Origin of the sequence: Streptomyces bikiniensis, from assembly GCF_000716625.1 — a bacterium.
In the GTDB taxonomy this organism is placed as follows: Bacteria; Actinomycetota; Actinomycetes; order Streptomycetales; family Streptomycetaceae; genus Streptomyces; species Streptomyces bikiniensis.
In genome coordinates, this window is the sequence record NZ_JNXJ01000030.1 from 1 (window position 1) to 114945 (window position 114945).

98 protein-coding genes, 4 pseudogenes and 1 riboswitch (1 of these 103 only partly in view) are annotated in these 114945 nt (G+C 72.7%); of the genes and pseudogenes, 54 read left to right on the forward strand and 48 right to left on the reverse strand.

Translation table 11 applies throughout. The annotated features are described in order from the left end of the window. The 3 genes from OO47_RS22395 to OO47_RS22405 all read right to left on the reverse strand — a co-directional run. Positions 1-1103: cellulose binding domain-containing protein (locus tag OO47_RS22395; protein WP_033210000.1), on the reverse strand; the 1103-nt coding region annotated here is incomplete at its 3' end. A gap of 118 nt (positions 1104-1221) precedes the next feature. Then, a complete protein-coding gene (locus tag OO47_RS22400) occupies positions 1222-1875 on the reverse strand; it encodes a response regulator (RefSeq protein ID WP_030218850.1) in 654 nt (217 codons plus the stop codon). 31 nt (positions 1876-1906) lie between these two features. Continuing rightward, positions 1907-3067, reverse strand: a complete 1161-nt coding sequence (locus tag OO47_RS22405; protein ID WP_051716234.1) for a sensor histidine kinase — start codon at positions 3065-3067, stop codon at positions 1907-1909. Between the two features lie 206 nt (positions 3068-3273). Between OO47_RS22405 and OO47_RS22410 the strand changes: the two genes are divergently transcribed. Further along, positions 3274-3945 (forward strand): hypothetical protein, encoded by a 672-nt coding sequence (locus OO47_RS22410; RefSeq protein WP_030218845.1) that lies wholly within the window; start codon positions 3274-3276, stop codon positions 3943-3945. On the opposite strand, the gene OO47_RS22415 is transcribed toward OO47_RS22410, so the two are convergent. Genes OO47_RS22415 through OO47_RS22425 form a run of 3 tightly spaced genes read right to left on the reverse strand, consistent with a single transcriptional unit; the run spans position 3862 to position 5984 of the window. After that, positions 3862-4434, reverse strand: coding sequence for a cob(I)yrinic acid a,c-diamide adenosyltransferase (locus OO47_RS22415; protein WP_030218842.1), 573 nt, complete (start codon positions 4432-4434; stop codon positions 3862-3864). The genes OO47_RS22410 and OO47_RS22415 overlap by 84 nt on opposite strands. 13 nt (positions 4435-4447) lie before the next feature. Beyond that, complete coding sequence (locus OO47_RS22420; RefSeq protein WP_030218839.1) at positions 4448-5200, reverse strand: ABC transporter permease; 753 nt, start codon at positions 5198-5200, stop codon at positions 4448-4450. Positions 5201-5210: 10 nt separating this feature from the next. Continuing rightward, complete coding sequence (locus OO47_RS22425; protein WP_030218836.1) at positions 5211-5984, reverse strand: ABC transporter ATP-binding protein; 774 nt, start codon at positions 5982-5984, stop codon at positions 5211-5213. Between the two features lie 87 nt (positions 5985-6071). On the opposite strand from OO47_RS22425, the gene OO47_RS22430 reads away from it, so the two are divergent. The 4 genes from OO47_RS22430 (at position 6072) to OO47_RS22445 (ending at position 11052) form a co-directional block, all read left to right on the forward strand. Beyond that, entirely contained in the window at positions 6072-6707 is a 636-nt protein-coding gene (locus OO47_RS22430) for a TetR/AcrR family transcriptional regulator (RefSeq protein WP_030218833.1), read from the forward strand. A 143-nt stretch (positions 6708-6850) separates the two neighbouring features. Then, entirely contained in the window at positions 6851-7699 is an 849-nt protein-coding gene (locus OO47_RS22435; RefSeq protein WP_030218830.1) for a 3-hydroxyacyl-CoA dehydrogenase family protein, read from the forward strand. Between the two features lie 189 nt (positions 7700-7888). Next, a complete protein-coding gene (locus OO47_RS22440; protein ID WP_030210572.1) occupies positions 7889-8212 on the forward strand; it encodes an STAS domain-containing protein in 324 nt (107 codons plus the stop codon). A gap of 218 nt (positions 8213-8430) precedes the next feature. Next, on the forward strand, positions 8431-11052 hold the full coding sequence (locus OO47_RS22445) for a hypothetical protein (RefSeq protein WP_030218827.1): 2622 nt from the start codon (positions 8431-8433) through the stop codon (positions 11050-11052). A gap of 85 nt (positions 11053-11137) precedes the next feature. Here the strand turns inward: OO47_RS22445 and nucS are convergent, their stop codons facing one another. Next, entirely contained in the window at positions 11138-11809 is a 672-nt protein-coding gene (nucS, locus tag OO47_RS22450) for an endonuclease NucS (protein WP_030218825.1), read from the reverse strand. A 249-nt stretch (positions 11810-12058) separates the two neighbouring features. Here nucS and OO47_RS22455 point away from each other — a divergent pair, with 249 nt between their 5' ends. Beyond that, entirely contained in the window at positions 12059-12451 is a 393-nt protein-coding gene (locus tag OO47_RS22455; RefSeq protein ID WP_030218823.1) for an SCO5389 family protein, read from the forward strand. A gap of 139 nt (positions 12452-12590) precedes the next feature. Here the strand turns inward: OO47_RS22455 and OO47_RS22460 are convergent, their stop codons facing one another. Then, positions 12591-13625, reverse strand: a complete 1035-nt coding sequence (locus tag OO47_RS22460; RefSeq protein ID WP_030218820.1) for an LLM class flavin-dependent oxidoreductase — start codon at positions 13623-13625, stop codon at positions 12591-12593. 199 nt (positions 13626-13824) lie between these two features. On the opposite strand from OO47_RS22460, the gene OO47_RS22465 reads away from it, so the two are divergent. Continuing rightward, positions 13825-14151 carry a hypothetical protein gene (locus OO47_RS22465; protein ID WP_030218817.1) on the forward strand — a complete coding sequence of 109 codons (327 nt, stop codon included), beginning with the start codon at positions 13825-13827 and terminating at the stop codon, positions 14149-14151. 13 nt (positions 14152-14164) lie between these two features. Here OO47_RS22465 and OO47_RS22470 read toward each other — a convergent pair whose 3' ends face one another. The 7 genes from OO47_RS22470 to mce all read right to left on the reverse strand — a co-directional run bounded on the left by OO47_RS22470 (position 14165) and on the right by mce (position 24228). Next, positions 14165-15001: an ABC transporter permease subunit gene (locus OO47_RS22470; protein WP_030218814.1), complete on the reverse strand. Its 837-nt coding sequence runs from the start codon at positions 14999-15001 to the stop codon at positions 14165-14167. Then, positions 14998-16158, reverse strand: a complete 1161-nt coding sequence (locus tag OO47_RS22475) for an ABC transporter ATP-binding protein (RefSeq protein WP_030218812.1) — start codon at positions 16156-16158, stop codon at positions 14998-15000. Before OO47_RS22475 ends, OO47_RS22470 begins: the two co-directional genes overlap by 4 nt. Before the next feature lie 143 nt (positions 16159-16301). After that, the gene (locus OO47_RS22480; RefSeq protein ID WP_030218809.1) at positions 16302-17081 is read right to left on the reverse strand and encodes an ABC transporter permease; all 780 of its coding nucleotides are present in this window, start codon (positions 17079-17081) and stop codon (positions 16302-16304) included. A 3-nt stretch (positions 17082-17084) separates the two neighbouring features. Then, a complete protein-coding gene (locus tag OO47_RS22485; RefSeq protein WP_030218806.1) occupies positions 17085-18077 on the reverse strand; it encodes an ABC transporter ATP-binding protein in 993 nt (330 codons plus the stop codon). A gap of 89 nt (positions 18078-18166) precedes the next feature. Continuing rightward, on the reverse strand, positions 18167-19102 hold the full coding sequence (locus OO47_RS22490) for a coiled-coil domain-containing protein (protein WP_030218803.1): 936 nt from the start codon (positions 19100-19102) through the stop codon (positions 18167-18169). Between the two features lie 114 nt (positions 19103-19216). Further along, entirely contained in the window at positions 19217-23551 is a 4335-nt protein-coding gene (gene scy / locus OO47_RS22495) for a polarized growth protein Scy (protein WP_033209981.1), read from the reverse strand. Positions 23552-23775: 224 nt separating this feature from the next. Continuing rightward, positions 23776-24228 (reverse strand): methylmalonyl-CoA epimerase, encoded by a 453-nt coding sequence (mce, locus tag OO47_RS22500; RefSeq protein WP_030218788.1) that lies wholly within the window; start codon positions 24226-24228, stop codon positions 23776-23778. A gap of 137 nt (positions 24229-24365) precedes the next feature. Here mce and OO47_RS22505 point away from each other — a divergent pair, with 137 nt between their 5' ends. Continuing rightward, the gene (locus OO47_RS22505) at positions 24366-25577 is read left to right on the forward strand and encodes an acetyl-CoA C-acetyltransferase (RefSeq protein WP_030218784.1); all 1212 of its coding nucleotides are present in this window, start codon (positions 24366-24368) and stop codon (positions 25575-25577) included. 35 nt (positions 25578-25612) lie between these two features. Then, complete coding sequence (gene meaB / locus OO47_RS22510) at positions 25613-26569, forward strand: methylmalonyl Co-A mutase-associated GTPase MeaB (RefSeq protein WP_030218782.1); 957 nt, start codon at positions 25613-25615, stop codon at positions 26567-26569. A gap of 70 nt (positions 26570-26639) precedes the next feature. On the opposite strand, the gene OO47_RS22515 is transcribed toward meaB, so the two are convergent. The 4 genes from OO47_RS22515 to OO47_RS22530 form a co-directional block, all read right to left on the reverse strand. Beyond that, a complete protein-coding gene (locus OO47_RS22515) occupies positions 26640-27116 on the reverse strand; it encodes a MarR family winged helix-turn-helix transcriptional regulator (RefSeq protein WP_030218778.1) in 477 nt (158 codons plus the stop codon). A 140-nt stretch (positions 27117-27256) separates the two neighbouring features. Further along, a complete protein-coding gene (locus OO47_RS22520) occupies positions 27257-28042 on the reverse strand; it encodes an AIM24 family protein (RefSeq protein WP_030218776.1) in 786 nt (261 codons plus the stop codon). Next, positions 28039-28689, reverse strand: a complete 651-nt coding sequence (locus OO47_RS22525; RefSeq protein ID WP_030218773.1) for an AIM24 family protein — start codon at positions 28687-28689, stop codon at positions 28039-28041. Before OO47_RS22525 ends, OO47_RS22520 begins: the two co-directional genes overlap by 4 nt. Positions 28690-28783: 94 nt before the next feature. Beyond that, the gene (locus OO47_RS22530) at positions 28784-29422 is read right to left on the reverse strand and encodes an AIM24 family protein (protein ID WP_030218770.1); all 639 of its coding nucleotides are present in this window, start codon (positions 29420-29422) and stop codon (positions 28784-28786) included. 120 nt (positions 29423-29542) lie between these two features. Between OO47_RS22530 and OO47_RS22535 the strand changes: the two genes are divergently transcribed. Further along, positions 29543-29887: a DUF3817 domain-containing protein gene (locus OO47_RS22535; protein ID WP_030218767.1), complete on the forward strand. Its 345-nt coding sequence runs from the start codon at positions 29543-29545 to the stop codon at positions 29885-29887. After that, a complete protein-coding gene (locus OO47_RS22540) occupies positions 29884-30177 on the forward strand; it encodes an MTH1187 family thiamine-binding protein (protein WP_030218764.1) in 294 nt (97 codons plus the stop codon). Before OO47_RS22535 ends, OO47_RS22540 begins: the two co-directional genes overlap by 4 nt. A gap of 69 nt (positions 30178-30246) precedes the next feature. Here OO47_RS22540 and OO47_RS22545 read toward each other — a convergent pair whose 3' ends face one another. Continuing rightward, entirely contained in the window at positions 30247-31239 is a 993-nt protein-coding gene (locus tag OO47_RS22545; protein WP_030218762.1) for an ArsR/SmtB family transcription factor, read from the reverse strand. A 407-nt stretch (positions 31240-31646) separates the two neighbouring features. Here OO47_RS22545 and OO47_RS22550 point away from each other — a divergent pair, with 407 nt between their 5' ends. From OO47_RS22550 to OO47_RS22565, 4 genes are all read left to right on the forward strand, one after another. Beyond that, on the forward strand, positions 31647-32942 hold the full coding sequence (locus tag OO47_RS22550; RefSeq protein ID WP_199812325.1) for an MFS transporter: 1296 nt from the start codon (positions 31647-31649) through the stop codon (positions 32940-32942). 9 nt (positions 32943-32951) lie between these two features. Continuing rightward, entirely contained in the window at positions 32952-33461 is a 510-nt protein-coding gene (locus OO47_RS22555; RefSeq protein ID WP_030218756.1) for a MarR family winged helix-turn-helix transcriptional regulator, read from the forward strand. A gap of 43 nt (positions 33462-33504) precedes the next feature. Beyond that, a complete protein-coding gene (locus OO47_RS22560) occupies positions 33505-33837 on the forward strand; it encodes a DUF3817 domain-containing protein (protein WP_030218753.1) in 333 nt (110 codons plus the stop codon). A 71-nt stretch (positions 33838-33908) separates the two neighbouring features. Further along, a complete protein-coding gene (locus OO47_RS22565; RefSeq protein ID WP_030218750.1) occupies positions 33909-35609 on the forward strand; it encodes an acyl-CoA mutase large subunit family protein in 1701 nt (566 codons plus the stop codon). A gap of 49 nt (positions 35610-35658) precedes the next feature. Here the strand turns inward: OO47_RS22565 and OO47_RS22570 are convergent, their stop codons facing one another. Next, entirely contained in the window at positions 35659-36303 is a 645-nt protein-coding gene (locus OO47_RS22570; protein ID WP_030218747.1) for a TetR/AcrR family transcriptional regulator, read from the reverse strand. Positions 36304-36610: 307 nt separating this feature from the next. Here OO47_RS22570 and OO47_RS22575 point away from each other — a divergent pair, with 307 nt between their 5' ends. The 5 genes from OO47_RS22575 (at position 36611) to OO47_RS22595 (ending at position 41452) form a co-directional block, all read left to right on the forward strand. Beyond that, complete coding sequence (locus OO47_RS22575) at positions 36611-37576, forward strand: tetratricopeptide repeat protein (RefSeq protein WP_030218744.1); 966 nt, start codon at positions 36611-36613, stop codon at positions 37574-37576. 600 nt (positions 37577-38176) lie between these two features. Continuing rightward, positions 38177-38854, forward strand: coding sequence for a DUF6230 family protein (locus OO47_RS22580; RefSeq protein ID WP_030218742.1), 678 nt, complete (start codon positions 38177-38179; stop codon positions 38852-38854). Positions 38855-38970: 116 nt separating this feature from the next. Then, complete coding sequence (locus tag OO47_RS22585; protein WP_030218739.1) at positions 38971-39531, forward strand: DUF6114 domain-containing protein; 561 nt, start codon at positions 38971-38973, stop codon at positions 39529-39531. After that, positions 39521-40822, forward strand: coding sequence for a hypothetical protein (locus OO47_RS22590; protein WP_030218736.1), 1302 nt, complete (start codon positions 39521-39523; stop codon positions 40820-40822). The genes OO47_RS22585 and OO47_RS22590 overlap by 11 nt, the downstream gene beginning before the upstream one ends. A gap of 270 nt (positions 40823-41092) precedes the next feature. Further along, positions 41093-41452: a hypothetical protein gene (locus OO47_RS22595; protein ID WP_051716227.1), complete on the forward strand. Its 360-nt coding sequence runs from the start codon at positions 41093-41095 to the stop codon at positions 41450-41452. Between the two features lie 75 nt (positions 41453-41527). On the opposite strand, the gene pyk is transcribed toward OO47_RS22595, so the two are convergent. From pyk to pta, 3 genes are all read right to left on the reverse strand, one after another. Beyond that, positions 41528-42958: a pyruvate kinase gene (gene pyk, locus OO47_RS22600; protein ID WP_030218732.1), complete on the reverse strand. Its 1431-nt coding sequence runs from the start codon at positions 42956-42958 to the stop codon at positions 41528-41530. Positions 42959-43040: 82 nt separating this feature from the next. After that, the gene (locus tag OO47_RS22605) at positions 43041-44327 is read right to left on the reverse strand and encodes an acetate kinase (RefSeq protein ID WP_051716226.1); all 1287 of its coding nucleotides are present in this window, start codon (positions 44325-44327) and stop codon (positions 43041-43043) included. Then, positions 44324-46405, reverse strand: coding sequence for a phosphate acetyltransferase (pta, locus tag OO47_RS22610; protein ID WP_030218729.1), 2082 nt, complete (start codon positions 46403-46405; stop codon positions 44324-44326). The genes OO47_RS22605 and pta overlap by 4 nt, the downstream gene beginning before the upstream one ends. 566 nt (positions 46406-46971) lie before the next feature. Between pta and OO47_RS22615 the strand changes: the two genes are divergently transcribed. After that, a complete protein-coding gene (locus OO47_RS22615) occupies positions 46972-47997 on the forward strand; it encodes an ATP-dependent 6-phosphofructokinase (RefSeq protein ID WP_030218726.1) in 1026 nt (341 codons plus the stop codon). Positions 47998-48216: 219 nt separating this feature from the next. Then, complete coding sequence (locus tag OO47_RS34065) at positions 48217-49452, forward strand: helix-turn-helix domain-containing protein (protein WP_030218724.1); 1236 nt, start codon at positions 48217-48219, stop codon at positions 49450-49452. Positions 49453-49762: 310 nt separating this feature from the next. Here OO47_RS34065 and OO47_RS22625 read toward each other — a convergent pair. From OO47_RS22625 to OO47_RS22640, 4 genes and pseudogenes are all read right to left on the reverse strand, one after another. Further along, positions 49763-50497: pseudogene (locus OO47_RS22625) on the reverse strand (tyrosine-protein phosphatase); the annotation flags it as partial. Between the two features lie 31 nt (positions 50498-50528). Beyond that, positions 50529-51137: a helix-turn-helix domain-containing protein gene (locus tag OO47_RS22630; protein ID WP_051716232.1), complete on the reverse strand. Its 609-nt coding sequence runs from the start codon at positions 51135-51137 to the stop codon at positions 50529-50531. Positions 51138-51305: 168 nt separating this feature from the next. Then, positions 51306-52001 (reverse strand): response regulator, encoded by a 696-nt coding sequence (locus OO47_RS22635; protein WP_030218714.1) that lies wholly within the window; start codon positions 51999-52001, stop codon positions 51306-51308. Between the two features lie 509 nt (positions 52002-52510). Further along, positions 52511-54106: pseudogene (locus OO47_RS22640) on the reverse strand (sensor histidine kinase); the annotation flags it as partial. Positions 54107-54294: 188 nt separating this feature from the next. On the opposite strand from OO47_RS22640, the gene OO47_RS22645 reads away from it, so the two are divergent. After that, complete coding sequence (locus tag OO47_RS22645) at positions 54295-55650, forward strand: cation:dicarboxylate symporter family transporter (protein ID WP_030218708.1); 1356 nt, start codon at positions 54295-54297, stop codon at positions 55648-55650. A gap of 179 nt (positions 55651-55829) precedes the next feature. On the opposite strand, the pseudogene OO47_RS38000 reads toward OO47_RS22645, so the two are convergent. After that, positions 55830-56342: pseudogene (locus OO47_RS38000) on the reverse strand (aldo/keto reductase); the annotation flags it as partial. On the opposite strand from OO47_RS38000, the pseudogene OO47_RS22655 reads away from it, so the two are divergent. From OO47_RS22655 to OO47_RS22670, 4 genes and pseudogenes are all read left to right on the forward strand, one after another. Continuing rightward, a pseudogene (locus OO47_RS22655) lies at positions 56301-56510 on the forward strand (Lrp/AsnC ligand binding domain-containing protein); the annotation flags it as partial. The pseudogenes OO47_RS38000 and OO47_RS22655 sit on opposite strands and share 42 nt — an antisense overlap. 47 nt (positions 56511-56557) lie before the next feature. Beyond that, a complete protein-coding gene (locus tag OO47_RS22660; protein WP_030218705.1) occupies positions 56558-56962 on the forward strand; it encodes a MerR family transcriptional regulator in 405 nt (134 codons plus the stop codon). An 80-nt stretch (positions 56963-57042) separates the two neighbouring features. Further along, positions 57043-57363, forward strand: coding sequence for a thioredoxin family protein (locus tag OO47_RS22665; protein WP_030218703.1), 321 nt, complete (start codon positions 57043-57045; stop codon positions 57361-57363). A gap of 78 nt (positions 57364-57441) precedes the next feature. Next, positions 57442-57906 carry a GNAT family N-acetyltransferase gene (locus OO47_RS22670; RefSeq protein WP_030218700.1) on the forward strand — a complete coding sequence of 155 codons (465 nt, stop codon included), beginning with the start codon at positions 57442-57444 and terminating at the stop codon, positions 57904-57906. A 46-nt stretch (positions 57907-57952) separates the two neighbouring features. Here the strand turns inward: OO47_RS22670 and OO47_RS22675 are convergent, their stop codons facing one another. Beyond that, the gene (locus OO47_RS22675; protein ID WP_030218696.1) at positions 57953-59215 is read right to left on the reverse strand and encodes a beta-ketoacyl-[acyl-carrier-protein] synthase family protein; all 1263 of its coding nucleotides are present in this window, start codon (positions 59213-59215) and stop codon (positions 57953-57955) included. A 66-nt stretch (positions 59216-59281) separates the two neighbouring features. Between OO47_RS22675 and OO47_RS22680 the strand changes: the two genes are divergently transcribed. Both OO47_RS22680 and OO47_RS22685 read left to right on the forward strand, forming a co-directional pair. Then, the gene (locus OO47_RS22680) at positions 59282-59929 is read left to right on the forward strand and encodes a TetR/AcrR family transcriptional regulator C-terminal domain-containing protein (protein ID WP_030218694.1); all 648 of its coding nucleotides are present in this window, start codon (positions 59282-59284) and stop codon (positions 59927-59929) included. Positions 59930-60127: 198 nt separating this feature from the next. Further along, positions 60128-62362, forward strand: a complete 2235-nt coding sequence (locus OO47_RS22685) for a HelD family protein (protein ID WP_030218691.1) — start codon at positions 60128-60130, stop codon at positions 62360-62362. A 33-nt stretch (positions 62363-62395) separates the two neighbouring features. Here the strand turns inward: OO47_RS22685 and glgB are convergent, their stop codons facing one another. The 4 genes from glgB to OO47_RS22705 form a co-directional block, all read right to left on the reverse strand. Next, positions 62396-64726, reverse strand: coding sequence for a 1,4-alpha-glucan branching enzyme (gene glgB / locus OO47_RS22690; protein WP_030218687.1), 2331 nt, complete (start codon positions 64724-64726; stop codon positions 62396-62398). Positions 64727-64892: 166 nt separating this feature from the next. After that, positions 64893-66242 (reverse strand): maltokinase N-terminal cap-like domain-containing protein, encoded by a 1350-nt coding sequence (locus OO47_RS22695; protein ID WP_030218683.1) that lies wholly within the window; start codon positions 66240-66242, stop codon positions 64893-64895. Between the two features lie 233 nt (positions 66243-66475). Then, positions 66476-68170: a maltose alpha-D-glucosyltransferase gene (gene treS / locus OO47_RS22700; protein WP_030218679.1), complete on the reverse strand. Its 1695-nt coding sequence runs from the start codon at positions 68168-68170 to the stop codon at positions 66476-66478. Beyond that, positions 68167-70152, reverse strand: a complete 1986-nt coding sequence (locus tag OO47_RS22705; RefSeq protein ID WP_030218676.1) for an alpha-1,4-glucan--maltose-1-phosphate maltosyltransferase — start codon at positions 70150-70152, stop codon at positions 68167-68169. Before OO47_RS22705 ends, treS begins: the two co-directional genes overlap by 4 nt. 447 nt (positions 70153-70599) lie before the next feature. On the opposite strand from OO47_RS22705, the gene glgP reads away from it, so the two are divergent. Beyond that, positions 70600-73164 (forward strand): alpha-glucan family phosphorylase, encoded by a 2565-nt coding sequence (gene glgP / locus OO47_RS22710; RefSeq protein WP_030218673.1) that lies wholly within the window; start codon positions 70600-70602, stop codon positions 73162-73164. Positions 73165-73405: 241 nt separating this feature from the next. On the opposite strand, the gene OO47_RS38640 is transcribed toward glgP, so the two are convergent. Beyond that, positions 73406-73795, reverse strand: coding sequence for an ATP-binding protein (locus OO47_RS38640; RefSeq protein WP_051716231.1), 390 nt, complete (start codon positions 73793-73795; stop codon positions 73406-73408). An 83-nt stretch (positions 73796-73878) separates the two neighbouring features. On the opposite strand from OO47_RS38640, the gene OO47_RS22725 reads away from it, so the two are divergent. The 3 genes from OO47_RS22725 (at position 73879) to OO47_RS22735 (ending at position 76308) form a co-directional block, all read left to right on the forward strand. Further along, complete coding sequence (locus OO47_RS22725) at positions 73879-75138, forward strand: hypothetical protein (protein WP_030218667.1); 1260 nt, start codon at positions 73879-73881, stop codon at positions 75136-75138. Further along, a complete protein-coding gene (locus OO47_RS22730) occupies positions 75123-75662 on the forward strand; it encodes a GNAT family N-acetyltransferase (RefSeq protein WP_030218664.1) in 540 nt (179 codons plus the stop codon). The genes OO47_RS22725 and OO47_RS22730 overlap by 16 nt, the downstream gene beginning before the upstream one ends. 190 nt (positions 75663-75852) lie before the next feature. After that, positions 75853-76308: a DUF5959 family protein gene (locus OO47_RS22735; RefSeq protein ID WP_051716225.1), complete on the forward strand. Its 456-nt coding sequence runs from the start codon at positions 75853-75855 to the stop codon at positions 76306-76308. Here OO47_RS22735 and OO47_RS35330 read toward each other — a convergent pair. After that, a protein-coding gene (locus OO47_RS35330) for an IS5 family transposase (RefSeq protein ID WP_106969445.1) occupies positions 76290-77116 on the reverse strand; the annotation gives its coding sequence in 2 pieces (ribosomal slippage) (positions 76290-76774 and positions 76774-77116; 828 coding nt in all). The genes OO47_RS22735 and OO47_RS35330 overlap by 19 nt on opposite strands. Positions 77117-77251: 135 nt before the next feature. Continuing rightward, on the reverse strand, positions 77252-77632 hold the full coding sequence (locus tag OO47_RS22745) for a hypothetical protein (RefSeq protein WP_051716223.1): 381 nt from the start codon (positions 77630-77632) through the stop codon (positions 77252-77254). Between the two features lie 85 nt (positions 77633-77717). Between OO47_RS22745 and OO47_RS36345 the strand changes: the two genes are divergently transcribed. Continuing rightward, positions 77718-78535 (forward strand): IS5 family transposase gene (locus OO47_RS36345; protein WP_106969441.1). Its coding sequence is split into 2 segments (ribosomal slippage): positions 77718-78060 and positions 78060-78535, totalling 819 coding nucleotides; the frame shifts between segments, so codons are not numbered across the junction. A 143-nt stretch (positions 78536-78678) separates the two neighbouring features. On the opposite strand, the gene OO47_RS22755 is transcribed toward OO47_RS36345, so the two are convergent. The 6 genes from OO47_RS22755 to OO47_RS22780 all read right to left on the reverse strand — a co-directional run bounded on the left by OO47_RS22755 (position 78679) and on the right by OO47_RS22780 (position 87516). Further along, positions 78679-79257: a DUF4352 domain-containing protein gene (locus OO47_RS22755; protein ID WP_106969442.1), complete on the reverse strand. Its 579-nt coding sequence runs from the start codon at positions 79255-79257 to the stop codon at positions 78679-78681. 59 nt (positions 79258-79316) lie between these two features. Then, positions 79317-80852 carry a sensor histidine kinase gene (locus OO47_RS22760; RefSeq protein ID WP_030218654.1) on the reverse strand — a complete coding sequence of 512 codons (1536 nt, stop codon included), beginning with the start codon at positions 80850-80852 and terminating at the stop codon, positions 79317-79319. A 73-nt stretch (positions 80853-80925) separates the two neighbouring features. Beyond that, complete coding sequence (locus OO47_RS22765; RefSeq protein WP_051736405.1) at positions 80926-81582, reverse strand: response regulator; 657 nt, start codon at positions 81580-81582, stop codon at positions 80926-80928. A 59-nt stretch (positions 81583-81641) separates the two neighbouring features. After that, entirely contained in the window at positions 81642-83372 is a 1731-nt protein-coding gene (locus OO47_RS33510; protein WP_456114902.1) for a M4 family metallopeptidase, read from the reverse strand. Between the two features lie 467 nt (positions 83373-83839). Continuing rightward, entirely contained in the window at positions 83840-85678 is a 1839-nt protein-coding gene (locus OO47_RS22775; protein ID WP_030218649.1) for an ABC transporter ATP-binding protein, read from the reverse strand. Continuing rightward, positions 85675-87516 carry an ABC transporter ATP-binding protein gene (locus OO47_RS22780; protein WP_051716221.1) on the reverse strand — a complete coding sequence of 614 codons (1842 nt, stop codon included), beginning with the start codon at positions 87514-87516 and terminating at the stop codon, positions 85675-85677. Before OO47_RS22780 ends, OO47_RS22775 begins: the two co-directional genes overlap by 4 nt. Before the next feature lie 194 nt (positions 87517-87710). On the opposite strand from OO47_RS22780, the gene OO47_RS22785 reads away from it, so the two are divergent. The 4 genes from OO47_RS22785 to OO47_RS22800 are packed head-to-tail and all read left to right on the forward strand — an operon-like array spanning position 87711 to position 91423. Further along, positions 87711-88622 carry an ABC transporter ATP-binding protein gene (locus tag OO47_RS22785; RefSeq protein ID WP_030218644.1) on the forward strand — a complete coding sequence of 304 codons (912 nt, stop codon included), beginning with the start codon at positions 87711-87713 and terminating at the stop codon, positions 88620-88622. Further along, on the forward strand, positions 88619-89362 hold the full coding sequence (locus OO47_RS22790; RefSeq protein WP_030218641.1) for an ABC transporter permease: 744 nt from the start codon (positions 88619-88621) through the stop codon (positions 89360-89362). The genes OO47_RS22785 and OO47_RS22790 overlap by 4 nt, the downstream gene beginning before the upstream one ends. Before the next feature lie 37 nt (positions 89363-89399). Continuing rightward, complete coding sequence (locus OO47_RS22795) at positions 89400-90779, forward strand: sensor histidine kinase (RefSeq protein WP_063831924.1); 1380 nt, start codon at positions 89400-89402, stop codon at positions 90777-90779. Further along, on the forward strand, positions 90776-91423 hold the full coding sequence (locus OO47_RS22800; RefSeq protein WP_030218633.1) for a response regulator: 648 nt from the start codon (positions 90776-90778) through the stop codon (positions 91421-91423). Before OO47_RS22795 ends, OO47_RS22800 begins: the two co-directional genes overlap by 4 nt. Positions 91424-91442: 19 nt before the next feature. Here the strand turns inward: OO47_RS22800 and glgX are convergent, their stop codons facing one another. Then, positions 91443-93644 (reverse strand): glycogen debranching protein GlgX, encoded by a 2202-nt coding sequence (gene glgX / locus OO47_RS22805; protein WP_030218631.1) that lies wholly within the window; start codon positions 93642-93644, stop codon positions 91443-91445. Positions 93645-93808: 164 nt separating this feature from the next. Here glgX and OO47_RS22810 point away from each other — a divergent pair, with 164 nt between their 5' ends. From OO47_RS22810 to OO47_RS22835, 6 genes are all read left to right on the forward strand, one after another. Further along, positions 93809-95026: a L,D-transpeptidase gene (locus OO47_RS22810; RefSeq protein ID WP_030218628.1), complete on the forward strand. Its 1218-nt coding sequence runs from the start codon at positions 93809-93811 to the stop codon at positions 95024-95026. Positions 95027-95130: 104 nt separating this feature from the next. Beyond that, positions 95131-95463, forward strand: coding sequence for a glyoxalase superfamily protein (locus tag OO47_RS22815; protein ID WP_030218626.1), 333 nt, complete (start codon positions 95131-95133; stop codon positions 95461-95463). A gap of 252 nt (positions 95464-95715) precedes the next feature. Next, complete coding sequence (locus OO47_RS22820; RefSeq protein ID WP_078489827.1) at positions 95716-96975, forward strand: L,D-transpeptidase; 1260 nt, start codon at positions 95716-95718, stop codon at positions 96973-96975. Positions 96976-97059: 84 nt separating this feature from the next. Next, positions 97060-97827: an enoyl-CoA hydratase/isomerase family protein gene (locus tag OO47_RS22825; protein ID WP_030218614.1), complete on the forward strand. Its 768-nt coding sequence runs from the start codon at positions 97060-97062 to the stop codon at positions 97825-97827. 135 nt (positions 97828-97962) lie between these two features. Then, on the forward strand, positions 97963-98481 hold the full coding sequence (locus OO47_RS22830) for an ATP-binding protein (protein ID WP_030218611.1): 519 nt from the start codon (positions 97963-97965) through the stop codon (positions 98479-98481). Positions 98482-98930: 449 nt separating this feature from the next. Further along, positions 98931-99146 carry an EF-hand domain-containing protein gene (locus tag OO47_RS22835; RefSeq protein WP_030218607.1) on the forward strand — a complete coding sequence of 72 codons (216 nt, stop codon included), beginning with the start codon at positions 98931-98933 and terminating at the stop codon, positions 99144-99146. 58 nt (positions 99147-99204) lie between these two features. On the opposite strand, the gene OO47_RS22840 is transcribed toward OO47_RS22835, so the two are convergent. The 4 genes from OO47_RS22840 to gcvT form a co-directional block, all read right to left on the reverse strand. Further along, positions 99205-100575, reverse strand: a complete 1371-nt coding sequence (locus tag OO47_RS22840; RefSeq protein ID WP_030218604.1) for an L-serine ammonia-lyase — start codon at positions 100573-100575, stop codon at positions 99205-99207. A 177-nt stretch (positions 100576-100752) separates the two neighbouring features. Then, positions 100753-102024 carry a serine hydroxymethyltransferase gene (glyA, locus tag OO47_RS22845; protein ID WP_030218602.1) on the reverse strand — a complete coding sequence of 424 codons (1272 nt, stop codon included), beginning with the start codon at positions 102022-102024 and terminating at the stop codon, positions 100753-100755. Between the two features lie 32 nt (positions 102025-102056). Beyond that, positions 102057-102437, reverse strand: coding sequence for a glycine cleavage system protein GcvH (gene gcvH / locus OO47_RS22850; RefSeq protein ID WP_030218599.1), 381 nt, complete (start codon positions 102435-102437; stop codon positions 102057-102059). Positions 102438-102514: 77 nt separating this feature from the next. Next, positions 102515-103639, reverse strand: a complete 1125-nt coding sequence (gene gcvT, locus OO47_RS22855; protein ID WP_030218598.1) for a glycine cleavage system aminomethyltransferase GcvT — start codon at positions 103637-103639, stop codon at positions 102515-102517. 167 nt (positions 103640-103806) lie between these two features. After that, positions 103807-103921: riboswitch (glycine riboswitch) on the reverse strand. 151 nt (positions 103922-104072) lie between these two features. Here gcvT and OO47_RS22860 point away from each other — a divergent pair. From OO47_RS22860 to OO47_RS22905, 10 genes are all read left to right on the forward strand, one after another. Continuing rightward, positions 104073-104735 carry an AAA family ATPase gene (locus OO47_RS22860; protein WP_030218595.1) on the forward strand — a complete coding sequence of 221 codons (663 nt, stop codon included), beginning with the start codon at positions 104073-104075 and terminating at the stop codon, positions 104733-104735. A gap of 167 nt (positions 104736-104902) precedes the next feature. Then, positions 104903-105643, forward strand: a complete 741-nt coding sequence (locus OO47_RS22865) for an enhanced serine sensitivity protein SseB (RefSeq protein ID WP_030218592.1) — start codon at positions 104903-104905, stop codon at positions 105641-105643. Positions 105644-105749: 106 nt separating this feature from the next. Next, the gene (locus OO47_RS22870; RefSeq protein ID WP_030218589.1) at positions 105750-106541 is read left to right on the forward strand and encodes an enhanced serine sensitivity protein SseB C-terminal domain-containing protein; all 792 of its coding nucleotides are present in this window, start codon (positions 105750-105752) and stop codon (positions 106539-106541) included. 350 nt (positions 106542-106891) lie between these two features. Further along, positions 106892-107911: an ABC transporter permease gene (locus tag OO47_RS22875; RefSeq protein ID WP_030218586.1), complete on the forward strand. Its 1020-nt coding sequence runs from the start codon at positions 106892-106894 to the stop codon at positions 107909-107911. A gap of 109 nt (positions 107912-108020) precedes the next feature. Beyond that, positions 108021-109787, forward strand: a complete 1767-nt coding sequence (locus tag OO47_RS22880; protein WP_030218583.1) for an ABC transporter substrate-binding protein — start codon at positions 108021-108023, stop codon at positions 109785-109787. 114 nt (positions 109788-109901) lie between these two features. Then, the gene (locus OO47_RS22885; protein ID WP_030218580.1) at positions 109902-110900 is read left to right on the forward strand and encodes an ABC transporter permease; all 999 of its coding nucleotides are present in this window, start codon (positions 109902-109904) and stop codon (positions 110898-110900) included. Further along, positions 110897-111997 carry an ABC transporter ATP-binding protein gene (locus OO47_RS22890; RefSeq protein WP_030218577.1) on the forward strand — a complete coding sequence of 367 codons (1101 nt, stop codon included), beginning with the start codon at positions 110897-110899 and terminating at the stop codon, positions 111995-111997. The genes OO47_RS22885 and OO47_RS22890 overlap by 4 nt, the downstream gene beginning before the upstream one ends. Before the next feature lie 8 nt (positions 111998-112005). Continuing rightward, positions 112006-113256 carry an ABC transporter ATP-binding protein gene (locus OO47_RS22895; protein ID WP_078489834.1) on the forward strand — a complete coding sequence of 417 codons (1251 nt, stop codon included), beginning with the start codon at positions 112006-112008 and terminating at the stop codon, positions 113254-113256. Positions 113257-113599: 343 nt separating this feature from the next. Beyond that, complete coding sequence (locus OO47_RS22900; RefSeq protein ID WP_030218571.1) at positions 113600-114277, forward strand: trimeric intracellular cation channel family protein; 678 nt, start codon at positions 113600-113602, stop codon at positions 114275-114277. A 23-nt stretch (positions 114278-114300) separates the two neighbouring features. Beyond that, positions 114301-114945: the 5' portion of a thioesterase family protein gene (locus OO47_RS22905; RefSeq protein ID WP_030218567.1), read on the forward strand. The gene runs 231 nt beyond the window's last position; the window shows 645 of its 876 coding nt (coding positions 1-645); its start codon is at positions 114301-114303; its stop codon lies off the right edge, out of view.

Consider the following 114945-nt stretch of genomic DNA (forward strand, 5'->3'; position numbering starts at 1 on the left):
CAGGACTGGGCGAAGGCGGCCGGGTTCTGCACGGCCTGGCCGAAGCCGCCGGACCAGGTCCAGCCGCCGAAGGACCACAGGACCTTGATGTGCGGGTACGCCTTCTTCAGCTTGCGGAGCTGGTTGAAGTTGCCGCGCAGCGGCTGGTCCCAGGTGTCGGCGACGCCGTCGACCGACTGGTCGGCGGTGTACGCCTTGTCGTAGTCGGCGTAGGAGTCGCCGATGGTGCACTTGCCACCCTGGACGTTGCCGAAGGCGTAGTTGATGTGGGTGATCTTGGACGCGGAGCCCGAGGTCACGATGTTCTTCACGTGGTAATTGCGCCCGTAGACGCCCCAGTTGGTGAAGTAGCCCAGCTTGACCGCGTTCGGCGGCGGCGGGACGTCCGGGCCGCCGGTGGTGCGGACCGGGACCGGGCCGGCGGCGGGGCCGGTCTGGTCGATGGTGTCGCGGGCGACGACCGTGTAGCTGTAGTCGGTGCCGGCGGTCAGGCCCGTGTCGGTGTGGGTGAGGCCCGTGGTGGTGGCGACCTTCGTGCCGTCGCGCAGCACGTCGTAGTTCTTGACGCCCTTGTCGTCGGTGGCCGCGGTCCAGGTGAGCTTGACCGAGGTGTTGGTGACGTTCGAGGCGACCGGGGTGCCGGGGGCGGAGGGCGGGTTGTCGCCCGGCTGGGTGGAGCCGTCGCACGGAGCGCCGTTGATCTTGCAGCCGGTGGGCGCGCCGGAGCCGGTGCCGTTGTAGCCGAAGGAGACGGAGGCGCCGGGGGCGAGGGTGCCGTTCCAGCCGACGTTCTTGGCGGTCCAGTGGGTGCCGGAGCTGGTGACGGTGGCGTCCCAGGCGGAGGTGACCGCGGTCCCGGTGGGGTAGTCCCACTCGACGGTCCAGGAGGTCAGGGTGGTGGTTCCGGTGTTCTTGACGGTCCAGCTGCCGCCGAAGCCGGAGCCCCAGTCCTGGGTCTTGGTGTAGGTGGCCGTGGCCGAGGTGGCCGCTTCGGCGGGGGTGGCGAGACCGACCATGGCGGCCAGTGGCACGACGAGGGCGGTCAGACCGGCAGCGGCCCGGTGTCTGAACCCGGCTCTGCGCGTCGGTGCTTGAGTGCTCAACGGTGCTCCTCAAGTTGCGGACGGGGTGGGGGTGGTCCGTGAAGATGCGCGCGCCCCGCGAGCGTAGGAAGGTCTGGACCAATCGTCAAGAGGTCCAGACCAACGTAAGCGCGTCCTCCTACGCCCCCAACTCCTGCGCCAGAACCGCCGCTTGGACCCGGCTCCGCAGGCCGAGCTTGCCCAGCACCTTGCTGACGTGCGTCTTCACCGTCGCCTCCGCCATGTCGAGCCGTACCGCGATCTCCGCGTTCGACAGCCCCCGGCCGAGCGCCGAGAGGACCTCCCGCTCCCGGGGCGTCAGCGCGTCCAGGACGGCGGGGTCCGTTCCCCGCTCCGCCGCGGACGGCCGGCCGGACGCGGCGAACTCCGCGATGAGCCGCCGCGTCACCGCCGGGGCGATCAGCCCCTCGCCGCGCGCCACCGTCCGCACCGCCTCGATCAGCTCCCCGGCCTCCGCGTTCTTCAGGAGGAAGCCCGCCGCCCCCGCCCGCAGCGCTCCGAAGACGTACGCGTCCAGGTCGAAGGTGGTCAGCACGAGCACGTCCGCGAGGCCCTCCGCGACCACGATCCCGGTCGCCGTCACCCCGTCCATCCGGGGCATCTGCACGTCCATCAGGACCAGGTCCGGCCGCAGCTCGCGGGCCAGCTCCACCGCCCGCTCCCCGTCGGCCGCCTCCCCGACCACCTCGACGTCCGGCGCGTTGCCCAGGATGAGGACCAGACCCGCCCGTACCGCGCTCTGGTCCTCGGCGACCACCACCCGCACCGTCATGCCCGCTCCCCGGCGAATGCCGCCCGCACCGTCATGTCCGCTCCTCGTCGCTCGCGTCCACGGGCAGCTCCGCCCGCACCCGCCACAGTCTCCGCCCCCCGCCGTCCGTCACCTCACCCGCCCGGAAGGCCCCGCCGAGCAGGGCCGTCCGCTCCCGCATCCCCACCAGGCCCGCCCCCGAGCCGGGCGCGGTCGGCCCGGGACGCTCCCCGTACGGACTGGTCACCTCGACCGCGAGGGCGCCCGGCTCCCGGGCGAGCAGCACCCGGACCTCGCCGGGCGCCGCGTGCTTGAGCGCGTTCGTCAGCGACTCCTGCACGATCCGGTACGCCGCCAGCTCCACCGGCGCGGGCAGCCCCGCCCCCTTCTCCCGGGCGTCGTCGAGGACGAAGGACAGCCCGCTCGGCCCGCCGTTCGTCCCGGCCTGGGCGATCAGCGCGTCCAGGGCGGCGAGCGTCGGCGCGGCCGCCGGTTCCGCGTCCTCGCCGCTCTCCCGCAGGAGCCCGATGAGCCGGCGCATCTCGGCGAGCCCCGCCACGCTGTTCTCCCGGATGACCGTCAGCGCCTGCCGGGTCGTGCCCGGGTCGTCGAGCGAGAGCGCGGCCGTGGAGTGGATCGCGATCGCGGACAGGTGGTTGGCGACCATGTCGTGCAGCTCCCGCGCCATCCGGGCCCGCTCCGCCACCACCGCCTGCGTCCGGTCCATCTCGGCGAGCAGCGCCGTCTGCTCCGCCCGCAGCCGGGCCGCCTCCGCCGCCTCCCGGTGGTTGCGCACGGCGGCGCCCGTCAGGGCGGGCATGAAGGAGACCATGCCCGTGAGCACCCCGACGACCAGGGCGGCCGCGTTCTGCCACCAGACGAGGAAGCCGACCGTCACCACGACCGTGACCAGCCCGGTCGAGTACGGGATCCGGCGCGCGGAGGCGGGGTTCCCGTACACGACGGCCGCGTAGACCACGTCCGTGAACATCAGGATCGTGACCAGGTTCCCGTTGGTGAACTGGTCGGCGACGACCGCGGCCGTGGCGACGGTCAGCGCCGTCCGCGGCAGCGTCCGGCGCACCACCTCCGCCCCGGCCGTCGCCGCGAGCGGGACCAGGGGCGCCCACTGCTGGTGGAAGAGGCGGCCGCCCGTCGTGTACAGGCCGAAGGACCACAGGAGCAGCCCGCAGGCGAGCCCCAGGGAGCCCATGAGCAGGTCGAAGCGGTGCGGACGGGGGAGCGCCGCCGGGCGGGGGAGCGTCACGTACCCATCCAACACGCCCGTCCCCGCCCCGGCCTCCTCGTCCGGGCCGATCCGCCCCTCCGCCGAACGATGTAGAGGGGATTCGTCACCGGCGACGACGAACCGCGCCCGGAGCCACGGGACGCTGAAGGGGAACCGAAAGGGGAACCCTCGTGATCGTCACGCTGATCGTCGTCTGCGAGGTCGGCTTCTGGGTCCTGCTGGCCGCCGGCCTCGCCACCCGCTACCTGCTGAAGATGCCCCGGGCGGGCCTGGCCCTGCTCCTGTGCGAACCGCTCCTGGAGGTCCTGCTCCTCGTCGTCACCGCGATCGACCTCAAGAACGGCGCCGATCCCAGCTGGAAGCACGGTCTCGCCGCGCTCTACATCGGCTACACCGTCGGCCACGGCCACCGCACGGTGAAGTGGCTCGACGGCCACGCCGCCCACCGCTTCGGCGGCGCCCCGCCGCCGGTCAAGCCGCCGCGGTACGGCATGGCCCGCGCCCGCCACGAGGGCGCGGTCTGGCTCGGCTCGGCGACCGCCGCCGCCGTCGCCTCGGGCCTGCTGCTCCTGGCCGCCTGGTACGTCGGTGACGACGGGAACACCGAGAGCCTGCACAGCTGGATCTTCATCGCCTGGCGGGCGGCCGGCATCCACGGCCTGATCGCGCTCAGCTACGCGATCTGGCCGAAGAAGGCGCCGGGGCACGACTCCGGGAAGGCCCCGGAGAAAGCCCCGGACAAGGCTCCCGGGGAGGCCTCAGCGGTCCCCGCCCGGGACCCAGAGCACGTCCCCGACCGCCTTGTTGGCCGTGCGCGCGAGGATGAAGAGCAGGTCCGATAGGCGGTTGAGGTACGTGGCGGTCAGCGGGTTCATCGTCTCGCCGTGCACCTCCAGGGCCGCCCAGGTGGAGCGCTCCGCCCGCCGGACCACCGTGCACGCCTGGTGCAGCAGCGCCGCCCCGGGCGTGCCGCCCGGCAGGATGAAGGAGCGCAGCTTCTCCAGCTCCTCCAGGAAGCGGTCGCAGTCGGCCTCCAGCTTGTCGACGTAGGACTGCTCCACCCGCAGCGGGGGGTACTGCGGGTTCTCCACGACGGGGGTGGAGAGGTCCGCGCCGACGTCGAAGAGGTCGTTCTGGACGCGGACGAGGACCTTCACGACCTCCTCGTCGAGCCGGCCGAGGGCGATCGCCGTACCGATCACGGCGTTCGCCTCGTTGGCGTCGGCGTAGGCCGAGATCCGCAGGTCCGTCTTGGCGGTGCGGCTCATGTCGCCGAGCGCCGTGGTGCCCTTGTCGCCGGTACGGGTGTAGATGCGCGTCAGATTGACCATGGCGCCAGCGTAGTCAGGCGCCCGCGCTCCGGAACGTCCGTGTGCCGATCGTCACCGCGAGCGCCGCCAGGGCGAGGGCGACGAGCACCCCGTACAGCACGGCCGGGGTCGTGTAGTGGCCGATGTACGCCTCCCGGACCGCGTCCACCAGGTAGCGGAACGGGACCAGGCGCGAGAGCAGGTCGAGCCAGCCGGGGGCGAGGGCCATCGGCAGCATCAGGCCCGACAGCAGCATCATCGGCAGGGCGAGCGTGTTGACGGCGGGGCCGAACGCCTGCGGGCTCGGCAGCTTCAGGGCGAGCGCGTACGAGAGGGAGGCCAGTGCCACCGAGAGCAGCGCCACGAAGCCGAAGCCGATCAGGACCCCGGGGAGCGGCGCCCGCAGCCCCATCGGCAGCGCCGCCAGGACGAGCAGCACGGCCTGGAAGACGAAGAGCGAGGCGTCCCGCAGCACCCGGCCGAGCAGCAGCGCCAGCCGGCTCACCGGGGTGGCCCGCATCCGGTCGAGCACGCCCCAGTTCTTCTCCATGATGATCGAGAAACCGGCGAACGAGGCGCCGAAGAGGCCGAGCTGGAGCAGCAGGCCGGGGACGAGGACCTGCCAGGAGTCGCCCTCGCGGCCCAGCGGGAGGCCGGTGAGCAGCGGCCCGAAGAAGAGCAGGTGGAGCAGCGGCATCAGGACGCCGAAGAGGATCTGGAACGGGGAGCGCAGGGTCTGGCGGGCGTACCGGCCGAAGACCAGCGCCGTGTCGTGGAACAGGGACATCGCGGGACTCCTAGACGGCTGCGGGGGAGGGGTCGGCGGGGGCGGGGCCGCGTCCGGTGACGGCGAGGAAGGCCTCCTGGAGGGTGGTGGCGCCGTGCGCGGCCTTGAGCCCGGCGGGGCTGTCCTCGGCGACGATCGTCCCCCCGTCCACGATCACGAGCCGGTCGGCGAGGGCGTCGGCCTCGTCCAGGTAGTGGGTGGTGAGGACGACGGTGGTGCCGTGCTCGTCGCGCAGGCGGCGCACGAGCGCCCACAGGTCGGCGCGGCTGCCGGGGTCGAGGCCGGTCGTCGGCTCGTCGAGGAAGAGCAGTTCCGGTCGGTGGACGAGGCCCAGGGCGAGGTCGAGCCGGCGGCGCTGGCCGCCGGAGAGCGCCGGGGTCCTGCGGTCGAGAAGGCCGGTGAGGCCGAGGTCGGCCGCCAGCTCCCCGGCACGGGCCGCCGCGCCCGCCCGGTCCATGCCGTGGAGGCGGGCCTGGAGGACGAGTTCGGCGCGGACGGTCTCCTGGGGGTCGAGCCCGCCGGACTGGGCGACGTACCCGATCCGTCGGCGGACGGCGGCGGGGTTCCGCACGAGGTCGTGGCCGGCGACGGTGGCGGTGCCGCCGGTGGGCGGCAGGAGCGTGGTGAGCATCCGGAGGGTGGTCGTCTTGCCGGCTCCGTTGGGTCCGAGGAGACCGACGACCTCGCCGGACCGGACGGTCAGGTCGATCCCGCGGACGGCCTCCACGGGACCGCTCTCGGTCATGAAGGTCCGGAAGAGCCCGGACGTGCTGATGAGGGACATGTGCCCAGAAAAACAGAGCCACCCCAAAATTGCAATCTCTCCAAAATTCATGGGAGCGCAAGTTTTCAGGGTGTCTAGGATGAGGGCATGGCCGAGGGACTCAGGGAGCGCAAGAAGCGCGAGACGAAGCAGCGGATCTCCGACGTCGCCACCGGGCTCTTCCTGGAGCGCGGCTTCACGGGCGTGACGGTCGCGGACGTCGCCGAGGCGGCCGACGTCTCCGTCAACACCGTCTACAACTACTTCCCCGCCAAGGAGGACCTCTTCCTCGACCGCATGGACGGCGTCACCCTGCGCCTCGCCCGCATGATCCGCGGCCGCGACCGGGGCGAGTCCGCCGCCCACGCCGTCCTGCGGGAGCTGCGCCAGGACATCGGGGCCGTGTCGCCCGCGTACGGACTCATGGACGGCTTCGACGCCTTCATGAACGTCATCGAGCACGCCCCCACCCTCAAGGCCCGCCTCTTCCACCTCCAGGAACAGGTCCGCGACGCCGTCGTCACCACCCTCCGCGAGGAGACCGGCGCCGCCGACGACGACCCGCTGCCGCTCCTCGTCGGCGGCCAGCTCGCCTGGATCGAGAACACGGTCGTCGCCTACATCACCGGTGAGATGACCGCGGGCCGCCGGGCGACCGCCGTCTCCCGCGAGGCCCTCGTCCTCCTCGACGAGATCGAGGAGCTGCTGAGCGACAAGGTCCTGACGTACGCCGTACGAACCTGAACGCGCCCGCCCGCCGCCTGTCGCGAGTGTGACGTCCGTCAAAGAGGGCGTGACGCGCATTACTTAGCGGTCACATGGCGGCCCCGGACCGCTAATCTCCGCCGGAGAGCCAGAAGTGAACAGGCGTGGAGGGGTGGAACATCGTGGCCAGGAAGCTCGCCGTCATCGGGGCCGGACTCATGGGATCCGGCATCGCACAGGTCTCGGCACAGGCGGGCTGGGACGTCGTCCTGCGTGACGTCACCGACGCCGCCCTGACCCGCGGCACCGACGGCATCAAGGCGTCGTACGACCGCTTCGTCGCCAAGGGGAAGCTGGACGCCGCCGACGCGGACGCCGCCCTCGGCCGGATCACCGCCACCACCGACCTCGAAGCCGTCGCGGACGCCGACGTGATCGTCGAGGCCGTCTTCGAGAACCTCGACGTCAAGCACGAGATCTTCCGCTCGCTCGACAAGGTCGCCAAGGACGGCGCCGTCCTCGCCTCCAACACCTCCGCGATCCCGATCACCAAGATCGCCGCGGTGACCGGGCGCCCCGAGGCCGTCGTCGGCACCCACTTCTTCTCCCCGGTCCCGATGATGCAGCTCTGCGAGCTCGTCCGCGGCTACAAGACCAGCGACGCCACCCTCGCCGCCGCCCGCGCCTTCGCCGAGTCCGTCGGCAAGACCTGCATCGTCGTCAACCGCGACGTCGCCGGCTTCGTCACCACCCGGCTCATCGCCGCCCTCGTCGTCGAGGCCGCCAAGCTCCAGGAGTCGGGCGTCGCCACCGCCGAGGACATCGACACCGCCTGCAGGCTCGGCTTCGGCCACGCCATGGGCCCGCTCGCCACCGCCGACCTGACCGGCATCGACATCCTGGTGAACGCGGCGAACAACATCTACACCGAGTCCCAGGACGAGAAGTTCGCGCCGCCGGAGGTGATGCGCCGGATGGTGGACGCGGGTGACATCGGGCGCAAGAGCGGGCAGGGCTACTACACGTACTGAGCGGACCGGGGCTGTCGGGGCCCCGCCCGTACGGACACACGGGCCCACGGAACGAGTACCGGCCCCGGCCCGCCCACCCCGCCCTCACTCCACGGGGTGAATTTCGGTACTGGATCGCTGACAAGGCGCAACGCTTCTGCCGGTGCGGCAGTCAGTTGTTGCAAGACGGAGCACTCTCGGGGAGCGCATATGCACATCAGGGGCGACCATGTCGAGCTGGTCGTCGGGGGCCGCCTCGACGTCCGCAGCGCGGCGGACGCCCGTACGGTCCTGCACTCGGCCGTCGACGACGGAGTCGGCGACCTGGTGCTCGACCTGACAGGGCTCGACTCCTGGGACGCCACCGGGCTCGGCGTCATCATGGGCGCCCACCGGCGGGCCGGCCGCTGCGGCCGGCGCCTGGTCCTGCGCGGGGTGCCGCCCCAGATGCAGCGCCTCCTCGTCGCCACCCGGCTGCACCGCATCCTCGCCATCGAGGGCGGCCTCGCCCTGGAGTCGCTGCCCCGGGTCTGAGAACCGCCCCCGAGAGGAGGCCGGAGCGGACCGACGGCGCGAACCAGGCGTCACGCTCAATCCTCACAAGACCGTGACGTCTTGGTCTCGGGAGCACCCCGACTGTTCCCGGAGGTCCGGCCACGGTCTAGGGTTTCGGCCGTCCGCACATTCGGCCGTCCGCACGAGGACGCGACCCACCCGGCGGGCCCGCACACCGCTTCTTGGGGGCTAGGACCATGGACCCGATCAACCCGGGGCCGGAGGAGTACGGTCACGACACCGAGGGCGAGGAGGCCCGCCAGGGCCGCGGCGTGCCCGCACCCGCGGCCACGCCCGCGCGCGCCCGCGTCGTCCGGCTCGTCTCCGGCGAGCTCCTCCTCACCGTCAACCCCGTCGACGGCAGCGAGATCGAACCCTGCCCGCCCGGACAGGAGCCGGAGGCCCCGCGCCCCCGCACCCCCGAGGAGCGCGCCGAGGCCGCCCGCGCCGCCGCCCCGCCCGTACCGCCCGGCCCGGCGGCCCCCGCCCTGCCCCTCCTCGAACGCCAGGAGGAGCGCGAACGCCTCACCGCGATCCTCGGCCGCGGCCGCTCCGTGCGGCTCCTCGGCGTCCCCGGATCCGGCCGCACCGCCCTCCTCGACGCGGTCGCCGCCGACTGCGCAGGCCTCGCCCCCGACGGCGTCGTCCGCCTCTCCGGCCACCACCGCACCGCCGGCGAACTCCTCCACGAGCTCTTCGCCGCCGTCCGGCACGCCCCCGGGCAGCGCCCCGACCGGGCCGCCCTCCTCGACCGGCTCCGCGACGTCGGCGCCGTGGTCGTCGTCGACGACCTGGAGTTCGGCGGCGCCGCCCTCGACGAACTCCTCACCGCCGCCCCCGAGTGCGCCTTCCTCCTCGCCGCGGCCCCCGACACCCCCGCCCCCTCGGCCGGCACCCAGCTGGAGGAGGTCCTCCTCGCCGGTCTCGGCCGCGGCGCCGCCCTCGCACTCCTGGAGAGCGCCGTCGGCCGCACCCTCACCGACGAGGAGGCCAACTGGGCCGGCGACCTGTGGTTCGAGTCCGAGGGCCTGCCCCTCCGCTTCGTCCAGGCCGGCGCCCTGCTCCGCCAGCGCGACCGGCTGCGCGTCACCCCCGCCGAGTTCGACGCCTTCGGCGCCCTCGAAGAGGCCTTCGGACCCACCGACCCCGACGCGGCGGCGAAGGCCGCGGCCGCCGCCTTCGACGGCGCCGGCGACCCCGACGTCGAACTGCGCGAGATACCCCTGCCCAGCCTCGGCGAGGGCGCCGCCCCCGCCGCCCTCCTCGCCTCCCGGCTCAGCCGCTCCGCCCAGACCGCCCTGCGCTTCGCCGTCGCCCTCGGCGGCGAGGTCCCGCACCAGGCCCACCTGCCCGCCCTGGTCGGCGACACCCACGCCGACGCCGCCCTCGGCGAGCTCGTGGCCTGCGGCCTGCTCTCCCCGGCCGGCCCCCGCTACCGGCTCGCCGCCGGGGTCCTCACCCAGCTCCTCGCCCAGGGGTACGAGCCCGGGGCCGCCGACCGCGCCCACACCGCCGCCCAGCACTACGCCTGGTGGGCCGCCCACCCCTCCGTCACCCCCGAGCGGGCCGCCGCCGAGGCCGACGCCCTGCTCGCCGCCCTCACCGCCCTCCTCCCGGGCAGCGCCGCCGACGCCGAAGCCGCCGCCGAGCACCGGGCCACCGCCGTCCTCCTCGCCCGCGCCGCCGCCCCCGCCTTCGCCGCCGGACTGCACTGGGGCGCCTGGGAACGGGCCCTGCGCGCCGGCCAGGAGGCCGCCCGGCTGACCGGGGACGTCGCGGAGGAGGCCTACTTCCACCACGAGCTCGGCGTCCTCGCGATCTGCGCGGGCAACCTGGAGCGGGCCCGCGCCGAGCTGGAGGCCTCCATCGGCATGCGCGGGGTCCTCGCCGACAAGCGCGGCACCGTCGCCGGCCGCCGGGCGCTCGCCCTCGTCGCCGACCTCTCCGGGGAACACGCCGTCCCGGCCGCCCTCCGCGCCGAGGGGCCCGTCTCCCCGCCGCGCGGCACCCCGGCCGCCCGCCCGGCCCTCCCCGGCCCGGAGCCGGTCACGGCCCCGCTGCCCGGCGGACCCGCGCGGACCCCGGCCCCCGCCTTCCCCGGCTTCGCCGACACCTTCTCCGGCTTCGCCGAGAATACCCCCGCGCCCGCCGCGCCCCCCGAGCCGGCGAAGGACGGCCGCTCCGGCCTCGCCGGCGGCATCCTCGCCGGCGCCCGCCGCAACCTCGTCGCCGTCGGCGCGGGCGCGCTCCTCGTCGCCGCCCTCGGCACCGTCGTGACCCTCGGCGCCACCTCCGGCAACGGCGAGGACCCGGCCCCGCAGCGCGTCACCTCCGACAGCACCGCGACCCAGGGCGCCCCCGACGACGGGACCGACACCGAGGAGACGCCCGAGGACGCCGAACCGGGGGAGACGAACACCCCCACCGGCTCCGCCACCCCGAGCCCCTCCGGCTCCGGCAGCGCCTCGCCGTCCTCCTCCACGAGCCCCGGCGCCACCGGCGGCTCGCCGTCCTCCTCGCCCTCGGACGACCCGTCGGCGACGACGTCCCCGACGGAGACGACGGGGCCCACGTCCCCGACGTCGAGGCCGACCACGACGGGCGGCCCGAAGCCGACGACGACGTCCCCGAAGCCGAGTCCTCCGTCGCCGTCGACGCCGACGACCCCTCCGACGACACCGCCCACCGAACCGGAGCCGACGGACCCGGAGCCCACCCCCTCCGCGTCCGAGGAGGGCAGCCCCAGCAACTCCGCCTCCGCCTCCCTCGACAGCGCCCCCGCCCCCGGCGGCTCCACGCCCACGGAGACCCCCGCCTGACCCGTACCGCCATACGGAAGAACGGGAACGGCCCCGGGGCGCGTGTCCACGCACCCGGGGCCGTCCCCGTACCGTCCGTACCGCCCTAGAACAGCCGCAGCTTGTCGTCCTCGATGCCGCGCAGGGCGTCGTAGTCGAGGACCACGCAGCCGATCCCGCGGTCCGTCGCGAGGACCCGCGCCTGCGGCTTGATCTCCTGGGCCGCGAAGACGCCCTTCACCGGCGCCAGGTGCGGATCGCGGTTGAGCAGTTCCAGGTAGCGGGTCAGCTGCTCGACGCCGTCGATCTCACCGCGCCGCTTGATCTCCACCGCGACCGTCGCGCCGTCCGAGTCCCGGCACAGGATGTCCACGGGGCCGATCGCGGTCGGGTACTCGCGGCGGATCAGGGAGTAGCCCGCGCCGAGGGTCTCGATGCGGTCGGCGAGCAGCTCCTGGAGGTGCGCCTCCACCCCGTCCTTGATGAGGCCCGGGTCCACGCCCAGCTCGTGCGAGGAGTCGTGGAGGACCTCCTCCATCGTGATGATCAGTTTCTCGCCCGCTTTGTTGATCACGGTCCAGACGCCCGCGTCGTCGCCGGTGCCCTCCTTCAGAGTGCACGGCGGGGACATCCAGTTGAGCGGTTTGTACGCCCGGTCGTCCGCGTGGATGGAGACGCTGCCGTCTGCCTTGACCAGGATCAGACGGGGCGCGGAGGGCAGGTGGGCGGTGAGCCGGCCCGCGTAGTCGACGGAACAGCGGGCGATGACGAGACGCATGGTCGGCAACGCTACAAGACGGGCGCTCTTCCGCGCGATTCGGGCATCGCCCGGAACCCGGAGGGGGATCTTCATGAGCCGAACACCCGTCGGTTATCGGCCGGTTGTGTGTCCCATCTTCTGGTGCGGCCAGGACTGCGCGCTTACCGTGGAAGCTGGAGGTCGTCGTCCGGGCACGCTGCGTGGCGGACGGCCCGGCCTCCGCCCTGCCCGCAAGACCCCGTCCGCGGGGTCGCGAGAGGAGAACCCATGTCGCTCGACGTCTCACCGGCCCTGTTGGAACAGGCCGAGCGAGGCGAGGTCGACGAAGCCGACTTCGTCGACTGCGTCCGGACCTCCCTGCCCTACGCATGGGAGATGATCAGCTCTCTGGTGGCCCAGCTGAAGGTCGACGGCGGAGAGTTCGCCGACAACCAGACGCCGCCGCCGAATGAGCAGGCACGCGGTCAGCTGCTGCGCGCACTCGCGAGCGACGCCATCCGTGGCGCCCTGCAGCGGCACTTCGGGGTGCGTCTCGCCTTCCAGAACTGCCACCGGGTGGCGGTCTTCCCGCTGGACCCGGCGGTGGACGACCGGCTCGCCCGCTTCACCTCCATAAGGGGGCAGCTTCTGAACCAGTCCCCGGAACTGCGCGACTGCTGAGACACGGTGCTGCCGCTCCCCGTCGCGGGAGAAGGGGGCCGGTGCGCGTCGACGCGCACCGGCGCGAAGGGATGCCGGAGCGGCAGCACGGTCACCGGACGAACGGCACCGCGCCGCCCCGCCCCGGGCGCCCGCCGCCTCACACCAGGAGCGGCAGGACCTCCGCGCCGAGGCGCCGGACGTTCTCCTCGGTCGCCGCGAGGTCGCCCGAACCCTCCGCGAGCAGGGCGAAGCGCGTGATGCCCGTGCGCTCCGCCGTCGCCGCCAGCCGGTCCGCCGCGAGCCGGGGCGTGCCCACCGGGTGCAGTCCGCACAGCAGCTCCGTGTACGCCACGGGGTCCCGCATCGACCGGTGCCGGCCGTCCACCGTCACGTGCGCGTCGAGCCCCTGCCGCAGCCAGCCGGGCATCGCCTTCACCAGCGCCTCGGCCGCGTCCTCGTCCCGGTCCGCCAGCTGGGCCACGCCCGCCGACACGTGGTGGGAGCCGATCCGCGCCGTCTCCTCCGGGTCCCGCCCGGCCTCCCGGGACCAGCGGGTCCAGGCCGCGACCATCTCCGCCTTGTCCTCGTCGCCGCAGTGCATCCCGAGCAGCATCGGCAGACCGCGCTCGGCGGCAAGCCGCACGCTCTTCGGCGAGGTGCACGCCACCACCACCTCCGGGGCCGCCTCCCCGCCGATCAGCTCGTCCGGCCGGGGCACCACCGGCACCTCCCGGAAGGAGAACCGTTCGCCCCCGGCGCCGACGCGCGGCTCGGTCAGCCAGCGGAGGAGCAGGTCGAGCGATTCGGGGAACCCCGTCTCGTACGCGTCGAGACCCGCGCCGAACACCTCCAGGTCGATCCACGGCCCGCCCCGGCCCACCCCGAGGGTGAACCTGCCGCCCGAGGTGAGGTGCAGCAGCGCCGCCTGCTCGCCCAGGGCCACCGGATGGACGGTCGGCAGCACGCTCACCGCCGTGCCGACCCGCAGCCGCCGGGTGCGGCCGAGGAGCAGCGCCGCCAGCGTCACCGCCGAGGGACACACCCCGTACGGCACGAAGTGGTGCTCGGCCAGCCAGACGGAGTCGAGCCCCGCCTCCTCGGCGACCTCGGCGGTCCGCACCGCCCGGTGCAGCGCCTCTCCCTGTCCCTGGCCCGGGAACTGGGCGGCCAGAACGAACGTACCCACGCGCATCGCCTTGTGCCTCCTTGCGGCCGACGCGTATCTCCCCCTCGTACCGGCAACAACGCCTGACACGTGCCAAAGGCAACGGCCGTTCATGAAGTTCTTGCGATTTTCGGTCGGGCCCCGGCCCACCGGGCCCGGGGCACCGCATCGCGGCCCGTAGGCTGGAGGGAACCGTCCGTGTTCCCCGATCCCGTGAGGTGTGCCCGTGTCCCCGCGTCACAACCGCGCCCGAGGCCGCGAGAGGTCCGCGCCCCAGGACGACCACGGCGACCGGTACGGCGGGGCGCAGCGCACCGAGAGCTGGCAGGGCGAGGAGTGGTACGTGCGCCTAGTCGCCGGGGCCAGCGCGCCCGGCAAGCGCTACCGCTGCCCCGGCTGCGACCAGGAGATCCCGTCCGGCGCCCCGCACGTGGTCGCCTGGCCGGAGTACGGGGGAGTGGACGACCGGCGCCACTGGCACAAGGCCTGCTGGAACGCGAAGGACCGCCGCACCAGCCGGGTGCAGCGGTCCCGCAACGCGCCGAGGTACTGAGGAGCCGGAGCGGCTACACGTCCCGGCTGTTCAGCAGGGCGTAGGCGCCGGCGAGCACCACCGCCGCCGTGCCCCCCATGATCAGCAGCGGCTCCCAGCCCGCCGGACCGTCCTCGCCGAACGGCGGCTGCGCGCTGTAGAGCGCGATCATCTGCGAGGGGATGGCGTACGTGAACAGCCACTCCTGCACCGACTTCAGCGCCACGGAGAACATGAACAGGGCCGCCACGAGCGGCAGGAGCAGCAGGCCGATCATCACCGTGATCGCACCCGCCGAGTGCCGGATGATCGTGCCGATCGCCAGCGACAGCAGCCCGAGCGCGGCCAGGTAGGCACCCGTGCCGACCGTCGCGCGCAGCCACTCGTCCGCCGACGGCTCCGCCGCGTCCACCAGGGCGACCTGCGCGAGCGCGACCAGCGTCGCGACCACCGTGGTGACCGTGAAGACCAGCAGGAAGAAGACGATCGCCTTCGCCGTGAGGACCCGGGCCCGGCTCGGGCAGGCCGTCAGCGTCGTGCGGATCATGCCCGTGCCGTACTCCGAGGCGATCGTGAGCACCCCGAGCGTGATCACGCAGATCGACGCCGGCAGCATCCCGAAGAAGCCGAACCCGAGCGCCGTCTCCTCGTCCATCGAGACCTCGGAGGACGCGGCGATGGCCGCCACGCCCAGGCCGATGACCACCATCAGCAGGATCATGACGCCGAGCGTCCACATCGTCGACCGCACCGAGCGGATCTTCGTCCACTCGGAGGCGAGGGCGTCCCCGAGGTGCGCCCGGCGGACCGGGATGGGGGAGACGTAGGCGTGCGGCGCCGGGGCGTGCTGCGGGTGGGCGGGGGCGGTCATCGGGCGTCCTTGGGAGTGTCGCTCGGCCGGGGGGCGGCCTGAGGGGCGTACGGACCGGGCGCGGGAGCGGGAGCGGGCGCGTGGCCGGGGGCCTGCGGCGCCGTGGCGTACGGGTTCTGTCCGGGCGGCGGCGGGGCGTACCAGCCCTGCTGCGGCACGTCCTGGACCGACGGCTGCTGCGGCACCCCGTACCCCGGCTGCCCGGGCTGGAGCGGCGGCTGGAGGTGGGCGAGCCGGTCGTCGGTGGACCGGTAGTCCACGGCGCCCTGCGTCAGGCGCATGTACGCCTCCTCCAGGGACGCCTGGTGCGGGGACAGCTCCCAGAGCCGTACGTCCGCGTCGTGCGCCAGGTCGCTGATCCTCGGCAGGGGCAGGCCGGTCACCCGCAGCGCCCCGTCCGGCTCGGAGAGGACCTGGCCGCCGGCCTCCGTCAGGACCGTCGTCAGCTTCTCCCGCTGCGCCGGCTCGGTCCCCGGCGTCCGCACCCGGGCGAAGTCGGCGGAGTTCGCCGAGATGAAGTCCTTGACGCTCATGTCCGCGAGCAGCTGCCCCCGGCCGATCACGATCAGGTGGTCCGCCGTCAGCGCCATCTCGCTCATGAGGTGGCTGGAGACGAAGACCGTCCGGCCCTCCGCGGCCAGCTTCTTCATCAGGTTCCGCACCCAGAGGATGCCCTCGGGGTCCAGGCCGTTGACGGGCTCGTCGAAGAGCAGCACCTGCGGGTCGCCGAGGAGCGCCGCCGCGATGCCGAGCCGCTGGCCCATGCCGAGCGAGAAGCCCTTCGAGCGCCGCTTGGCCACGTCCTGGAGGCCGACCACGCCCAGGACCTCGTCCACCCGCTGCGCCGGGATGCCGGCGAGCTGGGCGAGCGAGAGCAGATGGCTGCGCGCGCTCCGGCCGCCGTGCACGGCCTTGGCGTCCAGGAGCGCGCCCACCTGCCGCGGCGCGTTCGGCAGCTGCCGGAACGGGTGGCCGCCGATCGTCACGTGGCCCGCGGAGGGCTGGTCGAGCCCGAGGATCATCCGCATCGTCGTGGACTTGCCGGAGCCGTTGGGCCCCAGGAAGCCGGTGACGACACCGGGCCTCACCCGGAAGGAAAGGTCGTACACGGCCGTCTTGGCGCCGTAGCGCTTCGTCAGGCCGACTGCCTCGATCATTCTGCAGCCCCATCGACAGGTCGGTCGCATCCGTGCCGGGGCGCGGCGTCAGTCGGCCGGAGCCCCCCGTATGAGCTAGGAGCTTATCCAGGGGTTGACGGTTCCGGCCAAACAGAAAGCGTCGGGCGTCCCGGTTCCGGGGATCAGGCGTCCCGCTTCCTCAGCACCAGGTAGCCGCCGAGCAGCGCCGCCGCCACCCACAGCAGCATGATCCCGAGCCCGCCCCACGGGCCGTACGGGACCTTCTCCGAGTCCAGGGCGCCCGGCACGACCTGCATGATCTTCGACCCGGCCTGGTCCGGGAAGTAGCGGGCGACCTCCTTGGCCTTGGGCACCGCCGCGAGGATCTGCGACACCAGGAAGAAGAACGGCACCAGGATGCCGAGCGAGAGCATCGAGGAGCGCAGCATCGCCGTCACCCCCATGGAGAAGACCGCGATCAGGCCCATGTAGAGCCCGCCGCCGACCACCGCCCGCAGCACGTTCTCCGCGCCGATCGTGGTCCCGTGGTCGCCGAGCAGCGCCTGTCCCAGGAAGAAGGAGAGGAAGCTGGTCAGCAGACCCACCAGGAGCGCGAGCACGCCCGCCACCGCGATCTTCGAGAAGAGGAACGTGGCCCGCTGCGGCACGGCCGCCAGCGAGGTGCGGATCATGCCCGAGGAGTACTCGGTCCCCACCACCAGGACGCCGAAGACCACCATCGCCAGCTGGCCCAGGACCGTCCCGGAGAAGCTGACCAGGGTCGGGTCGAAGGTGAGCCGCTCGGCCTCGCTCAGGTTGTCGAACTCGGACGACAGGAGCGCGGACAGGGCCGCCCCCATCGCCACCGTGACGAGCAGGGCGCTCGCCAGCGTCCAGACGGTCGAGGACACCGTCCGGATCTTGGTCCACTCGGACTGGAGGACCGCGGTTGCCGTTGCCATCGTTCAGGCTCCCTCGGAGGTCGTGCCGGTGGTCGTGCCGGTGGTCGCGCCCCACTGGGGGCCGGGCGCCGCCGCGCCGCCGTGCACGTCGGTGCCGTGCGCGTGGTACTCCACCGCGCCCGCCGTCATCTGCATGAACGCCTCTTCGAGGGAGGCGCGCTGGGCGCTCAGCTCGTGCAGGACGAGCCCGTTCTCGGCGGCCAGCTCGCCCAGCTTCTCGGTCGTCGCCCCGTCCACCTCCAGGACGCCGCCGCCCGCCTCGACCACCGTGAAACCGTTGGCGTGCAGCACGTCCCGCAACCGCTCCTGCTGCGGCGAACGCAGTCGCACATAACTTCGGGAATTCTGCTGGATGAAATCCGCCATCGACGTGTCGGCCAGCAGCTTTCCCTGTCCGATCACGATCAGGTGATCGGCCGTCAGCGCCATTTCACTCATCAGATGACTGGAAACGAAGATCGTCCGGCCTTCGGCCGCCAACGCCTTCATCAGATTGCGGATCCAGTGAATTCCCTCGGGGTCCAGACCATTGACGGGTTCGTCGAACATCAGGATCTCGGGATCACCGAGGAGCGCCGAGGCGATGCCGAGCCGCTGCCCCATGCCGAGGGAGAAACCCTTCGACTTCTTCCCCGCGACCGCCGTCAGGCCCACCAGGCCGAGGACCTCGTCCACCCGGCTCCGCGGGATGCGGTTCGACTGCGCGAGGCACAGCAGGTTGTTGTACGCCGAACGGCCGCCGTGCATCGCCTTGGCGTCGAGCAGCGCCCCGATGTGCTTCAGGGGCTCGTGCAGCTCCCGGTAGTGCTTCCCGTCGATCCGGACCGTCCCGCTCGTCGGGTTGTCCAGGTCCAGCATCATCCGCATCGTGGTCGACTTCCCCGCCCCGTTCGGCCCGAGGAAGCCGGTCACCACACCGGGCCGCACCTGGAAGGAGAGATGGTCGACCGCGGTCTTCGTCCCGTAACGCTTGGTCAGGCCCTCAAGCTCGATCATGCGACCAACCTACGGGCGCGCAAAACCCTCCGCCACCGGAATGACGGAGGGTTCGCGAGGACGTTGCCGAGTCGTTGTCCGACGGGCCGTTACCGCGTCTGCTGGGCCGGGACACCGGCCTGGCGCTCGTCGTCGATCGGGGAGCCGGCCGCCGCCACCGCGGCACCGGTCAGCGTCGCCAGCATCTCGCGGACGTTGGTCAGCTGCGCGTTGATGGAGTCCCGGCGGTTCGTCAGGGCCGCCAGCTCGCGCTCCGATTCGCTGCGGATGCGGTCGGCCTTGGCGTTCGCGTCGGCCACGATGTCCTCGGCCTGGCGCTGCGCGGTCTCCACCGTCTGGCGGGCCCGGCGCTCCGCGTCCGTACGCAGCTTCTCGGCCTCCAGGCGCAGCTGCTCGGCCCGGTGCTCGATCTCCGCCAGGCGCTTCTCGGCCTTCGCCTGGCGCGAGGCCAGGTCCCGCTCCGACTGCTCGCGGCGCTTCGCCAGGTTGGTCTCGAAGTCCGCGGCGGCCTGGGCGGCCTTGGCGCGGGTCTCCTCGAAGAGGGCGTCCGCCTCCTCGCGCTTCGACTGCGCGTCCTTCTGCGCCTCGGCGCGCAGCGAGTTCGCCTCGCCCTGCGCCTTCTCGACGATCCGGACACCCTCGTCCTCGGCCTTGGCCTTGCGGTCCGCCGCGAACGACTCCGCGTCGTTGCGCACCTGCTGGGCGGCCGACTCGGCCAGCTCGCGGTGCTGCTCGGCGGCGCGACGGGCCTCCTCGCGCAGGTCCTTCGCCTCCTCCTCGGCGAGCCGGAGGATCTTCTCGACCCGGGCGCCGAGCCCCGCGTACGACGGCTCGGCGTCGGTGACCTGCGCCTGGGCGTTCTGCGTTTCGAGGTGGAGCTCCTCGATGCGCTTCTCCAGAGAGGTGATGCGCGAAAGAGCACTGTCGCGGTCGGCCACGAGCTTGGTAATGCGGTCGTCCACCTGACCGCGGTCGTAACCGCGCCGCACGAGCTCGAAGCCGAAGGGGGAGGAAGTGTCGCTCATGGGGTTCCTGTCGAATGAGACCGGTGAGGTGTTAGAGGGAATCCTAGGGGCCGAAGCGGCGTGTCATCGAGCGTATGCCTGTTTGGTCTGGAGAATGTCCAACCTTTTGAGTGGCTAGCCGTCCTGGGACTTGCCACCCGTACGGGTGGAACCCGCCGAGGCCCCCGCCCTGGCGCCCGCGCCCCCGGCGGACTTCGCACCGCCCGGCGCCTCGAAAGACTCCAACGCCTCCAGCACGTCCTGGACACGGGAGATCTCGGCGTTGATGTCCTTGCGCCGGCGCACCAGCACCTCCAGCTCGCGCTTGCCCTCCGCGATCGTCTCCGCGGCCTCCGCCTCCGCCTCGGCCCTGATCCGCCGGGCCTCCGCCTTGATGTCCTCGGCCTCCGCGACCAGCGACGCCTTCTTCTGCTCGGCCTCCTTGAGGAGCGCGTCGGCCTTCCGCACCGCCGCGATCCGGACCTTGCTCGCCTCCGAACTCGCCTCGGAGACCAGCTCCTTCGCCTTCTCCTCGGCCTCGGCGCGCTGCTCCGTCGCCGCCTTCACCAGCTTGTCGACCCGCTCGCCGGCCGTCTTCATCTGCTCGGCCGTCTCGCGCCGCGCCCGCTCGTGCAGCTCCTCGATCTCGCCCTCGATCCGGCCCCGCAGCTCCTCGGCCCGCTCCCTTATGGCCGTCGCGTCGCTGCGCGCCCCGACCAGGAGCTCGTCCGCGTCCGTACGGGCCTTCTCGACCAGGGAATTGCCCTCGACGGTCGCCTCGGCGACGATCCGCTCGGCCTCCTTGCGGGCCGCACCGACCATCAGGTCCGCCTGCGCCTCGGCCTCCGTGGTGGCGCGCAGCGCCTCCTCCTGGGCCTTGGCGACGAGCTGGTCCGCCTGCTCGGCCGCGTCCGAACGCTTCTTGGCCCCGGCCTCCCGCGCCTCGTCCAGGACCCGGTCCGCCTCCGCGCGGGCCTCCGCGCGCATCCGCTCGGCCGCCGCCTCGGCGTCCGCCTTCAGGCGCTCCGAACCGGCGCGGACCTCCTCGGCGTCCCGCCGCGCGGAACCGACCGTCGCCTCCGCCTCGGCGCGCGCCTCCGCCACGACCGACTCGGCCAGCTCGGCCGCCTCGCGGGTCAGGCGCTCGGCCTCGCTCGTCGCCTCCGCGATGAGGGCGTCGGCCTGCTCGGCGGCGTCGCTGCGGCGCTTGTCGGCCGCCTTGCGGGCCTCGTCGAGGACCTGCTCGCCGTCCGCGAGCGCGGCCGCCCGCAGGGCCTGGGCGTGCGCCTCGCCGTCCGCCCTGACCTGCTCGGCCTCGGCGCGGATGCGCAGGGCGTCCTGCTCGGTGGTCTCCATCAGCTCGACCGCCTCGGCGGTGAGCCGCTCGGCCCCGGCCGTCGCCTCGGACGTGACCCGCTCGGCCAGCTCGCCGGCCTCGCGGGTCAGGCGCTCGGCCTCGCTCGTCGCCTCCGCGATGAGGGCGTCGGCCTGCTCGGCGGCGTCGGCGCGGCGCTTGTCGGCGGCCTTGCGGGCCTCGTCGAGGACCTGCTCGCCGTCCGCGAGCGCGGCCGCCCGCAGCGCCTCCGCGTGCGCCTCGCCGTCCGCCCTGACCTGCTCGGCCTCGGTACGGATGCGCAGGGCGTCCTGCTCGGTGGTCTCCATCAGCTCGACCGCCTCGGCGGTGAGCCGGTCCGCCTCGGCCCGCGCCTCGCCGACCACCGTCTCGGCCCGCTCCGCGGCCTCCGAACGGATCCGGTTCGCGTCGTCCCGGGCGTCCGCCCGCGTACGGGCCGCGTCCTGCTCGGCCGCGGCGAGCGAGTCCGTCACCTCGGTCCGCACCCGCTGCGCGTACTCGGCGGTGTCCGCCCGCAGCTTCTCCGACTCCGCGAGCGCGTCCGTGACCGTCCGCTCGGCCAGCGCCTTCGCGGCCTCGGCCTCCTCCTGGGCGCGCGTCCGCGTGCGGGCCGCGTCCTCGGTCGCCCGCTCCCGCTCCTCGTACGCGTCGGCGCGGACCCGGTCCGCCTCCTCCTGCGCCTCGGAACGCGTCCGCTCGGCGGCGTGCTCGGCCGCCGACCGCAGTCCGGCGATCTCCTCCTCGGCCTGCTCGCGCAGACCGGCCACCGAGTCCCGCACCTCCTGGGCGGTCTGCTCGGCCGCCGCGACCATCTCGGTCGCCCGCGCGTCCGCCTCCTCGACCAGGCGCTGCGCCTCGGTCTGGGCGTCCTCGACCCGCTTGCGGGCGGCGGCGAGCAGCTCCTCGGACTGCTCCCGGGCCAGCTCGCGCTCCCGGCCGGCCTCGGAACGCGCCGACTCCAGCGTCTCCTCGGCCTCCCGGCGGCGCCGTACGGCCTCCTCCTGCGCGGCGGCCAGCGCCTCGGCGGCCTCCGCGGCCACCCGCTCGGCCGCGGCCGCGGCCTCCGCCCGCACCCGGTCGGCGGTCTCCTGGGCCTCCGACCGCAGCCGCTCGGCCTCCTCGGACGCCTCCGTGCGCAGCCGTACGGCCGCGGTCTCGGCCTCGGCGCGCGCGGCGCCCGCGTCCGCCGCCGCCTCCGTGCGCAGCCGCTCGGCCTCCTGCTCCGCCTGCTCCCGCAGGACGCGGATGCGCTCGGCGGCCTCGGTCCGCAGCCGCTCCGTCTCCTCGGCGGCCTCGCGCCGGATCCGCTCGCCCTCGGCGCGCGCGTCGGTCAGCTCCTCCCCGGCGGCCGCCACCTTCGCCCCGGCCTCGGCGTGCAGCCGGTTCAGCTCCTCGGCGGCCTCCGCGCGCCGGGCCTCGGCGGCCCGCTCGGCGTCCGCGCGCAGCGCCGCCGCCGCCGCCTCGGCCGCGGTCCGCACCGACTCGGCCTGCTCCTCGGCCTCGGCGCGCAGCCGCTCGGCCTCGGCGCGGGTGCGCTCCAGGGTCTCCTCGGCCTGGGCCCGGAGCGTCTGGGCGCGCTCCATCGCCTCGGACTTGACCTTCTCGCTCTCCGCGCCGGCCTTGGTCCGCAGCTCCTCGGCGTCCGTACGGGCCTTGGACAGCAGCTCCTCGGCGGTCTTCGCCGCCTCCTCGATCTGCTGCAGGGCCTCGCGGCGCGCCTCGCCGCGGATCCGCTCGCCCTCGTCGATGGCCTCGCCGCGCAGTTGCTCGGCCTCGCCGCGCAGCCGCCGCGCCTCCTCCTGGAGCTCGACGGTCTTGGCGCGGTACTCCTTGGTGTCGTCCTTCGCCGAGCCGAGCAGTTCGTCCGCCTGCTCCTCGGCCTGGGCGCGCAGCCGGTCCGCCTCGGCCTCGGCCTCGCGGCGGACCCGCTCGGCCTCCTCGGCGGCCTTGCGGGTGGTCTCCCGGGCGTCCTCGGACGCCTTGGTGAGGATCTCCTCGGCGCTGCGGGCGGCCTTGGCGAGCGCGGCGGCGGAGTCCTCGGCGGCGGCCGTACGGGCCTTCTCGGAGGCCTCCGCGACCAGCTTCTCCGCCTGGGCGGTCGCCTCGCGCAGCTTCTCCTCGGCCTCGGCTTTGAGGGACTCGGCCTCCTTGGTGGCCTCGCCGACGAGCCGGGCGATCTCCGCCTTGGCCGTACGGGTGCGCTGCTCGTTGACCGACTCGGCGGAGGACAGCTGCCGGGCCGCGGCCTCCTTGGCCTCCGTGAGGGCCTTCTCGGCCTCGGCGCGGGCGGTCCGCAGCTTCTCCTCGGCCTCCTGCATCCGCTGCTCGGCGGCGCGGGACAGCTCGGTGGCCTGGCGGCGGGCCTGGTCGGTCTCGGCCGCGGTGGAGGAGCGCAGCTGCTCGGCGTGGCTGGTGGCCTCCTGGGCCTGTCCCGCGGCGTTGGCGAGGAGCCGCTCGGCGTCCTTGCGGGCGCGCAGCAGAATCGCTTCGGCCTCGGCGCGGGCGGCCTCCGCCTCGGCGCCGACGCGGCGGCTGGTCTCCTCGGCGAGGCGGGTGGCCTCGGCGCGGGCGGTGGCGAGCGCCTGCTCGGCCTCCGCGCGGGACTCCTCCATCAGCCGGCGGGCCTGGGACTCCGTACGGGCGCGCAACTGCTCGGCCCAGGCGACGTTCTCGTTGACGTGCGCCTCGACGGTCTGGCGGCGCTCGTTCAGCTCCTGGTCGAGCTGCTGGCGGCGCTGGACGGCCTCGTTGTGCAGCTCGGCCTGGAGCCGGGCCTGGTGCTCGGCGTGCTCCTGGAGGATGCGCTGGGTCTGGGCGCGGGCCTCGCGCAGCTCGCGCTCGGCGTCCTGGCGGAGCTGCTCGGCCTGCGCCTGGGCGTTGCGCAGCATCTGCTCGGCCTGGTAGCCGATGTCGGCGCTGTCGTACGCGGGCCGGGACGCGATGGTGCGGCGCGCCTCGTGGAGCTTGGCGCGCAAGACCTCGACCTGGTAGCCGAGGTCCTCGGCGTGCTGGACGGCCTTCTCCCGCTCGGTCTTCAGCCGGTCCATCTCGGCTTCGAACCGGGCGAGATGGTCGTCTTCAGCTCGGTGGCTCTCCTGGCGTTCGTAGCCCCGCACTGCGCGGTCCCATCCTTCCCCGAGCTCTCAACGCGTTCGAGCAGGGGAGACCCCAACCCTGGTCGCAACACTCCAACGAGCGCCGTCCCCTCGGCCGGGGACGGGCCCCCGGGGAATCGTGGCAGATCGGACGACCCCGACATCCCGACTTGGGTGCCACGCGGAGCGGCCCCGACCGGCCCCGGCCCGGAGCCGCCCACTCTACCGGGCCGGGAATCCGGAGGTCAGTGCTCCGCTGAGGAGTGGTCAGCCGGCGGCTCCGCCGAAGTGACCAGTTCCGTGAGGACGCCGTGGCAGTCCTTGGGGTGCAGGAAGGTGATCCGGGAGCCCATGGAGCCGATCCGCGGCTCGTCGTAGAGGACCCGGACGCCCTTGCCCCGGATGGCCTCGGCGTCCCCGTCGACGTCGGCGGTGCCGAAGGCGATGTGGTGCACGCCCTCGCCGTTCTTGGCGAGCCACTTGCCCACCGCCGAGTCCTCCCGGGTCGGCTCCAGGAGCTGGAGGTAGGAGGCCCCGCCGTCCGAGGTGCCGTTGATCTTGAGCATGGCCTCGCGGACGCCCTGCTCCTCGTTGACCTCGGTGTGGAAGACCTCGAAGCCGTAGGTCGCGCGGTAGAACTCGACGGTCGCGTCGAGGTTGGAACAGGCGATCCCGATGTGGTCGATTCGCGTCAGCATGGGTCCAGTGCAACCCCGGAGGGGTGGTTACGCAACGTGCGCGCCGTCACACCGCCGCGCCGATGACCGGGCGCCGGGCCCCTCAGTACATTGGCGGTAAACCCTCGTTCACCTCTCATCCCTAGGGGCCGTGCCTCATGTCTGGAACGACCGGTACCACCTCAGTGATCGTCGCGGGTGCCCGTACGCCCATGGGTCGCCTGCTCGGTTCGCTCAAGTCCTTCTCCGGCGCCGACCTCGGCGGCTTCGCCATCAAGGCCGCCCTCGACCGGGCCGGCATCGGCGGCGACCAGGTGCAGTACGTGATCATGGGCCAGGTGCTCCAGGCGGGCGCCGGTCAGATCCCCGCCCGCCAGGCCGCCATCAAGGCCGGCATCCCGATGAACGTCCCGGCCCTCACCGTCAACAAGGTGTGCCTCTCCGGGCTCGACGCCATCGCCCTCGCCGACCAGCTCATCCGCGCCGGCGAGTTCGACGTCGTCGTCGCCGGCGGCCAGGAGTCGATGACCAACGCCCCGCACCTGCTCCCCAAGTCCCGCGAGGGCTACAAGTACGGCGCGATCGAGCTGCTCGACTCCATGGCGTACGACGGCCTCACCGACTCCCTCGAAGGCATCGCCATGGGCGAGTCCACCGAGAAGCACAACACCCGCCTGGGCATCCAGCGGGCCGACCAGGACGAGATCGGCGCCCTCTCGCACCAGCGCGCCGCCGCCGCCCAGAAGAACGGCGTCTTCGAGGCCGAGATCACCCCGGTCGAGATCCCGCAGCGCAAGGGCGACCCGGTGATCTTCGCCCAGGACGAGGGCATCCGCGCCGAGACCACCGCCGAGTCCCTCGGCAAGCTCCGCCCCGCCTTCGCCAAGGACGGGACGATCACCGCGGGCACCTCCTCGCAGATCTCCGACGGCGCCGCCGCCGTCGTCGTGATGAGCAAGGCCAAGGCCGAGGAGCTGGGCCTGGAGTGGATCGCCGAGATCGGCGCCCACGGCAACGTGGCCGGCCCGGACAACTCCCTCCAGTCGCAGCCGTCCAACGCGATCCTGCACGCCCTGAAGAAGGAGGGCCTGACCGTCGACGACCTCGACCTCATCGAGATCAACGAGGCCTTCGCCGCGGTCCTCGTCCAGTCGATGAAGGACCTCGGCGTCACCACCGACAAGGTGAACGTCAACGGCGGCGCCATCGCCCTCGGCCACCCCATCGGCATGTCCGGCGCCCGGGTCGTGCTCCACCTCGCCCTGGAGCTCAAGCGGCGCGGCGGCGGCGTCGGCGCGGCGGCCCTGTGCGGCGGCGGCGGCCAGGGCGACGCCCTGATCGTCCGCGTTCCCGGCGTCTCCGGCAAGTAAGTCATCCGGGCAAGGTCAGGCAAGGAGCTCTGCACATGGTGGACGTCCCCGCACTCGTCGCCCAGGCGCGCGAGGGCAGGCCCCGGGCCGTGGCCCGGCTCATCTCGCTGGTGGAGGGGGCGTCCCCGCAGCTGCGCGAGGTGATGGCGGCGCTCGCGCCGCTCACCGGCGGCGCGTACGTGGTGGGCCTGACGGGCTCTCCCGGCGTCGGCAAGTCCACCTCGACGTCCGCGCTCGTCTCCGCCTACCGCCGGGCGGGCAAGCGGGTCGGCGTCCTGGCCGTCGACCCGTCCTCCCCGTTCAGCGGGGGCGCGCTGCTCGGCGACCGGGTCCGGATGTCGGACCACGCCTCCGACCCGGGCGTCTACATCCGCTCCATGGCGACCCGGGGGCACCTGGGCGGCCTCGCCTGGTCCGCCCCGCAGGCCATCCGCGTCCTGGACGCGGCCGGCTGCGAGGTGGTCCTCGTGGAGACCGTCGGCGTCGGGCAGTCGGAGGTCGAGATCGCCTCCCAGGCCGACACCTCCGTGGTCCTGCTCGCGCCGGGCATGGGCGACGGCATCCAGGCCGCGAAGGCGGGCATCCTGGAGATCGGCGACGTGTACGTGGTGAACAAGGCCGACCGGGACGGCGCGGACGCCACCGCCCGCGAGCTCAACCACATGCTGGGCCTCGGCGAGGCGCGCGCGCCGGGCGACTGGCGGCCGCCGATCGTCAAGACGGTCGCGGCCCGCGGCGAGGGCGTCGACGAGGTCGTGGAGGCCCTGGAGAAGCACCGCGCCTGGATGGAGGAGCGGGGCGTCCTGGCGGAGCGCCGCCGGGCCCGTGCCTCGCGCGAGGTCGAGACCATCGCGGTCACGGCCCTGCGCGAGCGGATCGGAGACCTGCGCGGCGACCGGCGGCTCGACGCCCTCGCGGAGCGGATCACGGCCGGCGACCTCGACCCGTACGCGGCCGCCGACGAGCTGGTGGCGGAGCTGACGGGCAACTGAGCGGCACGCACGAGGAAGGGCCTCCCCGGATCGCCGGGGAGGCCCTTCCTCGTACGGGCGCGGGCGTGCGCTACGGCTTGCCGCGCCGTCCGCGCAGCTGCTCCGCGACCGGCTTCAGGGACTCGTGGAGGTCGCCGAGCGCCTCGGGGGTGAGCTGGTCGATGAAGTGCCTGCGCACCGACTCGACGTGGTGCGGGGCGACCTTGCGCATGGTCTCCATGCCCTGGTCGGTGAGGACCGCGTACAGGCCGCGCCGGTCGGACTCGCAGTTCTCGCGCCGGACCAGGCCCGCGTTCTCCATCCGGGTGATCTGGTGGGAGAGGCGGCTCTTCGACTGGAGGGTGGCCACGGCGAGGTCGCTCATGCGCAGCCGGCGCTCGGACGACTCCGAGAGGTTCACCAGGATCTCGTAGTCGTTCATCGTCAGGCCGAAGGGCTGGAGGTCCTTCTCCAACTGGTACGTCAGCATCCTCTGGACGTCCAGGAAGGTGCGCCAGGCACACTGCTCGCCGTCGGTGAGCCACGGGGTGGCCGTATCGGTCTCCATATGTGGATTCTACCTAAGAAGTTGAATTCTTGACGAAATCTGGAGGCGTGACGCCGGGCACCCGGGGCCCGGCCCGGACGCGGCCCCGCCCCCGCCGTCGGCGCAGACGTTCGGGTACGTCACGGTCCGCAGACTACCGCTCACAGCCCGAAGCGACGCTGGAGGTCCCCCAGCTGGCCGGGAAGGCGCGGTGTCGCACCCGGCTGCCCGTGGCCCGAACCGTGCCCGCCGTGCCCGCCGGGAACGCCCGCCTGGGCCGGGGGGGCGCCGGCGTCCCGCTCCGCCATCAGCAGCTCCGTCGACTGGAGCAGCACCGTGCCCGCCCCCACGAACTCGAACTGGTGCTCCTCGCCCGAGGTGCCGCCCAGACCCGTCAGGGCCCGTACGCCGCCCATCACGCCCGTCATGTAGCCGTGGTCGTAGTGGTGGCACGGCGAGGGGCAGTCCGCCCAGCCCACGAGCGCCTGCGGGTCCACCCGCAGCGGCGGCTCCATGAAGACCACCGGACCGTTCGACGCGGCCACGAACTTGCCCGTCCCGATCAGTGTCACGAACCCCGGCACGATCGACTGCTTCAGCGCCAGGGTCGGCTGGTAGGCCAGCAGGTTCCCGGACCGGATCGTCAGGTTGCCCTCGTCCAGGTCGAAGGAGTTCACGTCGAAGGCCCGGTCCGCGAGCAGCATCTTGCCGCTGCCCTCGGCCACCACCCAGTCGCTCGCGTGCAGCGGCGAGTGGAAGGACGTCCGCACCAGCCGGTCGAGCCGCCCGTGCCCGATGCCGTTGAACTCGATCCGCCCGTAGTAGGCGATCATCTTGCCCTTCTGCAGGAACCACTGGGAGCCCTTCAGCTCCACGCAGAAGGTGTACGGATTGACGTTGTCGTCCGACGGCAGGGTGTGCGGATCGTGGATGACAGGGGTGCTCACAGCTTCTCCTCCGAGGCCTGGACGTACACCGCGCCGCTGCCGCTCAGCTCCAGCTGGAACGCCTCGCCCGAGCCGCGCCCCACCATGTCCCGCCAGCCGAGCGCGGCGGAGAGCTTGTTCCGCACGTCGCCGTGGTGGGCCACGTACGCCTGCGGGTCCACGTGCACCGGACGGCCCGGGACGACCGGCAGCTCGATCACGCCGCCGTGCGCCATCACGGCCACCGAGCCGTGGCCCTTCAGGGTGGTGGTGAAGAGGCCCTGGCCGGTCACCTGGCCGCGGACCATGCCCATGACCCCGCCCTGCGAGCCCATGAACATCGTGCCCTGCTCCAGGGTCCCGTCGAAGGCGAGCAGCCGGTCGGCCTCCACGTACAGGGTGTCGCCGGTCAGCGCGATCACCTGGATGTGGTGGCCGCCGTGCCCGAACATCACCGTGCCGCTGCCCTCCACCGTCATCAGCGGCGTCGCCTCGCCGGCCACCCGGCGGCCGATCATCGACATCAGGCCGCCCTGGCCGCCCGCCATGTTCGGCGTGAAAGTGACGTCCCCGCGGTACGCCAGCATCGCGCCGCGCTGGCTGAACAGCCGCTGCCCCGGGACGAGGGTCGCCTCGACCATCTTCGGGTTGATCTCCCGGAACGGCATCAGACCGCACCCCATTCGTTCGCTTCTCCGCCCGCGCGGCGCGGAGGTGCGGCCGTCGTCGTCGCCTGCGGACCGGTGGCCGCGCGTGCGTCGCTCACAGGTCGCCCCCGATCGTGTTCCGCTCGCTCGGCTGGACGTACACCAGGCCGTCCCCCTCGAAGCGGATCTGGAAGGCCTCGCCGCCGCCCTCGCCCATGAAGGTGCGGAAGGTCACGCCCGACTGGAAGTGCGGCTGGAGGTTGCCCTGGTGGGCTATGTACGCGCCGGGGTCCACCTGGAGCGGGTACTGCGGGGTCACCCGCAGCACCACCGCCGGACCGTCCGACACGATCGCCGCCTGGCCCGTCCCCTCCACGGTCGTGGTGAAGAGGCCGTTGCCGGTCGCCCCGCCGCGCAGGCCCGTGAAGGTCGTGCCGGTGCGCAGCCCCGCGTCCGTGCAGAGCAGATTGCTCGCCTCCACCCACAGCCTGTCGCCGTGCAGGGAGACGAGGTTGATCTCGGACGCCCGGTCGGCGAACCAGCAGGTCCCCTGCCCGCGCACCTCCATCACCTCCATCTGCTCACCCGTGAGCCGGCGGGTCACCATGCCGCGCAGGCCCTCACCGCCCCCGCTCATCTTCTTGAACGCCATCTGGCCGTCGTAGGCGACCATCGAGCCGTTCTTCGCCTTCACGGCGTCGCCGGTCAGGGAGACGGCGAGCACCTTGCTGCCTTGGAGTCGGAACGTTGCCACGGCCCGAAGGTACTGGGGACCCGCCTAAAGGAACAGCAAAGTCGCCGTGCACAATGGACGGGCCCTTGTGCATCCGTTCACAAGATCGCGTCACGAGACCGAACGAAGGTGACCCCCTCCGTGGACATCAAGACCGCCTCCTCCCTCCACCGGCTCCGGCTCGTCTCCGCGCCGGAGGCCGTCTCGTTCCTGCTCCTCCTCGTCTGCTCGGTGCTCAAGCGGACCACGGAGTTCAACGCGGTGCCGGTCATGGGAGCCGTCCACGGCATCCTGTTCGTCCTGTACGTGCTCTTCTGGCTGGACGCCTGGAACCGCACCAAGTGGAGCTTCGGCACCGCCGCCCTCTACTTCGTCCTCTCGGTCCTGCCCCTGGGCGGCTTCTACGCCGAGCGGAAGCTGAAGCGCGAGGCCGAGGACGCGGTCATCGCGTCCCGCGCCCGCCGCGAGGGCACGGTGAACGCGTGATCGTCGCCTTCTCGGTGACCCCGCTCGGCGTGGGCGAGGAGGTCGGCGAGTACGTCGCCGACGCCGTCCGCGTCGTCCGGGAGTCCGGCCTGCCGAACCGCACCGACGCGATGTTCACCTCGATCGAGGGCGAGTGGGACGAGGTCATGGACGTCGTCAGGCGCGCCGTCGCCGCCGTCGAGGCCCGCGCGCCCCGCGTCTCCGTCGTCCTCAAGGCCGACATCCGCCCCGGCGTGACGGACGGCCTGCACAGCAAGGTCGCCACCGTCGAGCGGCACCTGGAGGGCTGACGCCCGGAGGGCCGAGCGCCCCCGTCCCCGTACGAAGCCCCCGCCCGGGTCCTCCGGGGCGGGGGTCGGTCATTCCCCTCCGGGCTGCGACACCGCGAGCCCCAGCGGGGTCCGCTCGTACAGCACCTGGTGGCCGTAGCGCCGGGAGGCGAGGAGTCCCGCGTCCCGCAGCACCGCCAGGTGCGCCGAGACGGTCGAGGGGGCCCGGCCGAGGAGACGGGCGAGCGCCGTGGTCCCCATCGGCTCCGTCAGGGCGCACAGCACGTCCGCCCGCACCGGGCCGAGGAGCCGCCCCAGGGCCTCCGGGGTGCGGTCCCGGGCGTCCGTCCACAGCCCGCCGATCCCGCGCGCCGGATACACCACCGTCGGCTGCCACGGCGGGTCGAACCCGCTCACCACGTCGGGCCAGGTGAACACGGACGGCATCAGGACGAGGCCCTGGCCGTCCAGCGGCCGCACGTGCTCGCCGTGGTAGTCCACCCGGAGCGTGGCCGTCTCCGCCGCCCAGGCGAAGGACGGGTGCAGCTCGCCCAGGAGCCGTTCGAGGCCGCCCTCCGCGAGCCGCCGCGAGTGGTACGCCACGTCCGCCTCCAGGAGCGCCCGCAGCCGGGGCCAGTCGGGCGCCACCAGCGCCTCCCAGGCGGCCCGCAGCAGCTCGGCGAGCCGTCCCACCGCGCCGGCGGGGTCCGCGAGCATCCGCCGCCCCTCCTCGGTCTCCGCCGCCCCCGGGGTCGCGGCGAGCGCCCGCTCGAAGTCGTGCAGGGCGAGCGCCGGATCGGTCCTCCGCACGGCCTCGATCTCCTCCTCGAAGGAGGCGGCGGGCCCCAGCGGCGGCGGGTACAGGAAGTCCGGGCTGTGCCCGCGCGCCGGCATCAGCAGGTGCAGCGGCGCCAGGTCGAGACCCCGCGCGGCGCCCGCGATCCGGCGCATCCAGGGCAGGTGGTACCCCTGCTGCCGGGGCCGGGCGAGGACCCGCACGGCGGAGTGCGCCTCCCACAGCGGCGAGACGGCGAACCGGATGCGCAGCGTGTCGGCCTCCCCGAAGCGCAGGTGGTACGGCACGGCCCCTCCGGAAGATTCGCCTGGACCCGAAAGTCTAGGCCTCCCCGCCCCCTCGACGGCAGTCTGCGCCCATGCCGAAACCCGACACCCCGGACACCTCCGCACCGACGGCCACGCCCGCGCCTGGACCGGCGGGGGAGCCCGCTCCTGTCCCGGCGGGCACGCCTGCTGCCGGACCGGCGGGGGAGCCCGCACCCGTACCGGCGGCCACGCCCGCTCTTGCACCGGCGGGCGCGCCCCCGCTCGCACCGGCAGGCACGCCCGCTCCCGCACCGGTCGGGGAGCCCGTCCCCATACCGGCCGGGGCGCCCGCGCCCGCGTCCGCCTGCCGGCCGGATGCCGCCGGGCCGTCCGCCCCCGCGTCCGCCGTCGGGCCGGCGGCCCCGGGCCTCGTGGCGCCCGCGTCCGTGTCCGTCGGCGGCCCGACGGCCGCGCCCGCGTCCGCCCCCGGCGGCCCGGCCCCCGTCGCGGCCCCGGGGCCGGTCCCGCCCGCCCCCGGGTACGGGGCCGTCTTCCGGGTGCGGGAGTTCCGGTTCGTGTTCGTGGCGCACCTGTTCTCCCTGCTCGGGGTCGTCGTCAGCGAGCTCGCGCTCACCGTGCTCGTCTACGACCTCACCCGCTCCCCGCTCCTCTCCTCCCTCACCTTCGCCCTCGGCTTCCTCCCCTACCTCGTCGGCGGCACCCTCCTCGCCGGTCTCGCCGACCGCTTCCCGCCCCGCCGGATCCTCGTCGTCTGCGACCTCGTCTGCGCCGCCTGCGTCGTCCTGATGACCGTCCCCGCCACCCCCGTCGCCGCCCTGCTCGCGCTGCGCTGCGCCATCGCCGTCGTCTCGCCCGTCTTCCACGGCACCCGCACGGCGACCCTCGCCGACATCCTCGGCGAGGGCGACCTCTTCGTCCTCGGCCGCTCCCTCCTGCGGATCGTCTCCCAGAGCGCCCTGCTCGCCGGGTTCGCCGCCGGCGGCCTCCTCCTCACCGTCGTCCCGCCGCGCGGCGCCCTCGCCGTCACCGCCGCCACCTTCCTCGCCTCGGCGCTGCTGCTCCGCCTCGGCACCGTCCGCCGCCCCGCCCGCGGCGGCGGGGACGGGGAGAGCGGCCTCGCCGGCACCTGGGCGGTCCTCCGCGACCGGCGCGTGCGCGCCCTGATGGTGATGTTCTGGGTGCCGCCGCTCTTCGCCGTCGTACCGGAGGCACTGGCCGCCCCCTACGCCGACGAGATCGGCGTCTCCACCGCCGCCCTCGGCCTCCTCATGTGCGCGCTGCCCGTCGGCACCATCACGGGCGAGCTGCTCGCCGGCTCGTTCCTCTCCGCCGCCGCCCGCTCCCGGCTCGTGCTGCCGCTCGCCGTCACCGGCGTGCTGCCCTACCTCCTGTACGCCGTCCGGCCCGGCGTCGCCCCCGCGGCCGCCGCGCTCTTCCTGGCCGGCGCCACCGGCGCGTACACCCTCGGCCTCGACGCCCGGTTCGTCGCCGCCGTCCCCGAGGAGCGGCGGGGGAGGGCCATGACCCTGATGACGGCGGGCACGATGACCGTCCAGGGCGTCGGCATGGCGGGCGCCGGGCTCGCGGCCGAGTTCGTCCCCGTGCACGCGGTCGTCGCGGGCGCCGGGGTCGTCGGGACCCTCTGCCTCCTCGCCGCCGCCGCGGAGCTGCGGGCGACCGAAGGACGAGACGGGGCTGACCGCCATGTTCCCCATGGGTAAGGTCGACGCGTGCCGAAGCCGCTCAGTCTCCCCTTCGACCCCATCGCCCGCGCCGACGAACTCTGGCAGAAGCGCTGGGGCCCGGTCCCCTCGATGGCGGCCATCACCTCGATCATGCGCGCCCACCAGATCCTCCTCGCGGAGGTCGACGCCGTCGTCAAGCCGTACGGCCTGACCTTCGCGCGGTACGAGGCCCTGGTCCTGCTCACCTTCTCCAAGGAGGGCGAGCTGCCGATGTCCAAGATCGGCGAGCGGCTGATGGTGCACCCCACCTCGGTGACGAACACGGTCGACCGGCTGGTGAAGTCCGGTCTCGTCGCCAAGCGCCCCAACCCCAACGACGGCCGCGGCACCCTCGCCACCATCACCGGCAAGGGACGCGAGGTGGTCGAGGCGGCGACCCGCGACCTGATGGAGATGGACTTCGGCCTCGGCGCGTACGACGCCGAGGAGTGCGCCGAGATCTTCGCGATGCTCCGCCCCCTCCGGGTGGCGGCGAACGACTTCGACGAGGCCTGACCCGCCCGAAGATCGCCCGGAACGTACGGTTACGCTCGACGCCATGAAATCCAGCGTGCTGACCCGCTACCGCGTCATGGCGTACGTGACCGCGGTCATGCTCCTCATCCTGTGCGCGTGCATGGTCGCCAAGTACGGCTTCCACACGGGCGAGGACCTCACCTTCGCGGTCTCCCAGACCCACGGCGTCCTCTACATCGTCTACCTGGTCTTCGCCTTCGACCTGGGTTCCAAGGCGCGCTGGCCCTTCGGCAAGCTCCTGTGGGTGCTGGTCTCCGGGACCATCCCGTTCGCCGCCTTCTTCGTCGAGCGCAGGATCTACCGCGAGACGCTTCCGCTGGTCAGCGGCGCGCAGCCGGTCCCGGTCAAGGCGTAACCCCACCCCGCGCCACACCGGCGCGGGGTCTGCCATCGACATTTACTAGGACGTCCTAGTAAATTCGGAGCATGGACGCTGACGCCATCGAGGAAGGCCGCCGTCGCTGGCAGGCCCGTTACGACAAGGCCCGCAAGCGGGACGCCGACTTCACCACGCTCTCCGGCGACGCCGTCGAGCCCGTCTACGGGCCCCGGCCCGGGGACACCTACGAGGGGTTCGAGCGCATCGGCTGGCCCGGCGAGTACCCCTTCACCCGGGGGCTCCACCCGACCGGCTACCGCGGCCGGACCTGGACCATCCGCCAATTCGCCGGCTTCGGCAACGCCGAGCAGACCAACGAGCGGTACAAGATGATCCTGGCCGCCGGCGGCGGCGGCCTCTCCGTCGCCTTCGACATGCCCACCCTCATGGGCCGCGACTCCGACGACCCCCGCTCCTTGGGCGAGGTCGGCCACTGCGGCGTCGCCATCGACTCCGCCGCCGACATGGAGGTCCTCTTCAAGGACATCCCGCTCGGCGACGTCACGACGTCCATGACGATCTCCGGGCCCGCCGTCCCGGCCTTCTGCATGTACCTCGTCGCCGCCGAGCGCCAGGGCGTCGACCCGGCCGTGCTCAACGGCACGCTCCAGACCGACATCTTCAAGGAGTACATCGCGCAGAAGGAGTGGCTCTTCGAGCCCGAGCCCCATCTGCGCCTCATCGGAGACCTGATGGAGCACTGCGCGGCGAAGATCCCCGCGTACAAGCCGCTCTCCGTCTCCGGCTACCACATCCGCGAGGCCGGGGCGACGGCCGCGCAGGAGCTGGCGTACACCCTCGCGGACGGCTTCGGCTACGTGGAGCTCGGCCTCTCCCGCGGCCTCGACGTCGACGTCTTCGCCCCCGGCCTCTCCTTCTTCTTCGACGCGCACCTCGACTTCTTCGAGGAGATCGCCAAGTTCCGCGCGGCCCGCCGGATCTGGGCCCGCTGGATGAAGGAGGTGTACGGCGCGAAGACCGACAAGGCGCAGTGGCTCCGCTTCCACACCCAGACCGCCGGCGTCTCCCTCACCGCCCAGCAGCCGTACAACAACGTCGTGCGCACCGCGGTCGAGGCCCTCTCCGCCGTCCTCGGCGGCACCAACTCCCTCCACACCAACGCCCTCGACGAGACCCTGGCGCTCCCCAGCGAGCAGGCCGCCGAGATCGCCCTGCGCACCCAGCAGGTGCTCATGGAGGAGACCGGCGTCGCCAACGTCGCGGACCCGCTGGGCGGTTCCTGGTACGTCGAGCAGCTCACCGACCGCATCGAGGCCGACGCCGAGCGGATCTTCGACCAGATCAAGGAGCGCGGCCGCCGCGCCCATCCGGACGGGCGGCACCCCATCGGCCCGATCACCTCCGGCATCCTGCGCGGCATCGAGGACGGCTGGTTCACCGGCGAGATCGCCGAGTCCGCCTTCCAGTACCAGCGCGCCCTGGAGAAGGGCGACAAGCGGGTCGTCGGCGTCAACGTGCACCACGGCTCGGTCACCGGCGACCTGGAGATCCTGCGGGTCAGCCACGAGGTCGAGCGCGAGCAGGTCCGCATCCTCGGCGAGCGCAAGGCGCGCCGGGACGACGCCGAGGTCCGCGCCGCGCTCGACGCCATGCTGGCCGCCGCCCGCGACGGCTCGAACATGATCGCGCCGATGCTGGAGGCCGTCCGCGCCGAGGCCACCCTCGGCGAGATCTGCGACGCCCTGCGCGACGAGTGGGGCGTCTACACGGAGCCCCCGGGCTTCTGAGGCGTCCCGGCGCACGGCGGGGGCGGTACGGGTCTTCCCGTACCGCCCCTCACGCGTTCGGGGTCCCGGCCGTCGCCGCCGCGCCCAGGCCTCCCACCAGGAGGGCCGACAGGCGCGCCACCCACGGCCCGTCCACCGGCTCGGCGCTGACCAGGGCGCGGTGCACGACCGCGCCCGCGATCACGTCGAAGATCAGGTCGTCGGTGGCGCCGACGGCCGGCAGGTCGCGGTCGGCCGGGAGTTCGCCGCGCCGCTGCGCCCGCATCCGGCCCTCCAGGACGAGCCGCTTCTGGCGGTCGACGATGGAGGCGCGGATGCGCCGGCGCAGCGGCTCGTCCCGGGTCGACTCGGCGACCACCGCCATCAGGGCCGTCTTGGTCTCGGGGCGTTCGAGGAGCGCCGCGAACTGGAGCACCACGTGCTCGACGTCGGCCCGGAGCGAGCCCAGGTCGGGGAGTTCGAGTTCGTCGAAGAGGACGGCGACCGCGTCCACCACCAGCTCGCTCTTGTTGCCCCAGCGGCGGTACAGGGTCGTCTTCGCAACCCCGGCGCGGCCGGCGACGTCCCCCATCGTGAGCTTGGACCAGCCCAGCTCGACCAGGGCCGCGCGGGTCGCCTCCAGGATGGCCGCGTCGGCCTCGGTGGAGCGGGGGCGCCCGGTACGGCTGCTGCGGGGGTTGGTGCGGCTACACATGAACGTCGACCATACCCGCCGGTAGGTACGGCGCCAGAGGGCCGCGATGTGAGGCAGTTCACCGCGCGGAACGCCCGTGCGGCCTCCCGCCGCCTCCGTCCCGGCAGTTACGCTACGACCCGTAGCGAAAGGCATGGAGCGGCCTGAGCGACAACCACGGCGCCGGGTGGGGACCCGGCGCGGACCAGACGGCAGAAGACGGGCAGCCGTGCCGTCCACGCGTCTCGCACACCGGCGGGAGGCGGGTGGACGGCGCGGTTCGGCCACGGCTTAACGGTTACGCGCGCGGAAGGGGGAGGATGTAGCCATGCAGCCCCGAAACATGTCCATGAGCGGCGTCGTCGACCTCGCCGCGGTGAAGGCGGCCGGAGAGGCCAAGGCGAAGGCGGAGCAGGCGCGCGCCGAAGCCGTCCGGCAGGGCGGATCCGCCGCCGTGCCCCCGTCCGCCCTGGTGATCGACGTCGACGAGGCGGGCTTCGAGCGCGATGTGCTCCAGCGTTCCGCCGAGGTCCCGGTCGTCCTCGACTTCTGGGCCGAGTGGTGCGAGCCCTGCAAGCAGCTCGGCCCCCTCCTGGAGCGGCTCGCCGTCGAGTACAACGGCCGCTTCCTGCTCGCGAAGATCGACGTCGACGCCAACCAGATGCTGATGCAGCAGTTCGGCATCCAGGGAATTCCGGCCGTTTTCGCGGTGGTCGCCGGTCAGGCGCTGCCGCTCTTCCAGGGCGCGGTGCCCGAGGCCCAGATCCGCGAGACCCTCGACCAGCTGATCGCGGTCGGCGAGGAGCGCTTCGGCCTCACCGGGATCGCCGTGGACGCGGACGCCGACCCCTCGGCCCCCGCCGCGCGCCCGGCCGGCCCGTACGACTCCCTCCTCGAAGCGGCGATGACCGCGCTCGACGCGGGCGACCTGGCGGGCGCCGTCCAGGCGTACAAGAACGTGCTGGCCGACGACCCGGCCCACCCGGAGGCCAAGCTGGGCCTCGCGCAGGCCGAACTCCTCGCCCGCGTGCAGGACCTGGACCCGGGCGCGGTGCGCAGGAACGCCGCCGACAACCCGGCCGACGTCACCGCGCAGCTCGCCGCCGCCGACCTCGATCTGGCGGGCGGCCACGTGCAGGACGCCTTCGGGCGCCTGGTGGAGACCGTGCGCCGCACGGCCGGTGAGGACCGGGACGCGGCGCGGCTGCGGCTCCTGGAGCTGTTCGAGGTGATCGGCGCCGACGACCCGCGGGTGACGGCGGCCCGGCAGGCCCTCGCGCGCGTGTTGTTCTAGGCGTCCTCCACCCCCGTTCCCCGCTGCCGAATCGCCCGGCGATTTGGCAGCGGGGTGACAAACGGCGGCCGCGCTTTACCAAAACTTGGTAATCGCGGCCGCTGTTACTTGCAGTAAATCGAACCCGGCGTTCTGCCCGGATTCATCCGGCGATCTCCTGACATTCCCCTCCCTTCGAACGCACCCTGTGTGCCCGTTCGGTCCCGTCCCGCCATGACGCGGTTATCCACCCGTTACTAGCCAGTAACGAACCCCCTTGTGCGGGCGCCCGGAATGGACCACGATCGGCCACGCTCGGTCCGAACCGCACACCCCGGCAACCAACCGGGACCGCGGGGAGGGTCCCCACCGGGCGGACCGGCGCTCCGGCGCCGGTCGCGGACAGGGGGGTTCCCGCTCGCACCGAACGGGGCCTGTCCGATCAGGCCGCGCGCACCGCGCGGCCCATGGTTGTCGCTCGGGGGTGATCGCCGGTGATGCGGAGGCGTACTGCGCCGTTCGCCGCCTCGGCGCTCTCCTTCCCGAGGACGTAGCTCTTCTCCCATCGCAGAACGGGCCCACGCCCCTTCTGGAGATGTACGTCCGAGAAGGAGGATTCTCATGAAGTCCCAGGTTCGTGGCGGGACCAGATGGAAGCGTTTCGCCGTCGTCATGGTGCCCAGCCTGGCGGCGACGGCAGCGATCGGCGTCGGCCTGGCGCAGGGCGCGCTCGCGGCGTCGTTCGCGATCTCCGGCCAGGAGTTCAAGGTCAAGGCGAAGCAGCTTGAGGGCTGGGACTTCGTCCAGTACGGCAGTTACGTCAACGGCAAGGACCTCAAGGGCGAGAACATCTCCGCCCCCGTCGCCGTCTCGGGCTTCTCCGAGGCGTACATCACCGGTATGTGCCAGTCCGTCGTGACCCCCGAGGTCCCGTTCGTCGGCCCGGTCTCCCTCCAGCTGACGGCGGGCACCGACGCCGAGAAGAGCGGCAAGAAGGAGGACATGGTCTACGCCAAGGGCATCTACCTGGATGTCTCGGACCTGAAGGCCGATGCCGCGTTCACCAACATCGACATCGGCGTCGCGGCCGGCGCGCTCAATGCCGAGAACAAGAGCAAGCCCGGCATCCAGCCCGGCACCGAGAAGAAGGTGTACCCGACCGGATTCGGACAGCGCGCCGAGCACGCGGTGCTGTCGAACGTGGAGCAGAAGGCGTGGGCGACCACCGCCGCCACCTTCAAGCTCCCCGACCTGAAGCTCTCGCTGCACCGCGGCGTCAAGGAGTGCTTCGTCGGCTAGTGCCGGTCCGGCGGGCGGGGTCGTCCCGTGCGGCCCCGCCCGCACGGCCGCGTATCCGCGGCTCCATCTCTCTCAGTAATTCTTCTCAGCAAGACCGCTTCCAGGGAGCTGTTTCCATGAGCGCCGAGTCCACCGCTTCCCGCGAAGTCCCCAAGGAGAACCGGTTCAAGGCCTGGCGGCAGACCCGGCCCTTCTGGGCGGGACTGCTCACCATGTTGGGCGGTGTACCGATCGCGTATCTGCCGTACGGCGACATGCGGCTCGGGAACATGACCCTCGCCATGGCGACGACCGCCGGCGCGGGTGCGCTGATCATCGGCGTCCTGCTCATCACGCTCGGTCTGACGATGTGGTTCCAGCCCATCGTCCGGGTGTTCGCGGGTGTCGCGGCGATCATCCTGGCGCTCGTCTCCCTCCCGGTGTCGAACTTCGGTGGCCTCGTCATCGGGTTCCTGCTCTCCATGATCGGCGGTGCCATGTCCATTTCCTGGGCGCCCGCGCCCCCGGTCGAGGAGGCCGTGGACACGGAGGACGGCGGCGAGCCGGAGGCCTCGGCGGAAACCTCGGCGGAGGCCGGAGCCGTACTGACGGCCGGTCTGCCGGAGCAGCGCGGGCCGGAGCACCACGCGACCGACAAGACGATCGACGCCAACGGCGGGAGGAACAGTGCGGGGTGACGAGACCCAGCCGGCGCTCGCGAAGGGCGGACCGCGGCACGCGGCCCCACGCAAGTCGCTGCTGAACAGGATCCAGGGCCCCGCGGGCAAGGCGATGGCGCTGGCCGCCATGCCGACCGCGGTGTTCGTGGGCATGGGCCTCACGCCCAAGATCGCCCTCGCCGACGACAAGGACGTCCCCTTCGCCCCCGGCCCCTGCGTGACGCGCTCGGACGAGCCGACGCCGGAGGCCACGGAGACGGAGAAGGAGAAGGCGAAGCCGACGGCCACCCCCTCGGCGACCGCGACCGCGTCCCCCACGGCGACCCCCTCCGGCACCCCGTCCGCCACCGCGACGCCGACGCCGACCGCGACGGCGACCGGACAGGCGACCACGCAGCGGAAGCTGACCACCACCACGGCCCCGAAGCCCGCCGCCACGCCGACCCCGACGGCCACACCCACGCCGACGAAGTCGAAGAACCCGCTGGACCCGCTGGGCCTGGGCGACGCGTTGAAGGACCTCTTCGACGGCCCGGACCCGAAGCCGACGGCCACGCCCACCGCGACGGCCACGTCCACCACGGCGGCGCCGACGGCCCCGGCCCCGAGCGCCACGACCGCCGTGCCGAGGCCGACCGCCGACCCGAAGGCCACCACGGCCCCGAAGCCGGCCGTCGACCCGGACGCGGAGAAGAAGAAGGCCGTGATCCGCGAGGCCGCCGAGAAGGCCGGGGCCACGACCGAGGAACTGCCGGAGAGCGCGAAGGGCCTCGACGCCAAGAAGGACGAGGACATACCCGAGGGCGCCAAGCCCCGCTTCCCGTGCCCCGAGCGCGACGACGCGGCGCTCGCGGCGGCCGAACCGGAGCCGGGCATCCCGCTGCTCCCGGACGAGCCGTGGCGTCTGGAGAGCACGAAGCTCACGCTGAGCGGTCTGAAGTACCACGGCATCGTCGAGGTGAAGACCTACGGCGGCAAGGTCAAGAAGGTCCTGAAGTTCACCGCGACCGATGTGACCATCAAGGACCTGCACCAGATGACGGACCACTCCGCGGGGCGCACGGCCCACGTCCGTTCGGCCAAGGGCGAGGACTCCACCATCACCGGCGGCACGGTCACGATGTACACGGAGGAGCTGAAGGGCAACATCTTCAGCCTCCCCTTCGTCCGGATCACCTTCAGCCCGGAATCCCCGCCCCCGGTGGACATCCCGTACGTCTGGTTCAGCGACGTGGAGCTGAAGCAGGCCGGCCAGTTCGGCGGCACCCTCAGGATCCCGGGCCTCCGCAACACGATCGAGCCGAGCTGACCCCCCCCGTACCACTCCGGGAGCCGCACCACGCCATGGGCCGCACTCACTTCGTGGGAGTGCGGCCCATGGTTCTTTTCCGGATCGAGCCGCACCGCATCCGCGCCTCCTGCTTCCCCGAGGCGGACTTCATGAACGAGAAGCTCCACCTCCCGCTGCCGGGCAACTGATGAGGAGGATCGTCGCCCTGCCGGCCGGTGGGTACCGCACGGTGTTCCGGGTCCGGCGAGCGGGAAGGGGGCGAGGCCATCGAGCGAGGGGAGGAGCTTCATGGGTGATCCACTGCACCGGGTGAGGACGCCGCACTTCGACGCCGTGTTCATGCTGGGCGCCGAGGACGACGAGGCCACCGTGGACAACGTCGACGTGATCGTCACGCTCCGGGACGGGACGCGGTACAGCGCCACCTTCCTCACGCTCGGGGCGATCCGGCGATGGATGGAGGGGGAGCGCGAGGAGTACGAGCGCATTCAGTTCCAGTGCCCCGATCTGGTGATCACCCGGGACGCCGGGGTGCCCGCCATGATGCGCGTCCTGGAAATGGCCCACGAACGTGACGACCTGCGGTTCCTGCTGACCAGGCTGGAGCCGTCGGTCCTCGACGACGACGATGACGACGAGGACGGTTGATCCGGACGGACGACGGTGGGCCGCGCCCCTCGCCAGGGGTGCGGCCCACCGTCACGTGCGTCCGGCGCGGGCGCGTCAGTCGCGCTCGCCGCCGCCCAGGTGGTGGACGCGGACCATGTTCGTGGTGCCGGGGACGCCGGGGGGCGAGCCGGCCGTGATGACCATGGTGTCGCCCTCGTTGTAGCGCTGGAGCTTCAGGAGCTCGGCGTCCACGAGGTCCACCATCGCGTCGGTGTTGTCCACGTGCGGGACGACGAAGGACTCGACGCCCCAGCTCAGAGTGAGCTGGTTGCGGGTGTTCTCGTCCGTGGTGAAGGCGAGGATCGGCTGCTGGACGCGGTAGCGCGAGAGGCGGCGGGCCGTGTCGCCGGACTGGGTGAAGGCGACCAGCGCCTTGCCGCCCAGGAAGTCCGCGATCTCGCAGGCCGCGCGGGCGACCGAACCGCCCTGGGTGCGCGGCTTCTTGCCCTGGACCAGGGGCTGGAGGCCCTTGGAGAGCAGCTCCTCCTCGGCCGCCGTGACGATCTTCGACATCGTCTTGACGGTCTCGATCGGGTACGCGCCGACCGAGGACTCGGCCGACAGCATGACCGCGTCCGCGCCGTCCAGGATCGCGTTGGCGACGTCGCTCGCCTCGGCGCGGGTCGGACGCGAGTTGGTGATCATCGACTCCATCATCTGGGTGGCGACGATGACCGGCTTGGCGTTCCGGCGGCAGAGCTCCACCAGGCGCTTCTGCACCATCGGGACCTTCTCCAGGGGGTACTCCACGGCGAGGTCGCCGCGGGCCACCATGACCGCGTCGAACGCGGCGACGACGTCGGCCATGTTCTCGACGGCCTGCGGCTTCTCCACCTTGGCGATGACGGGGACCCGGCGGCCCTCCTCGTCCATCACCTTGTGGACGTCCTTGACGTCGTCGGCGTCCCGCACGAACGACAGGGCGACCATGTCGCAGCCCATCCGCAGGGCGAAGCGCAGGTCGTCGACGTCCTTCTCGGACAGGGCCGGGACGTTGACGGCCGCGCCGGGCAGGTTGATGCCCTTGTGGTCCGAGACGACGCCGCCCTCGATGACGATGGTCCTGACCCGGGGGCCCTCGACCTCGACCACCCGCAGCTCGACGTTGCCGTCGTTGATGAGGACCTGGTCGCCCTTGGAGACGTCGCCGGGCAGCCCCTTGTACGTGGTGCCGCAGATCGACTTGTCGCCCGGGACGTCCTCGGTGGTGATGGTGAACTCGTCACCGCGCACCAGCTCGACCGGTCCCTCGGCGAAGGTCTCCAGGCGGATCTTCGGGCCCTGGAGGTCGGCGAGGACGCCGACGGCCCGCCCGGTGTCCGCGGCGACCTGCCGGACGCGGTCGTACCGCTCCTGGTGTTCTGCCTGGGAGCCGTGGCTGAAGTTGAATCGGGCCACGTTCATGCCGGCCTCGATGAGAGCCTTCAGCTGCTCATACGAGTCGACGGCGGGGCCCAGCGTGCAGACGATTTTGGAACGGCGCATGAGGCGGATCCTATCGGTTTGTTTCACTGCGGAATATTCCGACTGGCGGAAAGTACAAATGGGCGGGCGGTCGCTCAGGCGATCACTCGTTCGAGCCCTCCGCACCCCGTACGAGCGCCTCCCGAGCGGTCCCGTCCGGTGCGTCCGTGCCCCGTACGAGCGCGTAGCTCTGGCGCGCGATCTCCAGCTCCTCGTCCGTCGGCACCACGGCGACCGCCACCCGCGCGTACTCCGGCGAGATGATCCGCGCCCCGTCCGACCGCGCGGCGTTCAGCTCCGCGTCCACCGCGAGCCCCAGCTCCTCCAGGCCCGCGATCGCCGCCTGCCGCACCGGCGCCGCGTTCTCGCCCACCCCCGCCGTGAACGCCACCGCGTCCACCCGGCCGAGCACCGCGTAGTACGCCCCGATGTACTTCTTCAGCCGGTGGACGTAGACGTCGAAGGCGAGCGCCGCCCGCTCGTCGCCCTCGTCGATCCGGCGGCGGATCTCCCGCATGTCGTTGTCGCCGCAGAGTCCCACCAGCCCGGACCGCTTGTTCAGCAGGACGTCGATCTCGTCCGCCGACATCCCCGCCACCCGCCGCAGGTGGAAGGTGACCGCCGGGTCGATGTCGCCCGACCGGGTCCCCATGACCAGGCCCTCCAGCGGCGTCAGGCCCATCGAGGTGTCCACGCACCGGCCGCCCCGCACCGCCGACGCGGACGCCCCGTTCCCCAGGTGCAGCACGATCACGTTCACCTCCTCCGGCGCCTTCCCGAGCAGCCGCGCCGTCTCCCGCGAGACGTACGCGTGCGAGGTGCCGTGGAAGCCGTACCGCCGGATCCGGTGCGCGTCGGCGGTCTCCACGTCGATCGCGTACCGCGCCGCCGACTCCGGCATCGTCGTGTGGAAGGCGGTGTCGAAGACCGCCACCTGCGGCAGATCGGGCCGCAGCGCCATCGCCGTGCGGATGCCGATCAGGTTCGCCGGGTTGTGCAGCGGCGCCACCGGCACGAGCCGCTCGATCTCCGCCAGCACCTCGCCGTTCACGACGGTCGGCTCGGTGAACCGCAGCCCGCCGTGCACCACCCGGTGCCCGATCGCCGCCAGCTCGGGGGAGTCCAGGCCCAGGCCGTCCGCCGCCAGCTCCTCGGCGACCGCCTTCAGGGCGGCCGAGTGGTCGGAGATCGGACCGTTCCTCTCGCGCTTCCCCCCGCCCCCCTCCCGGAGCGGGGTGTGCGCGAGCCGCGAGGTCTCCTCGCCGATCCGCTCCACGATCCCCTGCGCCGGACGGCTGCCGTCGCGCATGTCGATGAGCTGGTACTTCAGGGACGAAGAACCGGAGTTGAGGACGAGTACGCGCGTCGGAGTGGACGTGGGCGCGGTCATGCGGGGAGCTCCTGACCCTGGGACTGGATCGCCGTGATGGCGACCGTGTTGACGATGTCGCTGACGAGCGCACCCCGCGAGAGGTCGTTCACGGGCTTGCGCAGGCCCTGGAGCACCGGGCCGACGGCCACGGCGCCGGCCGAGCGCTGCACGGCCTTGTACGTGTTGTTGCCGGTGTTCAGGTCGGGGAAGACCAGCACCGACGCCTGCCCCGCCACCTCGGAGTCCGGCAGCTTCGTCGCCGCCACCGAGGGCTCCACGGCCGCGTCGTACTGGATGGGCCCCTCGATCCGCAGCTCCGGGCGCGCCTCCCGGACGAGCTTGGTCGCCTCCCGCACCTTGTCGACGTCGGCGCCGGAGCCCGAGGTGCCCGTGGAGTACGAGAGCATCGCGATCCGCGGCTCCACGCCGAACCGGGCCGCGGTGGCCGCCGACTGGACGGCGATGTCCGCGAGCTGCTCGGCGTCCGGGTCCGGGTTGACCGCGCAGTCGCCGTACACCAGGACCTTGTCCGCCAGGCACATGAAGAAGACCGACGAGACGATCGACGCGTCCGGCTTCGTCTTGATGATCTCGAAGGCCGGGCGGATCGTCGCCGCCGTGGAGTGCACCGCGCCGGACACCATCCCGTCGGCCAGGCCCTCCTCCACCATCAGGGTGCCGAAGTAGTTCACGTCCGACACCACGTCGTACGCCAGCTCCACGGTCACGCCCTTGTGGGCCCGCAGCGCCGCGTACTTCTCCGCGAACGCGTCCCGCAGCTCCGAGGTGTGCGGGTCGATCAGCTGCGTGTCGCGCAGGTCCACGCTCAGGTCGGCGGCCTTCTTGCGGATGCTCTCCACGTCCCCGAGCAGCGTCAGGTCGCACACGTCCCGGCGCAGCAGCACGTCGGCCGCGCGGAGCACCCGCTCCTCCGTGCCCTCCGGGAGCACCACCCGGCGCCGGTCGGCCCGTGCCTGTTCGAGCAGCTCGTGCTCGAACATCATCGGGGTGACCCGGCCGCTGCGGGCCACCGAGACCCGCCTGAGCAGGTCGGCGGTGTCCACGTGCCGCTCGAACAGGCCGAGCGCTGTCTCCGCCTTGCGCGGCGTGGCCGCGTTCAGCTTGCCCTCCAGGGCGAAGAGTTCGGCGGCCGTCGGGAAGCTGTTCCCGGCGACCGAGACCACCGGGGTGCCGGGCGCGAGCCGGGCCGCCAGGGTCAGGATCTCCTCGCTGGGCCGCTCGTTCAGGGTGAGCAGCACCCCGGCGATCGGCGGGGTGCCCGCCGAGTGCGCGGCGAGCGCGCCGACGACCAGGTCGGCCCGGTCCCCGGGGGTGACGACCAGGCAGCCGGGCGTCAGGGCGTTCAGGAAGTTCGGCAGCATCGCGCCGCCGAAGACGAAGTCCAGGGCGTCCCGGGCGAGCCCGGCGTCGTCCCCGAGGACGACGGTGCCGCCGAGCGCGTGGGTGATCTGGGCGACGGTCGGCGCCGACAGGGCCGGCTCGTCCGGCAGGACGTAGCAGGGCACCGGCAGCCGGGCCGCCAGCCGCTCCGCGATGGCCTCCCGGTCCTCGGCCGCCACCCGGTTGACCACCATCGCGAGCACGTCGCAGCCGAGCCCGTCGTACGCCCGGAAGGCGTTGCGCGCCTCGGCCCGCACGGACTCCGCCGACTGGCCCTTGCCGCCGACCACCGGGATGACGGAGGCGCCGAACTCGTTGGCGAGCCGCGCGTTGATCGCCAGCTCGTCGGGGAGCTGGGTGGCGGCGAAGTCGGTGCCCAGGACGAGGACGACCTCGTACTCGCGGGCGACGGCGTGGAAGCGGTCGACCAGCCGGGAGACCAGCTCGTCGGTGCCCCGCTCGGCCTGGAGCGCGGACGCCTCCTGGTAGTCCATGCCGTAGACCGTCGCGGCGTCCTGCGAGAGCCGGTAGCGGGCGCGCAGCAGGTCGAAGAGGCGGTCGGGCCCGTCGTGCACCAGCGGCCGGAACACCCCCACCCGGTCCACCTGGCGGGTGAGGAGCTCCATGACTCCCAGCTCGACGACCTGGCGGCCGTCACCGCGGTCGATCCCGGTCACGTACACGCTGCGCGTCACGCCGTGGTCTCCTGTCCAGTCCTGCGGAAGGGCCCCGGGCGGTGCCCCAGCTCCGCCTTCCCGGCCCGTACGTCAATCAAAAGGGCTCGGAAAGCCCCGATAGGGCGGCATTACCCCCTTGACAATACCCCCGGCAGTGGTTAGGCCGCCCGCCGGACGAAGGGCCCGGAAGCGCGGGCCGGAGGACCCGGGGGAGCCGCCGGAAGGCCCCCGGGCGGCCGGGCGGAGGCGGTCCGGGCGGGCCCGGGCGGAGGCCGTCCGGAAGACCGCCCGGTGGACCGGGCGGAAAGTCGGGCGGGGGTCGGCGGGAGGCCGCCCGGTGGACCGGGCGGAAGGTCGGGCGGGGGTCGGCGGGAGGCCGTCCGGGCGGCCTCGGAAAGGCCTCGGGGAGGGCGCCGGAAAAGGCACCCGAAGGCCTTCCGGGGGCCTCCCGGGCGCCCTCCGGGAAGCCGCCCGCGATCCTCCCGGCGGGACGCGCGGAACGGCGGCGAGCGCGCCCCTCAGGCCCGGCGTGTGAGAATTGCCCTGGCTCACACGGACCGCGACCGAGCAGGAGACACAGCACGATGCGCATCGGAGTTCTCACCGCAGGCGGCGACTGCCCCGGCCTGAACGCAGTGATCCGGTCGGTCGTGCACCGGGCGATGACCGGCCACGGAGACGAGGTCATCGGCTTCGAGGACGGCTTCAAGGGCCTCCTCGACGGGCACTTCCGGCCCCTCGACCTCAACGCCGTCAGCGGCATCCTGGCCCGCGGCGGCACCATCCTCGGCTCGGCCCGCCTGGAGCGGAACCGGCTGCGCGAGGCCGCCGAGTCCGCCTCCGAGCTGGCCCGTCAGTACGGCATCGACGTCCTCATCCCCATCGGCGGCGAGGGCACCCTGACCGCCGCCCGGATGCTCTCCGACGCCGGCATGCCCGTCGTCGGCGTCCCGAAGACCATCGACAACGACATCTCCTCCACGGACCGCACCTTCGGCTTCGACACCGCCGTCGGCGTCGCCACCGAGGCCATGGACCGCCTCAAGACCACCGCCGAGTCCCACCAGCGCGTGATGGTCGTCGAGGTGATGGGCCGCCACGCCGGCTGGATCGCCCTGGAGTCCGGCATGGCCGGCGGCGCGCACGGCATCTGCCTCCCCGAGCGCCCCTTCGAGGTGGACGACCTCGTCAAGATGGTCGAGGAGCGCTTCGCGCGCGGCAAGAAGTTCGCCGTCATCTGCGTCGCCGAGGGCGCGCACCCGGCCGAGGGCTCCATGGAGTACGCCAAGGGCGAGATCGACCAGTTCGGCCACGAGCGCTTCCAGGGCATCGGCACCCAGCTCGCCGTCGAACTGGAGCGGCGCCTCGGCAAGGAGGCCCGCCCGGTCATCCTCGGCCACGTCCAGCGCGGCGGCACCCCGACCGCGTACGACCGCGTCCTTGCGACCCGCTTCGGCTGGCACGCGGTGGAGGCGGCGCACCGCGGCGACTTCGGCCGCATGACGGCGCTGCGCGGCACGGACATCGAGATGGTGCCGCTCGCGGAGGCCGTGACCCAGCTCAAGAGGGTCCCGGCGGACCGCATGCGCGAGGCGGAGTCGGTCTTCTAGCCCCTCCCTCCAGCCTCTGGTCCCCGCCCCGGACCTCGTACGCCGGAAGCGGCCCCGACCGTCCCCCCGTGGACGGTCGGGGCCGCTTCCGCGTCCGGCATCGCCTCCGGAAATGCCGGATTCCACTCTTGAGCCGGAGCGCGAGATCAACAAGGCTTGGGGCCTGTCCCGGACATGTCCCAACCCTGTCCGCCCGTCCGGGAGGAGGGGGAGGCGAGGATGACGCCGGGGGAGCACGCCCCTGACCCGCGGGGCGCCCGGAGCCCCGACGAGTTCCTCGCGCGCCTCCGGGCGCTCAAGGACTGGTCGGGCCTGACGTACCGCGAGCTCTCGGCGCGGGCGGAGGCGCGCGGGGACGTCCTGCCCCGCTCGACGGTGGCGAACATGCTCTCCCGCACCACCCTGCCCCGCGAGGAACTCCTGACCGCCTTCGTCCGCGCGTGCGGGACCGATCCGGCTGCGCTGGAGCGGTGGCGGACGGCACGGAGGGAACTGGAGGGGCGACGGGGGTACGAGGGGGACTTGGGGCCGGGCCCGGATCTCCCGGCCCCGGACCCGGATCCGGCCCCGGACCCGGATCCGGCCCCGGCGGGGGCGCCTCCGAAGGCCCCGGATCCGGCTCCGGACCCGGAGGGAAGGCACCCGGACCCGGAGGGGACGCCCCCGGAGGCCCCGGCCCAGCCCCCGGAAGGGACCGGCCCGATGCGCGAGGAACCGCCCGCCTCTGAGGAGCCGCCCGTCCCCGGAGGGCCGTCCGTCCCCGGAGGGCCGTCCGTCCCCGAGGAGCCGTCCGTTCCCGAGGTCGTCCCCGGCGTCCCGCCCGTCTGGCCCGGTGGCCCCGCCGACGCGCCCCCGGCCCCCGGTGCCGGGGACCGGTTCCGAATACGCCGCCTGCTCGTCCCGGCGATCGCGGTCGCCGCCCTCGTGTTCGCCGCGGTCAGCATCGTCGCCTTCCTGCGGGACGGCCACGCCGGTCACCCGCCCCGCACCCCCACCGCGCCCGCCGCCGGCGACGTGCTCATCCGGGTGGCCGGCACCGACTTCTGCCTCGCCGAGCGGCGCGGCTCCCGGACCGGCCAGGTGTACCAGGTGCCGTGCGCCGCCGCGGGCGTCCCGCTGTACGCGCTGGCGGAGACGGGCGGCGGCCGGTGGCGGATCGCCTCCGACCACCCCGACTACGGCGCCGGCTGCTCCGGCCTCCCCTCCGGCGGGCGCGTGCCCGACGCGCCGTACGAGGACTCCGAGTGCGGCGACCCCACCCGGGTCGAGGAGTTCTCCCTGGAGCCGCACGGCACCCCGGTCGAGGGCTACCGGATCGTCCCGGCCGGCTCCGCGACCCCCGGCAACTGCGTCACCGTCGTCGGGGACCGCGCGGCCGCCTGGTCCCGCCTCGCCCAGGCCCCCTGCGCACCGGACGCCGCCGGCCAGCTCTTCGACTTCGACCGCCGGAGCTGAGTCAGCAGGGCTCGTCGCCGTACGGAGAACCGTGGCCCTCGTCGGAAGAAGACGTGTCCGAGGAGGGCGAGTACGAGGAGGACGAGTACGAGGAGTACGACGGGTCCGGCGACGAGTCGTGGTCGTCGGACAGGTCGGCGGGGGAGCCCTCGGCCCCGTCGACGGGCAGCGGGCAGGCGGCGGGCCCGGTCGGACCGGCGGCGGTGCCCACGGGGAGGGCGGCGGGTGCGGAGTCGTCCGGGAGCGACGGTTCGACCAGGCCGTACGGCGCCGTGTCGCCGTCCGGGTGCCGGAGCCCGGAGGCGGCCGGCGGCTCCACCAGGCGGGTCCGCAGCGCCGTCACCACCGCCGGGTCCAGGCCGACGTGGCCGGTGGCGTACGCGTGCACCGATCCGTACCGCGCCCGCAGGCCCGCGAGGAACAGGCGGATGATCTCGGCGGGCGCGCGGCCGTAGCCCGGCCAGCGGAGCGCGCGGCCCGGGTGGGACGCGCGCCAGTCGGCGATCAGGCGTTCCGTGGCCCGCTCGGTGAGGGCGAAGTCCGCGAGGATCTCCTCGTCGGGGACCTCCAGGAGCGCCAGGAGGACCGCCGCGAGCAGTCCCGTACGGTCCTTCCCCGAGGCGCAGTGGAAGACGAGCGGTCCGTCGGCGGCGGCGATGACCTCCAGGGCCGTACGGAGTTCCACGGCCCCGTCCTCCGCGACCTCGGCGAACCGGTCGGCGAGGTACCGCCACGGGTCGAGGTCGGGGTCGATCTCCGCCTGGTCGTACGGGCGGTGCTCGACGGAGAGGTTGTGCCAGGCGACGTCCCAGGTCTCCGGCAGGCGGCCCTTGGCCGCGATCTCCCACGGGTGGCGCAGGTCGATCACCGTGGTCACGCCCAGCTCCCGGAAGCGTTCCAGGTCCGCGGGACCGGCGTCCGCGAGCTTGCCGAGGGAGTCGGAGCGGTAGAGGGTCCCCCACCGCACGATCCCGCCGCCGGCGGTCCGACAGCCGCCCAGATCACGGAAGTTGTGGAGTCGCTCGAACGGTACGTGTCGTCTCACGGCGCCACTGTACGAGGCGCGCTCCCCGGGCTCACGCCCCGGCGGACTCCCAGAAGTGGCCGACGATCCCGTCCAGGTACGCGCGCCCCTCCTCGCCCGTGGTCCCCGAGGCGCCCCAGCTGCTGACCGCCGCCATCCGGGCGTGGTACTCCGTGTGCAGCCGCTGGAGCGCGGACTCCACGGTCCGCCGGGGCAGCGGCACCGTCCGCGCCACCGGCTTCACGTACGCCTGCCAGCGGGTGGTGACCGCGTCGCGCAGCAGCTCGGCGAGGCGCTCGTCGCCGCCGGTCGCGGTGAGCAGGGCGCGCGGGCCGAGGCCGAGGACCTCCGCGAGGGCGGCCGTCTGGCGCTCGGTGCCGCGCCAGCGCCCCTCGTCCTCCATCCGCTGGTACGCGGCGGCCGAGAGCCCCACCCGCCGCGCCAGCTCCTCGGGGGCGAGCCCGCGCGCCACCCGGTGCTCGCGCAGGGTGGAGGCGGCGGAGATCAGCTCGGCCGGGGAGCACCACAGGACGCCCGCGAGGGCGGTGAGCTCCTGCTCGGTGGGGACCGCCCCGCCGCGCTCCCAGGCGAGGACGGTCTCGGGGGTGGCGAAGACGCCGTACTGCGCCCGCAGGCCGTACGCGACGTGGCCGTGGGCCATGCCGAGGCCTTCGCGCAGGCGGCGCGCGGCCTGGGCGTCGAAGGGAGGGGTGGGTCGGTGCACGCGGCCACCGTAGGTGCGGAGGGTGACGGGTGGATACGGTGCGTTCCCCCAAGGCCAGAGGTTCGTAGGAACGTGGGAACCGGTCGGTAACACCGTCTTCCCTGCTCAGTGGCCGCGTACGGGGCCGCCCAGCCAGCGGTACTGGAGCTCGGGCCGTCCGATCTGCCCGTACTGCGGCGCCCGTACGGCCCGGCCCTCGGTGACGAGGTGTTCCAGGTAGCGGCGCGCGGTGATCCGGGAGATCCCGACCTCCGTCCCCGCCTCGGCGGCGGTGAGCCCGTCCGGGGCGGCCCGGAGGGCGCGGGTGACCGCCTCCAGCGTGGGGGCGCTCAGGCCCTTGGGGAGCGCGGCGGGGTGCGGGGCCCGCAGGGCGGCGAGCGCCCGGTCCACCTCGTCCTGCCCGGAGGCCTCCCCGGCGGCCGCCCGGAACTCGGCGTACCGGACGAGCCGGTCCCTGAGGGTCGCGAAGGCGAAGGGTTTGAGCACGTACTGGACGACCCCCAGGGAGACGCCCTCGCGCACGACGGCCAGGTCCCGGGCGGAGGTCACCGCGACGACGTCTGCGGTGTGCCCGGCGGCGCGCAGCGCGCGCAGGAGCTGGAGGCCGTGGCCGTCGGGCAGGTACAGGTCGAGCAGGATCAGGTCGACCGGCGTCCGGTCGAGCACCCGCACGGCGGCGGCCCGCGAGTGCGCGATCCCGACGACGGTGAACCCCTCGACCCGTCCGGCGTAGAGCGCGTGCGCGTCGGCGGCCACGGGGTCGTCCTCGACGACGAGCACCCGGAGAGGAGCGCCGCTCATGACACCGCCCCGCCCCCGGCGCCCCCGCCACCGCCGACCCGAGCGGCCGCACCCGCACGGGAGCCCCCACCGGGGCTCGGGGTGGCCCTGCCCGTACGGGAGTCCCCGCCGGGGCCCGGGGACCCGCTTGCGCGGGAGTCCCCGCCGGGGACCGGGGACCGGCCTGCGTGGGAGTCCCCGCCGGGGCTCGGGGTGGCCCTGCCCGTACGGGAGCTCCCGCCGGGGCCCGGGAACCCGCCTGTGCGGGAGTCCCCGCCGGGGCCCGGGGTGGCCCTGCCCGTACGGGAGCTCCCGCCGGGGACCGGGGACCCGCCTGCGCCGGGGCCTTCGCCGGTGCCGGAGAACCCGCCCGCGTCCGGGGCCGCGTCCGTGCCCGGGGCGCTGCCTGCACCGGGGTCTTCGCCTGCGCCTGAGGTCCCGTCCGTCGTGTCCGGGAGCTCTCCCGCGCCCGGCGCGCCGTCCGTGCCCGAAGAGCCGTCCGTGTCCGGCGCGCCGTCCCTGTCCGTCTCCCGCAAGGGCAGCCGTACCGTGAACTCCGCCCCGCCCTCCTCGCCGTCCGCGAGGGTCAGCGTGCCCGAGGCGCGGGAGACCGCCTGGCGGACCAGGGCCAGGCCCAGGCCGCGGCCCGGGCCCCGGGTGGACCAGCCGCGGCCGAGGACCGCGTCCCGGTCGGCCGGGCTGACGCCGGGGCCGCTGTCCGAGACCCGGATCAGCAGCTCGCCGTCTCCCGCGCGGGCCGCGACCGCGACCGTCACGCGCGCGTGCGGGGTCCCGCCCGCCGCCTCCACCGCGTTGTCGATCAGGTTGCCGAGGATCGTCACCAGGTCCCGCGCCGGCAGGGCCGCAGGCACCCGCCCGTCGTCGATGCGGCTGTCCTCGGTGAGGACCAGCTCCACGCCCCGCTCGTTGGCCTGCGCCGCCTTGCCGAGCAGCAGCGCGGCGAGGACGGGCTCGCCGACCGCGTCCACGACCCGGTCGGTGAGCGCCTGGGCCAGCTCCAGTTCCGCCGTCGCGAACTCCACCGCCTCCGCCACCCGGCCCAGCTCGATGAGCGAGACGACCGTGTGCAGCCGGTTCGCCGCCTCGTGCGCCTGCGAGCGCAGCGCCTCCGTGAAGCCCCGCTCGGAGTCCAGCTCGCCCGACAGGGCCTGGAGCTCCGTGCGGTCCCGCAGCGTGACCACGGTGCCGCGCCGCTCCCCGCCCACCACCGGGCGGGTGTTGACGACGAGGACCCGGTCGTCCGTCAGGTGCGTCTCGTCCACGCGCGGCTCCGAGGAGAGCAGCGCGCCCGTCAGCGGCGCGGGCAGGCCGAGCTCCGCCGCCGGACGCCCGACGACCCCCTCGTCCAGGCCGAGCAGTTCCCGCGCCCCGTCGTTGATCAGGGCGATCCGCCGCCGTCCGTCGAGCATCACGAGCCCCTCCCGCACGGCGTGCAGCGCGGCTTCGTGGTAGTCGTGCATCCGGCTCAGCTCGGTCGCGTTCATGCCGTGGGTGTGGCGCCGCAGGCGCGCGTTCACGACGTACGTCCCCGCCCCGCCGAGCGCGAGCGCCGCGCCCGCCATGCCGAGCAGGGCGGTCACCTGCTCCCGTACCTGCGCGCTGATCCGCTCGATCGTGATGCCCGCGCTGACCAGGGCGACGACCCGCCCGTCCGCGCCGAAGACGGGCGCGATCGTCCGCACGGAGGGACCGAGCACCCCGAGGTGCGTCTCGGAGTGGGTCCGCCCCCGCCGGGCCTGCTCGATGTGGCCGAGGTACGTGCGCCCGATCTGGTCCGGCTCCGGATGCGTCCAGCGGGTGCCGTCCGGGGCCATGATCACCACGAAGGCGACGTCCGCGTGGCGGCGCAGCGCCTCCGCGTACGGCTGGAGCGCCGCCGACGGGTCGGCCGAGCGCGCGGCGGCGGCCACGGACGGCGAGTCGGCGACGGCCGCGGCGGTGGCCGCGGACTGGCGCCGCGCGGTCTCCTCGGCCTGCGCCCGGTCCGTGAGGTACGCGAAGACCGCGCACCCCGCCACGACGACGGCCACGAGCACGACCTGCATCGCGAAGAGCTGGCCGGCCAGGCTGCGGGGACGGGGGAGCCGGGGGAGGCGGAGACGCATGCGGGTAAGTGTGCACGCCCGGGACCGCGCGGCGGCGCCGCGGCCCCGCTCCTCCCGTGACCGGCGTCGTTTCGGCCGTGAACGAAACGTACGCAACCGTGACCGGGGTCACAGGCTGGTGGATAGTCGCGGAGGTCCACCGGGACGCGGACGCCCGGGGGACACCCACCAGTACGAGGAGGACCCCCGTGGCCGCACGCCGGGACCGTACCCACTATCTGTATCTGGCCGTCATCGGCGCCGTACTGCTCGGCATCGCGGTCGGCTTCCTGGCGCCGGGCTTCGCCGTCGAGCTCAAGCCGCTCGGCACCGGCTTCGTCAACCTGATCAAGATGATGATCTCCCCGATCATCTTCTGCACGATCGTGCTCGGTGTCGGCTCCGTCCGGAAGGCCGCGAAGGTCGGTGCCGTCGGCGGCCTCGCCCTCGGCTACTTCCTGCTCATGTCGACGGTGGCGCTCGCGATCGGCCTGCTCGTCGGCAACCTCCTGGAGCCCGGCTCCGGCCTCCACCTCACCAAGGAACTGGCCGAGGCCGGCGCCAAGCAGGCGGAGGGCGCGAGCGAGTCCACGGCCGACTTCCTCCTCGGGATCATCCCGACCACCCTCGTCTCCGCCTTCACCGAGGGCGAGGTCCTCCAGACCCTCCTGGTCGCCCTCCTCGCGGGCTTCGCGCTCCAGGCGATGGGCGCGGCCGGGGAGCCGGTCCTGCGCGGGATCGGACACATCCAGCGGCTGGTCTTCCGCATCCTCGCCATGATCATGTGGGCGGCCCCCGTCGGCGCGTTCGGCGCCATCGCGGCGGTCGTCGGGGCGACCGGCGTGGACGCCCTGAAGTCCCTCGCCGTCATCATGATCGGCTTCTACCTGACCTGCGGGCTCTTCGTCTTCGTCGTGCTCGGCGCGATCCTGCGCCTGGTCGCCGGGATCAACATCTGGACCCTCCTGAAGTACCTGGGCCGCGAGTTCCTGCTGATCCTGTCCACCTCCTCCTCCGAGTCGGCGCTGCCCCGCCTCATCGCGAAGATGGAGCACCTGGGCGTCTCCAAGCCGGTCGTCGGCATCACCGTGCCGACCGGTTACTCCTTCAACCTCGACGGCACCGCGATCTACCTCACGATGGCCTCGCTCTTCGTCGCCGAGGCGATGGGCGACCCGCTGTCGGTCGGCGAGCAGGTCTCCCTCCTCGTCTTCATGATCATCGCCTCGAAGGGCGCGGCGGGCGTCACCGGCGCGGGCCTCGCCACCCTGGCGGGCGGCCTCCAGTCGCACCGGCCGGAACTGGTCGACGGGGTGGGCCTGATCGTCGGCATCGACCGCTTCATGAGCGAGGCCCGCGCCCTCACCAACTTCGCCGGCAACGCGGTCGCCACCGTCCTCGTCGGCACGTGGACGAAGGAGATCGACAAGGCGCGGGTGACCGAGGTCCTCGCCGGCCGGATCCCCTTCGACGAGAAGACCCTGGTCGACGACCACGCCCCGACGACCCCGGTCCCGGACCAGCGGGCGGACGGGGAGGACGAGAAGGCCCCCGCGAAGGTCTGACGGGCTCCGGCCCCCTCGCGAAGAACCTCCGGGTCCCGGGCCTTGAGCCGGATCCGGGCCCCGGGTACGGGAGGTCCCCGGCCGCCACGAGCGGCCGGGGACCTCCCGTTCATCCCGTAGCCCCGTTCACCCCCGTACTCCAGCCCCCGCCAACTCCGCCGACTCCTCCTCCGTCAGCACGGCAGGAAGGCGAGACCCGGCTCCGCGCGGAGCCGCAACTCCGCCCCGCCGTCCCGGACGGCGGGCGAGTACCGGTTCTGCACGGAGACGAGGCGGTCGCCCGGGACCTCCCGGGCCGGCAGGATCTGCTCCGCGTCCACGTTCGAGACCCCGGCGAGCCGGACCGTGCCCGCGTCCGGCAACTACCGCACCGCGCCAGGCGATTCGGCGTACGGCACGTCCGGGGCCGGCTTGTGCGGCTGGTACAGGCCGATCGCACCGCCCCCGAGCCGCCGGGCCGAGGCCTCCGCCGCCCGCCGCGGGTGCGCGGGCCGGCCGTCCACGGTCCAGCCGCCGGCCGTCCGTCCCCGCCTGCCCTTCGTCGCCACCGGCACCCCGTCCGTACGGCCCCCGTACGAGGCCAGGGCCCGGGCCACGAGCAGTTCGCCCTCGCCCGGCTCGCCGTCCGGCGGGTGGTAGGAGTCGGCGGTGTCGAACTGACCGCCCGCCCCGAGGTCCTGGAGGTCCACCACGTGGTGGGCGAGGACTGCTGGATCCTCAAGGTCGCCGTCACCGACACCGTCCACCTCGAAGACGTCCTGGAACAGGCCTCGGCCCTCGGCCGCACCACGACCTCGATCGTCCTCTCCTCCCCGGTGGAGGGGAAGCCGCTGCTGCCGCCGGACCGGAAGCGCCCCTGACACCGGCCCTTGCCCTGACGTCGACGTCAAGGCCTACGGTCGGGGGCATGCGCATCGGAGAGCTGGCCGAGCGGGCCGGGACCACCACGCGGACGCTGCGGTACTACGAGTCGCGCGGTCTCCTGACCGCGCGGCGCACGGACCGGGGGCACCGCACGTACGACGAGGACGACCTGCGGCTCCTCCAGCAGATCAGGACCCTGCAGGACTTCGGGTTCGAGCTGGAGGAGACGCGGCCGTTCGTGGAGTGCCTGCGCGCGGGGCACCCGGCGGGGGACGCGTGCCCCGCGTCGATCGCCGTCTACCGGCGGAAGCTCGCCGAGCTGGACGGCCTGATCGAACAACTCCGGACGGTACGTGCCCAGGTGGGCGCCCAGCTCCTCCGGGCCGAGGCGGAACTGCCGCACGGCCCGGAGCCCCGGTGCGGACTGACCACGGAGACGGAGGAGTGACGCACATGACGCCGGACGCGACGAGCACGCCGAGTACGCCGAGTACGCCGAGTACGCCGAGCACGCCGAGCACGACGGGCGTGACCGAGGTGACGGACGCGGACTTCGGCACGGAGGTGCTGGGCTCGGGGCCGCCGGTCCTGGTGAAGTTCACCGCCGAGTGGTGCGGACCGTGCCGGCAGCTGAGGCCGGTGCTCGACGCGCTCGCCCGGGAGGAGGCCGGGCGCCTCCGGATCGTCGAGATCGACGTGGACCGCAACCCGGAGACCACGGCGCGGTACGGGGTCCTCGCCACCCCGACCCTCCTGCTCCTCCGGAACGGCGAACCCGTGAAGTCCCTGGTCGGCGCCCGCCCGAAGCGCCGCCTCCGGGAGGAGCTGGAGGACGTCCTCGGCTCCTGAGCCGTCGGGATCCCGGGGCCGCCGGGCCCCTGGAGCCGGCGGCGGGGGACCCGGCGCCCCGTGCCAGACTTCTGCCGCATGAACCGTGATCACGACATGACCGGCCTGACCGTCGGGGACCGCGACCCCGAGCTGGCGAAGCTCCTCGACCAGGGGCTCGACGCGTACAACTTCGCGGCCACCGGCACCAGCCTCAAGGACCAGAGCGAGTTCTCGGTGAAGGCCGTCGATCCGGCGACCGGCGAGGTCGTCGGCGGCATCACCGCCTGGACCTGGGCCGGACTGCTGGGCATCGACATGCTCTGGGTGCGCGAGGAGCACCGTCGCGACGGCTGGGGCGGCAGGCTCCTGCGCGCCGCCGAGGCGGAGGCCCGCCGCCGCGGCTGCGACCGGGCCACCGTCTCCTCCTTCACCTTCCAGGCCCCGGACTTCTACCGCCGGCACGGCTACGTGGAGACCGGCCGCACCCTCGGCATCCCGGGCGGCGCCGAGGACGTCCACTTCCACAAGGAGCTGACCGGGGACCCCGGGACCCCGGTGTAGGGCGCGTCCGGCGGATCACGGCCGGGCGCCGGGGACCCCGTACCCGTCACGGGGTCGTCGCCGCCGTTCGGGAGGAGCGGTGCCGCGCGCCGGTGACGACGAGCGAGACGTTCTGCCCGCCGAAGCCGAAGGAGTTGCTGAGCACGGCCTCCTGGGGGACGTCCCGTCGCTCCGTGACGACGTCGAGGTCGATGTCGGGACCGACGCCGGCCGCGGCGAGGTTGCGGGTCGGCGGGACGACGCCGTGCTCCACGCTGAGGACGGCGACGAGCGCCTCGATCGCGCCGGCCGCGCCGAAGAGATGGCCGAGCGCCGCCTTGGGGGCGGTCACGGTGGCGCGGCCGAAGACCTTCCCGATCGCGCGCGCCTCGGCGACGTCGCCGACCTGGGTTCCGGTGGCGTGGGCGTTGACGTGGGTGATCTGCTCGGGAGCCAGGCCGGCTCGCGCGAGCGCCTTGCGCATGGCCGCGATCTGGCCGGAGCCGTCGGGGACGGGCGCGGTGATGTGGTGGGCGTCGGCGGCCACGCCGGCGCCCGCGAGCACCGCGCGGACGCGCGCGCCCCGGGCCGCGGCGTGCTCGGCGCTTTCGAGCACCACGACGGCCGCGCCCTCGCCGAGGACGAATCCGCTGCGGTCCGCGGCGAACGGCCGGGACGCCGAGGCGGGTTCGGCGGTGTACTGGGACAACGCCTGCGCCTGGACGAAGCCGGCGACGGTGATCGGGGTGATCGCGGCCTCGGTCCCGCCCGCGATGACCACGTCCGCCTCGCCCGCGCGGATGAGCCCGGCCCCCAGGGCGATCGCCTCGGCACCGGAGGAGCACGCCGAGACGGGGGTGTGGACACCGGCCCGCGCGCCGTACTCGATGCTGATCAGGGCCGCCGCGGCGTTGGGCATGAGCATCGGGACCGTGCGGGGCGAGACGCGCCGCGCCCCGGCCGTCTCCAGCGCGTCGTCCTCCCTCAGCAGCGTCTGTACGCCCCCGATGCCCGTGCCGATCGCGGACGCGAGCCGGTCCGGGTCCACCCGCGGGGCACCGGCGTCGGCCCAGGCCTCGGCCGCCGCGACGAGGGCCGCCTGCTGCGAGCGGTCGAGCCGCCTCGCCCGCACCGGCGGCAGGGAGTCGGCCGGGTCGGCCGCCATCGTCCCCGCGACGACGTCGGGAAGGCCGGCGGCCTCGTGGCCGGGCAGGACGACGCCGCGGATGCCGGACCCGCCGGCGAGCAGGGCGTTCCAGGTGGACTCCACGTCCCCGCCGAGCGGTGTGATCGCGCCGAGTCCGGTCACGACGACTTCGGTCCGGTGCATGTCCCTCAACTTTCTTGTATGCGATACAAGCGAACGAGACCATGTTGTATCACATACAATTCGAGCGTGGAGAAGAAGCGAACCGAAGCCGCGGCGGCACCGACCCGCTCGACGCCGACCCGTTCGACGCCGGTCCGGTCGCGCGACCGGGGGCGCGCGACGAGGCGTCACCTGATCGAGGTGGCCGCGCGGCTCTGCGGAGAGCGGCCCGGTGCCGAGCCGAGCGTCGCGGAGATCGCGAACGCGGCGGGCGTCTTCCCCAACCAGGTCACCTACCACTTCGGGTCCAAGGACGCGCTGCTCGTGCACGCCGCCTTCCTCGGCCTGCTGCACGACGCCCGGCGCATCGAGCGCATCGGCCGGCAGGCCCCCGACGCGGCGGCCTTCCGGCGCAACGTCGCCCGCGCCGTCCTGGCCATGCCCTCGCTCCCGTCGGTCGCGCGGGCGCTCGCCGCGGGAATCTCCAAGCCCGAGCTCGCCCCCGTGGTCGACCGGCACCTCCAACTGCTGTTCCGGCAGTCCGAGCGCTTCGTGGGCCGGCTCGTCGACAGCCGCGGCTGGGGGACCCGCCGGCCGCTCGGCGCGGAGGCCAGGACGTTCTGGAGCACCGCGCTCGGCGCGGTGCTGCTCGTCCGCGCCGGGGCGCACGGCACCGTCGCCGACCTCGACCTCGCCGGAGCGCTGACCGTCTACGACGGACCCGGGCACGACTAGGGCGTCGTGTCCGGCGGATCAGGGCCCCGGTCCCCGGAATTCGCTCGCGTCAGGACATGCCGTCAGGGCATACAGAAATACCCCGACTGGAATTGACAGTCGGGGTATCGCATCACGTATATTGGTGGATTCCGTGTGCGCACACAAAGGCGACACGGAGAAGTTCACTAAACGCACTGTATCGCGCCGGGAGTCGAATTGTCAACCGAGGAATTTCGGAATGAACAACGATTCATCACCGATCTCTACACACGACTCGACGACCTGAGGGACCAGGCCGAGGCCGCCGTCGACCGCGCCCTGCGCACCCCCGGCACCGGCGGCAACCAGGGCCGGCTCGAACGGGACGTGCTGGTCGCCGAACAGTCCGGGCTGCTCGCCGCGCTCAACGCGGGGGAGAGCGGCCTCTGCTTCGGCCGGCTCGTCTTCCGCGACGGCCGCGACCACCACATCGGCCGGCTCGGCATCCGCGAGGACGACCCGGACCGCACCCCCCTCGTGGTCGACTGGCGCGCCGAGGTCGCCCGCCCCTTCTACCTCGCCACCGGATACGAGCCGATGGGCCTCTCCCGCCGCCGCCACATCAGCACCACCGGCCGCACGGTCACCGCCCTCCACGACGAGGTCCTCGACCTCGCCGACGCCACCCGCACCGGCCACGAGAGCCGGGACGCCGACGAGGTGCTGCTCGCCTCGCTCGACGCCGCCCGCACCGGCCGCATGCACGACATCGTGCAGACCATCCAGGCCGAGCAGGACGCCATCATCCGCTCCCCGCACCGCGGCGTCCTCGTCGTGGAGGGCGGCCCCGGCACCGGCAAGACCGCCGTCGCCCTGCACCGCGCCGCGTACCTCCTCTACGCCCACCGCGAGCAGCTGGCCCGCCGGGCCGTCCTCGTCGTCGGCCCCAACCCCGCCTTCCTCGGCTACATCGGCAACGTGCTGCCCTCCCTCGGAGAGACCGGCGTCCTCCTCGCCACCCCCGCCGAGCTCTTCCCCGGCGTCCGCGCCACCGGCACCGACACCCCCCGCGCCGCCGCCGTCAAGGGCTCCGCCGCCATGGCCGACGCCCTCGCCGCCGCCGTACGCGACCGCCAGCGGGTCCCCGAGCGCGGCGAACCCCTCGTCGTCCCGCACGACGACGGCGACCTGGTCGTGGACTGGGGCATGGCCATGGAGGCCCGCCACAAGGCACGCGAGACCGCCCTCCCGCACAACCTCGCCCGTCCCTACTTCGTCTTCCGGATCCTCGACGCCCTCGCCGAGCAGCTCGCGGACCGCATCGGCGCCGACCCCTACGGCGGCCCCAACTTCCTCGGCCCCGACGACATCGCCCTGCTCGCCAAGGGCATCGCCGCCAACCCCGAGGTGTACGCGGCCCTCGACACCCTCTGGCCCGCCCTCACCCCGCAGGACTTCCTCGCGGACTACCTCACCGAGCCCACCCACCTGCCCGACGCCGACGCCGTCGCGATCCGCCGCGAGGGCGGCGCGTGGACCCCCGCCGACGTGCCCCTCCTCGACGAGGCCGCCGAACTGCTCGGCCAGGACGACTCGGCCGCCCGCGCCGCCGAGGAGGCCGAGCGGCAGAAGCGCATCCAGTACGCGCAAGGGGTCCTCGACGTCTCCTACGCCTCCCGCACCTACGAGTTCGAGGACAAGGAGGAGCAGGACAAGGACGCCTCCGAGGTCCTCTCCGCCCACGACATCATCGACGCCGAGCGGTTCGCGGAGCGCCACGAGGAGGCCGATCACCGCACCGCAGCCGAACGGGCCGCCGCCGACCGCACCTGGGCCTTCGGGCACATCATCGTGGACGAGGCCCAGGAGCTCTCCGCGATGGCCTGGCGACTCCTGATGCGCCGCAGCCCCAGCCGCTCCATGACCCTGGTCGGGGACCCCGCCCAGACCGGCGACCCGGCCGGCGTCGGCGCCTGGCGGGACATCCTCGGCCCGTACGTGGAGGACCGCTGGGAGCTGGTCCGGCTCGGCGTCAACTACCGCACCCCCGCCGAGATCATGGCCGTCGCCGCCGACGTGCGGCGCGAGACCGACCCCGGCTTCGAACCGCCGAGCTCGGTCCGCTCCACCGGCGTCGAGCCCTGGGACCGCACGGCCGGGGACCCGGTGAAGGAGGCCGCCGACGCGGTCGCCGCCGAGCGGCGCCCCGACGGGCGGCTCGCCGTGATCGCCCCGCCGGAGCTGCACCCGGCCCTGGTCGCCGCCCTCCCGGACGCCGACCACGGCCCGGCCCCCGACCTCACCCGGCCGGTGGTCCTGCTCGACCCCCGGCAGGCCAAGGGCCTGGAGTTCGACACGGTCCTCGTCGTGGACCCGGACGGCATCCGGGCCGGCGCCCCGCACGGCGTGAACGACCTGTACGTGGCGCTGACCCGGGCCACCCAGCGCCTCGGCGTGATCAGGCCGGCCTGAGACCGGGGCCGGGGCTCACGCCCGCCGTGCCCTTCAAGCCGGCCTGAGCCACACCGTCGCCAGCGGCGGCAGCGTCATCCGCACGCTGGACGACCGCCCGTGCCACGGCACCGACTCGGTCTTCGCCGGGTCGGTGCCGACCACGTCCGAGCCCCCGTACCGGGCCGCGTCCGTGTTCAGCACCTCCGTCCAGGCCGCGAAGGTGTCCGGCACCCCCAGCCGGTAGTCGTGCCGCACCACCGGCGAGAAGTTCGACACGGCGAGCAGCGGCGAGCCGAAGCCGTCGAACCGCAGGAACGCGAAGACGTTGTCGTCGGCCGCGTCCCCGACCACCCACTCGAACCCCTCCGGCGAGGTGTCCCGCTCCCACAGCGACGGCGTCGCCGTGTACACCGTGTTCAGGTCGCGCACCAGGTCCCGCACGCCCCGGTGGTCCGCCTCCGCCCCGTACTCCGGGTCGAGCAGCCACCAGTCCGGGCCGTGGTCCGCCGACCACTCCCCGCCCTGCGCGAACTCCTGGCCCATGTAGAGCAGTTGCTTGCCCGGGTGGGCCCACATGAAGCCCAGGTACGCGCGGTGGTTGGCCCGCTGCTGCCACCAGTCGCCCGGCATCTTCGACACCAGCGACCGCTTGCCGTGCACGACCTCGTCGTGCGAGATCGGCAGGATGTAGTTCTCGCTGTACGCGTACACCATCGAGAACGTCATCTCGTTGTGGTGGTACTTCCGGTGCACCGGCTCCTTCTGCACGTACTCCAGGGAGTCGTGCATCCAGCCCATGTTCCACTTCATGCCGAAGCCGAGGCCCCCGAAGCCGCCGGGGCCCACCTGGTCCGTCGGCCGCGTCACCCCGTCCCAGGCCGTGGACTCCTCCGCGAAGGTCACGATCCCCGGGCAGCGCCGGTACACGGTCGCGTTCATCTCCTGGAGGAACGCCACGGCGTCCGGGTTCTCCCGGCCGCCGAACTCGTTCGGCACCCACTCGCCGTGCTCGCGCGAGTAGTCCAGGTAGAGCATCGAGGCGACCGCGTCCACCCGCAGGCCGTCGATGTGGAACTCCTGGCACCAGTACACGGCGTTGGCGACGAGGAAGTTCCGCACCTCCTTGCGCCCGTAGTCGAACTCCAGGGTCCCCCAGTCCGGGTGGTGCGACCGGCGCGGGTCCTCGTGCTCGTACAGCGGCCGCCCGTCGAACTCCGCGAGCGCCCAGTCGTCCTTCGGGAAGTGCGCCGGGACCCAGTCCATCAGGACCCCGATCCCCGCCCGGTGCAGCGCGTCCACCAGGTACTTGAAGTCGTCCGGGGTGCCCATCCGGGCCGTCGGCGCGTAGAACCCGGTCACCTGGTAGCCCCACGAGCCGCCGAAGGGGTGCTCGGCGACCGGCATGAACTCCACGTGCGTGAAACCGAGGTCGCGCACGTACGCGGGCAGCTGCTCGGCCAGCTCGCGGTAGGTGAGCCCCGGCCGCCAGGACGCCAGGTGCACCTCGTACACCGACAATGGCGCCTCGTGCGCCGGGCGCGCGCCCCGCCGCTCCATCCACTCGCCGTCGTTCCACACGTGGTGCGACTCGGTGACGATCGACGCCGTGTTCGGCGGGCACTCGGTCCGCCGGGCCATCGGGTCCGCCCGCAGCGTGTGCGAGCCGTCGGGCCGGGCGATGTCGTACTTGTAGACCGTGCCCTCGCCGAGACCGGGCACGAACAGCTCCCACACGCCCGTCGAACCGAGCGAGCGCATCGGCAGGCCCGCGCCCCAGTACGTGAACTCGCCGGTGAGCCGCACCCCGCGCGCGTTCGGCGCCCAGACCGCGAACCGGGTTCCGGCCACGCCCTCGTGCGTCATGATCCGGGAGCCGAGCGCCGTCCACAGCTCCTCGTGCCGGCCCTCCCCGATCAGGTGCAGGTCCAGGTCCCCGAGCGAGGGCAGGAAGCGGTACGGGTCCTGGACCTCCAGCTCCGTGCCTTCGGCGCCTTCGTCGTAACGGACCCTCAGCTCGTACGCCGGCACCTTCCGCAGCAGCGGCAGCAGCCCGGAGAAGAGACCGTCCCCGTCGTCGTGGAGCACGACCCGGCGGCCCTTGACGAGGACGGCGACCTCCCGGGCGAACGGGCGCAGCACCCGCACCACCACCCCGCCGCGCACCGGGTGCGCGCCGAGCACCCCGTGCGGGTCGTGGTGCTCCCCGGCGAGCAGCCGGGCCCGGTCGCCCGGGTCGAGCGGTAGCGCCTTCCGTACGGCGGGCCGCTCCGGCGCCGGCTCCTTCCGCACGGCGAGCAGGTCCGCCGCGGACGCCTTCCCGGCAGTGGCCGACGCGGGCGCCTTCCTGGCTGTGGACGTCTTTCCTGCGGATCGGGCGGTCACGGGGATGCCTCCTGGAGGACGGGAAAGGGAAAGGGGGAATCGGTGGGGAACACGCTTGTGGAACGGGCCGCGGGGACGCCGGGACACTCGGCCGAACGGGGCCGGTGGGGGTTCTCGCGGGTGGGACGGGGCCCGCGGGACGGGTCCGCTGCTCCGAACGGGGTACTCACGGGATCGCCGCCAGCCGTTCGATCGCCGCCATCGGGACCGGCAGCCAGTCCGGCCGGTGCCGGGCCTCGTAGACGACCTCGTACACCGCCTTGTCGGTCTCGTAGGCGCGCAGGAGCGCCGGGTCCGAGCGCGGGTCGGCGCCCGCCGCCTCCGCGTAGCCGCCGCAGAAGGCGTCGCGGCAGCGGGCCGCCCAGTCGGCGTTCCACGGGCGGTGGGTGCGGGCCGCGTAGTCGAAGGAGCGGAGCATCCCGGCGACGTCCCGGACCGTGGGCTGCGGGCTGCGCCGCTCGTCCAGCGGCTTCGCGGGCTCCCCCTCGAAGTCGATGACCGCCCAGGCCCCGTCGGAGCCCCGCAGGGTCTGCCCGAGGTGCAGGTCGCCGTGGATGCGCTGGAGCGCCCCCGCCCCGGCCGCCCCGCCCGCCGCCGCGAAGACGGCCCGGAGCCCCGGCACGTGCGGCAGCAGCGCGGGCACGGCCTGCGCCGCCGCGTGCAGCCGCCGGTCCATCGCGTCGGCGAGCAGTTCGGCCTCGGCCTTCCCGAGCCGCCGCGTCGGCAGCGCCCCGGCGAGCGCCAGGTGCACCTCGGCCGTGGCGCGGCCGAGCGCCCGCGCCTCGGCGGTGAACTCGCGCCCGTCGGCCAGCGCGTCGAGCGCGAGCCGCCAGCCGTCCCGGGAGTCCCGCAGGTACGGCTGGAGGACGCCGAGGGTCGCGGCCCCCGACTCGAACCAGGCGACCGGCGCGGGCACCCGGGCGCAGCCGGCCCGGCTGAGCGCCAGCGGCAGCTCCAGGTCGGGGTTGGCGCCGGGGCTGACCCGCCGGAAGATCTTCAGGATGTACGCGTCGCCGTAGACGAGCGAGGAGTTGGACTGCTCGGCGTCGAGCACGCGGGGCGCGAGCGCGGCCGGCAGGGCGGTGGTGGCGTGGAAGCGCAGCGGGCCGGTCCGGCCCGGGGTGCGCAGCCGCTCGTAGAGGAGCCCGGCGAGCCGCGGGTCGCGCAGCCCTTCGTAGACGGCCCGTCCGGCGAGCGGCCCCTGCCGGATCCGCCCGATCAGGGCGGGGGCGAGGCGGGGCGGGAGCTGGGTCCGTACGCCCAGGAGCAGTTGGTAGCAGTCGGAGGGCGAACCGGCCGGGCGGCCCGGCTGTTCGACCCGTACGAGCAGGTGGAGGAGGCCGGGCCCCGGGCCGTCCGGCGGCAGCAGCTCGGTGGCCGCGTCCAGGGTGAATCCGGTGACCCGGCGGCCCTTGCCCGCGAACCAGCGCTGCCGTGGCAGCCATTCGTGGAGCAGGGGGGCGAGGGACGGAAGGAGGGCGTCCGGGGCCCGGGTGGTGGATGCGGTCTCCGGCATGGCATCGCGTCCTTTCCCCGGGGCGCGCAGTTGGCTTTCGTATACGTTCAAATGCGCAGAGTGTCCCGGATGGCGGCTTGGACTGTCCGGATGTGCGGGACGTGTCGGAAAGGGAAGATCCGTACGGGCCCGGGAAGAAGGCCCGTATGGACCTGAATCGTGTGTGGGTCACAGTGCCCCCGGCGGGACGGGTGAAACCGCCCCGCCGCGGACGTGGCCGAACCGTCCCGGTCTCAGCCCTTCTTGAGGCGGAACCAGTAGAACCCGTGTCCCGCGAGGGTCAGGAGGTACGGGAGTTGACCGATGGCAGGAAACTTCACGCCACCGATCAGCTCCATGGGGTGCAGGCCCGCGAAGCGCCGCAGGTCCAGCTCGGTCGGCTGCGCGAACCGCGAGAAGTTGTTCACGCACAGCACCAGGTCGTCGCCGTCCTCGCGCAGGAACGCGAGCACCGCCGGATTGGACGCGGGCAGTTCCGTGTACGTCCCCGTGCCGAAGGCCCGGTTCTGCTTGCGGATCTCGATCATCCGCTTCGTCCAGTGCAGCAGCGACGACGGCGAGGCCATGCCCGACTCCACGTTGGTCACCTGGTAGCCGTGGACCGGGTCCATGATGGCCGGAAGGTAGAGCCTGCCCGGGTCGCAGGAGGAGAAGCCGGCGTTCCGGTCGGGCGTCCACTGCATCGGGGTGCGCACCCCGTCCCGGTCGCCCAGCCAGATGTTGTCGCCCATGCCGATCTCGTCGCCGTAGTACAGCACCGGTGAGCCCGGCAGCGAGAAGAGCAGCGCGGTGAACAGCTCCATCTGGTTGCGGTCGTTGTCCAGGAGCGGGGCGAGCCGGCGCCGGATGCCGATGTTGGCCCGCATCCGCGGATCCTTGGCGTACTCGGAGTACATGTAGTCGCGCTCTTCGTCCGTGACCATTTCGAGCGTCAGCTCGTCGTGGTTGCGCAGGAAGATGCCCCACTGGCAGCCGGACGGGATCTCCGGGGTCTTCGCCAGGATCTCCGAGACCGGGTAGCGGGACTCGCGCCGCACGGCCATGAAGATCCGCGGCATGACCGGGAAGTGGAAGGCCATGTGGCACTCGTCGCCGCCCGACCGGAAGTCGCCGAAGTAGTCGACGACGTCCTCCGGCCACTGGTTCGCCTCGGCGAGCAGCACCGTGTCCGGGTAGTGCTCGTCGATCTCCTTGCGGACCCGCTTCAGGAAGGCGTGGGTGGCCGGAAGGTTCTCGCAGTTGGTGCCCTCCTCCTGGTACAGGTACGGCACCGCGTCCAGCCGGAAGCCGTCGATCCCCAGGTCCAGCCAGAACTTCAGCGCGGACAGGATCTCCTTCTGCACCGCCGGGTTCTCGTAGTTGAGGTCCGGCTGGTGCGAGAAGAACCGGTGCCAGTAGTACTGCTTGCGCACCGGATCGAAGGTCCAGTTGGAGGTCTCCGTGTCGACGAAGATGATCCGGGCGTCCGCGTACTGCTTGTCGTCGTCGGCCCAGACGTAGTAGTCGCCGTACGGCCCGTCCGGATCGCGCCGCGACTCCTGGAACCACATGTGCTGGTCGCTGGTGTGGTTCATGACGAAGTCGATGATCACGCGCATGCCGCGCTGGTGGGCCGCGTCCACGAACTCCACGAAGTCGGCCAGGTCGCCGAACTCCGGGAGCACCGAGGTGTAGTCGGCCACGTCGTAGCCGCCGTCCCGCAGCGGGGACTTGAAGAACGGCGGCAGCCAGAGGCAGTCCACGCCCAGCCACTGGAGGTAGTCCAGCTTGGACGTGATGCCCTTCAGGTCGCCGACGCCGTCGCCGTTGCTGTCCTGGAAGGAGCGGACGAGGACCTCGTAGAAGACGGCCCGCTTGAACCAGTCGGGGTCACGGTCCTTGGCGGGGGTGTCCTCGAACTTGTCGGGGACGGGCTCGTTGACAGTCATGAGGTGGGTGACCCTCCGGTCTGCGGGGACGGTCGCAGGGCCAGTACGTGCGCGGGCGTGACGCCCGGTTCCAGGCGCACGTAGTTGGCCCTGCCCCAGTGATAGGTGTCGCCGGTGAGCTCGTCGCGCACCGGCGCGGTCTCGTGCCAGTCGAGGCCGAGTTCCGGCATGTTCAACGAGACCGTCGCCTCCTGGGTGTGGTGCGGGTCGAGGTTGACGACCACCAGAACGGTGTTCGAACCGGAGCGCTTGCTGTACGCGATCACCTGCGGGTTGTCCACGTCGTGGAAGGTCAGGTTCCGCAGCCGGCGCAGGGCCGGGTGGCGGCGCCTGATCCGGTTCAGGTTCGTGATCAGCGGGGTGATCGTCCTCCCCGCGCGCTCCGCCGACTCCCAGTCACGGGGCCGCAGTTCGTACTTCTCCGAGTCCAGGTACTCCTCGCTGCCCTCCCGCAGCGGGGTGTTCTCGCACAGCTCGTACCCGGCGTACACGCCCCAGGACGGCGAGAGCGTCGCCGCGAGCACCGCCCGCACCTCGAACGCGGGCCGGCCGCCCTTCTGGAGGTAGCCGGGCAGGATGTCCGGGGTGTTCACCCAGAAGTTCGGCCGCATCTGCGCGGCCGTCTCCCGGGACAGCTCCGTCAGGTACTCCGTCAGCTCCTCCTTGGTGTTGCGCCAGGTGAAGTACGTGTACGACTGCTGGAAGCCGATCGCGCCCAGGGTCCGCATCATCGCGGGCCGGGTGAACGCCTCCGCCAGGAAGACCACGTCCGGATCGTCCTTGTTGATCTCCCCGATGACCCGCTCCCAGAACACCACCGGCTTGGTGTGCGGGTTGTCGACGCGGAAGATCCGGATGCCGTGGTCCATCCAGTGCCGCAGCACCCGCACGGTCTCCTCGACGATCCCGTCCATGTCCTTGTCGAACGCGATGGGATAGATGTCCTGGTACTTCTTCGGCGGGTTCTCCGCGTACGCGATCGAGCCGTCGGGGCGCTGGTGGAACCAGTCCGGGTGCTTCTCCACCCACGGGTGGTCCGGCGAGCACTGGAGCGCGAAGTCGAGCGCGATCTCCAGGCGCAGCTCCCGGGCCCGCACCACGAAGGCGTCGAAGTCCTCGAAGGTGCCCAGGTCCGGGTGGAGCGCGTCGTGCCCGCCCTCCGGCGAACCGATTGCCCACGGCACGCCCACGTCGCTCGGCGACGCCGACAGGGAGTTGTTCGGTCCCTTGCGGTGGGTCTCGCCGATCGGGTGCACCGGCGGCAGGTACACCACGTCGAAGCCCATCGCCGCCACCGCCGGAAGCCGCTCGGCGGCCGTCCGGAAGTTCCCCGGGACCGTGCGCCCGTCGACCGTCCGCGCGCCCTCGGAGCGAGGGAAGAACTCGTACCACGAGCCGTACAGGGCCCGCTCGCGCTCCACCCGGAGGGGGAACTTCGGTGAGGAGGTGAGCAGTTCGCGCAGCGGGTGGCGGTCCAGGGTCTCCACCACCCGGGGGGCCAGGGCGGCCGCGAGCCGCACGGCGGCGGGACGGGACGCGTCGCGCAGGGTGTCCGCCACCGCGAGCACGGCCTCCCGGCCGCCGCCCTTCTTCGGGACGCCCTTCGCCGCCCGCTCGTGCAGCTCGGCCCCCTCGGCGAGGACCAGCTCGGAGTCGATCCCGGCCGGGATCTTGATCTTCGCCGCGTGCCGCCAGGTGGCGATCGGGTCGCTCCAGGCCTCGACGGCGTACGTCCAGGAGCCCTCGGCGTCCGGGGTGACCTCGGCCCCCCACCGGTCGGTGCCCGGCGCCAGTTCGCGCATCGGGATCCAGGGGCCGGGACGGCCCGACGGGCCGCGCAGCACGACATTGGCGGCGACCGCGTCGTGACCCTCGCGGAAGACGGTCGCCGTCACCTCGAAGGTCTCTCCGGCCACCGCCTTCGCGGGGCGCCGGCCGCAGTCGACCAGTGGGCGGACGTCCAGTACGGGAATGCGTCCCATGAGCGGATTCACAGCATCACCTGACGGGGTACGGGGGTGCGGGTGGTGGTGCGCTCTTTCTAGCTCCGCCGACGGCCGGCGGGTCGGGGGCGTGCCCTCTCCCGTCCGCGTTCACCCGGACGGTCGAACCGAGGGGGTGAAAGGGGGTCAGGAAGGGGCGCGTGCCGGGCGTTACCGGAGGAGCCTTCCCATGGTGCACCCTCGGGCAATCCGGCGCTTTGTTAACTACCGGGTCGTAGCAAAACGGGCAAGGGCGGAAGTCGGACACGAAGCCGTCACCGTCCCCGCGGCATCAGGACGTTGCTCCCGCACGGTCCGTCACAGGGGTGTCCTCACCCGTCGGTTCCCGTTGCTCCGATCCGGTCGGGGCTACCATCGGAGCGGCACGCCGGACACACAGCGTGGTGCGTCCCCTCCGGTCCGTACTCGCCTGCGAAGGTGGAACACGTGAAGGCAATCCGTCGATTCACCGTGCGTCCCGTCCTCCCCGACACCCTTCGACCCCTCGCTGACCTGGCGCGCAACCTGCGCTGGTCCTGGCACGAGCCCACCCGGGCCCTCTTCGAGTCCCTCGGCACCTCCGGGCCGGACGCCCCGCCCGGCACCGACCCCGTCCGGATCCTCGGCTCCCTCGAAGCCACCCGGCTCGCCGCGCTCGCCGCCGACCAGGACTTCCTGGTCCGGCTCCGCGCCGCCGCCGAGGACCTCGACGCCTATCTGAACGCCCCCCGCTGGTACCAGGAGCAGCCCGGCGACCTCCCGGCCGCCGTCGCCTACTTCTCGCCCGAGTTCGGCGTGGCCGCCGCCCTGCCCCAGTACTCCGGCGGCCTCGGCATCCTCGCCGGCGACCACCTCAAGGCCGCCAGCGACCTCGGCGTCCCCCTGATCGGCGTCGGACTGCTCTACCGGCACGGCTACTTCCGCCAGTCCCTCGGCAGGGACGGCTGGCAGCAGGAGCAGTACCCCGTCCTCGACCCCGGCGAGCTGCCCGTCACCCTGCTCCGCGAGCCCGACGGCACCCCCGCCCGCGTCACCCTCGCCCTGCCCGGCGGCCGCAGCCTGCACGCCCACCTGTGGACCGCCCAGGTCGGCCGCGTCCCGCTGCTCATGCTCGACTCCGACGTCGAGGAGAACGCCCCCGGCGAACGCGGCGTCACCGACCGCCTCTACGGCGGCGGCAGCGAGCACCGGCTCCTCCAGGAGATGCTGCTCGGCATCGGCGGCGTCCGCGCCGTCCGCACGTACACCCGGCTCACCGGCCACCCCGCCCCCGAGGTCTTCCACACCAACGAGGGCCACGCCGGCTTCCTCGGCCTCGAACGCATCCGGGAACTCCAGCGCGACGGGCTCGACTTCGACAGCGCCCTGGAGACCGTCCGGGCCGGGACCGTCTTCACCACCCACACCCCCGTCCCGGCCGGCATCGACCGCTTCGACCGCGCCCTGGTCGCCCGCCACCTCGGCGAGGACGGCGCCCTGCCCGGCGTCGACACCGGCCGCGTCCTCGCCCTCGGCGACGAGACCCCCCTCGGCGGCGAACCCGGCGTCTTCAACATGGCCGCCATGGGCCTGCGCCTCGCCCAGCGCGCCAACGGCGTCTCCACCCTGCACGGCGCCGTCAGCCGCGCCATGTTCGCCGGACTCTGGCCGGGATTCGACCCCGAAGAAGTGCCCATCACCTCCATCACCAACGGCGTCCACGCCCCCACCTGGGTCGCCCCCGAGGTCGGCCCGCTCGGCCCCGACGCGAGCGACCGCGAGCTGTGGGACCTGCGCCGCACCCTGCGCGAACGGCTCGTCACCGACGTACGGGACCGGCTGCGGGCCTCCTGGCGGCAGCGCGGCGCGGCCGCCGCCGAACTCGGCTGGACCGACTCCGTCCTCGACCCCGACGTCCTCACCATCGGCTTCGCCCGCCGCGTCCCCTCGTACAAGCGGCTCACCCTGATGCTGCGCGACAAGGACCGGCTGCGGTCGCTGCTGCTCCACCCCGAGCGGCCCGTGCAGCTCGTCGTCGCCGGCAAGGCCCACCCCGCCGACGACGGCGGCAAGCGGCTCGTCCAGGAACTCGTCCGCTTCGCCGACGACCCCCGGGTCCGGCACCGGATCGTCTTCCTGCCCGACTACGGCATGGCGATGGCCCGCGGCCTCTACCCCGGCTGCGACGTCTGGCTCAACAACCCCCTGCGCCCCCTGGAGGCCTGCGGCACCAGCGGCATGAAGGCCGCCCTCAACGGCTGCCTCAACCTCTCCGTCCTCGACGGCTGGTGGGACGAGTGGTTCGAGCCCGACTTCGGCTGGGCCATCCCCACCGCCGACGGCGCGGCCGCCGCCGACGAGGAGCGCCGCGACGACCTGGAGGCCGCCGCCCTCTACGAGCTGATCGAGCGCCGGGTCGCCCCCCGCTTCTACGACCGGGGCCCCGACGGCGTCCCGTCCGGCTGGACGGCGATGGTCCGCCGCACCCTCACCGACCTCGGCCCCAAGGTCCTCGCCGACCGCATGGTCCGCGAGTACGTCGAGCGGCTCTACGCCCCCGCCGCCACCGCCCGCCGGGCGCTCACCCCGGACCGGGCCCGCGAACTCGCCGCCTGGAAGGCCCGGGTCCGGGAGGCCTGGCCCAAGGTGGCCGTCGACCACGTCGAGGTCGGCGACGGCCTCGCGGACGACGTGGCCGACGCGGAGCTGGGCGCCACCCCGGTCGTCCGCGTCCGGGTCGCCCTCGGCACGCTCGCCCCCGACGACGTCGAGGTCCAGGCCGTCACCGGCCGGGTCGACGCCGACGACACCCTCACGTCCCCCCGCACCGTCACCCTCAAGCCGGCGGGCGGCCCGGACCTGGAGGGCCGCCTCCCGTACGCGGGCACCCTGGAACTCGACCGCACGGGCTCCTTCGGCTGCACCGTCCGCGTCCTCCCCACCCACCCCCTCCTCGCCCACCCCACCGAACTGGGCCTGGCGACCCTCCCGGAGGAGACGACGGGGGAGGGGGCGGGGGTGTTGTTGCGGTAGGGGACGGGCGGGTCCCCTGAACCGTGGTGCCTCGCCCCGAGGCGCCACGGTTCTCAGGACCTGCCTCCGGACGGTTCCGTCACGGTGGGCCTGTCGGGATCCTGGGCTTCCCAGAAGGCGCCCCCGCCCGCGACGGGACGCAGGATATGGGTCGAACCCTTCCGGACGTCGGTCACGATGGCCTTCCTGCCGGTGACCTCGTCGCGTACCCGATCGCCCACCCAGGGCTTTCCGTCCTTCTTCACGCTGTCTCCTCTTTCAGCTCGGCCCAGACCTGCTTGCCCCACCGGTACGGCTCGGTGCCCCACTGCTCCGTCAGCGCGTCGACCAGAACCAGTCCCCGCCCCCGGACCTGGTCACCGTTGGAGTCCGTTCGCAGCACGGGGACAGTCCTGGAGCGGTCGACCACACCCACACGGATTCCGTTCGCCGAGGGCCGGGAGACGAGCACCCGGATCGACGGAAGACGACTGTGGTCGACCGCGTTGGAGACCAGCTCGGTCACCACGAGGGTGGCGTTGTCGATCAGCGACTCCAGGCCCCGGACGATCAGCGCCGCACGAACCAGCCTGCGAGCGGCTACGGCCTTGCCCCAGTGAACGACCGCCCCGGCCGTTGCAGGAGGAAAAATCCCGTGGGTCCGCCCCGTGCCCGACCGGAAATTTCCGCGCGATCTGCACTCATGGACCGGGACCGAGTCACTACCGTGGACACGTGGAGGGGAACGAACGCCTCGACAGCGCCATGCAGGAGCGCGGCTTGAAGCAGCATGAGTTGGCCGACGCGGTGAACACCCACCTGATCGACGAGGGACACGAGGGCACGGTCGGTGACCGGACGGTCCGCAACTGGCTGACCGGAAGAACCAGGTGGCCCCATCCCCGGCAGCGGAAAGCGTTGGAGGCAGTATTCGGTTGTGCCGCCGAGGAGCTGGGTTTCCACCCTCCGGCGAGAAGACGCCCCTCGACACCCCGGGAGGACCCTGTGGACCGCAGGAACTTCCTTGCCGGAGCCGGCGGTACGACGGTCGCAGTCGTCGCCCCCTTCTCGGGTACTCCTCCGCGGGTCGGCACTTCCGACGTCATCCGGCTCCGCAGCGGTCTGGACGCGCTGATGGCCTTGGACGACACCAAGGGCGGCCACGAAGGGCTGGAGAAGGCCGCGCCGGCGGGAGCCGCCGAAGCCCTGGAGATGCAGAAGCTCGGAGCCACGCAGCGTGTCCGCCGGAGGCTCTTCTCCGTGGCCGCCGACTACACCGCCACGGCGGCCTGGAGCGCGCTGGACGCCCACAGGGGGGACCGGGCCCATGCCCTTCTGGGGAGAGCCCTGTACCTGGCCGGAATGGGACAGGACTCCATCGCGGAGCTTCAGGTCTGGAACCTGTACGCGATGTTGGCCAACCAGCGCGGGGAGCACGCGGACGCAGTGGACTCGGCCATGGCGGCCCAGGCCACGAGCGTCACCAGGCGGGACCCGTTCTTCGCCTCCCTGACCCATGCCCGTGCGGCCGTCGGCCACTCGAACAGCGACCGTCAGGCCGCGCTCAGGTCTCTCGGATACGCGCAGGAAGCCCTGAGCAAGGTGGTCTCGGCCGGTCCCCGGCCGAGCTGGACGGCCTTCTACGGGCCGGCTGAGCTGACAGCCCTGACCGCCGTCGTCCGGAACAGGATCGGGGACTTCGCCGAGGCGGAAGCCGCCTCCCACCGTGCTCTGTCCGCGATTCCGCGGCAGTTCCGCCGGAACCGTGCGATGGCCACGGCTCAACTCGCTCTGGCCCAGGTACGCCGAGGCGATGTCGACCAGGCGTGCGCCAGCGCCTCGGCCGCCTTCGAGCTGATGGAGGGACATCCGATCCCCGGCCGCGTGCGGTCGCGCCTCGGGGATTTCTACAGGTGCTTGATCACTCTTGCGCCGGATGCGGCGGTCGCACGAGAGTGGGGGGACCGCTGTCGATCCGAATGGAGCCGATCGTGAAGGCCGCCGAGCCGAACCTCCGGTATTACGCCCACGAAGACCTGCCCCGGATCCGGCAGACGCTCATCGACATTCACGCCGATGCCTATGCGGACGCGATGGACGACGAGTTCAACCAGCGCTTTCCATGGTTCGTCGATCACTGGGGCAGCGCTTCGGCCTTCTCCTGCGTGATCGCGCACGACGGCGACGAGGCGGCGGGTTTCGCCTACGGGGCCCCGGCCACCAGGTACCGCGAGTGGTGGCGGGAGCATCTCGACCCGGCTCCGGAGAGGGACCTGACGTTCTCCTTCTCCGAGCTGGCGGTGCGTACGAAGCACCGGGGGGCCGGAGTCGCCGAGCGGCTCGCCCGCGCTCTGTTGGGCAGCAGGGACGAGGACCTGGCCGTCCTCCTGGTCGACACGGAGCACCCCCGCGTACAGGCCCTGTACGACTCCTGGGGCTTCCGCAAGGTGGGCGAGCGACGACCCTTCCCGGACTCGCCGGTCTATGCCGTCATGCTCGCGGAGCTTCCCTTGGAGTAGGCCCGGAACGCGGAGAGGCGTCCCCTCGCCCCCACATGGCTGATGAGACCGAACGCTTCTCAGGGGGCCGTTATGTGGCTTAGCGCCTAAGAACTCCTAACGGAATGAGGCAGAGGGAATCTGGTTGTGGCCGAGACTCCGGTTCCACACCATGAGCCTTAACGGGGGAAGGCGGGCAGAACAGGGGTGCATGGTGGAACTGATCAGTCTCTCGGATGGTGACAACACCTTCCAGGTCCGCGTGTTGGGGCGTCGGTCGCCGGGCTTGCTGCATCTTCACGACCAGCTTGACGCAGAGGCCGTGATCACAAGCAGCTTTGTCAGCGGTCGTCTGGCCATGTCTGTGTCCCCTGCTGACCTGGAGACATGGTCTCGGGCTCTGGATCTACTTGCTGCAGGGCAGGACATCTGCTGGAGGGACGAGGCCCACAGCCCTGCGATCAGAATCCAGCCGCACAACGAAGAGCATGAGACTCCCGCAGTCCACGTGGAGGATCCGAGCAGTTCGTGCGTGTCTGTGTTCCTTCCGGTGAACCTCGAAGAGGGTTGGATCGACGAGCAGCGCAGGCTGCTTGGGCGAGTGCTGAAGCAGTGGCCGAGCGAGGTCCTTGAGTCTTCGCCGGGCGTCTATGAATGGCGGCGCTGAACTGCTGACAGGCGTCGCCAACAGATGAGTGCGCATCCCAGGGCGAGGAAGGCTTCGTGGATGTCGTCGCGGATCTCCCAGCGGACCCGCAGGCGGCGGAACCAGTACAGGTGGGCGAAGGCGCGCTCGACAACCCAACGCCTGGTTCCGAGTCCGGAGCCGTGTTCGGTTCCGCGTTGCGCGGTCAGTGGCTTCACGCCGAGCGCGCGGACGAGGCGGCGGTATTTGTCGTGGTCGTAGCCGCGGTCCCCGAGTACGACGGCGGGGCGGCGCCGCGGTCGGCCGCGCTTGCCCCTGACGGGTGGCACTGCCTGGAGCAGTGGGATGAGCTGGGTGACGTCGTTGCGGTTGCCGCCGGTCAGGGTGACGGCGAGCGGGATGCCGGTGGCATCGGTGATCAGGTGATGCTTGCTGCCCGCCCTGCCCCGGTCGACAGGGCTTCGTCCCGTCTTGGGTCCCCTTTTAACGCGCGGATGTGGGAGCCGTCGACCGCGGCCCGGGAGAAGTCCAGGGCGTTTGCGGTGCGGAGCCTTGCCAAGAGCGCTTCGCGGAGTCGGCGCCAGACGCCGGCCTCGGTCCACTCGGCCAGGCGCCGCCAGCACGTCATGCCCGAACCGAAGCCGAGCTCCTGCGGCAGGTGCTCCCAGGCGATCCCGGTATGCGGGACAAACAGGATGCCCTGAAACACCAGCCGGTCCGGATGTCGTTTCCGCCCAGGATGCCGGACCCGACGCTCAACCTTCGGCAACAGCGGCTCGACCACCGCCCACAGTTCGTCCTCGACATGCCACGGCTTCGGCCGAGCCACCTCACACCCCCGGATCAATGCTCCCTCGAGCGATCCGACCACCTCGAAGATCATTTCGTTAGGAGTTCTAAGACCGTGTCTCACGTGGTGATCTCGCCCCCTGCGGGGGATAGGGGCTGAGGGCGGGCGGAGCCGTCAGGACGGCCAGCTGAGCCGGCCGTGCATGACGGTCGGGAGAGACGTGGGCATCTCGTCGGTGACCCAGGCGAACTCCAGGGCTGCGAGCGTGGCTCCCCGGTCCGTCCAGACGAGGATCTCGCCGACGTAGGCGCCGGACGGGTCATGGACGTGCGCGTCCACGGGAACGAGCTCGGTCGACAGCGCCGCATGCTCGCACGGTTCCCGGACCTGCAGATCGACGCTCACGGAGTCGGGTCCCCAGGCAGCGGTCACCTCGGTGCGGTCCAGCTGATTCCGCAGTTGCGACGCGCCATCGAACTCTGCCGACAGGATGTGTTCAAGCACTGCGCGCTCGTCGGCGTTCAGCGAGCGCGGGTCGATGGAGAGAGGAGCCATGCGCCCATTCTGAGGTGGCGAGGGCAACCAGCCCAACGCTCCACCGGCCGTCGCCGGGTGGCCGGCAGCGGCATCATGATCGTCCATGGGTGGGGATCTGTCGCAGCGGCTCGTGCCGGATGATCTATGGGCATTGGTCGAGCCGGTGCTGCCGTCCTTCCGCTCGCGCCCGCAGGGCGGTGGCGCCGCGCCGGTCGACCAGCGTGCCGTGTTCACTGCCGTCGTGTACGTGTTGACCAGCGGGTGCGCCTGGCGGTATCTGCCACCGACGTTCGGAGTGTCGTCGGCGACGGCTCACCGGAGGTTCTCCGTCTGGACCGCATCCGGAGTATGGCGGAGCCTGCACCGCGTGATTCTGGACGAGATCGGAGCCCGCAGCGGACTCGACTGGAGTTCTGTGATCGTCTACGCGGCCTCGGTGCGGGCGAAAAGGGGGGTTCGCTGGCGGGGCCAAATCCAGTCGACCGAGGCAAAGCGGGCAGCAAACTGCACGTTCTGACCGACGCGCAGGGGCTGCCCATGGGCGTCGGGGTGTCCGCTGCGAACGTCAACGACGTCCAAGCGCTTGGCCCGCTCGTCCTTGGGATCCCGGCCGTCCGCTCGCGCCGCGGCCCTCGCCGGCGACGCCCCGAAAAGGTTCGGGCCGACAAGGCTTACCACTCGGCCGGCAACCTGGCGTGGCTGCGTGAACGCAACATCACTCCGCGGATCGCTCGGCCGGGCGTGGAGTCCTCCGAACGTCTTGGGAGACACCGATGGAAGATCGGAAGATCGATCTCGTGGCTCTTCGGATACCGCCGCCTGACCGTCCGCTATGAACGAAAGGGCAGTCACTTCCTCGCCTTCCTCGGCCTTGCTGCAGCCATGACCTGCTACAAGAAGCTCGCCAAGATCACCACGTGAGACATGGTCTTATCAGGTTTGATCAGGCCTGTCGGGCCATGGGGATCGGTTCGGGAAGGTCGGCAGCCCGGTCAGTCTTGGATCATCATCGAAGCAGAAAATGCGCCCGTTGTGGGGCTTGCCGACTACGGGCGCCGCCTTTCCTACTGCTTGGGAACGGTCCACTCGACAGGAGTGGCTTTCAGGGCCTCAGGGGCGTACACGACTCGTTCCGGTCGGATGTTGTTCATGACCGGGAAAGGGATCTTGCCCTTGACGCAGCGGCCGTTCTTGACGGGCTGGTCCATGGGGAACTCGGGCTTCGGAAGGTCGCCGCCCGTGGAGCCGGTGACCTTGACGACGGCGCCGTCCGCGTAGGCGAGGGACCAGGGGAACTGAGTGACGGTCAGCGTGGCGCCGCTGACATTGCACACCTTGGCCTCGACCGTGGCCCACACGTCTCCACCCTGGGTGGTGGGGTCCGGGGGCTGGGGGCCCTTGACCGGCTGGGTGTACGCGAGGGCGGTGACGGTGAAGGTGGCGTCGTCGGTCGTGACCTTCGCGGTCTCGCCGAGCTTGTACGTGGTGTCCGTCGGAGTGGAGCTGGGGGAGTTGCTGGTCGTGGCTGCGGGTTCGGGGCTGCTGCTCGTCTTGCTGACCGTCGGGGTGGACGGTTCGTTGCCGCCGCAGGCGGTGAGGGTGAAGAGCAGGCCGGCGGCGAGCGGGGTGGTGAGTCTGCGCATCGGCTCAGCCTGCCGGACTGTGTACGTACGGTGAAGGATAGTGATCATCTCGTGACCGTTCAGGGCACCTCGGTCTTGTCGGTGAGGTGCCCCGACGTGAAGCACAGGCGGTAGACCGGGATCGCGGCGAGGAGGGTCGTCCGGTAGTAGCGGCACTCGTCCGTGCCGGAGGGTTCGGCGGGGGCGTCGTGCGGTGGGCCGTCCAGGGGGCGGGCGGGCAGGTGTTCGGCGACCCGTGCGTACGGCTGGCCGATGCGCAGACGGGCGTACTCGTCCGGTTCCAGGTGCGACTGGTGCTGGGTCCACAGGGCGACCCCCGTCATCAGCAGGCCGAGGGCCGTGAGCAGGGCCAGAGGGACCCAGATCGCCCGGGCGAGGCCCTTGCGCACCTCGCGGCGGGCCCGGTCCAGTTCGCGCGCGGACGTGGGGGCCGTGGGCGGGGACGGCGGGGGGTTGCGGGGCAGGACGGCTTCCAGGGCGAAGCCGCCGTCCGTCGTCGGCCCGTGCGTCAGGGTGCCGCCCGCGAGGCGGACCCGCTCGTCGAGGGCGACGAGGCCGGTGCCCCCGGAGGGGAGGGACGGGTTCGCGGCACCGGGGCCGTTGGCCACCCGGATCCGTACGCCCTTCGCCTCCGGCGCGACCGTCACCGAGACCGCCGCGCCCGGTGCGTGCTTGGCCGCGTTGGTCAGGCCCTCCTGGACGATCCGGTGCAGGGCCGGGCCCGTCATCCCCGGGAGGGGCGGCACCGGTGACGGTGTCGTGGTGAGCCCGACGGGGAGGCCCGACGTGCGGGCGCGGGCCACCAGTTCCTCCACCGTCTCGCCGGGCGGGGTCGTCGGCGCCCCCGCGCCGTCCTCCCGCAGGACGCCGACGACGTCCCGCAGCCGGGTCGTCGCGTCCGCCGCCGCGCGCCGCAGTTCGCCCGCCGCCCGCCGCTGCTCCGGGCCGAGGGCCGGGTCCAGTTCCAGGGCGCCCGCCCGGACCGCGATCAGGGCCAGGTCGTGGCCGAGGGAGTCGTGCATGTCGCCCGCGATCCTGGACCGCTCCCGCAGCCGCTCCCGGTCCGCGACGGCCGCCTGCTCCCGCTCCATCCGGTCCGCCAGCTCCCAGCCGCTGCGCACCAGCCGGTCGTACTGGCGTGCGTAACGCCCGATCAGCCACGGCGCCACGACCGCCAGGGCCAGCGCCAGGAGGAGGGTGAACCACTGGGTGAGGGGTGTGTGCGTGACCGTGGTCAGGAGCAGTCCCGTCGCCGCGACCGCGGCGAACAGCCACAGCGCCCCCCGTGTCCGCTCCTGCCGTCGTCCCGCGAGGTGGCCGAAGGCCACCAGGGCCAGGCTGTACGAAAGGGTGAACAGCTCCGGGGTGACGGTCAGGCTCGCCGCGACCACGGTCGCGAGCGGCGCCAGCGGCCATCGGCGGCTCACCGCGACGCAGCCGCCGAGGACCGCCACCCCCAGGGCGACCAGGGGCCAGGAACCGCCGTCGTTCGGGTCCGAGCGGAGGAGGACCGGGAGGGAGAGGAGGAGCCAGAGGGCTGTGTCGGCGACGACGTGTGCGCGGGTGGGGGCGGGGCGGTGGGGGTGTTCGCTCATCCGGGGGCGGGGCCGGGGCCGGGGGCGGAGGTGGGGCCGGGGCCGGGACCAGGGCCAGGGCCGGCGGGGGCGTTCAGTCATGTGCGACCAGGTCCGCCTCGTGCGCCAGGACCGCCAGCTGGACCCGGTTGCGCAGGCCCAGGCGGGCCAGGACCGCGCTCACGTGTGCCTTCACCGTGCCCTCGGCGATGTGCATCCGGCCCGCGATCTCCTGGTTCGAGAGCCCCGCGCCCAGGAGGGCCACGACCTCCCGCTCCCTGCCGGTCAGCGGTTCCAGGCGGGCCCGCGCCCCGGCGGCGCGGGTGAGCCGCTCGCCGCCCAGGGTGTCGATGACCCGGCGGGCGACCGAGGGGGAGAGCGCCGCCCCGCCGGCCGCCACCGCCTTGACCCCGGCGATGAGTTCGCGCGGATCCCCCGACTTCAGCAGGAAGCCGCCGACGCCCGAGGCGAGCGCCCGGGCGATGTAGGCGTCCTCGGAGAAGGTCGTGAGCACGACGACGGCCGCGCCCGGCACGGTCCCGCGCAGCTCCTCGGCGGCGGCCAGCCCGTCGAGCCGGGGCATCCGGACGTCGAGCAGGACGACGTCCGGCCGGTGCTCGCGGGCGAGCGCGACGGCCTCGTGCCCGTCGCCGGCCTCCGCCACCACCTCGATCCCGGGGTCGGTGGCGAGGATGGCCCGCACCCCGGCCCTGATCATCGTCTCGTCGTCGGCCAGCAGCACCCTGATCATGCGTTCCACCCTACGGAGGACGCGCGGACGCCCCGGGGGCGTTGCCCCCGGGGCGTCCGTCACTTCGTTCCGGCCCTGCCCGTGACGGTTACGGGAAGGTCAGCTTGAAGGCGTTGATGTAGCCGACGTCGGCCGAGGCCTTGTCCTGGACGCGGAGCTTCCAGGCGCCGTTGGCGACCTCGGAGGAGGCGTTCACGGTGTAGGTCTGGACGATGTTGTCGGCGCTGCCGCCGGTGCGGTTGTGCAGGTTGTAGACCGAGCCGTCGGGGGCGACGAGGTCGACGACGAGGTCGCCCTTGTAGGTGTGGACGATGTCCACGCCGACGGAGAGGTTGCGAGGTCGGCGAGTCGTAGTTCACGCCGTTGATCGTCTTGGTGCCGCTGCCCTCGGAGAGCAGGTAGAACCAGTGGTTCGCCGGGCCCGAGGAGTAGTGGACGTCGATCGAGCCGATGCCCGAGTACCAGGCGTCCTTGGACGAGCCGTCCTTGCTCGGCTTGTCCATGTAGCGCAGCGGGGTGCCGTTGCCGCGGATGTCGATCTTCTCGCCGACCAGGTAGTCGCCCTGGTCCTGGGCGTTGTTGGCGTAGAACTCGACGGCCGCCGCGAAGATGTCCGAGGTGGCCTCGTTGAGGCCGCCGGACTCGCCGCTGTAGACCAGCTTGGCGGTGACCGAGGTGAGGCCGTGCGTCATCTCGTGCGCGGCCACGTCGATCGAGGTCAGCGGCTTGGCGTTGCCCGCGCCGTCGCCGTACGTCATGCAGAAGCAGGAGTCCTGCCAGAAGGCGTTGACGTACGCGTTGCCGTAGTGGACCCGGGAGTACGCGCCGACGCCGTCACCGCGGATGCCGGTGCGGCCGTGCACGTTCTTGTAGTAGTCCCAGGTGAGCGCGGCGCCGTAGTGCGCGTCGGCGCCGGCGGTCTCCTTGTTGGACGGGCTGCCGTTGCCCCACACGTCGGTGGAGTTGGTGAACAGCGTTCCCGTGCCGGAGCTGCCGCCGTTGAGGTTGTACGTCTTGTGGTTGCCGCGGCCCGTGTCCGTCAGCGTGTACGAGGGCGCCGTGCCGAGCGTCACCTGGCCGCTGTACTGCGTGTTGCCGGTGCCCGTCTCGACGGCCTGCCACTCGTAGAGCTTCGCGCCCGTCTTGGCGTCCGTGACGACGTGCAGCTCGTTCGGGGTGCCGTCGTGCTGGAGGCCGCCGACGACGGTCTCGTACGCGAGGACCGGGGTGCCCTCGGCGAGCCAGACCACCTTGCGCGGGGCGCGGCTGGCGGCGGTCTTCTCGGAGCCGTCCGCCCGGGCGAGGCCGACGGCCTGCTTCTCGGCGACGGCCGGGGCGACCTTGGCGGTCGTGTCGACGTTCTTCAGCTCCGCGCGGACCGCCTTGGTGACGCTCTGCCGGGCACCGGCCTTCGTCTCCTCGACGATCAGGTCGCCGCCGAGGACGGGGAGGCCCGCGTAGGTCCGCTCGTAGCGGGTGTGGGTCGTGCCGTCGCGGTCCTGGACGACGTCGCGGACGACCAGCTTCTCCTGGGCGGTGAGGCCGAGGGACTTGGCCGTGGCGTCCTTGTCGGCGTCGGCCGCCTTGATCAGCGCGGTGCGCTCGGCGGGGGTGAGGTCGGCCGGGAGCTTGCCGGGGTTCGCCGAGGTGCCCTGCTGGGCCTTGGGGGCGGCGCTGAACGGGGTGTCGGCCGCGGTGGCGGCACCCGTCTGGACGCTGACGGCGATCATGGCGGCGGCGGCTATCAGGGCGCCGGTCGCGGTGGCGCGACGGCTGGGCGTGGATCTCACGCGGACTCCTTTTGCGAGGGGGGTACCGGCGGGCCTGGGTGAGTCCGTCGGGCAGAGCAAGGAGAGCGGTTGAGCACGTTCGGCGGTGTCTGAACTTTCGTTCGGAGAGCCGGGGGAGAGAGTGGCAGGGATGACGGGGACCTGTCAGGAGTGCGGCTGGAAGTTGGCCAGAAATCGTCCGCTGTCGGTACGGGCGCGTTCGTTAAGCGGACGTTTCGTGGGCTGTGGGGTGGACGTGGGGTGGTGTTCGGCCGGAGGCGCGTTTTCGCCCGTCGGAGTTGGGCGGTGGGGCGCACTCCGGTTTCTCGGGGGCGTGGGGGCCGTTCCGGGGGCCGCGTCCGGAACTGCACGATTTACGGCGCATGCGGGTCCCGGCGGAGTGACCGGTTCTCGTGCGCCACACATCACGCTTGATGTCCCGGACACGAACCCCTCCACAGCCCCCACTCGCGGCCGCGGGCTTCTCCTCAGCCCACCAGGCTGTCCCGCCACGCCCGGTGCAGGCCCGCGTAGTGGCCGTCGCCCGTCACCAGGGCCGACGGCGGGCCGTCCTCGACGATCCGGCCCGACTCCATCACCAGGACCCGGTCCGCCACCTCGACCGTCGACAGACGGTGGGCGACGACCACCGCCGTACGGCCCTTCAGGACCGTGTCCATCGCCTGCTGGACCGCCCTTTCGCCCGGTACGTCGAGGGAGCTCGTCGCCTCGTCCAGGATCAGGACCGCCGGATCCGCCAGGAGCGCCCGGGCGAAGGCCACCAGTTGGCGCTGGCCCGCCGAGATCCTGCCGCCGCGCTTGCGCACGTCCGTGTCGTAGCCGTCGGGGAGGTTCCTGATGAAGTCGTGGGCCCCGATGGCCCGTGCCGCCTCTTCGATCTGCTCGCGGGTCGCGTCCGGGCGGCCGATCGCGATGTTCTCCGCCACCGTGCCCGAGAAGAGGAACGCCTCCTGGGTGACCATGACGATGCCCCGGCGGAGGTCGGGGGTGGTGAGATCGCGGAGGTCGACGCCGTCGAGGAGGACTCGGCCTTCCGTCGGGTCGTAGAAGCGGGCCAGGAGTTTGGCCAGGGTCGATTTTCCTGCTCCTGTGGCTCCCACCACGGCCACCGTCTGGCCGGCCGGGATCCTCAGGTCGAAGGTGGGGAGGACCTCGCCTCCCGTGCGGTACGCGAACCTCACCTCGTCGAAGACCACCTCCCGGCCGGGGGCGCCCTCGCGGTGGGGGAGTTCGCGCGGTGTCGTCGTCTCCGGCACGCCCGGTTCCTGGGCCAGGAGGCCCGCGATCTTGGTGAGGGACGCCGCCGCCGACTCGTACGAGTTGAGGAACATGCCCAGGCGGTCGATCGGGTCGTACAGGCGCCGCATGTAGAGGACCGCCGCCGCCAGGACGCCCAGTTCCAGGGAGCCCTCCGCCACCCGGTAGGCGCCCCAGAGGCACATTCCGGCCACCGCCGTGTTCGCCACGAGGCGCGAACCGACGACGTAGCGGGCCATTTCGAGGAGCGCGTCGCCGTTGCTTCGTTCGTGGCGCCGGTTGAGAGCGTCGAACTCCGCGTCGTTGGCCTTCTCGCGGCGGAACGCCCTGACCGGGCGGATGCCGTTCATCGTCTCCGCGAACTTCACGATCACGCCCGCGATCGCGGTGGACCGCTCGCCGTACACCCGGCCCGCGCGGCGGCGGTAGAGCTGCACCAGGAGGCAGAGGGGGACGAAGGACGCCGTCGCCACGGCGCCGATGCCCAGGTCCAGCCAGAGGAGGACCAGGGTGATCGAGAGGAAGGAGAGGACCACGCCGATGAGTTCCTGGAGGCCCTCCGAGAGGAGTTCGCGCAGGGACTCCACGTCCGTGGTCGAGCGGGAGATCAGCCGGCCCGAGGTGTAGCGCTCGTGGAAGTCGACGCTCAGGACCTGCGCGTGGCGGAAGATCCGGCCGCGCAGGTCCAGGAGGACGTCCTGGTTGACGCGGGCCGCTCCCCGGACGAAGACGTACTGGAGGAGGCCCGAGAGGACCGCGCAGAGGAGGTAACCGAGGGCCACGGCGACCACCGGGCCGTGGTCGCCCGCACGGAAGGCCGGGACGCCGCGGTCGATGGCGTACGCGACGAGCAGCGGGCCCGCCTGGACCGCCGCCTCCTTGACCAGGAGGACCAGCGCCGCGACCGCGACCCGCGCGCGGTGCGCGGACAGGAGGGAGCGGAGCAGGGCGCCCGTCGCGCCCGGGGGCGCGGGCAGGTCGTCGCGGTCGAAGGGGTCCGGCTCGTCCGGCGCGGGGGCGGGCGGCTTCGTGAGCGTGGTGTCCGTCATCGCCGTTCCTTCTCGCCCGACATCAGCCAGGCGTACTCCTCGCTGCTCCGCAGCAGTTCCTGATGGGTGCCCACGGCCGCGATCCGGCCCCCGGACAACAGCGCGACCCGGTCGGCCAGCATCACCGTCGACGGGCGGTGCGCCACCACCAGGGCCGTCGTCCCCCGCAGCACCTCCCGCAGGGCCGCCTCCACCCGCGCCTCCGTGTGCACGTCGAGGGCGGAGAGGGGGTCGTCCAGGACCAGGAAGCGGGGGCGGCCGACCACCGCGCGGGCCAGGGCGAGCCGCTGCCGCTGGCCGCCCGACAGGCTCAGGCCCTGCTCGCCGACCCGGGTCGCCGCGCCCTCGGGCAGCCGGTCCACGAAGCCGTCCGCCTGGGCCACGGCGAGGGCGCGCCGCAGTTCCGGTTCGCCCGCCGTGCCGTCGGCGCCCATGAGGACGTTCTCGCCGACGGAGGCGGAGAACAGGGTGGGCTCCTCGAAGGCCGTCGACACCAGGGAGCGGAGGCGGCGGCGGTCCATGAGCGCGATGTCCTCGCCGTCGAGGAGGATGCGGCCGCCCGTCGTCTCGTGCAGGCGCGGTACGAGGGCGGTGAGCGTCGTCTTTCCGGAGCCCGTGCCGCCGACCAGGGCGAGCGTTTCGCCGGGGCGGATGTGCAGGTCGAGGCCGTCCAGGACCGGTGGGGCGTCCTCGGGGGCGTCCGGGTAGCGGAAGACGACGTTCTCGAAGCGGACCCCGTCCGGGCCGCCGCTCCGCGGGGCCTCCGGGGCGGCCGTGTCCGGCTCCTCCTCGGCGTCCATCACCTCGAAGTACCGCTCCGTCGCCGTCGCCGCCTCCTGGCTCATCGCGAGCAGGAAGCCGATCGACTCCACCGGCCAGCGCAGCGCGAGCGCCGTCGACAGGAACGCCACGAGCGTGCCCGCCGACAGGTCGCCGTCCGCGACCTGCACCGTGCCGAGGACGAGCGCCGCGCCGATGGCCAGTTCCGGTACGACCGTGATGACGGCCCAGATCATGGCGAGCAGCCGAGCCTTGAGCAGCTCCGTGCCGTGCAGCCGCTCGGAGAGCTCGCGGAAGGCGCGCGCCTGGCTGCGGTGCCGGCCGAAGCCCTTGACGATCCGGATGCCGAGGACGCTCTCCTCCACGACCGTCGTCAGGTCGCCCACCTGGTCCTGGGCCCGGCGCGCCACCCGCCCGTACCGGCCCTCGAAGAGCGAGCAGACCACCACCAGCGGCAGCACCGGGGTCAGCAGCACCAGGCCGAGGGACCAGTCCTGGGAGAGCAGCAGCACGTACCCGGCCAGGATCGTCACGCCGTTGACCAGGAGGAAGGTCAGCGGGAAGGCGAGGAACATCCGGACCAGCATCAGGTCCGTCGTCCCGCGCGACAGGAGCTGGCCCGACGCCCACCGGTCGTGGAAGGCGATCGGCAGCCGCTGGAGCCTGCCGTACAGGTCCGACCGCATCCGGGCCTCCACCCCGGCGAGCGGCCGCGCCACCAGCCAGCGCCGGAAGCCGAAGAGCACCGCCTCCGCGATCCCGAGCAGCAGCAGGTACAGCGCCCCGAGCCACACGCCACCCGGGTCCCGGTCCGCCACCGGCCCGTCCACCAGCCACTTCAGGACGAGGGGGATGACGAGCGACAGGCAGGAGGCGACGATCGCGACGAAGGCGGCCGTGAACAGCCGCCCCCGCACGGGCCGTACGTACGGCCACAGACGGAGCAGGACGCGCACCGCCGACCGGTCGGGGGCGCTTACCGGGTCCACAGGGTCCACAGGGTTCGCTGGATTCGCCGGGTCCGCCGGATTCGCTGGGGGCAAAGGGTTCTCGGGCATCAGGTCCGACCTTACGGTTCGCCACTGACACCGCTCACCCGGTTTTCCGGCCGGGGCGCCCGGGGGCCGTCCGCGGCACCCCGGGGCACTCCGCCGCGCCCCGGAGTCGTACCCGCCGTCAACCGATCGGCCGATGGCCGGTACGAGCGGATCGGCCGATACCGGCGGGCCGCCCGGGACGGGAGGCTCGGGACATGACGACAGCAGCGATCGAAGTACGGGGACTGCACAAGTCCTACGCCGGCCGGAAGGTCGTCGACGGGGTCTCCTTCGAGGTCGGCGAGGGGGAGGTCTTCGGCATCCTCGGACCCAATGGCGCCGGCAAGACCACCGCCGTGGAGTGCGTCGAGGGGCTGCGGACCCCCGACGAGGGCCTGGTCCGCGTCTGCGGGTACGACCCCGCCGTGCGGCGCGCCGAGGTGACCCGGGTCCTCGGCGTCCAGCTCCAGGAGAGCGAGCTCCAGGCCAAACTGACCGTCCGCGAGGCCCTCGACCTGTACGCCTCCTTCCACGAGCGGCCCGCCGACCCGCACGCGCTCGCCGAGCGGCTCGGCCTCCTGCCCCACCTGAAGGTGCGGTTCGCGAAGCTGTCCGGGGGCCAGAAGCAGCGGCTCTTCATCGCCCTCGCCCTGATCGGGGACCCCCGGGTCGTCGTCCTGGACGAACTCACCACCGGTCTCGACCCGCGCGCCCGCCGCGAGGTCTGGTCGCTGGTCGAGGCCGTCCGGGACAGCGGGGTGACCGTCCTGCTCGTCACCCACTTCATGGAGGAGGCCCAGCGCCTCTGCGACCGGATCGCCGTCCTCGACCGCGGCCGGATCGCCGCCCTCGACACCCCCGAGGGGCTGATCCGGAGTTCCGGCGGCGCCAAGGAGATCTCCTTCGCCGCCGGCGTCCCGGTCGACCCGGCCGAACTGCGGGCGCTCCCCGGGGCCGTCTCCGTCACCACCGCCGACGGGCGCACGGTCGTCGGCGGCACCGACGAGACCGTCACCGCCTTCGTGTCCCTCCTCGCCCGCCACGGCGTCACCGCCCACCAGCTCCGGGTCACCGACGCCACCCTCGACGACGCCTATCTCGACCTGACGGGAGACGACCACCGATGAGCACCCCCACCGCGACCGTCCTGAAGACCGAGGCGCGGCTCTTCGGCCGCGAGCCCGGAAGCCTGTTCTGGGTCATGCTCTCGCCGACCCTGCTGCTCGTGGTCCTCGGCCTGATCCCCTCCTTCCGGGAGGCCTCCGAGGACCTCGGCGGACGCCGGGTCATCGACCTGTACGTCCCCGTCGCCGTCCTCTTCGCCCTCATCATGTCCGGGCTCCAGGCCATGCCCCCGGTCCTCTCCGGCTACCGCGAGCGCGGCATCCTGCGCCGGATGTCCACCACCCCCGTACGGCCCGGAACCCTGCTCACCGCCCAGCTCGCGCTGCACGCCGCCGCCGCGCTCGTCTCCGCGCTGCTCGTGGTCGCGGTCGGCCGCCTCGCCTTCGGGGTCGCCCTGCCGGGGAACCCCGCCGGGTACCTGATCGCCCTGCTGCTCGCCGTCGCGTCCGGGCTCGCGCTCGGCGCGACCGTGTGCGCCGTCTCCCGCACGCAGAAGATCGCCACCGCCGTCGGCTCGGCCGTCTTCTTCCCCGCCATGTTCACCGCCGGGGTCTGGGTACCGGTCCAGGCCATGCCGGATACGCTGCAGCGGATCGTCGGGCTGACCCCCTTCGGCGCCGCCTCCGAAGCCCTCGACACGGCCGCGTCGGGCGGCTGGCCCGGTTGGGCCGCGCTCGGGGTCATGGCCCTGTGGACGGGCGTCCTGACCGGCGCGTCGGTGCGCTGGTTCCGCTGGCAGTGAGTGAGTGAGCGAGTGAGTGAGTGAGGGGGGTGGGGCGGTGCCGACCACCGTCGAGGAACGCTGGCGCCAGTTCTTCCGCTGGGGGCCGTACGGCCTGCTCGGCATCGCCACCGCGATCGCCGGGGCGTCGGTGGGGATGCTGATGGACCGCGCGGAGGCGCTGGCGGTCGGCGCCCTGGTGGCCGTGGCCCTCCTCCTCCACGTGGTGTGGGACCGCCGCTGCGCCCGGTTCGTCGCGGCCCACGGCTGGACGACCGAACGGCCCGGCACCGGGGCCATAGGGGACGAGCCGGAGCCCGCAAGGGGTGGTACGGAGCCCGTACGGGACGAGCCGGAGCCCGTACGGGAAGAGTCCCCGCCCGTGCTCGTGCCCGGCGCGCCCGGCCCCGCCTCCACCGCGTACTTCGTCCTCCGTACCGTCCTCGCCTCCGTCCTGACCTGGCTCAACCCCTTCTTCGCGGTCTACGCCTGCGTCGGCTACTTCGACGCCGTCCACCTGCTGTCCCGCCGCCTCTCCCACCCCGGGCTCCTCGTCGTCGCCGCCACCATGGCCGGTTCCCAGTCCGGGGGCCTGCCGCCCGCCTCCCCGGTGCAGTGGCTCGCCTTCGGCGGCCTGTTCGCCCTGAACGCCTGCCTCGTCGTCGGCTTCTCCCACCTCGCCGAGAAGGACGCCGAGAAGGCCGCCGAGCGGGCCGTCACCATCGCGGAGCTGGCCCGCGCCAACAGCCGCCTCGAACAGGCCCTCGCCGAGAACGCCGCCCTCCAGGCCCAACTCCTCCTCCAGGCCCGGGAGGCCGGGGTCGCCGACGAGCGGCGGCGGCTCGCCGCAGAGATCCACGACACCATCGCCCAGGGCCTCACCGGGGTCGTCACCCAGCTCCAGGCCGCCTCCGCCGCCCCCGACCGGGACCGCGCCGAGATCCATCTGCGGCGCGCCGCCGACCTCGCCCGGCACGGCCTCGGCGAGGCCCGTCGCTCCGTGCGGAACCTGGGCCCCGTCGCCCTGGAACACGACACCCTCCCCGACGCCCTGCGCAAGACCGTCGAGGAGTGGGCCGAACGCACCGGCGTCGACACCCGGTTCACCGTCACCGGCACCGAGGCCCCGCTCCACGACGAGGTCGCCGCCACACTGCTGCGGATCGCCCAGGAGGCCCTGTCCAACACCGCCCGCCACTCCGGCGCCGCCCGGGCCGGCATCACCCTCTCCTACATGGGCGACGAGATCACCCTGGACGTACGGGACGACGGGCGCGGCTTCGACCCGCTCGCCCGGCCCGAACGGGGCGACGGCGGCGGGTTCGGGCTCGACGGCATGCGGGCCCGCGCCGAGCGCCTCACCGGCACCGTCACCGTCGAGACCGCCCCCGGCGAGGGCACGGCGGTCTCCGCCCGCGTACCGTTGGCCACACCATGACCGACATCACCCTGCTGATCGTCGACGACCATCCCGTCGTACGGGACGGCCTGCGCGGCATGTTCGCCGCCGAGGGTTCCGGCTTCCGCGTCCTCGGCGAGGCCCCCGACGGCGTCCGGGGCGTCGAACTCGCCCTGGAACTCGACCCCGACGTGGTCCTCATGGACCTGCGGATGCCGGGCGGCGGCGGCGTCGAAGCCATCGCCGCGCTCGCCCGGCACGGCGCCCGCGCCCGGGTCCTCGTCCTCACCACGTACGACACGGACACCGACACCCTCCCGGCGATCGAGGCCGGCGCCACCGGGTACCTCCTCAAGGACGCCCCGCGCGAGGAGCTGTTCGCGGCCGTGCGGGCCGCCGCCGAGGGCCGCACCGTCCTCTCCCCGGCCGTCGCCTCCCGGCTCGTCACCGCAGTCCGGGCCCCCGCCGCCCCGCCCGCCGACACCACCCTCTCCGCGCGCGAGGCCGAGATCCTCGCCCTCGTCGCCCGGGGCACCGCCAACCGGGCCATCGCCGCCGAGCTGTTCATCAGCGAGGCCACGGTCAAGACCCACCTCACCCACCTCTACGGCAAACTGGGCGTGAAGGACCGGGCGGCCGCCGTCGCCGCCGGGTACGACCGGGGGATACTGGGCCGCTCCTGAAGCGGCGGGCCCCGGGCCCTTACCGGGACACCCGCAGCAGCACCACCGACCGGGCCCCCACCGCGAGCACCTCCCCGCCCCGGTGGACCGTGCCCGGCGGCTCGGACTGGTCCTCGCGGGCCGTGTCCACGACCAGTTCGTACGCCTCCGCCCACGGCGGCCCCGGCAGCCGGAAGTCCAGCGGCCGGTGGTCGGAGTGCAGGACGGCGAGGAAGCTGTCGTCGGTGATCCGCTCGCCCCGCGCGTCCCGGCCCGGGATGTCCCGGCCCGACAGGTAGAGGCCGAGCGTCCCCGCCCGCGCGTACCAGTCGCCCTCCGTCATCTCCGTGCCCTCGGCCGTGAACCAGGCCAGGTCCCGCAGCCCGTCCGCCCGCTGCGGGCGGCCGGAGAAGAAGGCCCGGCGCCGCAGCACCGGATGCCGGTGGCGCAGCGCGAGGAGCCGCCGGGACAGGGCGAGGAGCTGGGCCCGGCCGGGGTCCTCCGGCAGCGACCAGTCGAGCCAGCCGATCTCGTTGTCCTGGCAGTACGCGTTGTTGTTGCCGCCCTGGGTCCGGCCCATCTCGTCGCCGGAGACCAGCATCGGCACCCCGGTCGACAGGAGCAGGGTGGTGAGCAGGTTCCGCTGCTGGCGCAGCCGCAGCGCCCCGATCTCCGGGTCGTCGGTCTCGCCCTCCGCGCCGCAGTTCCAGGACCGGTTGTCGTGGGTGCCGTCCCGGTTCCCCTCGCCGTTGGCCTCGTTGTGCTTCCGCTCGTACGTGACGAGGTCCCGCAGCGTGAAGCCGTCGTGGGCGGTGACGAAGTTGACCGAGGCGTACGGCCGGCGCCCGCCCCAGGCGTACAGGTCGCTGGAGCCGGAGAGCCGGTAGCCGAGGTCCCGCACGTCCGGCAGCGCCCCGCGCCAGAAGTCCCGCACGGCGTCCCGGTAGCGGTCGTTCCACTCGGTCCACAGGGGAGGGAAGGCCCCCACCTGGTAGCCGCCGTTGCCCACGTCCCAGGGCTCCGCGATCAGCTTCACCCGGCGCAGCACCGGGTCCTGGGCGATGACCGCGAGGAAGGGGGAGAGCATGTCGACGTCGTGGAAGGAGCGGGCGAGCGCCGCCGCCAGGTCGAAGCGGAAGCCGTCCACCCCCATCTCCGTCACCCAGTAGCGCAGGCTGTCGGTGATGAGCCGCAGCACCTGCGGCTGCACCACGTGCAGGGTGTTGCCGCAGCCCGTGTAGTCGGCGTACCGGCGGGCGTCGGACTGGAGCCGGTAGTAGCCCCGGTTGTCGATGCCCTTCAGGGAGAGGGTCGGGCCCAGCTCGCCCGCCTCCGCCGTGTGGTTGTAGACCACGTCCAGGATGACCTCGATCCCGGCCGCGTGCAGCGCCCGCACCATCTTCTTGAACTCGCCGACCTGCTGCCCGGCCGTCCCCGAGGAGGAGTAGCCGGCGTGCGGCGCGAAGTAGCCGACGGAGTTGTACCCCCAGTAGTTGCGCAGGCCCCGCCGCAGCAGGTGGTCCTCGTGCGCGAACTGGTGCACCGGCAGCAGCTCCACCGCCGTCACCCCGAGCCGTACGAGGTGGTCGACCGCCGCCGGGTGCGCGAGCCCCGCGTACGTGCCGCGCAGGTGCTCGGGGATGCCCGGGTGCAGCCGGGTGAAGCCCTTGACGTGGACCTCGTAGATGACCGAGTCCTGCCAGGGCGTCTTGGGCCTGCGGTCGTCGGACCAGTCGTCGTCGTCGTGGACGACGACCCCCTTCGGGACGTGCGGGGCGGAGTCCCGCTCGTCGCGGACGGTGTCGGCCACGTGCTGCTGCGGCCAGTCCCGCACGTGCCCGTACACCTCGGGGGGCAGGGAGAACTCGCCGTCCACGGCCCGCGCGTACGGGTCGAGGAGCAGCTTCGCCGGGTTCCACCGGGCGCCCGTCCACGGGTCCCAGCGGCCGTGCACCCGGTAGCCGTACCGCTGCCCCGGCCCGGTCCCGGGCACGAAGCCGTGCCAGATCTCGTGGGTCAGCTCGGTCAGCGGCAGCCGCGTCTCCGTCCCGTCCCCGTCGAACAGGCACAGCTCGACGGCCTCCGCCCCGCCCGCCCACAGGGCGAAGTTGGTGCCCGCGACCCCGCCGGGTCCGACCCGGCAGCGGGCGCCGAGGGGCGTCGGGGCCCCCGGCCACACGGGCGGCCCCGCCCGCTCCAGGGCACGCTGCTGTACCGCCTCCTGCTCGGCTGCGCTCGCCACCGTCCGGCCTCCCGCGGCTCCGTCGGGCCCTCGCGCGGGGAGCGGTGGCGTCCCGGCCACCGCTCCCCGCGCGAGGTTCTCCCCCTGTTCTGCCCGCACGGCCGTGCTCCCAACATGACCCGCACGCACGTTTCCCCTGGAGGGGGCCCGTCGTTGGTCCGGGCGTGAGATCTGTATGGAAGCGCGCGGGGCGCGCCCTCGCGGTGGCGGGACTGCTGGCGGGCCTCGCGGGCTGCACCGGAGCGGACGGCGGCAGGGGCGTCGACCTCTCCCTGCCGGGCAAGGGACGGGCCCCCGGCGACGTCATCCGGGTCGTCCCCGAGGACGGCAGCCGCGCGGTCCCGGCCGACGCGCCGGTCGAGGTGAGGGTGGACGGCGGACGGCTCGAACGGGTGACCGTCGCCCGGGTGGAGGACGGCCGGCGGACCGAGGTCGCCGGGGAGGTCTCCGCCGACGGGCTGCGCTGGCGGCCGTCGGCCCGTGACCGGCTCGCCCTGGCCGCCAAGTACAGCGTGGACGCCGTCGCCCTCGACGCGCACGGGCGCCGCTCGGCCCGCCACACCACCTTCACCACCGTGGTGCCCGAGTCCCGCTTCATCGGCTACTTCAAGCCGGAGAACCGCTCCACGGTCGGCACCGGCATGATCGTCTCCTTCACCTTCAGCCGGCCCGTCGAGAACCGGGCCGCGGTCGAGCGCGCCGTCCGGATCACCTCCGACCCGCCGGTCGAGGTCGCCGGCCACTGGTTCGGCGGGGAGCGGCTCGACTTCCGCCCGGAGCGGTACTGGGCCCCCGGCACCCGGGTCACCGTCGACCTCGACCTGCGGGACGTCGAGGGGGCGCCCGGCGTGTACGGCATCCAGCGCAAGAAGGTCGGCTTCACCGTCGGCCGCTCCCAGGTCTCCGTCGTGGACGCCGCCGCGCACACCATGGAGGTACGCAGGGACGGCCGGGTCCTGGCCGTCCTGCCGGTCACCGCCGGGGCGCCGAAGACCACCACGTACAACGGGAAGATGGTCGTCACCGAGCTGTACGACGTGACCCGGATGAACGGGGCCACGGTCGGCTTCGGCGGCGAGTACGACATCAAGGACGTGCCGCACGCGATGCGGCTCACCGAGTCCGGGACCTTCCTGCACGGCAACTACTGGGCCCCGCCCGAGACCTTCGGCAGCGCCAACGTCAGCCACGGCTGCGTGGGGCTCCGGGACGAGAAGGGCGGCAGCGAACGCTCGCCCGCGGGCTGGTTCTTCGACCGGACCCTGATCGGGGACGTGGTGGAGGTGGTCAACTCCCGCGACCGGAAGGTCGCCCCCGACAACGGCCTCGGCGGCTGGAACACGGACTGGAAGAGCTGGAAGGCGGGGTCGGCGCTCCGCTGAACCCCCGCCTTCGCCCCGGACGGTCTGCGACGATGACCCGCATGGAACCCGCGAACTCCACGGAACCCACGGAACCCACGGAACCCACGGACCCCGCCGACCTCATGGCCGAGGAGGCCGTCCCCGTTCTCCGCGTCGAGGACGCCGCGGCGGCGGTCGCCTGGTACGGGCGGCTGGGCTTCGCCCGGCGGTGGGAGCACCGCTTCGGGCCGGGCTTCCCTGCGTTCGTCGAGGTCGCCCGGGGCGGGTTGCGGCTGTTCCTGTCGGAGCACACCGGCGACGCCCGCCCCGACACGCTGGTCTACCTCCGCGTCCGGGACGTCGACGCCGTCGCCTCCGAGTTCGGCGTACGGGTGGAGGACGCCCCGTGGGCGCGCGAGGTCGAGCTGCGCGACCCCGACGGCAACCGGCTGCGGATCGGCACGCCCAAGGAGTGACGCCCGGTCCGGCGGGACCGCCGGCCCCAGGGGCCCGTCCGGTGGATCAGGCCCTGGTCACGGGCGTGGACCGTGGCGGACGGGGAGGGTGTTGCCCGATGTGTCACCAGCACGTCGATCGGGACGGAACGGTGACATGCGCGAGGATCTTTCGTGTCCTGCGGTGTGATTATCTAGCGCCGTGTGCGCGAGCGGATGCGCACGGGGGTGGGGCCGTGGCGTTGCCGGGCCGTGCGAGGGGAGACGACCACAGTGAACGGGCAGCCTATATCGGGGGCACCGGCGGGAACCACGGGTAGGGGCCGGCGACGCGGGGGCGTCCGGTTCCGGGCCCTGGCGGCGGGGGCGCTGCTCCTGGTGCTCACCGCCTGCGGCGGGGGCGGCGGGGACGCCACCGGCGGCGCGCGGGGCCCGCAGGCCCAGGGCGACGGCAAGCAGGAGAACGCGGCCTCCCAGGCCGTCGTGACGATCCTCCCGAAGGACGGCGCCGAGTCGGTCGCCACCAGCGGCGCCCTCAAGGTGACCGCCCAGCAGGGCAAGCTGACCACGGTCACGGTCGCCGACTCCAAGGGCACCGCGGTCGAGGGGAAGATCGCGGCGGACGGCGCCAGCTGGCAGCCGACCGCCCACCTGTCCGCGGGCACCCAGTACAAGGTGCACGCCGTCGCGAAGGACGCCGAGGGCCGCGAGTCGGCGAAGGACACCACCTTCACCACCCTGGTCCCGAAGAACACCTTCATCGGCCACTACACGCCGGAGGACGGCTCGACCGTCGGCGTCGGCATGCCGGTCTCCATCAACTTCACCCGGGGCATCACCGACCCCGAGGCCGTCGAGAAGGCCATCAGGGTGACGGCCGAGCCGTCCGTCCCGATCGAGGGTCACTGGTTCGGCAACGACCGCCTGGACTTCCGCCCCGAGCAGTACTGGGCCGCCGGCACCAAGGTGACGGTGCGCCTCAACCTGGACGGCGTCGAGGGCCGCCCCGGCGTCTACGGCAAGCAGAAGAAGACCATCACCTTCACCATCGGCCGCCGACAGGTCTCCACGGTCGACGCCAGTGCCAAGACCATGAAGGTCGAGCGCGACGGGAAGATCGTCAAGACGCTGCCGATCACCGCGGGCGCGCCGTCCACGACCACGTACAACGGTCAGATGGTCATCAGCGAGAAGTACAAGGTGACCCGGATGAACGGGGCCACGGTCGGCTTCGGCGGCGAGTACGACATCAAGGACGTGCCGCACGCGATGCGCCTGTCCACCTCGGGCACCTTCGTGCACGGCAACTACTGGGCCCCGAAGAGCACCTTCGGCTCGCAGAACGTCAGCCACGGCTGCGTCGGCCTCGCGGACACCCGGGGCGCGGGGGACGCCTCGACTCCGGCCGCCTGGTTCTACGACAGCTCGATCATCGGTGACGTGGTCGTCGTGAAGAACTCCAAGGACAAGCAGATCAAGCCGGAGAACGGCCTCAACGGCTGGAACATGCCGTGGTCGGAGTGGATCGCCTAGGCGGTCCCGGATTCTTCGGCGGGGCCCGGTGCTGTGAGCAACAGCACCGGGCCCCTTCGCGTCGACGAGTCCTAACCTTCTCCCATGACTGTGAACCTCGAAGTCGCCGAAGGCGTCGGCACGATCCGTCTCGACCGCCCCCCGATGAACGCCCTGGACGTCGCCACCCAGGACCGGCTGTGCGAGCTGGCCCAGGAGGCGACCGACCGCGACGACGTGCGGGCCGTGGTCCTGTACGGCGGCGAGAAGGTGTTCGCGGCCGGCGCGGACATCAAGGAGATGCAGGTCATGGACCACGTGGCCATGGTCAAGCGCTCGCGCGCCCTCCAGGACGCCTTCACCGCCGTCGCCCGCATCCCCAAGCCGGTCGTCGCCGCGATCACCGGCTACGCGCTCGGCGGCGGCTGCGAGCTGGCGCTCTGCGCCGACTACCGGATCGCCGCCGACAACGCCAAGCTCGGCCAGCCCGAGATCCTGCTCGGCCTGATCCCGGGCGCGGGCGGCACCCAGCGCCTCTCCCGCCTCGTCGGCCCCTCCAGGGCCAAGGACCTCGTCTTCACCGGCCGGATGGTGAAGGCGGACGAGGCCCTCTCCCTCGGCCTGGTCGACCGGGTCGTCCCGGCCGCCGAGGTGTACGAGCAGGCGCACGCGTGGGCGGCGAAGCTGGCGCAGGGGCCGGCCGTCGCGCTGCGGGCCGCGAAGGAGGCGATCGACCAGGGCCTGGAGACCGACATCGACACCGGTCTGGCCATCGAGCGCACCTGGTTCGCCGGTCTGTTCGCCACCGAGGACCGCGAGCGCGGGATGCGCAGCTTCGTCGAGGAGGGCCCGGGCAAGGCGAAATTCGGCTGAGCTGACCGAAAGGGAACCGGCGGCTGTCGGCCAGGTGTCCGTAAGGCGTCTGTGCCGGCCCCGTAGGGGGCCTTCCCCGGGCCCGTAGGGGGCCGTTTCCCGCGGAACGGCCCCCGGGGACCGTTCCGTCCGGCCATGATGGTGGGCATGGCGGGCCTGGAGGGTAGGGAGCAACCACGGCGGCGCGCGAGCGCCGCCGCGGCGCGGTGGTCACTGGCCGCGGACGACGAACAGGCCGCCGAAGCAGTGGAGTTGTACGGGAATCCGGCGGAGGGCGACGTCCGGCTGCCGTCCCGGCCCGAGTCCGCGTGGGTGGCCCGCAGGCTCACGCAGCACGTCGTGATGCGTCAGTGGGCGCTGGGGCCGCAGCTCGCCGAGCACGCGGTCCTCCTGGTCTCGGAGCTGGTGGGGAACGCCGTCCGGCACACCGGCGCCCGGGCCTTCGTGCTGCGGTTGCACCGCCGCCGGGGCTCGATCCGGATCGAGGTGCGCGACCCCTCGCGCGGGCTGCCCTGTCTGATGCCGGTGCACGAGCTGGACACGAGCGGCCGGGGGCTCTTCCTGGTCGACAAGCTGGCGGACCGGTGGGGCGTGGACCTGGCGCCGCGCGGCAAGACGACCTGGTTCGAGATGCGGGTCGCGGACCGCGTCTGAGTCACCGGGCGGCCCGTCCCCGGACGCACGGAAGCCCCCGTGCGCCGTGGTGGGGCGTGCTGGGGGCTTCCGTGTGGTGCGCCGTGGACGGGGGGGTGTATCCACGGCCGCTGTTGTCGACCTGGCCCGGGTCAATGGAGGTCGTGTCATCGACTATGTCAGACAAGTGCCCTCATCGCCAAAAGTCCCTAGTGGGGCAAAAACGGTCAAAAGCTCACACTTTAACTGTGAATCGTTGGTGACATGTGGCACCTGCCTTGCAAACAGTGAATGGCTATGCGGTTCACTGATTGTTTCCCGGGGTCGTCCGCATGCTGGACGGCCGGCCCCGGCCTCCGGCGGAACGGACCGGCCGAGAGGAGGCGTCTTCCGCCGACCCCCGTCGGCCGGGCGGCCCGGGGCGGCTAATCTGACCCCCGTCAGACAAGCACCATGAAGGGGCGGAAACAGTGGCGGACATCGAGTCGGCACGCACGGCATTCAACCGGTACGACGTGGACGGGGACGGCTTCATCACCGCCGCGGAGTACAAGAGCGTGATGGCGCAGCTGGGCGACTTCCACGTCACCGAGACGGTCGCCGAGGCGCTCATCAAGCAGCGCGACGACAACGGCGACGGCCGGCTGTCGTGGGACGAGTTCTGGGCGCACCTCAGCAAGGCCTGACCCGCGCCCGCCCGGGCGGGCCGCGCGACCGTGGTCGCCGCCCGCCCGGGGCCCGGCGTCAGCACTCGATGATGTTCACCGCGAGGCCGCCGCGCGCGGTCTCCTTGTACTTGACGCTCATGTCGGCGCCCGTCTCCTTCATGGTCTTGATGACCTTGTCCAGGGAGACCAGGTGGCTGCCGTCGCCGCGCATCGACATCTTCGCGGCCGTGACCGCCTTGACCGCCGCCATGCCGTTGCGCTCGATGCAGGGGATCTGGACCAGGCCGCCGACCGGGTCGCAGGTCAGGCCCAGGTTGTGCTCCATGCCGATCTCGGCCGCGTTCTCCACCTGCTCCGGGGAGCCGCCCAGGACCTCGGCCAGGGCGCCGGCCGCCATCGAGCAGGCCGAGCCGACCTCGCCCTGGCAGCCGACCTCGGCGCCGGAGATCGAGGCGTTCTCCTTGAAGAGCATGCCGACCGCGCCGGCCGCGAGCAGGAAGCGGACCACGCCGTCCTCGTCCGCGCCGGGCACGAAGTTCATGTAGTAGTGCAGGACGGCGGGGATGATGCCGGCCGCGCCGTTCGTCGGGGCCGTGACCACCCGGCCGCCCGCCGCGTTCTCCTCGTTCACCGCCATCGCGTACAGGGTGATCCACTCCATGGCGTGCGCCTCCGGGTTCCCCTCGGAGCGCAGCTTGCGGGCGGAGTTCGCCGCGCGGCGGCGCACCTTCAGGCCGCCGGGCAGGATGCCCTCGCGGGACATGCCGCGCGAGACGCAGGACTGCATGACCCGCCAGATCTCCAGGAGGCCCGCGCGGATCTCGTCCTCGGTGCGCCAGGCCTTCTCGTTCTCCAGCATCAGCGCGGAGATCGACAGGCCGGTCTCCTTCGCGAGGCGGAGCAGCTCGTCGCCGGTGCGGAAGGGGTACTTCAGGACCGTGTCGTCCGGGACGATCGGGTTCTCGCCCGCCACCGCGTCCTCGTCGACGACGAAGCCGCCGCCGACCGAGTAGTACGTCTTCTCCAGGACGAGCCCGCCCTCCGCGTCGTACGCGAAGACCGTCATGCCGTTGGCGTGGTACGGGAGCGCCTTGCGCCGGTGCAGTATCAGGTCGGCGTCGAAGTCGAAGGGGACCTCGTGGGCGCCGAGCAGGTTGATCCGGCCGCTCGCCTTGATCCGCTCGAACTCCTCGTCCGCGTGCTCGACGTCGACCGTGCGGGGCGAGTTCCCCTCCAGGCCGAGCAGGACGGCCTTGGGGGTGCCGTGGCCGTGGCCGGTGGCGCCGAGGGAGCCGTACAGCTCCGCCCGCACCTTCGCCGTGTGGGCCAGCAGGCCCTCGTTCTTCAGGCGGCGGGCGAACATCCGGGCCGCGCGCATGGGGCCCACCGTGTGGGAGCTCGACGGACCGATGCCGATCGAGAACAGGTCGAAGACCGAGATGGCCACGGGATGACTCCTTGTGGGGGCTGGACGTCGTTGTCTGCCGGGGTGGTGCAGAGAGCGCGTGGGGCGGGGGGACACGGGTCGGGGCACCGCGCCCGTTGTTCCAGTGTGCGCGGTGCCCCGGATGTCCGTACGAACAAAAGCGTACGAAATTACTACGGTGTCACTACTACTGCGGTGTCACTTCAGGCCGGGGTACAGCGGGTGCTTGTCCGCGAGGGCGGTCACCCGGGCCTTGAGGGCCTCGGCCTTCTCGGCGTCGAAGCCCGGCTTCAGGGTCTCGGCGATGACGTCCGCGACCTCGCGGAAGTCCTCGGCCCCGAAGCCGCGGGTCGCGAGCGCCGGCGTGCCGATGCGCAGACCGGAGGTGACCATCGGGGGGCGCGGGTCGTTCGGGACCGCGTTCCGGTTGACCGTGATGCCGACCTCGTGGAGGCGGTCCTCGGCCTGCTGGCCGTCCAGCTCCGAGTCGCGCAGGTCGACCAGGAGCAGGTGCACGTCCGTGCCGCCGGAGGCGACGGAGACGCCGTGCTGCCTGACGTCGTCCCGCACCAGGCGCTCGGCGATGATGCGGGCGCCCTCGACGGTGCGCTGCTGCCGCTCCTTGAACTCCTCCGAGGCCGCGACCTTGAAGGAGACGGCCTTGGCCGCGATCACGTGCTCCAGGGGGCCGCCCTGGAAGCCGGGGAAGACCGCGGAGTTCAGCTTCTTCGCGAACTCCTTGCCCCGCGCCAGGATGATGCCGCCGCGCGGGCCGCCGAGCGTCTTGTGCGTGGTGGAGGTCACCACGTCCGCGTACTCGACCGGGTTCGGGTGCAGACCGGCGGCGACCAGGCCCGCGAAGTGGGCCATGTCGACCCACAGGTAGGCGCCGACCTCGTCCGCGATCCGGCGGAACTCCGCGAAGTCCAGGTGGCGCGGGTACGCCGACCAGCCCGCGATGATCACCTTCGGGCGGTGCTCCTTGGCGAGGCGCTCGACCTCGGCCATGTCGACCAGACCGGCCCCGTCCACGTGGTACGCGACCACGTTGAACTGCTTGCCGGAGAAGTTCAGGCGCATCCCGTGGGTGAGGTGGCCGCCGTGCGCCAGGTCCAGGCCCAGGATCGTGTCGCCCGGCTGGGCGATCGCGAAGAGGGCGGCCTGGTTCGCGGAGGCGCCGGAGTGCGGCTGGACGTTGGCGTACTCGGCACCGAACAGGTCCTTGACCCGGTCGATGGCGATCTGCTCGGAGACGTCGACGTGCTCGCAGCCGCCGTAGTAGCGGCGGCCCGGGTAGCCCTCGGCGTACTTGTTGGTGAGGACGGAGCCCTGGGCCTCCATGACCGCGACCGGAGCGAAGTTCTCCGAGGCGATCATCTCGAGGGTGGACTGCTGACGGCGGAGCTCGGCGTCGACGGCGGCGGCGACGTCGGGGTCCAGCTCGTGGAGGGGAGTGTTCAGAAGCGACATGAATCGATCCCTAAGGGGTCTCGGGTCCGGTCTCAGTTCCCGGCGGAGAACGCGGCGTACTCGTCGGCGGTGAGCAGGTCGTCCGGCTCACCCGCGACGCGCACCTTGAACAGCCAGCCACCCTCGAACGGAGCCGTGTTCACCAGGGACGGGTCGTCCACCACGTCCTGGTTGGCGGCGACGACCTCACCCGAGACGGGGGAGTACAGGTCGCTCACGGACTTCGTCGACTCCAGCTCGCCGCAGGTCTCGCCCGCGGTGACGGTGTCGCCGACCTCGGGGAGCTGGGCGTAGACGACGTCACCGAGCGCGTTGGCCGCGAACTCCGTGATGCCGACGGTCGCGACGCCGTCCTCGGCGTCCGACAGCCACTCGTGCTCCTTGGTGTACCGCAGCTGCTGGGGGTTGCTCATGACCTGATTCTCCTGGATCGGGGGAGTGCTGATGAACGTGGGTCTTGCGGGGTGAGACGCGCGGTGGGACGACTTCGTCACTTCCGGCGCTTGTAGAACGGCAGCGCCACGACCTCGTACGGCTCGTGGGTGCCCCGGACGTCCACACCTACACCCTGGGTGCCGGGCTCCGCGTGCGCCGCGTCCACGTAGGCCATCGCGATCGGCTTTCCGAGAGTCGGGGACGGGGCGCCGGAGGTGACCTCGCCGACGACCTCGCCGTCCTTGACGACGGAGAACCCGGCGCGCGGGACCCGGCGGCCCTCGGCGATCAGGCCGACCAGCTTGCGCGGCGGGGCGGTCTCGGCGCGCTCGGCGGCCTTCTCCAGGGCCTCGCGGCCGACGAAGCGGCCCTCGTTCGTCGTCTTCTCGAACTTCACGACCCGGCCGAGGCCGGCGTCGAAGGGGGTGAGGGAGGTGGTCAGCTCGTGGCCGTACAGCGGCATGCCCGCCTCCAGGCGGAGCGTGTCGCGGCAGGACAGGCCGCAGGGGATCAGTCCGACGCCCTCGCCGGCCTCGGTCAGGGCCTTCCACACGCCCTCGGCGTGCTCGGGCTTCAGGAAGAGCTCGAAGCCGTCCTCGCCGGTGTAGCCGGTGCGGGCGATCAGGGCGGGCACGCCCGCGACCGTGCCCGGCAGGCCGGCGTAGTACTTCAGGCCGTCCAGGTCGGCGTCGGTGACCGACTTCAGGATGCCGGGGGACTCCGGGCCCTGGACCGCGATCAGGGCGTACGCGTCGCGGTCGTCGCGGACCTCGGCGTCGAAGCCGGCCGCGCGCTCGGTGAGGGCGTCCAGGACGACCTGCGCGTTGGAGGCGTTGGCGACGACCATGTACTCCGTCTCGCCCAGGCGGTAGACGATCAGGTCGTCCAGGATGCCGCCGTCCTCGCGGCAGATCATCGTGTACCGGGCGCGGCCGGTGCCCACCGTGGAGATGTTGCCGACCAGGGCGAAGTCGAGGAGCTCGACGGCCTGCGGGCCGGTGACGGTGATCTCGCCCATGTGGGAGAGGTCGAAGAGGCCGGCCCGGGTGCGGACGGCGTGGTGCTCGTCGCGCTCGCTGCCGTACCGCAGCGGCATGTCCCAGCCCGCGAAGTCGGTCATGGTCGCGCCCAGGGAGCGATGCAGCGCATCGAGGGCGGTGAGGCGGGGGGCAGTGGTCATGGGGTGGCTCCCGGGTCCCAAGGCGTTCGGTGACGAAGACATGACGGGCGAGGACGTCCTCCCCATCTGTCATGGAACCTGAGAGGTTCACCGGGGGCATCTCGTCACCGAGAGCCCGGCTTGCACCTTGGGTGGGGACACCGGGGTGTCCCGCTTTTCAGATCTGCCTCATCCACGCGGTACGGGGCCTGAGAGATTCAAGGGAGGGTCTTGCTCCTTCGGCGCCCGGACGCACCGGGTGGTCACCCACTCCGTGGTCCGGAACTCTCCCGCGCGGATTCGAACGGCCGGTATGCGGTTGTACAGGCGACCGTGGGCGCCTGGCGCGCACATCATTGCACGCGGTGTCGGCGCGGCAAATCGCTTGTGCCCCATTACCGTTTCTTTACACTTCTTGGGAAGGGTCTTCCGAGACCCGTCAGGGGGAGAGTCGATGACCGTCCAGCACACCGGCGCATACGCGGCGAGTACCGGCATACCGTCCCCACGGGCCCGCGCCCGGACCCGGGGACGGGGCCGGGTCCTGCGGGACCTGCGCGAGCGCGGCGGGCGGGGCCCCCGCGCCCTCGCCTTCGCGGCCGGGGACCTCGTGGTCGTCTCCGGGCTGCCCGGCAGCGGCAAGTCCACCCTGATGAAGCGGACCGCCGGGGACCGGGGCATCGACTCCCAGGACGTCCGGGAGCGCTGGGAGGCCCGGATGCCCCGCCTCCTGCCGTACGCGGTCTACCGCCCCCTGGTCCGGCTCGCGCACTACGCCGGGCTGCGCCGCGCCCTGCGCTCCGGCGCGAGCGTGATCGTGCACGACTGCGGCACCCAGTCCTGGGTGCGCGGCTGGCTCGCCCGCGAGGCCCGCCGCCGGGGGAGCGAGCTGCACCTGCTCCTCCTCGACGTGGCCCCGGACACCGCCAGGGCCGGGCAGCACGCCCGGGGCCGGGGCGTCTCCGCGTACGCCTTCGCCCGGCACCGGCGCGCCGTCTCCCGGCTGCTGCGGGCCGCCGAGGGCGGCCGGCTGCCGCACGGCTGCGCCTCGGCGACCCTGCTCGACCGGGACGCCGCCGACACCCTCCGGACGATCACCTTCGGGGAGGCGGGCTGACCCCTTCCCGCGGCGCCCGGGGCCTCGCGCGCCGTGCCCCGGGCGCCCGTGTGCGGCGCCCCCGGGGCGCCCGTACCCTCCCCTTCCGGCCACGGCGGTGCCGGGGCGGCGTTAGGGTGCTGCCGGGCGGCCGGATACGGCAGGCCGTGCGAGAAGGGGACGGGACCGTGGACGTGACGTGGCCGGGCAACGAGCTGGAAGAGGTGCTTGCCGCCTCGCTCGGCAACCCCGAGGCGGGCGGCCGCCTCGTCGAGGTCCTCGGCCGCAGCCCGGTCTGGATTCCGCTGCCCAACGGCGGCGGCCCCGACAGCACCGACCTGGACCTCGCCACCATGGAGATCGACGGCGCGGCCTTCGTCCCCGTCTTCAGCTCCGAGCAGCAGTTCCGCGCCTGCGCCGGCGACCACATGTCCTTCGCAGTCGCCCCCGCCCGCGACTTCGCCCGCGGTCTGCCCCCGCAGCTCGGCATCGCCGTGAACCCCGGCGGGACCGTCGGCGTCCCGCTGCCCCCGCCCGCCGTCGCCGAGCTCTGCCGCGCCGGCCGGACCCCGCTCGACGGCCCCGCCTCCGGCGGCCGCGTCCGGCTCTTCGAGCCCGACTGGCAGGACGACCCCGTCGACTTCCTCGCCGCCGCCTCCGCCGAGTTCGAGGCCACCGGCGTCGTCGCCAGCGCCCGCCGCGCCCTCGCCAGCGTCGAGGGCACCGAACCGGCCCTCTTCATCGGCGTCCAGCTCTCCCACTGGGAGGGCGCCGACCGCACCGCCCCCCTGGACGCCCTCGGCCGGGCCCTCGGCCGCGTCGAGGTCGCCTGGCCGGTCAACCTCATCCTGCTCGACATGGCGCAGGACCCGGTGGGCGACTGGATGGTGGAGCGGGTCCGCCCCTTCTACCAGCGCGCCGCCGTGTGAGCGGCACCCTGTTTAAGCTGAACTGATTCGACGGAACCGATGCGACGGCCGCCCCTGACCCGGCGGCCGCGCGGACGTGGTGGACGGAAGAGGGGCGGGACCCAGGGTGAGCGCGTCAGGCACCGCTGCGGCTGGACACGTCGAGCACATGCTGCGCCAGGTGGCGCCCGGACGCTACGACGCGTACGAGCGGCTGCTGCACGCCCTCGCCGACGGCGAGCTGCGGATGCTGCTCTGGCAGGGCGCGCCCGGCTCGCCCGACGCCCAGTACGGGAACATGGAGGTCGACGGCTTCGGCTACGCGCCCTGCGTCACCTCCGACCAGGAGCTCGCCGCCTCCGGCTGGAACCGCGCCCACGAGGTCGTCACCGGCCGCGAGATCGCCCGCGCCCTCTACCCCGACCGCTGGGGCGTCTGGCTGAATCCGCACGCCCCCGGCGGCGGCGTCGGCATCCCCTGGGCCGACCTGCGCCGGATCGCCACCGGCCTCGACCGGATGCCCGCCGGGCCGCTGCGCGTCACCGAGCCGGCCCTGGAGCTTCCGCAGTTCTACGCCCTGATCACCCAGAACGCCCACCGCACCCCGGCCGTCCGGGCGCTGCGCCGCGGCTGGGTGCAGCCCGCGCTCGGCTCCCCGTACCTCGTCATCGGGCTCGACCTGTACGACACCTCCCCGGCGGCCGTCGACGCGGTCCGGACGATGATGCGCCAGTCCATCGGCTCCGTCCCCGACGGGCTGCCCGTCTCGACGGTCGCCCTCTCCGACGCGTACGACCCGGTGGCGCTCTGGCTGAAGGCGAACGCGCGCCCCTTCTACGACCGCGAGGCGCACGCGGGGCGCGGCTCCGCGCCCGCCCCGGGATACGGGTACCCGCCGGCGGCTCCGTCCGCATACTGAGACGCCTCCTCTTCCCCGTCGGCCCCACCGGCCCCGCCGGAGCTCTTCGTTCGCCCCAATTGAAGAGTTCAAACGCCCAGTTGAGCGACATGTCCGTTTGAGGGGAAGAGGGCCGGGATGGTCCGCTCACGCCCGCGCGGCGTCCGGATAACGGAAGTTGCAGCACCGCATCACGTTTGAGCAAACATTCCCCGTCAGGGCTGGCGGGTGATCGCAAGGCCATTGAAGACTCCCCGGAACACCGGGTGTTCAGCTCCTTTCGAGCAGGTGCCCAGCAGGTTGTTCCACCGAGCCGCTACCCGCGGCGGGCAAGGGCCGGCCACCGGCGGCCGAGAGGGGTCCTCACCACGATGACGGCACCACTGCACGAGACGAGTGCGGGCGCGTCGACCGCCACCGTCGACGGCGCGCCCGCCGATCCCGGTACCTCCGGCACCCCCGACAAGGGGATCCAGGGCCGCTCGCCCTGGAAGATCGCCTGGACCCGCCTCAAGCGCGACAAGCTCGCCCTCGCCGGCGCCTGCGTCGTCGGCTTCCTCATCCTCGTCGCGATCTTCGCGCCGCTGATCGTCGGACTCCTCGGCCACCCGCCGGACGAGTTCCACGAGGACCAGATCGACCCGCTCTTCGGCACCCCGATCGGCTCCTGGGGCGGGATCAGCTCCGACTTCCTCCTCGGGGTCGAGCCGGTCAACGGCCGCGACGTCTTCAGCCGCATCGTCTACGGCGCCCGGATCTCCCTGCTCGTCGCCTTCCTGGCGGCGGTCTTCGCCGTGCTCCTCGGCACCGTCCTCGGCATCGTCGCGGGCTACTTCGGCGGCTGGATCGACGCGGCCCTCAGCCGGGTCATGGACGTCATGCTCGCCTTCCCGCAGCTGCTCTTCACGATCGCCCTGGTCTCGGTGCTGCCCAACGAGCTGTTCGGGATCGAGGGCTCGGGCGTGCGCATCGGCGCCCTCGTCGTGGTGATCGGCTTCTTCGGCTGGCCGTACGTCGGCCGCATCGTCCGCGGCCAGACCCTCTCGCTGCGCGAGCGCGAGTACGTGGAGGCCGCCCGCAGCCTGGGCGCGGGCCGCCTCTACATCCTCCGCAAGGAGCTGCTGCCCAACCTGGTGGCGCCGATCACGGTCTACGCGACCCTCATGATCCCCACCAACATCCTCACCGAAGCGGCCCTCAGCTTCCTCGGCGCCGGCGTGAAGCCGCCCACCGCCTCCTGGGGACAGATGCTGTCCAAGGCCGTCAACACCTACGAGTCGGACCCCCTGTTCATGGTGATCCCCGGCCTCGCGATCTTCATCACCGTCCTGGCGTTCAACCTCTTCGGCGACGGCGTGCGCGACGCGCTCGACCCGAAGGGCTCCCGCTGACCGTTCGCCGACGACCCGCAAGACCCGCCCCTGCCGCTGGCGACAGGAGGCCCATCCCCAACGGCGGTCCGCCGTAACGGCCGCCACTATCCCGGAGGTTGCGAGACCCATGACCCTGATGAGCACTCAGAGGCGCAGAATCGCCGCGGGCGCGCTGCTCGCGGCGGCCACGATGGTCGTCACCACGGCCTGCGGCGGCGGCAACGGCGGCGGCGGCGACAAGGGCAAGGACGGCCTCGCCTTCAACGGCGGCGTCAACAAGGTCCTCAACGCCTCCGACAAGAAGGGCGGCGAGCTGAAGTTCATCGGCTCGCAGGAGGCCGACAGCTGGGACCCGCAGCGCGGCTACTACGGCTTCGTGTGGGACTTCGCCCGCTACTACACGCGCCAGCTCGTCACCTTCAAGGCCGCGCCGGGCACCGCCTCCACCGAGCTCGTCTCCGACCTCGCCACCGACACCGGCAAGGTCTCGGCCGACGGCCTCACCTACACCTTCACCCTGAAGGACGGGATCGCCTGGGAGGACGGCAAGCCGATCACCTCCAAGGACATCAAGTACGGCATCGAGCGCATCTGGGCGCAGGACGTCATCTCCGGCGGCCCGATCTACCTCCAGCAGGTCCTCGACCCCAAGGGCGAGTACAAGGGCCCGTACAAGGACACCTCCCCGGACAAGCTCGGCCTGAAGGCCATCGAGACCCCGGACGACAAGACCATCGTCTTCAAGCTGCCGGTCGCCAACGGCGACTTCCTGCAGATGCTGGCGATGCCCGCGGCCTCCCCGGTCCGCCAGGACAAGGACACCAAGTCCAAGTACGGCCTGAAGCCCTTCTCCTCCGGCCCGTACAAGTGGGAGTCGTACACCCCCAACAAGTCGATCAAGCTCGTCCGCAACGACAAGTGGGACGCCAAGACGGACACGGTCCGCAAGGCCCTGCCGGACAAGATCAGCGTCACGTTCACCACGAACGCCGACGACATGGACAACCGCCTGATCGAGGGTGAGTACGACCTCGACATCAACGCGACCGGTGTCGGAGCCGCCGCCCGCCAGAAGGTGCTCCAGCAGCACAAGGGCAACATCGACAACCCGCAGACGGGCTTCATCCGCTACGCGGTCTTCCCGCAGACGGTCATCGACAACGTCGAGTGCCGCAAGGCCATCATCTACGCGGCCGACTCCAAATCCCTCCAGACCGCCCGCGGCGGCCCGCAGGCCGGTGGCGACATCGCCTCCAACATGCTGCCGCCGGCGATCAAGGGCGCCGACCCGAAGGCCGACCCGTACGGCAAGCTCGCGGGCAAGGCGGACGTCGCGAAGGCCAAGGAGGCCCTCGCGAAGTGCGGCAAGCCGAACGGCTTCAAGACCACCATCGCGGTCCGGAACAACAAGCCGATCGAGATCGCCACCGCCGAGTCCCTCCAGCAGTCGCTGAAGGCCGTCGGCATCGAGGCCCAGATCGACCAGTTCGACGGCGCCCAGACCTCGGGCATCATCGGTTCGCCGAAGGTGGTCAAGGAGAAGGGCTACGGCATCATCATCATGGGCTGGGGCGCCGACTTCCCGTCGGGCCAGGGCTTCCTCCAGCCGCTGGTCGACGGCCGCTTCATCCTCCAGAGCGGCAACAACAACTTCTCCGAGCTGAACGACCCGGCCATCAACGGCCTGTTCGACCAGGCGCTGAAGGAGACCGACCCGGTCAAGGCCGGCGAGCTCTACAAGCAGATCAACACGAAGGTGTCGGAGGCCGCGGTCTACCTGCCCTTCACCCACGAGAAGAACATCATCTGGCGCAGCTCCCGGCTGACCAACGTCTACACGGCGGACGCCTACAACGGCCGCTACGACTACGCGTCGCTCGGCGTCGTCAAGTAATCCGACCCGCTCCACCGGCGCACCACCCGCCGCCAGGTCCGAAGGGCAGGTGATGGCCGAGGGCGGCGGCCGGGGGACCCCATCGGGTCCCCCGGCCGCCGACCGGCCGACCGCATGCTTGCATACATAGTCCGGCGACTCTTCGCGGTCGTCGTGATGCTGCTCGTCGTCACGCTCGTGACGCTCAGCATCTTCTTCCTCATTCCCAAGCTGACCGGCAGCGATCCTGCCGCGATGTTCGTCGGCAAGCAGGCGGACCCGGCCTCCATCGAGGGCATCCGGCAGAAGCTGGGCCTGGACGAGCCGATCCTGGTGCAGTTCTGGCACTTCGTCTCCGGCATCTTCGTCGGCCGGGACTACACGGGCGGCGGCGACAGCATCCACTGCGCGGCCCCGTGCTTCGGTTACTCCTTCAAGACCGAGCAGGACGTCTGGACCATGCTGGTCGACCGCATCCCGGTCACCCTCTCCATGGTCGTCGGCGCGGCCGTGCTCTGGCTCCTCATGGGCGTCACCACCGGCGTCGTCTCCGCGCTGAAGCGCGGCACCGCGATCGACCGGGCCGCGATGGTCACCGCGCTCGCCGGCGTCTCGCTCCCCATCTACTTCACCGCCATGCTGGCGATGTTCCTCTTCCGCACCCAGCTCGGCTGGCTGGACGCCAAGTACGTGCCGTTCGCCGAGTCCCCGGGCGGATGGTTCGCCGGCTTGCTGCTCCCCTGGGTCACCCTCGCCTTCCTCTACGCGGCGATGTACGCGCGCCTCACCCGCGCCACCATGCTGGAGGTCCTCGGCGAGGACTACATCCGCACCGCCCGCGCCAAGGGGCTGCCGGAGCCGGTCGTGCTCGGCAAGCACGCGATGCGCTCCACCATGACCCCCATCCTGACCATCTTCGGCATGGATCTCGGCGCCCTCGTCGGCGGCGCGGTCCTGACCGAGACCGCGTTCAACCTGTCGGGTCTCGGCAACGCCGCCTTCAAGGCGGTCGGCGACCGCGACCTGCCGGTGATCCTCGCGGTCACCCTCATCACGGCCGCCTCCGTGGTCATCGCCAACCTCGTGGTGGACCTTCTGTACGCGGTGATCGACCCCCGAGTGAGGCTCGCATGACGGACCAGCTGCCGAAGACCGGAGCGGCGGTGGAGGAGCCCGCCGGCGGTTCCGCCCCCTCCGGCGCCTTCCTCGACGTACGCGACCTGAAGATCCACTTCCCGACCGACGACGGTCTGGTCAAGTCGGTCGACGGCCTCTCCTTCCAGCTGGAGAAGGGCAAGACCCTCGGCATCGTCGGCGAGTCCGGCTCCGGCAAGTCGGTGACCTCGCTCGGCATCATGGGCCTGCACACGGTCGGCCAGTACGGCCGGCAGAAGGCCCGGATCTCGGGCGAGATCTGGCTGAACGGGCGCGAGCTGCTCTCGGCCGACCCGGACGAGGTCCGCCGGATGCGCGGCCGCGAGATGGCCATGATCTTCCAGGACCCGCTGTCCGCGATGCACCCGTACTACACGGTGGGCGCCCAGATCGTGGAGGCGTACCGCGTCCACCACGACGTGGACAAGAAGACGGCGCGCACCCGGGCCGTCGAACTCCTCGACCGGGTCGGCATCCCCGAGCCCGCCAAGCGGTTCGACAACTACCCGCACGAGTTCTCCGGCGGCATGCGGCAGCGCGCGATGATCGCCATGGCGCTCGTCAACAACCCCGAGCTGCTCATCGCGGACGAGCCGACCACGGCCCTCGACGTGACCGTGCAGGCGCAGATCCTCGACCTGATGCGGGACCTCCAGAAGGAGTTCGGCTCCGCGGTCGTCATCATCACCCACGACCTCGGCGTCGTCGCGGAGCTGGCCGACGACATCCTCGTCATGTACGGCGGGCGCTGCGTCGAGCGCGGTCCGGCCGAGCAGGTCTTCTACGAGCCCCAGCACCCCTACACCTGGGGCCTGCTCGGCTCGATGCCGAGGATCGACCGCGAGCAGACCGACCGGCTCATCCCGGTCAGGGGCAACCCGCCCAGCCTCATCAACATCCCGAGCGGCTGCGCCTTCAACCCGCGCTGCCCGTACGCGGACGTCCCCAAGGGCGGCATCACGCGCACCCAGCGGCCCGAGCTCGAGCTCGTCGGAGAGCGCCACTACTCCGCCTGCCACATGCCGCAGGAGGAGCGCACCCGCATCTGGACCGAAGAGATTGCGCCGAAGCTGTGAGCGAGACCATGGAACCCCTGCTCAAGGTCACCGGCCTGCAGAAGCACTTCCCCATCCGGAAGGGCCTGCTCCAGCGTCAGACCGGCGCGGTCAAGGCGGTCGACGGCCTCGACTTCGAGGTCTACCCCGGCGAGACCCTCGGCGTCGTCGGCGAGTCCGGCTGCGGCAAGTCCACGATGGGCCGGCTCATCACCCGCCTGCTCGAACCGACCGGCGGCACGGTCGAGTTCCAGGGCAAGGACATCTCCCACCTCGGGGTGTCCGGGATGCGTCCGTTCCGCCGGGACATCCAGATGATCTTCCAGGACCCGTACGGCTCGCTGAACCCGCGCCACACGGTCGGCACGATCGTCTCGGCGCCCTTCCGGCTCCAGGGCGTCGAGCCCGAGGGCGGCGTGAAGAAGGAGGTGCAGCGCCTCCTCGGTCTGGTGGGCCTCAACCCGGAGCACTACAACCGCTACCCGCACGAGTTCTCCGGCGGTCAGCGCCAGCGCATCGGCATCGCCCGCGCGCTCGCGCTCAAGCCGAGGCTGGTCGTGGCGGACGAGCCGGTCTCGGCCCTGGACGTCTCCATCCAGGCGCAGGTGGTCAACCTCCTGGACGACCTCCAGGACGAGCTGGGCCTCACCTACGTGTTCATCGCGCACGACCTCTCGGTCGTCCGGCACGTCTCGGACCGCATCGCCGTGATGTACCTCGGCAAGATCGTCGAGCTCGCGGACCGCACCTCCCTGTACACGGCCCCGATGCACCCGTACACCCGGGCCCTGATGTCCGCGGTCCCGGTTCCCGACCCGCGCCGCCGGGGAGCCAGGAGCGAGCGCATCCTGCTCAACGGGGACGTCCCCTCCCCGATCGCCCCGCCGTCGGGGTGCCGCTTCCACACCCGCTGCTGGAAGGCCACGGACGTCTGCAAGACCCAGGAGCCCCCGCTCCTGGAGCTCCGCCCGGGTCAGCGCGTGGCCTGCCACCACCCGGAGAACGCGGAGGGCGTGACGGTGCCGGGGGCGCGGGAGTCGGTGGAGATCACGAAGCGCCCGGAGGCGACGGCGCCGGTCGCGGCCGGGGTGGAGGAGTCTGCGGAGGCGGAGGCCCTGGCCAAGGCCGAGGAGCCCGCGGCTGCGGAGGCTCCGGTCGAGTCCGGAGATTCCGCCGAGGCGGACGGGGCGGCCGAGGCCGCCGCCGAGCCCGCGCCCGGGGCGACGAAGCCGGCCGAGGCCGCCGACCCCGCCGCCGAGGGCGACGCGCCGAAGGCGTGAACCCCGAGAGGTCCCCGCCGCCCCTCGGGCGGCGGGGACCTCTCGCGTATGCGGGCGGCGCCCGCCCGGCCGCGCCGCCGGACCCGGCAGCCGCGCCGGCTCGTGGCGCGGAGCGCTCGCGTCAGGGGAGTTCGGGGGCGCGGCCCCCGGTCCCGTCAGGGTTTCGGGAAGGGGCGGGTGGGGGGAGATCCCCCCACCCGCCAGGGAGCCGGGGCAAGACGGCTCCGCCCCCGCCGGAAGAGGCGCGACACGAGAACCGGCTCCAGGCCCACCGAGGTCACCGGGACACCGGACCCGCAGGCCTCCGCCCACCCCCCACGGGAACTACCGGCACAATTGGGCGGTGCTCCACGACCTGTTCACCCCCTCCGTCCAACACGCCCTCGACCTCGTCGGCATCTTCGTGTTCGCCATCTCCGGCGCCCTCCTCGCCGTCCGGAAGAACTTCGACGTCTTCGGCATCGCCGTCCTCGCCGAGGTCACCGCCCTCGGCGGCGGGCTCTTCCGCGACCTGATCATCGGCGCCGTACCCCCCGCCGCCTTCACCGACCTCGGCTACTTCCTCATGCCCCTGGTCGCGACGGTCCTCGTCTTCTTCCTGCACCCCCACGTGGAGCGCACCCAGGCCGCCGTCAACGTGTTCGACGCCGCCGGCCTCGGTCTCTTCTGCGTGACGGGGACGACGAAGGCGTACGACTACGGGCTCGGCCTCACCGCCTCCGCCGCCCTCGGGCTCGCCACCGCCGTCGGCGGCGGCGTCCTGCGCGACGTGCTCGCCAACGAGGTGCCCTCGCTGCTGCGCTGGGACCGGGACCTGTACGCCGTCCCGGCGATCGTGGGCGCGACGATGGTCGTGCTCTGCATCCGCTTCGACACCCTCAACGCCTTCACCAGCGGCGCCGCCGTCCTTGCCGCCTTCGTGCTCCGCCTCCTCGCGATGCGCTACCACTGGCGCGCGCCCCGCGCCTGGAACCGCCGCTCCTCCGCCAGCGAGGAGCCGGAGAAAGCTACCGCTCAGTAGTAACCTGCGGTACCGTCGGATCCATGAGCACGAGCACCGAGACGAACGCCGGGGCGGACGCCGGGACGGACGCCGCCGTCGCGAACGAGTTCGACCGCGACACCGCCGTCACCCTCCGGGAACCCGGCGTCTACGACGCCGACCTCTCCGCCGGCTGGACGATCATCCACGCCGTCAACGGCGGTTACCTCCTCGCCCTGCTCGGCCGCGCCCTCGGCCACCACCTCCCGCACCCCGACCCGTTCACGATCTCGGCGCACTACCTCACGCCGTCCGTGCCCGGTCCCGCGGTGATCAGGACCGAGACCGTCCGCACCGGCCGGACCCTCTCCACCGGCCAGGCCTCGCTCTTCCAGTACGCCGAGGACGGCACCGAGGTCGAGCGCATCCGCGTCCTCGCCTCGTACGGCGACCTCGACGCCCTCCCCGACGACGTCCGCACCAGCGCGACGCCCCCGGCGATGGCCCCGATCGAGAACTGCTTCGGCGCCTCCGACGGCCCCACCCCGCAGATCCCCGGCTCCTCCGCCATCACCGAGCGGCTCGACATCCGCCTCGACCCGGCCTGCGTCGGCTGGGCGATCGGCGCCCCCTCGGGCAAGGGCGAGATGCGTGCCTGGTTCGGCCTCGCCGACGGGCGCGAGCCCGACGCCCTCTCCCTGCTGCTC

Bases quoted from the DNA above. Each gene is read 5' to 3' on its own strand.
- OO47_RS22400 (WP_030218850.1), bottom strand. From the start codon at position 1,875: ATGACGGTGCGGGTGGTGGTCGCCGAGGACCAGAGCGCGGTACGGGCG.
- OO47_RS22405 (WP_051716234.1), bottom strand. From the start codon at position 3,067: ATGGGCTCCCTGGGGCTCGCCTGCGGGCTGCTCCTGTGGTCCTTCGGC.
- OO47_RS22415 (WP_030218842.1), bottom strand. From the start codon at position 4,434: ATGGTCAATCTGACGCGCATCTACACCCGTACCGGCGACAAGGGCACC.
- OO47_RS22420 (WP_030218839.1), bottom strand. From the start codon at position 5,200: ATGTCCCTGTTCCACGACACGGCGCTGGTCTTCGGCCGGTACGCCCGC.
- OO47_RS22425 (WP_030218836.1), bottom strand. From the start codon at position 5,984: ATGTCCCTCATCAGCACGTCCGGGCTCTTCCGGACCTTCATGACCGAG.
- OO47_RS22430 (WP_030218833.1), top strand. From the start codon at position 6,072: ATGGCCGAGGGACTCAGGGAGCGCAAGAAGCGCGAGACGAAGCAGCGG.
- OO47_RS22440 (WP_030210572.1), top strand. From the start codon at position 7,889: ATGCACATCAGGGGCGACCATGTCGAGCTGGTCGTCGGGGGCCGCCTC.
- OO47_RS22445 (WP_030218827.1), top strand. From the start codon at position 8,431: ATGGACCCGATCAACCCGGGGCCGGAGGAGTACGGTCACGACACCGAG.
- nucS (WP_030218825.1), bottom strand. From the start codon at position 11,809: ATGCGTCTCGTCATCGCCCGCTGTTCCGTCGACTACGCGGGCCGGCTC.
- OO47_RS22455 (WP_030218823.1), top strand. From the start codon at position 12,059: ATGTCGCTCGACGTCTCACCGGCCCTGTTGGAACAGGCCGAGCGAGGC.
- OO47_RS22460 (WP_030218820.1), bottom strand. From the start codon at position 13,625: ATGCGCGTGGGTACGTTCGTTCTGGCCGCCCAGTTCCCGGGCCAGGGA.
- OO47_RS22470 (WP_030218814.1), bottom strand. From the start codon at position 15,001: ATGACCGCCCCCGCCCACCCGCAGCACGCCCCGGCGCCGCACGCCTAC.
- OO47_RS22475 (WP_030218812.1), bottom strand. From the start codon at position 16,158: ATGATCGAGGCAGTCGGCCTGACGAAGCGCTACGGCGCCAAGACGGCC.
- OO47_RS22480 (WP_030218809.1), bottom strand. From the start codon at position 17,081: ATGGCAACGGCAACCGCGGTCCTCCAGTCCGAGTGGACCAAGATCCGG.
- OO47_RS22485 (WP_030218806.1), bottom strand. From the start codon at position 18,077: ATGATCGAGCTTGAGGGCCTGACCAAGCGTTACGGGACGAAGACCGCG.
- OO47_RS22490 (WP_030218803.1), bottom strand. From the start codon at position 19,102: ATGAGCGACACTTCCTCCCCCTTCGGCTTCGAGCTCGTGCGGCGCGGT.
- mce (WP_030218788.1), bottom strand. From the start codon at position 24,228: ATGCTGACGCGAATCGACCACATCGGGATCGCCTGTTCCAACCTCGAC.
- OO47_RS22505 (WP_030218784.1), top strand. From the start codon at position 24,366: ATGTCTGGAACGACCGGTACCACCTCAGTGATCGTCGCGGGTGCCCGT.
- meaB (WP_030218782.1), top strand. From the start codon at position 25,613: ATGGTGGACGTCCCCGCACTCGTCGCCCAGGCGCGCGAGGGCAGGCCC.
- OO47_RS22515 (WP_030218778.1), bottom strand. From the start codon at position 27,116: ATGGAGACCGATACGGCCACCCCGTGGCTCACCGACGGCGAGCAGTGT.
- OO47_RS22525 (WP_030218773.1), bottom strand. From the start codon at position 28,689: ATGCCGTTCCGGGAGATCAACCCGAAGATGGTCGAGGCGACCCTCGTC.
- OO47_RS22560 (WP_030218753.1), top strand. From the start codon at position 33,505: ATGAAATCCAGCGTGCTGACCCGCTACCGCGTCATGGCGTACGTGACC.
- OO47_RS22565 (WP_030218750.1), top strand. From the start codon at position 33,909: ATGGACGCTGACGCCATCGAGGAAGGCCGCCGTCGCTGGCAGGCCCGT.
- OO47_RS22570 (WP_030218747.1), bottom strand. From the start codon at position 36,303: ATGTGTAGCCGCACCAACCCCCGCAGCAGCCGTACCGGGCGCCCCCGC.
- OO47_RS22575 (WP_030218744.1), top strand. From the start codon at position 36,611: ATGCAGCCCCGAAACATGTCCATGAGCGGCGTCGTCGACCTCGCCGCG.
- OO47_RS22580 (WP_030218742.1), top strand. From the start codon at position 38,177: ATGAAGTCCCAGGTTCGTGGCGGGACCAGATGGAAGCGTTTCGCCGTC.
- OO47_RS22585 (WP_030218739.1), top strand. From the start codon at position 38,971: ATGAGCGCCGAGTCCACCGCTTCCCGCGAAGTCCCCAAGGAGAACCGG.
- OO47_RS22595 (WP_051716227.1), top strand. From the start codon at position 41,093: ATGGGTGATCCACTGCACCGGGTGAGGACGCCGCACTTCGACGCCGTG.
- pyk (WP_030218732.1), bottom strand. From the start codon at position 42,958: ATGCGCCGTTCCAAAATCGTCTGCACGCTGGGCCCCGCCGTCGACTCG.
- OO47_RS22605 (WP_051716226.1), bottom strand. From the start codon at position 44,327: ATGACCGCGCCCACGTCCACTCCGACGCGCGTACTCGTCCTCAACTCC.
- OO47_RS22615 (WP_030218726.1), top strand. From the start codon at position 46,972: ATGCGCATCGGAGTTCTCACCGCAGGCGGCGACTGCCCCGGCCTGAAC.
- OO47_RS34065 (WP_030218724.1), top strand. From the start codon at position 48,217: ATGACGCCGGGGGAGCACGCCCCTGACCCGCGGGGCGCCCGGAGCCCC.
- OO47_RS22630 (WP_051716232.1), bottom strand. From the start codon at position 51,137: ATGGCCCACGGCCACGTCGCGTACGGCCTGCGGGCGCAGTACGGCGTC.
- OO47_RS22635 (WP_030218714.1), bottom strand. From the start codon at position 52,001: ATGAGCGGCGCTCCTCTCCGGGTGCTCGTCGTCGAGGACGACCCCGTG.
- OO47_RS22660 (WP_030218705.1), top strand. From the start codon at position 56,558: ATGCGCATCGGAGAGCTGGCCGAGCGGGCCGGGACCACCACGCGGACG.
- OO47_RS22670 (WP_030218700.1), top strand. From the start codon at position 57,442: ATGAACCGTGATCACGACATGACCGGCCTGACCGTCGGGGACCGCGAC.
- OO47_RS22675 (WP_030218696.1), bottom strand. From the start codon at position 59,215: ATGCACCGGACCGAAGTCGTCGTGACCGGACTCGGCGCGATCACACCG.
- OO47_RS22695 (WP_030218683.1), bottom strand. From the start codon at position 66,242: ATGCCGGAGACCGCATCCACCACCCGGGCCCCGGACGCCCTCCTTCCG.
- treS (WP_030218679.1), bottom strand. From the start codon at position 68,170: ATGACTGTCAACGAGCCCGTCCCCGACAAGTTCGAGGACACCCCCGCC.
- OO47_RS22705 (WP_030218676.1), bottom strand. From the start codon at position 70,152: ATGGGACGCATTCCCGTACTGGACGTCCGCCCACTGGTCGACTGCGGC.
- OO47_RS22730 (WP_030218664.1), top strand. From the start codon at position 75,123: ATGGAGCCGATCGTGAAGGCCGCCGAGCCGAACCTCCGGTATTACGCC.
- OO47_RS22735 (WP_051716225.1), top strand. From the start codon at position 75,853: ATGGTGGAACTGATCAGTCTCTCGGATGGTGACAACACCTTCCAGGTC.
- OO47_RS22745 (WP_051716223.1), bottom strand. From the start codon at position 77,632: ATGGCTCCTCTCTCCATCGACCCGCGCTCGCTGAACGCCGACGAGCGC.
- OO47_RS22755 (WP_106969442.1), bottom strand. From the start codon at position 79,257: ATGCGCAGACTCACCACCCCGCTCGCCGCCGGCCTGCTCTTCACCCTC.
- OO47_RS22760 (WP_030218654.1), bottom strand. From the start codon at position 80,852: ATGAGCGAACACCCCCACCGCCCCGCCCCCACCCGCGCACACGTCGTC.
- OO47_RS22765 (WP_051736405.1), bottom strand. From the start codon at position 81,582: ATGATCAGGGTGCTGCTGGCCGACGACGAGACGATGATCAGGGCCGGG.
- OO47_RS22775 (WP_030218649.1), bottom strand. From the start codon at position 85,678: ATGACGGACACCACGCTCACGAAGCCGCCCGCCCCCGCGCCGGACGAG.
- OO47_RS22780 (WP_051716221.1), bottom strand. From the start codon at position 87,516: ATGCCCGAGAACCCTTTGCCCCCAGCGAATCCGGCGGACCCGGCGAAT.
- OO47_RS22785 (WP_030218644.1), top strand. From the start codon at position 87,711: ATGACGACAGCAGCGATCGAAGTACGGGGACTGCACAAGTCCTACGCC.
- OO47_RS22790 (WP_030218641.1), top strand. From the start codon at position 88,619: ATGAGCACCCCCACCGCGACCGTCCTGAAGACCGAGGCGCGGCTCTTC.
- OO47_RS22800 (WP_030218633.1), top strand. From the start codon at position 90,776: ATGACCGACATCACCCTGCTGATCGTCGACGACCATCCCGTCGTACGG.
- OO47_RS22815 (WP_030218626.1), top strand. From the start codon at position 95,131: ATGGCCGAGGAGGCCGTCCCCGTTCTCCGCGTCGAGGACGCCGCGGCG.
- OO47_RS22825 (WP_030218614.1), top strand. From the start codon at position 97,060: ATGACTGTGAACCTCGAAGTCGCCGAAGGCGTCGGCACGATCCGTCTC.
- OO47_RS22830 (WP_030218611.1), top strand. From the start codon at position 97,963: ATGATGGTGGGCATGGCGGGCCTGGAGGGTAGGGAGCAACCACGGCGG.
- glyA (WP_030218602.1), bottom strand. From the start codon at position 102,024: ATGTCGCTTCTGAACACTCCCCTCCACGAGCTGGACCCCGACGTCGCC.
- gcvH (WP_030218599.1), bottom strand. From the start codon at position 102,437: ATGAGCAACCCCCAGCAGCTGCGGTACACCAAGGAGCACGAGTGGCTG.
- gcvT (WP_030218598.1), bottom strand. From the start codon at position 103,639: ATGACCACTGCCCCCCGCCTCACCGCCCTCGATGCGCTGCATCGCTCC.
- OO47_RS22860 (WP_030218595.1), top strand. From the start codon at position 104,073: ATGACCGTCCAGCACACCGGCGCATACGCGGCGAGTACCGGCATACCG.
- OO47_RS22875 (WP_030218586.1), top strand. From the start codon at position 106,892: ATGACGGCACCACTGCACGAGACGAGTGCGGGCGCGTCGACCGCCACC.
- OO47_RS22880 (WP_030218583.1), top strand. From the start codon at position 108,021: ATGACCCTGATGAGCACTCAGAGGCGCAGAATCGCCGCGGGCGCGCTG.
- OO47_RS22885 (WP_030218580.1), top strand. From the start codon at position 109,902: ATGCTTGCATACATAGTCCGGCGACTCTTCGCGGTCGTCGTGATGCTG.
- OO47_RS22890 (WP_030218577.1), top strand. From the start codon at position 110,897: ATGACGGACCAGCTGCCGAAGACCGGAGCGGCGGTGGAGGAGCCCGCC.
- OO47_RS22895 (WP_078489834.1), top strand. From the start codon at position 112,006: ATGGAACCCCTGCTCAAGGTCACCGGCCTGCAGAAGCACTTCCCCATC.